Source organism: Burkholderia sp. Bp9099 (genome assembly GCF_003857805.1).
GTDB lineage: Bacteria > Pseudomonadota > Gammaproteobacteria > Burkholderiales > Burkholderiaceae > Burkholderia.
Genome location: NZ_QTPU01000017.1, coordinates 56,058 through 169,565, shown reverse-complemented (window position 1 = coordinate 169,565; position 113,508 = coordinate 56,058). Strand labels below are relative to the sequence as shown.

Annotated in this window: 102 protein-coding genes and 2 pseudogenes (2 of these 104 running past the window's edge); 55 read left to right on the top strand and 49 right to left on the bottom strand. The window is 67.1% G+C overall.

All coding sequences use genetic code 11. The annotated features are described in order from the left end of the window. A protein-coding gene (locus tag DIE17_RS21305; protein ID WP_124666763.1) for an NAD(P)/FAD-dependent oxidoreductase crosses the window boundary here: on the bottom strand, positions 1-1,075 show its 5' portion. Its footprint begins 218 nt before the window's first position; 1,075 of the gene's 1,293 nt are visible here — the first part of the coding sequence; it begins with the start codon at positions 1,073-1,075; its stop codon lies beyond the left edge, outside the window. A gap of 146 nt (positions 1,076-1,221) precedes the next feature. On the opposite strand from DIE17_RS21305, the gene DIE17_RS21300 reads away from it, so the two are divergent. Further along, a complete protein-coding gene (locus DIE17_RS21300; protein WP_124666762.1) occupies positions 1,222-1,875 on the top strand; it encodes a TetR/AcrR family transcriptional regulator in 654 nt (217 codons plus the stop codon). A gap of 211 nt (positions 1,876-2,086) precedes the next feature. Here DIE17_RS21300 and soxR read toward each other — a convergent pair whose 3' ends face one another. Continuing rightward, entirely contained in the window at positions 2,087-2,563 is a 477-nt protein-coding gene (soxR, locus tag DIE17_RS21295; protein ID WP_044846696.1) for a redox-sensitive transcriptional activator SoxR, read from the bottom strand. Between the two features lie 79 nt (positions 2,564-2,642). Here soxR and DIE17_RS21290 point away from each other — a divergent pair, with 79 nt between their 5' ends. The 4 genes from DIE17_RS21290 (at position 2,643) to DIE17_RS21275 (ending at position 10,532) form a co-directional block, all read left to right on the top strand. After that, positions 2,643-3,869 carry an efflux RND transporter periplasmic adaptor subunit gene (locus DIE17_RS21290; protein WP_124666761.1) on the top strand — a complete coding sequence of 409 codons (1,227 nt, stop codon included), beginning with the start codon at positions 2,643-2,645 and terminating at the stop codon, positions 3,867-3,869. A 13-nt stretch (positions 3,870-3,882) separates the two neighbouring features. Next, positions 3,883-7,056: an efflux RND transporter permease subunit gene (locus DIE17_RS21285; protein ID WP_124666760.1), complete on the top strand. Its 3,174-nt coding sequence runs from the start codon at positions 3,883-3,885 to the stop codon at positions 7,054-7,056. After that, positions 7,053-8,549: an efflux transporter outer membrane subunit gene (locus DIE17_RS21280; RefSeq protein WP_124921279.1), complete on the top strand. Its 1,497-nt coding sequence runs from the start codon at positions 7,053-7,055 to the stop codon at positions 8,547-8,549. The genes DIE17_RS21285 and DIE17_RS21280 overlap by 4 nt, the downstream gene beginning before the upstream one ends. A 465-nt stretch (positions 8,550-9,014) precedes the next feature. Further along, a complete protein-coding gene (locus tag DIE17_RS21275) occupies positions 9,015-10,532 on the top strand; it encodes a purine-cytosine permease family protein (RefSeq protein WP_260439259.1) in 1,518 nt (505 codons plus the stop codon). 189 nt (positions 10,533-10,721) lie between these two features. On the opposite strand, the gene DIE17_RS21270 is transcribed toward DIE17_RS21275, so the two are convergent. Further along, positions 10,722-11,477 (bottom strand): glucose 1-dehydrogenase, encoded by a 756-nt coding sequence (locus DIE17_RS21270; protein ID WP_124921277.1) that lies wholly within the window; start codon positions 11,475-11,477, stop codon positions 10,722-10,724. Positions 11,478-11,520: 43 nt separating this feature from the next. Next, positions 11,521-12,054, bottom strand: a complete 534-nt coding sequence (locus DIE17_RS21265; RefSeq protein ID WP_124666757.1) for a VOC family protein — start codon at positions 12,052-12,054, stop codon at positions 11,521-11,523. Between the two features lie 308 nt (positions 12,055-12,362). Here DIE17_RS21265 and DIE17_RS38045 point away from each other — a divergent pair. Beyond that, positions 12,363-12,599, top strand: a pseudogene (locus DIE17_RS38045) (MFS transporter); the annotation flags it as partial. 150 nt (positions 12,600-12,749) lie between these two features. After that, positions 12,750-14,000, top strand: a complete 1,251-nt coding sequence (locus DIE17_RS21255; protein WP_124666756.1) for an MFS transporter — start codon at positions 12,750-12,752, stop codon at positions 13,998-14,000. 265 nt (positions 14,001-14,265) lie between these two features. Here DIE17_RS21255 and DIE17_RS21250 read toward each other — a convergent pair whose 3' ends face one another. After that, positions 14,266-14,742 (bottom strand): nuclear transport factor 2 family protein, encoded by a 477-nt coding sequence (locus tag DIE17_RS21250; RefSeq protein WP_124666755.1) that lies wholly within the window; start codon positions 14,740-14,742, stop codon positions 14,266-14,268. A 259-nt stretch (positions 14,743-15,001) separates the two neighbouring features. On the opposite strand from DIE17_RS21250, the gene DIE17_RS21245 reads away from it, so the two are divergent. After that, positions 15,002-15,388, top strand: coding sequence for a winged helix-turn-helix transcriptional regulator (locus DIE17_RS21245; protein WP_124666754.1), 387 nt, complete (start codon positions 15,002-15,004; stop codon positions 15,386-15,388). 297 nt (positions 15,389-15,685) lie between these two features. Here the strand turns inward: DIE17_RS21245 and DIE17_RS21240 are convergent, their stop codons facing one another. Then, a complete protein-coding gene (locus DIE17_RS21240) occupies positions 15,686-16,060 on the bottom strand; it encodes a YXWGXW repeat-containing protein (protein WP_124488197.1) in 375 nt (124 codons plus the stop codon). A 612-nt stretch (positions 16,061-16,672) separates the two neighbouring features. On the opposite strand from DIE17_RS21240, the gene DIE17_RS21230 reads away from it, so the two are divergent. Next, positions 16,673-17,779 (top strand): porin, encoded by a 1,107-nt coding sequence (locus DIE17_RS21230; RefSeq protein ID WP_044846708.1) that lies wholly within the window; start codon positions 16,673-16,675, stop codon positions 17,777-17,779. 186 nt (positions 17,780-17,965) lie between these two features. On the opposite strand, the gene DIE17_RS21225 is transcribed toward DIE17_RS21230, so the two are convergent. After that, positions 17,966-18,364: a GreA/GreB family elongation factor gene (locus DIE17_RS21225; RefSeq protein WP_044846709.1), complete on the bottom strand. Its 399-nt coding sequence runs from the start codon at positions 18,362-18,364 to the stop codon at positions 17,966-17,968. A 514-nt stretch (positions 18,365-18,878) separates the two neighbouring features. On the opposite strand from DIE17_RS21225, the gene DIE17_RS21220 reads away from it, so the two are divergent. Beyond that, on the top strand, positions 18,879-19,208 hold the full coding sequence (locus DIE17_RS21220) for a DUF4148 domain-containing protein (RefSeq protein ID WP_044846710.1): 330 nt from the start codon (positions 18,879-18,881) through the stop codon (positions 19,206-19,208). A gap of 153 nt (positions 19,209-19,361) precedes the next feature. On the opposite strand, the gene DIE17_RS21215 is transcribed toward DIE17_RS21220, so the two are convergent. Beyond that, complete coding sequence (locus tag DIE17_RS21215; protein ID WP_044846711.1) at positions 19,362-19,823, bottom strand: CBS domain-containing protein; 462 nt, start codon at positions 19,821-19,823, stop codon at positions 19,362-19,364. A gap of 177 nt (positions 19,824-20,000) precedes the next feature. Between DIE17_RS21215 and ribA the strand changes: the two genes are divergently transcribed. Then, complete coding sequence (gene ribA, locus DIE17_RS21210) at positions 20,001-20,651, top strand: GTP cyclohydrolase II (RefSeq protein WP_044846712.1); 651 nt, start codon at positions 20,001-20,003, stop codon at positions 20,649-20,651. Positions 20,652-20,907: 256 nt separating this feature from the next. Beyond that, complete coding sequence (locus DIE17_RS21205; RefSeq protein ID WP_124921275.1) at positions 20,908-21,477, top strand: GNAT family N-acetyltransferase; 570 nt, start codon at positions 20,908-20,910, stop codon at positions 21,475-21,477. On the opposite strand, the pseudogene DIE17_RS38040 reads toward DIE17_RS21205, so the two are convergent. After that, positions 21,462-21,828 (bottom strand): annotated as a pseudogene (locus tag DIE17_RS38040) (VOC family protein). The gene DIE17_RS21205 and the pseudogene DIE17_RS38040 overlap by 16 nt on opposite strands. Between DIE17_RS38040 and DIE17_RS38035 the strand changes: the two are divergent. Then, positions 21,778-21,900: a hypothetical protein gene (locus DIE17_RS38035; RefSeq protein WP_260427875.1), complete on the top strand. Its 123-nt coding sequence runs from the start codon at positions 21,778-21,780 to the stop codon at positions 21,898-21,900. The pseudogene DIE17_RS38040 and the gene DIE17_RS38035 overlap by 51 nt on opposite strands. A gap of 332 nt (positions 21,901-22,232) precedes the next feature. On the opposite strand, the gene DIE17_RS21195 is transcribed toward DIE17_RS38035, so the two are convergent. From DIE17_RS21195 to DIE17_RS21185, 3 genes are all read right to left on the bottom strand, one after another. Further along, positions 22,233-22,994: a hypothetical protein gene (locus DIE17_RS21195; protein ID WP_124921274.1), complete on the bottom strand. Its 762-nt coding sequence runs from the start codon at positions 22,992-22,994 to the stop codon at positions 22,233-22,235. A 52-nt stretch (positions 22,995-23,046) separates the two neighbouring features. Then, positions 23,047-23,658 carry an acyl-homoserine-lactone synthase gene (locus DIE17_RS21190; protein WP_124921273.1) on the bottom strand — a complete coding sequence of 204 codons (612 nt, stop codon included), beginning with the start codon at positions 23,656-23,658 and terminating at the stop codon, positions 23,047-23,049. 209 nt (positions 23,659-23,867) lie between these two features. Then, positions 23,868-24,311, bottom strand: coding sequence for a DUF4902 domain-containing protein (locus DIE17_RS21185; RefSeq protein WP_124921272.1), 444 nt, complete (start codon positions 24,309-24,311; stop codon positions 23,868-23,870). Positions 24,312-24,384: 73 nt separating this feature from the next. On the opposite strand from DIE17_RS21185, the gene DIE17_RS21180 reads away from it, so the two are divergent. Continuing rightward, positions 24,385-25,104 carry an autoinducer binding domain-containing protein gene (locus DIE17_RS21180; protein WP_124488191.1) on the top strand — a complete coding sequence of 240 codons (720 nt, stop codon included), beginning with the start codon at positions 24,385-24,387 and terminating at the stop codon, positions 25,102-25,104. A 47-nt stretch (positions 25,105-25,151) separates the two neighbouring features. Here the strand turns inward: DIE17_RS21180 and DIE17_RS21175 are convergent, their stop codons facing one another. The 5 genes from DIE17_RS21175 to DIE17_RS21150 all read right to left on the bottom strand — a co-directional run bounded on the left by DIE17_RS21175 (position 25,152) and on the right by DIE17_RS21150 (position 31,162). Then, positions 25,152-25,859, bottom strand: coding sequence for an MgtC/SapB family protein (locus DIE17_RS21175; protein WP_044843160.1), 708 nt, complete (start codon positions 25,857-25,859; stop codon positions 25,152-25,154). 328 nt (positions 25,860-26,187) lie between these two features. After that, positions 26,188-27,747 (bottom strand): TolC family protein, encoded by a 1,560-nt coding sequence (locus tag DIE17_RS21165; RefSeq protein ID WP_124921271.1) that lies wholly within the window; start codon positions 27,745-27,747, stop codon positions 26,188-26,190. Beyond that, positions 27,734-29,842, bottom strand: coding sequence for an FUSC family protein (locus DIE17_RS21160; RefSeq protein ID WP_124921270.1), 2,109 nt, complete (start codon positions 29,840-29,842; stop codon positions 27,734-27,736). The genes DIE17_RS21165 and DIE17_RS21160 overlap by 14 nt, the downstream gene beginning before the upstream one ends. Continuing rightward, positions 29,823-30,872 (bottom strand): multidrug transporter subunit MdtN, encoded by a 1,050-nt coding sequence (mdtN, locus tag DIE17_RS21155; protein WP_124921269.1) that lies wholly within the window; start codon positions 30,870-30,872, stop codon positions 29,823-29,825. The genes DIE17_RS21160 and mdtN overlap by 20 nt, the downstream gene beginning before the upstream one ends. Further along, positions 30,869-31,162: a hypothetical protein gene (locus DIE17_RS21150; RefSeq protein WP_124488186.1), complete on the bottom strand. Its 294-nt coding sequence runs from the start codon at positions 31,160-31,162 to the stop codon at positions 30,869-30,871. The genes mdtN and DIE17_RS21150 overlap by 4 nt, the downstream gene beginning before the upstream one ends. A 495-nt stretch (positions 31,163-31,657) precedes the next feature. Here DIE17_RS21150 and DIE17_RS21145 point away from each other — a divergent pair, with 495 nt between their 5' ends. From DIE17_RS21145 to DIE17_RS21130, 4 genes are all read left to right on the top strand, one after another. Then, on the top strand, positions 31,658-32,806 hold the full coding sequence (locus DIE17_RS21145; RefSeq protein WP_124488185.1) for a metallophosphoesterase: 1,149 nt from the start codon (positions 31,658-31,660) through the stop codon (positions 32,804-32,806). 95 nt (positions 32,807-32,901) lie between these two features. After that, on the top strand, positions 32,902-33,507 hold the full coding sequence (locus DIE17_RS21140) for an alpha-ketoglutarate-dependent dioxygenase AlkB family protein (RefSeq protein WP_044843167.1): 606 nt from the start codon (positions 32,902-32,904) through the stop codon (positions 33,505-33,507). Positions 33,508-33,863: 356 nt separating this feature from the next. Beyond that, positions 33,864-34,070 carry a hypothetical protein gene (locus DIE17_RS21135; protein WP_044843168.1) on the top strand — a complete coding sequence of 69 codons (207 nt, stop codon included), beginning with the start codon at positions 33,864-33,866 and terminating at the stop codon, positions 34,068-34,070. Between the two features lie 379 nt (positions 34,071-34,449). After that, positions 34,450-35,394, top strand: coding sequence for an IclR family transcriptional regulator (locus tag DIE17_RS21130; protein WP_124488184.1), 945 nt, complete (start codon positions 34,450-34,452; stop codon positions 35,392-35,394). Between the two features lie 120 nt (positions 35,395-35,514). On the opposite strand, the gene DIE17_RS21125 is transcribed toward DIE17_RS21130, so the two are convergent. Next, on the bottom strand, positions 35,515-36,594 hold the full coding sequence (locus DIE17_RS21125; RefSeq protein WP_124666745.1) for a porin: 1,080 nt from the start codon (positions 36,592-36,594) through the stop codon (positions 35,515-35,517). Between the two features lie 450 nt (positions 36,595-37,044). On the opposite strand from DIE17_RS21125, the gene DIE17_RS21120 reads away from it, so the two are divergent. The 16 genes from DIE17_RS21120 to DIE17_RS21045 all read left to right on the top strand — a co-directional run bounded on the left by DIE17_RS21120 (position 37,045) and on the right by DIE17_RS21045 (position 51,824). Then, positions 37,045-37,362, top strand: coding sequence for a non-heme iron oxygenase ferredoxin subunit (locus tag DIE17_RS21120; RefSeq protein WP_006758060.1), 318 nt, complete (start codon positions 37,045-37,047; stop codon positions 37,360-37,362). Between the two features lie 3 nt (positions 37,363-37,365). Beyond that, a complete protein-coding gene (locus DIE17_RS21115; protein WP_124666744.1) occupies positions 37,366-37,677 on the top strand; it encodes a recombinase-like helix-turn-helix domain-containing protein in 312 nt (103 codons plus the stop codon). A 60-nt stretch (positions 37,678-37,737) separates the two neighbouring features. Continuing rightward, the gene (locus tag DIE17_RS21110; protein WP_124488182.1) at positions 37,738-38,808 is read left to right on the top strand and encodes an aromatic ring-hydroxylating dioxygenase subunit alpha; all 1,071 of its coding nucleotides are present in this window, start codon (positions 37,738-37,740) and stop codon (positions 38,806-38,808) included. Beyond that, a complete protein-coding gene (locus DIE17_RS21105) occupies positions 38,801-39,571 on the top strand; it encodes an SDR family oxidoreductase (protein ID WP_124921268.1) in 771 nt (256 codons plus the stop codon). Before DIE17_RS21110 ends, DIE17_RS21105 begins: the two co-directional genes overlap by 8 nt. Before the next feature lie 33 nt (positions 39,572-39,604). Beyond that, on the top strand, positions 39,605-40,132 hold the full coding sequence (locus DIE17_RS21100; RefSeq protein ID WP_034180369.1) for a cupin domain-containing protein: 528 nt from the start codon (positions 39,605-39,607) through the stop codon (positions 40,130-40,132). A gap of 18 nt (positions 40,133-40,150) precedes the next feature. Then, the gene (locus DIE17_RS21095) at positions 40,151-41,047 is read left to right on the top strand and encodes an alpha/beta fold hydrolase (protein ID WP_124646344.1); all 897 of its coding nucleotides are present in this window, start codon (positions 40,151-40,153) and stop codon (positions 41,045-41,047) included. Positions 41,048-41,147: 100 nt separating this feature from the next. After that, the gene (locus DIE17_RS21090) at positions 41,148-42,005 is read left to right on the top strand and encodes an IclR family transcriptional regulator (protein ID WP_124488179.1); all 858 of its coding nucleotides are present in this window, start codon (positions 41,148-41,150) and stop codon (positions 42,003-42,005) included. Continuing rightward, positions 42,002-42,799, top strand: coding sequence for an SDR family oxidoreductase (locus tag DIE17_RS21085; protein ID WP_124488178.1), 798 nt, complete (start codon positions 42,002-42,004; stop codon positions 42,797-42,799). The genes DIE17_RS21090 and DIE17_RS21085 overlap by 4 nt, the downstream gene beginning before the upstream one ends. Further along, positions 42,792-44,462 carry a thiamine pyrophosphate-binding protein gene (locus DIE17_RS21080; protein WP_124666742.1) on the top strand — a complete coding sequence of 557 codons (1,671 nt, stop codon included), beginning with the start codon at positions 42,792-42,794 and terminating at the stop codon, positions 44,460-44,462. The genes DIE17_RS21085 and DIE17_RS21080 overlap by 8 nt, the downstream gene beginning before the upstream one ends. Then, positions 44,455-45,282 carry an aspartate dehydrogenase gene (locus tag DIE17_RS21075; RefSeq protein WP_044843178.1) on the top strand — a complete coding sequence of 276 codons (828 nt, stop codon included), beginning with the start codon at positions 44,455-44,457 and terminating at the stop codon, positions 45,280-45,282. The genes DIE17_RS21080 and DIE17_RS21075 overlap by 8 nt, the downstream gene beginning before the upstream one ends. Positions 45,283-45,393: 111 nt before the next feature. Continuing rightward, complete coding sequence (locus tag DIE17_RS21070; protein WP_124488176.1) at positions 45,394-46,884, top strand: aldehyde dehydrogenase; 1,491 nt, start codon at positions 45,394-45,396, stop codon at positions 46,882-46,884. 18 nt (positions 46,885-46,902) lie between these two features. Then, on the top strand, positions 46,903-47,865 hold the full coding sequence (locus DIE17_RS21065) for a VOC family protein (protein ID WP_124666741.1): 963 nt from the start codon (positions 46,903-46,905) through the stop codon (positions 47,863-47,865). Then, positions 47,862-49,106 carry an NAD(P)/FAD-dependent oxidoreductase gene (locus tag DIE17_RS21060; RefSeq protein ID WP_044843181.1) on the top strand — a complete coding sequence of 415 codons (1,245 nt, stop codon included), beginning with the start codon at positions 47,862-47,864 and terminating at the stop codon, positions 49,104-49,106. The genes DIE17_RS21065 and DIE17_RS21060 overlap by 4 nt, the downstream gene beginning before the upstream one ends. Positions 49,107-49,144: 38 nt before the next feature. Beyond that, a complete protein-coding gene (locus tag DIE17_RS21055; protein ID WP_044843182.1) occupies positions 49,145-50,545 on the top strand; it encodes an MFS transporter in 1,401 nt (466 codons plus the stop codon). Positions 50,546-50,710: 165 nt separating this feature from the next. Beyond that, a complete protein-coding gene (locus DIE17_RS21050) occupies positions 50,711-51,262 on the top strand; it encodes a GNAT family N-acetyltransferase (protein ID WP_124666740.1) in 552 nt (183 codons plus the stop codon). Between the two features lie 160 nt (positions 51,263-51,422). Further along, entirely contained in the window at positions 51,423-51,824 is a 402-nt protein-coding gene (locus DIE17_RS21045) for a PPC domain-containing DNA-binding protein (protein ID WP_124666739.1), read from the top strand. Between the two features lie 65 nt (positions 51,825-51,889). Here the strand turns inward: DIE17_RS21045 and DIE17_RS21040 are convergent, their stop codons facing one another. The 4 genes from DIE17_RS21040 to DIE17_RS21025 form a co-directional block, all read right to left on the bottom strand. Then, positions 51,890-53,125 carry a DUF2252 family protein gene (locus DIE17_RS21040; RefSeq protein ID WP_124666738.1) on the bottom strand — a complete coding sequence of 412 codons (1,236 nt, stop codon included), beginning with the start codon at positions 53,123-53,125 and terminating at the stop codon, positions 51,890-51,892. A gap of 104 nt (positions 53,126-53,229) precedes the next feature. Further along, on the bottom strand, positions 53,230-54,516 hold the full coding sequence (locus tag DIE17_RS21035; RefSeq protein WP_124646340.1) for an Nramp family divalent metal transporter: 1,287 nt from the start codon (positions 54,514-54,516) through the stop codon (positions 53,230-53,232). Between the two features lie 460 nt (positions 54,517-54,976). Beyond that, on the bottom strand, positions 54,977-55,225 hold the full coding sequence (locus tag DIE17_RS21030) for an adhesin (RefSeq protein ID WP_124520772.1): 249 nt from the start codon (positions 55,223-55,225) through the stop codon (positions 54,977-54,979). 483 nt (positions 55,226-55,708) lie between these two features. Next, a complete protein-coding gene (locus tag DIE17_RS21025) occupies positions 55,709-56,143 on the bottom strand; it encodes a universal stress protein (protein WP_124666737.1) in 435 nt (144 codons plus the stop codon). 382 nt (positions 56,144-56,525) lie between these two features. Between DIE17_RS21025 and DIE17_RS21020 the strand changes: the two genes are divergently transcribed. The 4 genes from DIE17_RS21020 to DIE17_RS21005 all read left to right on the top strand — a co-directional run bounded on the left by DIE17_RS21020 (position 56,526) and on the right by DIE17_RS21005 (position 60,986). Next, positions 56,526-58,010 carry an amidase gene (locus DIE17_RS21020; RefSeq protein ID WP_124666736.1) on the top strand — a complete coding sequence of 495 codons (1,485 nt, stop codon included), beginning with the start codon at positions 56,526-56,528 and terminating at the stop codon, positions 58,008-58,010. 377 nt (positions 58,011-58,387) lie between these two features. Further along, entirely contained in the window at positions 58,388-59,080 is a 693-nt protein-coding gene (locus DIE17_RS21015) for a hypothetical protein (protein WP_124666735.1), read from the top strand. A 117-nt stretch (positions 59,081-59,197) separates the two neighbouring features. Then, positions 59,198-60,031 carry an arylamine N-acetyltransferase gene (locus tag DIE17_RS21010; protein ID WP_124488167.1) on the top strand — a complete coding sequence of 278 codons (834 nt, stop codon included), beginning with the start codon at positions 59,198-59,200 and terminating at the stop codon, positions 60,029-60,031. 94 nt (positions 60,032-60,125) lie between these two features. Beyond that, on the top strand, positions 60,126-60,986 hold the full coding sequence (locus tag DIE17_RS21005; protein WP_124666734.1) for a class I SAM-dependent methyltransferase: 861 nt from the start codon (positions 60,126-60,128) through the stop codon (positions 60,984-60,986). Positions 60,987-61,001: 15 nt separating this feature from the next. On the opposite strand, the gene DIE17_RS21000 is transcribed toward DIE17_RS21005, so the two are convergent. From DIE17_RS21000 to DIE17_RS20980, 5 genes are all read right to left on the bottom strand, one after another. Beyond that, positions 61,002-65,843 carry an NAD-glutamate dehydrogenase gene (locus DIE17_RS21000; RefSeq protein ID WP_124666733.1) on the bottom strand — a complete coding sequence of 1,614 codons (4,842 nt, stop codon included), beginning with the start codon at positions 65,841-65,843 and terminating at the stop codon, positions 61,002-61,004. A 149-nt stretch (positions 65,844-65,992) separates the two neighbouring features. Beyond that, positions 65,993-66,214: a hypothetical protein gene (locus DIE17_RS20995; protein WP_124666732.1), complete on the bottom strand. Its 222-nt coding sequence runs from the start codon at positions 66,212-66,214 to the stop codon at positions 65,993-65,995. Positions 66,215-66,327: 113 nt separating this feature from the next. Then, a complete protein-coding gene (locus DIE17_RS20990) occupies positions 66,328-66,516 on the bottom strand; it encodes a 4-oxalocrotonate tautomerase (RefSeq protein WP_044843193.1) in 189 nt (62 codons plus the stop codon). 49 nt (positions 66,517-66,565) lie between these two features. Continuing rightward, positions 66,566-67,342 carry a class II aldolase/adducin family protein gene (locus DIE17_RS20985; RefSeq protein WP_124666731.1) on the bottom strand — a complete coding sequence of 259 codons (777 nt, stop codon included), beginning with the start codon at positions 67,340-67,342 and terminating at the stop codon, positions 66,566-66,568. Continuing rightward, on the bottom strand, positions 67,317-68,210 hold the full coding sequence (locus DIE17_RS20980; protein ID WP_124666730.1) for an urea transporter: 894 nt from the start codon (positions 68,208-68,210) through the stop codon (positions 67,317-67,319). Before DIE17_RS20980 ends, DIE17_RS20985 begins: the two co-directional genes overlap by 26 nt. 243 nt (positions 68,211-68,453) lie before the next feature. On the opposite strand from DIE17_RS20980, the gene DIE17_RS20975 reads away from it, so the two are divergent. After that, positions 68,454-69,008 (top strand): putative glycolipid-binding domain-containing protein, encoded by a 555-nt coding sequence (locus tag DIE17_RS20975; RefSeq protein WP_124666729.1) that lies wholly within the window; start codon positions 68,454-68,456, stop codon positions 69,006-69,008. Here the strand turns inward: DIE17_RS20975 and DIE17_RS20970 are convergent. From DIE17_RS20970 to DIE17_RS20950, 5 genes are all read right to left on the bottom strand, one after another. Continuing rightward, positions 68,969-69,892: an alpha/beta fold hydrolase gene (locus DIE17_RS20970; protein ID WP_124666728.1), complete on the bottom strand. Its 924-nt coding sequence runs from the start codon at positions 69,890-69,892 to the stop codon at positions 68,969-68,971. The genes DIE17_RS20975 and DIE17_RS20970 overlap by 40 nt on opposite strands. 4 nt (positions 69,893-69,896) lie before the next feature. Further along, positions 69,897-70,802 (bottom strand): metal-dependent hydrolase, encoded by a 906-nt coding sequence (locus DIE17_RS20965; protein WP_124666727.1) that lies wholly within the window; start codon positions 70,800-70,802, stop codon positions 69,897-69,899. After that, positions 70,799-71,737 carry an SDR family oxidoreductase gene (locus tag DIE17_RS20960; RefSeq protein ID WP_124520751.1) on the bottom strand — a complete coding sequence of 313 codons (939 nt, stop codon included), beginning with the start codon at positions 71,735-71,737 and terminating at the stop codon, positions 70,799-70,801. Before DIE17_RS20960 ends, DIE17_RS20965 begins: the two co-directional genes overlap by 4 nt. Positions 71,738-71,758: 21 nt before the next feature. Then, a complete protein-coding gene (locus DIE17_RS20955; RefSeq protein WP_124666726.1) occupies positions 71,759-73,351 on the bottom strand; it encodes a flavin-containing monooxygenase in 1,593 nt (530 codons plus the stop codon). Positions 73,352-73,598: 247 nt separating this feature from the next. Continuing rightward, positions 73,599-74,270 (bottom strand): lysoplasmalogenase, encoded by a 672-nt coding sequence (locus DIE17_RS20950; RefSeq protein ID WP_124520747.1) that lies wholly within the window; start codon positions 74,268-74,270, stop codon positions 73,599-73,601. Between the two features lie 441 nt (positions 74,271-74,711). Between DIE17_RS20950 and speB the strand changes: the two genes are divergently transcribed. Further along, positions 74,712-75,674: an agmatinase gene (speB, locus tag DIE17_RS20945; RefSeq protein WP_124666725.1), complete on the top strand. Its 963-nt coding sequence runs from the start codon at positions 74,712-74,714 to the stop codon at positions 75,672-75,674. Between the two features lie 310 nt (positions 75,675-75,984). On the opposite strand, the gene DIE17_RS20940 is transcribed toward speB, so the two are convergent. The 5 genes from DIE17_RS20940 to DIE17_RS20920 form a co-directional block, all read right to left on the bottom strand. After that, a complete protein-coding gene (locus tag DIE17_RS20940) occupies positions 75,985-76,689 on the bottom strand; it encodes an ABC transporter ATP-binding protein (RefSeq protein ID WP_124666724.1) in 705 nt (234 codons plus the stop codon). 17 nt (positions 76,690-76,706) lie between these two features. Beyond that, entirely contained in the window at positions 76,707-77,483 is a 777-nt protein-coding gene (locus tag DIE17_RS20935; RefSeq protein WP_124666723.1) for an ABC transporter ATP-binding protein, read from the bottom strand. A 22-nt stretch (positions 77,484-77,505) separates the two neighbouring features. After that, entirely contained in the window at positions 77,506-78,675 is a 1,170-nt protein-coding gene (locus DIE17_RS20930; protein WP_124485197.1) for an ABC transporter permease subunit, read from the bottom strand. A 15-nt stretch (positions 78,676-78,690) separates the two neighbouring features. Further along, a complete protein-coding gene (locus DIE17_RS20925) occupies positions 78,691-79,641 on the bottom strand; it encodes a branched-chain amino acid ABC transporter permease (RefSeq protein WP_124666768.1) in 951 nt (316 codons plus the stop codon). 181 nt (positions 79,642-79,822) lie between these two features. Then, the gene (locus DIE17_RS20920; protein ID WP_124485196.1) at positions 79,823-80,977 is read right to left on the bottom strand and encodes a branched-chain amino acid ABC transporter substrate-binding protein; all 1,155 of its coding nucleotides are present in this window, start codon (positions 80,975-80,977) and stop codon (positions 79,823-79,825) included. Positions 80,978-81,204: 227 nt separating this feature from the next. Between DIE17_RS20920 and DIE17_RS20915 the strand changes: the two genes are divergently transcribed. From DIE17_RS20915 to DIE17_RS20900, 4 genes are all read left to right on the top strand, one after another. Further along, complete coding sequence (locus DIE17_RS20915; protein WP_124666722.1) at positions 81,205-82,287, top strand: GlxA family transcriptional regulator; 1,083 nt, start codon at positions 81,205-81,207, stop codon at positions 82,285-82,287. Between the two features lie 172 nt (positions 82,288-82,459). Then, positions 82,460-83,713: a D-amino acid dehydrogenase gene (locus DIE17_RS20910; RefSeq protein ID WP_124666721.1), complete on the top strand. Its 1,254-nt coding sequence runs from the start codon at positions 82,460-82,462 to the stop codon at positions 83,711-83,713. Further along, complete coding sequence (locus tag DIE17_RS20905) at positions 83,710-84,768, top strand: asparaginase (protein WP_124485193.1); 1,059 nt, start codon at positions 83,710-83,712, stop codon at positions 84,766-84,768. Before DIE17_RS20910 ends, DIE17_RS20905 begins: the two co-directional genes overlap by 4 nt. Positions 84,769-84,786: 18 nt before the next feature. Then, entirely contained in the window at positions 84,787-85,743 is a 957-nt protein-coding gene (locus DIE17_RS20900; protein WP_124485192.1) for an ornithine cyclodeaminase family protein, read from the top strand. Positions 85,744-86,041: 298 nt separating this feature from the next. Here the strand turns inward: DIE17_RS20900 and DIE17_RS20895 are convergent, their stop codons facing one another. Then, positions 86,042-87,367, bottom strand: a complete 1,326-nt coding sequence (locus tag DIE17_RS20895; RefSeq protein ID WP_124666720.1) for an epoxide hydrolase family protein — start codon at positions 87,365-87,367, stop codon at positions 86,042-86,044. 126 nt (positions 87,368-87,493) lie between these two features. Further along, entirely contained in the window at positions 87,494-88,276 is a 783-nt protein-coding gene (locus tag DIE17_RS20890; RefSeq protein WP_124666719.1) for a sulfite exporter TauE/SafE family protein, read from the bottom strand. A 302-nt stretch (positions 88,277-88,578) separates the two neighbouring features. Between DIE17_RS20890 and DIE17_RS20885 the strand changes: the two genes are divergently transcribed. Beyond that, a complete protein-coding gene (locus DIE17_RS20885; protein ID WP_124666718.1) occupies positions 88,579-89,922 on the top strand; it encodes a PLP-dependent aminotransferase family protein in 1,344 nt (447 codons plus the stop codon). A gap of 387 nt (positions 89,923-90,309) precedes the next feature. On the opposite strand, the gene DIE17_RS20880 is transcribed toward DIE17_RS20885, so the two are convergent. From DIE17_RS20880 to DIE17_RS20865, 4 genes are all read right to left on the bottom strand, one after another. Beyond that, positions 90,310-91,290 carry a sulfonate ABC transporter substrate-binding protein gene (locus DIE17_RS20880; protein WP_124520741.1) on the bottom strand — a complete coding sequence of 327 codons (981 nt, stop codon included), beginning with the start codon at positions 91,288-91,290 and terminating at the stop codon, positions 90,310-90,312. 123 nt (positions 91,291-91,413) lie between these two features. Next, a complete protein-coding gene (locus DIE17_RS20875; protein WP_124521827.1) occupies positions 91,414-92,271 on the bottom strand; it encodes a MerR family transcriptional regulator in 858 nt (285 codons plus the stop codon). 9 nt (positions 92,272-92,280) lie between these two features. Then, on the bottom strand, positions 92,281-92,844 hold the full coding sequence (locus tag DIE17_RS20870; protein WP_124666717.1) for a GNAT family N-acetyltransferase: 564 nt from the start codon (positions 92,842-92,844) through the stop codon (positions 92,281-92,283). 100 nt (positions 92,845-92,944) lie between these two features. Beyond that, positions 92,945-93,964, bottom strand: coding sequence for an AraC family transcriptional regulator (locus tag DIE17_RS20865; protein WP_124666716.1), 1,020 nt, complete (start codon positions 93,962-93,964; stop codon positions 92,945-92,947). A 399-nt stretch (positions 93,965-94,363) separates the two neighbouring features. On the opposite strand from DIE17_RS20865, the gene DIE17_RS20860 reads away from it, so the two are divergent. Further along, the gene (locus tag DIE17_RS20860) at positions 94,364-95,728 is read left to right on the top strand and encodes an MFS transporter (RefSeq protein ID WP_124921267.1); all 1,365 of its coding nucleotides are present in this window, start codon (positions 94,364-94,366) and stop codon (positions 95,726-95,728) included. Between the two features lie 130 nt (positions 95,729-95,858). Next, the gene (locus DIE17_RS20855; protein ID WP_260439257.1) at positions 95,859-96,917 is read left to right on the top strand and encodes a porin; all 1,059 of its coding nucleotides are present in this window, start codon (positions 95,859-95,861) and stop codon (positions 96,915-96,917) included. A 13-nt stretch (positions 96,918-96,930) separates the two neighbouring features. On the opposite strand, the gene DIE17_RS20850 is transcribed toward DIE17_RS20855, so the two are convergent. Then, the gene (locus DIE17_RS20850) at positions 96,931-97,923 is read right to left on the bottom strand and encodes a LysR family transcriptional regulator (RefSeq protein WP_124921265.1); all 993 of its coding nucleotides are present in this window, start codon (positions 97,921-97,923) and stop codon (positions 96,931-96,933) included. A gap of 125 nt (positions 97,924-98,048) precedes the next feature. Here DIE17_RS20850 and DIE17_RS20845 point away from each other — a divergent pair, with 125 nt between their 5' ends. Beyond that, on the top strand, positions 98,049-99,047 hold the full coding sequence (locus tag DIE17_RS20845) for a quinone oxidoreductase (RefSeq protein ID WP_124921264.1): 999 nt from the start codon (positions 98,049-98,051) through the stop codon (positions 99,045-99,047). 91 nt (positions 99,048-99,138) lie between these two features. Here DIE17_RS20845 and DIE17_RS20840 read toward each other — a convergent pair whose 3' ends face one another. Further along, positions 99,139-100,653, bottom strand: coding sequence for an MDR family MFS transporter (locus DIE17_RS20840; RefSeq protein ID WP_124921263.1), 1,515 nt, complete (start codon positions 100,651-100,653; stop codon positions 99,139-99,141). Positions 100,654-100,883: 230 nt separating this feature from the next. On the opposite strand from DIE17_RS20840, the gene DIE17_RS20835 reads away from it, so the two are divergent. Beyond that, a complete protein-coding gene (locus tag DIE17_RS20835; protein ID WP_044843211.1) occupies positions 100,884-102,443 on the top strand; it encodes a methyl-accepting chemotaxis protein in 1,560 nt (519 codons plus the stop codon). A gap of 53 nt (positions 102,444-102,496) precedes the next feature. Here DIE17_RS20835 and DIE17_RS20830 read toward each other — a convergent pair whose 3' ends face one another. The 3 genes from DIE17_RS20830 to DIE17_RS20820 form a co-directional block, all read right to left on the bottom strand. Next, positions 102,497-102,958 (bottom strand): hypothetical protein, encoded by a 462-nt coding sequence (locus DIE17_RS20830; RefSeq protein ID WP_124666710.1) that lies wholly within the window; start codon positions 102,956-102,958, stop codon positions 102,497-102,499. 13 nt (positions 102,959-102,971) lie between these two features. Continuing rightward, on the bottom strand, positions 102,972-104,639 hold the full coding sequence (locus tag DIE17_RS20825; protein ID WP_124921262.1) for an ATP-dependent helicase: 1,668 nt from the start codon (positions 104,637-104,639) through the stop codon (positions 102,972-102,974). A gap of 120 nt (positions 104,640-104,759) precedes the next feature. After that, positions 104,760-105,614 carry a helix-turn-helix domain-containing protein gene (locus tag DIE17_RS20820; RefSeq protein WP_044843213.1) on the bottom strand — a complete coding sequence of 285 codons (855 nt, stop codon included), beginning with the start codon at positions 105,612-105,614 and terminating at the stop codon, positions 104,760-104,762. A gap of 533 nt (positions 105,615-106,147) precedes the next feature. Between DIE17_RS20820 and DIE17_RS20815 the strand changes: the two genes are divergently transcribed. Continuing rightward, entirely contained in the window at positions 106,148-106,357 is a 210-nt protein-coding gene (locus tag DIE17_RS20815; protein WP_044843214.1) for a hypothetical protein, read from the top strand. Positions 106,358-106,709: 352 nt separating this feature from the next. Then, entirely contained in the window at positions 106,710-106,994 is a 285-nt protein-coding gene (locus DIE17_RS20810; RefSeq protein ID WP_124520723.1) for a hypothetical protein, read from the top strand. A gap of 230 nt (positions 106,995-107,224) precedes the next feature. Here DIE17_RS20810 and DIE17_RS20805 read toward each other — a convergent pair whose 3' ends face one another. Continuing rightward, positions 107,225-107,872, bottom strand: a complete 648-nt coding sequence (locus DIE17_RS20805; protein WP_124921261.1) for a hypothetical protein — start codon at positions 107,870-107,872, stop codon at positions 107,225-107,227. Positions 107,873-108,118: 246 nt separating this feature from the next. Here DIE17_RS20805 and DIE17_RS20800 point away from each other — a divergent pair, with 246 nt between their 5' ends. The 4 genes from DIE17_RS20800 to DIE17_RS20785 all read left to right on the top strand — a co-directional run. Further along, positions 108,119-109,453: an FAD-binding oxidoreductase gene (locus tag DIE17_RS20800; protein WP_124520721.1), complete on the top strand. Its 1,335-nt coding sequence runs from the start codon at positions 108,119-108,121 to the stop codon at positions 109,451-109,453. Between the two features lie 60 nt (positions 109,454-109,513). Beyond that, a complete protein-coding gene (locus DIE17_RS20795) occupies positions 109,514-110,608 on the top strand; it encodes a TrkA family potassium uptake protein (protein ID WP_044843218.1) in 1,095 nt (364 codons plus the stop codon). A gap of 142 nt (positions 110,609-110,750) precedes the next feature. Beyond that, entirely contained in the window at positions 110,751-112,229 is a 1,479-nt protein-coding gene (locus DIE17_RS20790; RefSeq protein WP_124488138.1) for a sensor domain-containing diguanylate cyclase, read from the top strand. A gap of 311 nt (positions 112,230-112,540) precedes the next feature. After that, positions 112,541-113,508 carry the 5' portion of an MFS transporter gene (locus DIE17_RS20785; protein ID WP_044843220.1) on the top strand. 460 nt of this gene lie beyond the right edge of the window, so the window shows 968 of its 1,428 coding nt (coding positions 1-968); its start codon is at positions 112,541-112,543; its stop codon lies off the right edge, out of view.

Genomic DNA, 113,508 nt, shown 5'->3' with positions numbered 1-113,508 from the left:
CGAAATCGTGGAACGCGAACGGCGGCATCGGCTTGCCGTCGAGCCAGGCGGGCAGGTGTTTCGCGAGATGTTCGGCCTGCTGGGTCGCCACCTGCGCGGTGGGCGGCAGCGGCCGTTCGTGGCCGTCGGGCTGCAGGCTCGCGCAATCGCCGATCGCGAACACGTGCTCGTCGGCCGTGGCCTGCAGCGTGGGCCCGACCAGGATCTGGTTCGCGCGGTTCGTGTCGAGCCCGCCGAGTGCCTGCATGAAATCGGGCGCCTTCACACCCGCCGCCCACACCATCAGATCCGCTTCGGCGAATGAACCGTCGCCGTAGTGGAAGCCGTTCGCATCGGCCGCCGTCACGCGCGTGGACGTCAGCACGTGAAAGCCGATCTGCTCGAGCCGCCGCTGCGCCGACGCGGAAATCCGCGGCGGAAATGCGGCGAGGATGCGCGGGCCGCTTTCGAGCAGCGTGAGCCGCAGCCGCTCGCGCACCGTCGCGTCGCCATACGCCTGCGCCACTTCCAGCAGCCGGCTCAGTTCCGCCGCCAGCTCCACGCCCGTCGCGCCCGCGCCGACGATCGCGACGCGAAACGGCTCGTCGCGCGCGATGCTGCGGAACACGCGCATCCGCAGCGCTTCATTGAAGGTTTCGGCCTGCCGCTGGCTGTCGATGAAGTAGCAGTGCTCGCGCACGCCCGGCACGCCGAAATCGTTGGCCTGGCTGCCGAGCGCGAGGATCAGCACGTCGTATTCGAGTTCGCGCGCGTCGACCACGCGTTCGCCGTCCTGCGAGCGAATCTCGCCGAGCTGCACGCGACGGCGCGCGCGATCGAGCCCCGTCAATTCGCCGGGCTGGTACGTGTAGCCGTGATCGCGCGCATGGGCGAGAAAGATCACCTGCTGTTGCTGCACGTCGCGCGTACCGGCCGCGATCGTGTGCAGCATCGGCTTCCAGACATGGGTCGGGCTGCGGTCGACCACGGTGACATGGGCGCGCCCGGTGCGGCCGAGACGTTCGCCGAGGCGGGTTGCGAGCTGCAATCCGGCGATGCCGCCGCCGACGATCACGATGCGAGTAGGGGTTGTCATGAATAAATCATCACGTGATGAATAAGGTATGATCCTAGCGCTTCCCGGCTTCGCGTGTCAACGGAGCGGGCAGGCAACCCGGTTCCGCGGACGCGAACCGGGGCCCGGACACGGGCATTCGATTCATTCAACGGGAGCAGGAAAACGTGGCTGAAGTCACTGAGCGCGCGCCGTCGAAGCGGCGTACGCGCGGGCGGCCGCTGGCGGAGGCGTCCGTCGGACCGGACGTGATATTGCGGGCCGCGCGCCGCACGTTCGCGAAGCGCGGCTACGACGCGACGAGCGTGCGCGAGGTCGCGCGCGAGCTGGGCATCGACGCGGCGCTGATCGCCCATCATTTCGGCGCGAAGGAGACGCTGTGGCTGGCTGTCGTCGAGCAGATCGTCGACCTGGCCGAGCCGCTGTTCGACGCGTTGCGCGCGCTGCGCACGTCGTCATTGCCGCATCGCGAGCGCGTGCGGCGCGCGATCGAGCTGTGCGTCGATCACGAGTTCGCGGAGCCGGACATCGGCATGTTCTTCTCGACGGCAGCGACCGAGGAGGGCGGGCGGCTCGACTGCCTGCAGCAGCGGATCGTGCGCCCGTATCGCGACGCGATGTTTCCGCTGCTGGCCGACGCGGTCGCGGCCGGCGAGATCCGCCCGGTCGATCCGAACGTGCTGTTCTTCATGATCGCGAGCGCGGTCGGCACGACGGTGTCGTACAGCCACATGATGCTGGAGTTCACGTCGCTGCCCACGCGGCAGGAGGCGTTCCGGCAGGCCGTGCTCGACGTCGCGCTCGGCATCCTGAGCGTCTGAGCGCCGCGCGCGACGCGAAGCCGGCCGGCGCGCCGGCGCGATTGACCTTACGCCGGGCAGGGCCCGGACTGCCATTGCTGCCAACCGGCAACGTCTGGGCAGACTGGCGCCCTCACGGGCACGGCGATCGCGGTGAGCGGCGGGGCGGGCGAGTCGGGTGACGCGGGACGCCGGCGCGGCATCGTGCATCGCGCCGGCCGCCGCGCGTGCGTCAGTCGAGATCGGGCGGCGTATCACCGAGCCAGCGCCGTGCGCCCGGCCCGTTGCGTCCCGCGCGGTCCTCGGGATTGGTCAGCTTGCAGCGCTTCAGCGACAGGCAGCCGCAACCGATGCATTCGTCGAGATTGATGTAGAGCCGCTGCAGTTCCTCGATCCGGTTCGCGACGCGCTGTTTCCAGCCGCGCGACAGCCGCTGCCAGTCCTTGTTGGTCGGCGCGGTGTCTTCCGGCAGGCTTACGAGCTGTTCGGCGATCTCGTCGAGCGAATAGCCGATCTTCTGCGCGAACACGATGAACGCGATCAGCCGCAGCACCGCGCGCGAATAGTGGCGATGGCTCGAGCCGTTGCGGTGCGACTTGATGAGTCCGCGCGTCTCGTAGAAACGCAGCGTCGATGCCGGCACGCCGCTGCGCGCGGCCACTTCGCGGATCGACATCAGCGGCCATTGCGGGATTTCGTCGATACCCATGACGCCCTCCGGGAAAGCTTGACTTGAAGTTAACTTCAACTTTTATGCTACGCGGCAGTTTAACCCGTCGCGAGGCATCATGCTCTCCTTATCCCTACGCAGGACCTCGCCTTTGGGCGCGGCCTGCGCACTGCTGCTGGCGTTGTCGGGCTGTCACGACGGCAAAGGCGAAACGGCGGCCCAGCCGCTTCCCGAAGTCGGCGTGACGACCGTCGCGCCGCGCACGATCCGCCTCGCGGACGAATTCAACGGACGCGTCGAAGCAGTCGACGCGGTCGAGCTGCGGCCGCGCGTGAGCGGCTATCTGCAGCGCATCGCGTACAAGGAGGGCGACCTCGTCGCGCAGGGCGCGGTGCTGTTCGAGATCGATCCGCGTCCGTACCGGATCGCGCTCGACCGCGCCAACGCACAGCAGCAGCGGGCGCGCGCGGCCGCGAGCCTCGCCGATGTGCAGCTCAAGCGCGTGCGGACACTGATCGATGCGCATGCAACTTCCCAGGAGGAACTCGACAACGCGCGCGCGACCGCCGAGCAGGCGCGCGCCGACCTGCGGGCGGCCGATGCGGCCGTCGCCGACGCGAAGCTCAATCTCGGTTTCACCGAGGTGCGTGCGCCGATCGCGGGGCGCGTCGGCCGGGCGATCGCGACCGCCGGAAACCTCGCGCGCGCCGACGACACGCTGCTCACGACCGTCGTGTCGCAAGACCCCGTCTACGTGTATTTCGACTGCGACGAGCAGAGCTACCTGCGCTACAACGCGCGGCGCGCCGACCCGAAGCATCGCGCGATCGGCGCCGATCCGGTGCGCGTGGGGCTCGCGAACGAGACGGGTTTCCCGCACGCGGGCACCGTCGATTTCCTCGACAACCGGCTCGATCCGCAAACCGGCACGATTCGTGCGCGCGTGCGGCTGCCGAACGCGGACCACGCGTTCACGCCGGGCCTCTATGCGCGCGTCCAGCTCGTCAGCGGTCGCGACCAGGATGCGCTGCTCGTCGACGACAAGGCGGTGCTCACCGACCAGGACCGCAAGTACGTGTACGTGATCGGCGCCGGCGACAAGGCGCTGCGTCGCGACGTCACGATCGGCCGTGCGCTGGACGGCGAGCGGATCGTCGAGAAGGGGCTGGAGCCGGGCGATCGCGTGGTCATCGACGGCGTGCAGCGGATCTACTATCCGGGCGCGCAGGTGAAGCCGAAGGTGCTGCCTGCACGCGCGGATGCGGACACCGCCACCGGCCCGGGCAGCGACACGCAGGCCGCAGCGGTGGCGGTGGCCGACGCCGGCGCGCCGGCCGCGCGGTAACGGGAGGCCCGCAATGGATTTCTCCCGCTTCTTCATCGACCGGCCGATTTTCGCGGTCGTGCTGTCGATCGTCATCTTCGCGATCGGCCTGATCTCGATCCCGATGCTGCCGGCCGGCGAATATCCGGAAGTCGTGCCGCCGAGCGTCGTCGTGCGCGCGACGTACCCGGGCGCGAACCCGAAGGAAATCGCCGAATCGGTCGCCGAACCGCTGGAAGAGGCGATCAACGGCGTCGAAGGCATCATGTACATGAAGTCGGTCGCCGGTTCGGACGGCAGCCTGCAGGTCGTCGTCACGTTCCTGCAGGGCGTCGATCCCGATACGGCCGCCGTGCGCGTGCAGAACCGCGTGAGCCAGGCGTTGTCGCGCCTGCCGGAGGAGGTGCGCCAGTACGGCGTGACCACGCAGAAGCAGTCGCCGACGCCGCTGATGTACGTGAGTCTCTATTCGCCGGACAACAGCCGCGATTCGCTGTACCTGCGCAACTACCTGACGCTGCACGTGAAGGACGAGCTGTCGCGCCTGACCGGCATCGGCGACGTCGGCGTGTACGGCTCAGGCGACTACGCGATGCGGCTCTGGCTCGACCCGAACCGGCTGGCGTCGCGCGGGCTGACCGCGAGCGACGTGATCGCCGCGGCGCGCGAGCAGAACGTGCAGGTGTCGGCCGGCCAGCTCGGCGCGGAGCCGACGCCGAAGAAAAACGACTTCCTCGTGTCGATCAACGTGCGCGGCCGGCTGCGCACCGCGCAGGAATTCGGCGACATCGTGCTGCGCAACGGCGACGACGGCCAGGTCGTGAAGCTGTCCGACGTCGCGCGCATCGAGCTCGGCGCGGGCGACTATACGCTGCGCTCGTACTTCAACGATAAGCATTCGTCCGTGGTCGGCATTTTCCTGTCGCCTGGCGCGAACGCGCTCGACGTCGCGAAGGCGGTGTATGCGAAGCTCGACGAACTGTCGAAACGATTCCCGCCGGGCGTCGCCTATCGTCCGGTGTGGGACCCGACCGTGTTCGTGCGCGAATCGATCCGCGCGGTGCAGCACACGCTGATCGAGGCCGTCGTGCTGGTCGTGCTCGTCGTGATCCTGTTCCTGCAGACCTGGCGCGCGTCGATCATTCCGCTCGTCGCGGTGCCCGTGTCGGTGGTCGGCACGTTCGCGTGGCTCTACCTGCTCGGCTATTCGATCAACACGCTGACGTTGTTCGGGCTCGTGCTCGCGATCGGGATCGTCGTCGACGATGCGATCGTGGTGGTCGAGAACGTCGAGCGCAACATCGCACAGGGTTTGAGCCCGCGCGACGCCGCGCACCAGGCGATGCGCGAGGTGTCGGGGCCGATCGTCGCGATCGCGCTCGTGCTGTGCGCGGTGTTCGTGCCGATGGCGTTCATGTCGGGTGTGACGGGCCAGTTCTACAGGCAGTTCGCGGTGACGATCGCGATCTCGACGGTGATCTCCGCGGTGAACTCGCTGACGCTGTCGCCCGCGCTCGCCGCGAAACTGCTGCGTCCGCACGGCGCGCCGAAGGATGCGTTGACCCGCGTGCTCGACCGCGCATTCGGCTGGCTGTTTCATCCGTTCAACCGCTTCTTCGAGCGCAGCTCCGATCGCTATCACGGCGTGGTCGCGCGCACGCTGAAGCGGCGCGGCGCGGTGTTCGCGGTCTATGCGGCCTTGCTCGCCGCGACCGCGCTGCTGTTCAACGCGGTGCCGGGCGGCTTCATCCCCGTGCAGGACAAGCTGTACCTGTTCGCCGGCGCGAAGCTGCCGGAGGGCGCGTCGCTCGCCCGCACCAGCGCGGTCACCGAGCAGATGACGAAGATCGCGCTCGGCACCGACGGCGTCGAGATGGTCCCGGCGTTCGCCGGGCTGAACGCGCTGCAGGGCGTGAACACGCCGAACATCACGAACTCGTACGTGATCCTGAAGCCGTTCGACCAGCGTCACCGCAGCGCCGCGCAGATCAACGCGGACCTGAACGCACGCTTCGCGGCGATCGGCGGCGGCATCACCTATGCGCTGATGCCGCCGCCGATCCAGGGCCTCGGCAACGGTTCGGGCTACTCGCTTTACCTCGAGGATCGCGGCGGGCTCGGCTACGGTGAATTGCAGAAGGCACTGACGGCGTTTCAGGCCGCGGTCGCGAAGACGCCGGGGATGAGTTATCCCGTCAGTTCGTACCAGGCGAACATCCCGCAGCTGGAAGTGAAGGTCGACCGGCTGAAGGCGAAGGCGCAAGGCGTCGCGCTCACCGACCTGTTCAACACGCTGCAGGTCTATCTCGGCTCGATGTACGTGAACGACTTCAACGCATTCGGCCGCGTGTACCGCGTGATGGCGCAGGCCGACGCCGGTCACCGGCAGACGGCCGCGGACATCGCGAACCTGCGCACGCGCAACGCGAAAGGCGAGATGGTGCCGATCGGCTCGATGGTGACGGTCGCGCCCGCGTATGGGCCGGACCCGGTCGTCCGCTACAACGGCTATCCGGCCGCGGACCTGATCGGCGACGCCGATCCGAAGGCGATGTCGTCGTCGCAGGCGATCGCGAAGCTGCAGCAGATCGCGAAGGACGTGCTGCCGCCGGGCATCACGCTCGAATGGACCGATCTCAGTTACCAGCAGGTCACACAGAGCAACGCGGCGATCGTCGTGTTCCCGCTCGCGGTGATGCTCGTGTTCCTGGTGCTCGCGTCGCTGTACGAGAGCTGGACGCTGCCGCTTGCGGTGATCCTGATCGTGCCGGTGTGCATGTGCGCGGCGCTGTTCGGCGTGTGGCTGTCCGGCGGCGACAACAACGTGTTCGTGCAGGTCGGTCTCGTCGTGCTGATGGGGCTCGCGTGCAAGAACGCGATCCTGATCGTCGAGTTCGCGCGCGAACTCGAAATCCAGGGCAAGGGTGCGATCGCGGCGGCGCTCGAGGCATGCAGGCTGCGGCTGCGCCCGATCGTGATGACGTCGGTCGCGTTCATCGCGGGCTCGGTGCCGCTCCTGATCGGCGGCGGCGCGGGCAGCGAAGTGCGGGCCGCCACCGGCGTCACCGTATTCGCGGGGATGCTCGGCGTCACGTTGTTCGGGCTGTTCCTGACGCCCGTGTTCTACGTGGCGATCCGCAAGCTCGCGCGCGGCACGCCGGCCGTGTGGAGCGAACAGCACGGCACCCTGGAAGGAGAAAACCGATGAGCGCTGCATTCCGTCTTTCCGCGCTCGCGCTGTCGGTGACGCTCGCCGCGTGCGCGGTCGGCCCCGATTTCAAGCGGCCCGATACGGCGAGCGCCGCGCGCTTCGCGCGCGACGCGCATGCGACCACGCCCGATGCGTCGCCGCCCGTTGCGTCGGCCGCTGCCGATGCCGCGTTCTGGCGCGGCTTCGGCGACCCGGCGCTCACGCAGCTGATCGATGCGGCGCTCGCCGCGAATCAGGACCTGCAGGTCGCCGTATCGCGCTACGACGCATCGAACGCGCTGCTGTCGCAGGCCGCGTTCGACCGCTATCCGACGATTACCGCGAGCGGCCGGATCGGCCATCAGCTGACGAGCAGGGACCAGGCGTTCGGCGCGCCGCGCAGCCAGCGCGATACGCCGATCTCCAGTGTCGGGATCAATGCGGCGTGGGAACTCGACCTGTTCGGCCGCGTGCGCCGCTCGATCGAGTCGCAGCGGGCGGAAACGGCTGCGAGTGCGGCCGACGTGCGCGCGGTGCGTGTCGCGATCGCGGGCGAGGTCGCGAGCACGTACGTGGATCTGCGCGGCTCGCAGGAGCGGCTGCGGATCGCACGCGAGAACGCCGACAACCAGAAGCAGACGCTCGCGCTGATCAATGCGCGCGTCGGCGCGGGACGCGGCTCCGAACTCGATGCGGCGCGGGCGCGCGCGCAGTACGAATCGACGACGTCGCGGATCGCCGTGTACGAAGCGGCGATCGGCGTCGACGAGCATCGGCTCGCGGTGTTGACCGGGCAGACGCCGGATGCGCTGATCGGCCGGTTCGACATCCCGAGCGCTGCCGCATCGAAAGGCGCGCCGGTACCGCTGCCGGCGCTTGCAGCCGACATCGATCCCGGCACGCCGGGCGACCTGCTGCGCCGCCGCCCCGATGTCGCTGCCGCCGAAGCACGGCTGCACGCGGCGACCGCGCGCGTCGGCGTCGCGACAGCCGACCTGTTTCCGCGCTTCACGCTGTCGGGGCTGCTCGGCAGCGCGACGAGCAGCTACGGATTCTTCCGTGCGGGCAGCGATACGAACCTGATCGCGCTCGGCATCGACTGGTCGTTCCTCGATGTCGGCCGCGTGCGCGCGCGGATCGCGGCGAGCGACGCGGACGCGGCCGGCCAGCTCGCGCAGTACCGGCAGACCGTGCTCGGCGCGCTGGAGGAAACGGAGAACGCGCTGCTGCGTGTCGCCCGCACGCGGGAGGAGACCGCGCACCTCGTGCGCGCGGCGGACGACAGCGCTCGCGCGGCACAGCTTGCACAGACGCGCTTCTCGGCCGGTGCGATCGACTACTACGAAGTGCTCGACGCGCAACGGACGCTGCTGCAGGCGCAGGACGCGGCGGCCGACGGGCGGATGCGCAGCGCGGCATCGACGGTCGCGCTGTACAAGGCGCTCGCGGGCGGCTGGCCGTCGGAAACGGCGCAGCGGGCACCCGGTCCGCTCGCGCGATCGGGGGAGTAGGGCGAGGGCGCGGGTCGCGCGGCGGGAAGGGACGTCGGGTTCGCCCGCCGGGCGATCGACTTCGCATCGCCGGGTAGGCGCCTGCGTCGTCGTTGCCGGCCCGCAACGGCGTCGCACGGACTGACGACGGTCGATGCCGCGCCGGTCTCGTTGATCGGCATGGCACTCCGTGCGCCTGCCTTGTAGCGATGCCGGCCGTTCGGCAGGGCCGGATCGCCGGCCGGCTCGCGCGCCGGCGGCGGCCCGGCGCATCGGTCGGCGCACCTTGCATCGCCCGGGCCGCCCGCGCGGCGCGCCAACCGGTCGATTCCCCGTCGCGAAACATTGTTCTGCCTCGTCGTAAACGTCTCGAATGCGTGATATTTGCGCTGCCCGATCCGGTTTAGAGTGGCCGCAAATCGATGACGATGTGTCGTATGGCCTCAGTCGCGGGCCGTACCGATGCACCAGAGGAGCTGGAGACAAATGACTGAAGGCAGGATCACCCAAGTCGAATCGTTCGGTTTCGAGCGTATTCCCGACGTATCGCGCTATGCGCGTCCGATCGATCTGTTCCGGTTGCTGTTCGGCGGCTGCAACACGTTTTCCACGTCGGTGCTCGGCAGTTTTCCCGTGCTGGTCGGGCTGTCGTTCAAGGCCGGCATGTGCGCGATCGTGCTGGGCGTGCTCGCCGGCACCTGCATCCTCGCGCCGATGAGCCTGTTCGGCCCGCGCAATGGCACGAGCGACCCTGTGTCGTCCGGCGCGCATTTCGGCATTCACGGCCGGATCGTCGGGTCGTTCCTCGCGCTGCTCACGTCGATCGCGTTCTTCTCGCTCGCGGTGTGGAGCTCGGGCGATGCGCTCGTCGGCGGCGCGCACGACATGGTCGGCGTGCCGGTCAACGGCTTCACGCTCGGCGCCGCGTACATGGTGTTCGCGGTGCTCGTGCTGATCGTCTGCATCTACGGCTTTCGCTTCATGCTGTGGGTCAACAAGATCGCCGTGTGGGCGGCGAGCCTGCTGTTCGTCACCGGCCTGTTCGCGTTCGCGGGGATGTTCGACGTGAACTACGCGGGCACGCTGAACCAGGGCAGCGCAGGCTTCTGGGCCGCGTTCGTCGGCGCCGTGCTGGTCGCATTGAGCAACCCGGTGTCGTTCGCGTCGACGCTCGGCGACTGGGCGCGCTACATTCCGCAGCAGACGCCGAAGCGGCGCGTGATGGCCGCCGTGTTCGCCGCGCAGATCGCGACCTTCGTGCCGTTCTTCTTCGGGCTCGCGACCGCGACCATCATCGCGTCGAAGGCGCCCGCGTTCATCGCGTCGAACGACTACGTCGGCGGGCTGCTCGCCGTGTCGCCGCGCTGGTTCCTGCTGCCGATGTGCCTGATCGCGATCATCGGCGGGATGTCGACCGGCACGACCGCGCTGTACGGCACGGGCCTCGACGTGTCGAGCATGTTCCCGCGCTTCCTGAACCGTGTGCGCGCGACGCTGCTGATCGGCACGATCGCGATCGCGTTCATCTTCGTCGGCCGCTTCTGGTTCAACCTCGTCGAAAGCGTCGCGACGTTCTCGACGCTGATCGACACGTTCAGCTGCCCGTGGATGGCGATCATGGTGATCGGCTACGTGACGCGCCGCGGTTACTATCTCGCGGACGACCTGCAGGTGTTCAACCGCGGGCTGCGCGGCGGCCACTACTGGTTCACGCACGGCTGGAACCTGCGCGCGATGGGCGCGTGGCTGCCGGCGGCCTTCATCGGACTGTCGTTCGTGAACCTGCCGGGCCAGTTCGTCGGGCCGCTCGGCAACCTCGCGGGTGGGCTCGATCTCAGCGTGCCGGTGTCGCTGGTGGTCGGCGGGCTGCTGTATTTCGTGATGCTGACGGTGTATCCGGAAGCGGAGGGCGTGTACGGCCCGCGCGGACGTTTCCTCGTGCGCGGCGGCAGGCAAGCGGCGCGCGGTGTCGGCGCCCCGGCGATTCAGCCGAAGGGGTATTGAGCGCAGCCTCGCGCGTCGCTGCGCGCTGGAAATACCGGTGCCGCCGCGCGGGAGATCCGCCGGCGGCATGGTTGTTTCAGGATGCCGGGTTGTATGCGCGTATGGAAGGCCGCTCCTGACTTCTCCCTCGCGCGGCTGAAAATGACAGCACCCGCCGGGCAGGCGGGCGTGTGTCGACTCCGCTGCGGATCAGTGGAACGTGCTGCCCGCGAGCATCCCGCCGTCGACGATGAATTCCGAACCCGTGCAATACGCGGATTCGTCGGACGCGAGGAACAGTACGAGGCTCGCCACCTCGTCGGGTTTGCCGATACGCGCGATCGGCAGCCCGCTGTAGATCGATGACGAATCGAAATCCGCGTATTCCGGCGGGCGTGCCATCACGGTGTCGATGCCGCCCGGATGGACCGAGTTCACGCGGATCCCGTAGCGGCCGAACTCGAGCGCGGCGGCCTTCGTCATCCCGCGCACCGCGAACTTGCTCGATACATACGCGCTGCCGCCGGCCACGCCTTCCATCCCGGCCGTCGACGACACGTTGACGATCGAGCCGCCACCCGCATCCTTCAGCGCGGCCAATGCCGATTTCATGCCGAGCCAGCAGCCGACCTGGTTCACGTCGATCACCTTGCGATAGTCGTCGAGCGAACAGGACTCGATCGGCACGAGCTTCAGGATCGCCGCGTTGTTCACGAGGATGTCCAGCCGCCCGAAATGCGCGAGCGTCGCATTGACGGCGGTGCGCCAGTCGTCTTCGTTCGTCACGTCGAGATGCTGGTAGCGCGCGGCGTCGCCGAGTTCGGCCGCGACGCGCCGGCCCGCGTCGTCCAGCACGTCGGCGATCACCACGCGTGCGCCCTCGGCGACGAACCGGCGTGCCTCCGCCTCGCCCTGGCCGCGGGCGCCGCCCGTGATCAGCGCTACCTTGCCTTCGAGTCGTTTCATCCTGTTTGCTCCTGTGAGTGAAGGGGGACGCGCGCGGGCCCGCTCAGGCGGCGGCCGACGCGTCGATGATGCGGACCGGATCGGCGCCGTCCCAGGTATGCGCTTCGGCGATGCCGTGCGCGATCATCGCGCGCATGCCTGCACCTTCGATCACTTCGACGCGCACGCCGGGATCGTCGGCGTCGTCGAGATAGGCCACGCGCGTGGCCGGGTTGCGCGCGTCGAACACCACGCGCATCCCGCGCGCCGTAAGTTGCGCGACGGCGGCATCGAGATCGTCGACCACCCATGCGACGTGATGCAGGCCCGCGACCAGTTGTCCGTGCGCATCGCGGTACGGCGACGGCGCGTCGTTCGTCACGTGGATCAGTTCGATCTGCAGATCGGCGCGATACGCGAGCCCGACATCCATCGTGACCGTCGTCGCTTCGCCGAGGCAGCGGCCGTCGAGCCGCACGTTGCGGAACACGGTCCACGGGCCGACATCGTGGCGGGCGCGCCAGCGCGCGATGCTGCGGTCGAGATCGGCGACCACATAGCCGATCTGGTCGATGGGGCCGAGGATAGGGTCGTTCATGGTGTCTCCGTGGCGGGCGCGGCGCCGTTTCGTGCGGCATCCGGCGCGCGATGAATGACGGTCATGATGGCAACAAAGGCGGCGCGGCGTGCCGTCCAAACGGACTAGCTGCACGCTATGCGGACGCCGCTCGGCGCTGCATCGCTGACGACGGATTTGCGTACAGGGCAGGACGAGCGAGGAAGGCGAGGAAGGCGAGGAAAGCGCGGAAGCAGGAAAGCGGCAAGCGGCAAGCGGAGAAGCAGGGAAGCAGGGAAGCAGCAAAGCAGCAAAGCAGGGCGGAGCCGAAGCTGACGAAGCGCGTAAACCGGACGAGATCGACCGGCGTCGCGCTCGCGTACAACGTTGCCGTGATGGTGTTCGGCGGTTTCGCGCCGTTCATCGTCACATGGCTGACGCGTGCGAGCGGGTCGCCCGTCGCGCCCGCGTGGTACATGCTGTTCGCCGCATCGTTCGGGCTGGCCGCGAGCGTGTTCATGCACGACGGCGCGCCGTGCGTGCTCGCGCGCCGGCAATTCTCGGGCGAGCCGCTGAGCGCCAAATAGTCGTTCGCCATTCGGGGCGATCAGCCATCGGCCCGGGCGGCATGCGGCGTATCGGCGCCGCCGATGGTTAGCATCGCGGACAGCGGCCTACCGGGGCCGCCGCCCGCTCGTTACGCTTGCGCGATCATCCACTCTGTCCGGAAGGTCGCCATGTCCCGGCTCGACTACACGCTGCTCGGCCCCTGCCTGCTCGCCATCGCGATCGACGCGATGGGGTTCGGGCTCGTCTACCCGATGATGTCCGCGATCTTCAGCGATCCTCACGCGGGCATCCTGCCGGCCGACGCCGGCGAACACGCGCGCAATTTCTACCTCGGTGTCGGCTACGGGATCTATCCGCTCTGCATGTTCTTCGGCTCGTCGCTGATGGGCGAGTTGTCGGACCGTTACGGCCGCCGCCGAACCCTGCTGCTGTGCGTGCTCGGCCTTGCTGCCGGCTATGCGCTGATGGCCGCCGGCGCGTGGCACGGGAGCGTCGCGCTGTTGCTGGCCGGCCGCGGGCTCACCGGTTTGATGGCAGGCTGCCAGGGCATCGCGCAGGCGGCCATCACCGACCTGAGCACGCCCGGGAACAAGGCGTACAACATGAGCATCATGTCGCTCGCGTTCAGCGCCGGCGTGATCGTCGGCCCCGTGCTCGGCGGCGTCACGTCCGACCGGACGATCTCGCCGCTGTTCGACTACGGCACGCCGTTCGTGCTCGTCGCCGCGCTGTCGCTCGTGTGCGCGTTCTGGACCTGGGCGTCGTATCGCGACACGGCCGCGCCGCGCAGCGACACGCGCATCGATCCGCTGCTGCCGCTGCGGATCATCGGGGAAGCCGCACGTCAGCGCAACGTCGCGTTCCTGTCGGTGGTGTTCTTCCTGATGCAGGTCGGCTATGGACTCTACCTGCAGACCATCATGCTGCTGCTGCAGGCGAAGTTCGGCTATACGAGCGCGCGGCTCGGGCTGTTCAGCGGCGTGATCGGCATCTGCTTCGTGTTCGGCCTGCTGTTCGTCGTGCGGCTGATGCTGCGCGTGTGGCGTGTGGTCGACATCGCGAAGACGGGCCTGCTCGTCGCGGGCCTCGGCCAGATCGCGTCGGCACTGTTTCCGCACGAGCCGGTGCTGTGGGCGCTCGCGATGGTGGTCGGCTGTTTCGACATGGTCGCCTACACGACCATGTATACGGCGTTTTCCGATGCCGTCAGCGAGGACCGGCAGGGCTGGGTGCTCGGCGTCGCGGGCTCGGTGATGGCCGTCGCATGGGTCGTGACGGGCGCGCTGACGAACCTGCTGCCGGTATTCGGCGAGAGCGGGCTGCTGCTGATCGGCGGCGTGGGCTTCCTGCTCAGCTTCGTGATGATGGTGGGCTACGGGCGCAAGCAGGCCGGCGGGCGCGCGGCCGCGCTGTCGTAGACGGTTGCGCGCAGGTTGGCCCGATCCGGTCGGACGTTGTCCTGCGGGCCGATGTCGCGCGTGACCGCGCGGCCCGACACTGGCGCCTCGCGGTCACGACGGGTCAGCCCACGGCGGCAATCTGGCGCGGGGCCGCGTGCGGCGACGTGCTGACGACCGGGCAGGTGCTCGCGCTCGATGTCGCACGACGCATGCGTGGCCGGTGCGCTGGCCGCGTTCAAGCGTGCGAAGCGGTCGGCCGCGCATCGGCGCGCGGCCCGCCCGGTCAGAACATCGTGTTCCCGTTCGCGGCTTTTTCGGGCACCGGCTGGATCACGTCCCAGTGCTCGACGATCTTGCCATCCTTCACGCGGAAGATGTCGACCACCGCTTCGCCGCGATCGCCCGGGCGCTCGGTCGCGTGCACGTGCAGATAGACGAGGTCGCCGTCGGTCGCGCTGCGGACGATCTGCGCGCGCGATTGGGGGTTCTTCTGGAACGCGCCGACGAAGTACGACACGAACGGCTTCTTGCCGTCGGGCACGTGCGGGTTGTGCTGCTTGTAGTCGTCGGCGACGACGGCGGCAGCCTCGAGCGCTTCGTGCTTGTTGAAGAAGCGGTCGTAGAACGTCAGCACGAGCTGGCGGTTGGCTTCCTCGGCGGCCAGGTCGCGCGCGGCCGGGCCGGCGGCCGGCGCGGCGGTCGATGCGGCAAGCAGGACGAACGCGGCAACGGTACGGACGGGCGAGCGGAGCGATGACATGCGGCAGGTTCCTTGTCTGGAGATGCGTGGACGGACGCGCGGTGCGTGGTGTGCGACTGCGGATGACGCCGATCGTCGTCATCGGCGGCGACGGGGTGCCGGTGGTGCGCGTGCGTATGCTTCGTAGAACTGGCAAGTCCGCTCGGCCATCGAGTCGATCGAATGGTACAGTTGCCGCGAACCCGTCACAAGAAGTCACCACGGTGTGAACAGGTCACACCGCGGTGACCGTGCATTGCCCGTGAAAGAGAATCCCGTCATGTCGTTTCCGTCCGCCGACGAATCCGTCGAACTCGATCAGCCGTGCCCGATCCGCGATGTGCTCGACCGCATCGGCGACCAGTGGAGCCTGCTCGTGCTCGAGGCGCTGTCCGGCGGCACGATGCGTTTCAACGAACTCGCCCGTGCGATCGGCGACGTGTCGAAGCAGATGCTGTCGCGCACGCTCAAGCGGCTCGAGCAGGACGGCTTCGTCAGCCGCACGCTGTATGCCGAGGTGCCGCCGCGCGTCGAATATGCGCTGACGGACCTCGGGCGTTCGTTCCTGACGCCGATGCACGCGCTGATCCGCTGGGCCGACGAACATCATCGTGCGATTTGCGCGGCCCGTCGCCGCGCGCGCGAGCAGGAAAGCGGCGGGCGTTGAGCAGCGTGCGTCGTGTGGTCGCGTGACGACCGGCGACAGGATGCGTGCGTTGCGGCAGCAACAGATGATTTCGTTATCCGAACGTTTCGAGGGCGCTGCTTTCGCGTGCGGTGTCGCGAAGGGCGCAACGCACGCGTGGCGATCGGCGTTTGAGGGGTGCCGACGACCGTCGTGACCGGGGCGAGCGCGATCGGCATCCGCCCGGTCGGTCAGCTCGAATGCAGACAGGGCGGCGTGTCGATCGGCAAGGGCGCGGAAGCGGCGGCTTCGCGCCGAGCCACGGCCGGCGCGGACGACTTAACGCCAGGTGCCGTCGACGTAGACCCACACTTGACCCTGGCGCCGCCAGTATCCAGGTACCCACCTGCGCCCGGGGCGGCGGGCGACCCAGCGTCCGGACACCCATATATAGTGGCCGCGCTGCCAGCGCCAGTAGCCGTCGGTCCAGACATAGCCGTGCGGCCGTGGAGGCGGCGGCCGGCGATCATGCCGCGGTGCAGGCGGCGCGAAGCCCGGGCGATCGGAATAAGGCGGCCTGCCGTGGCCGGGAGGCGGTCCCGGCGGCCGGTACCCGGGTGGGGCGGGCTGGGCCGAGGCGGTACGCAGCCAGCCGCCGGTGGCGGCGAAGGCGGCGGTCAGTCCGACGGCGCGCAGCAACGAGCGTCGATTCATGGCGGGTCCTCTATATATGTTGTCGGAGCCGCCTTACATTAGCCTGCCGGTCCCGCAGCCGGGTTACGCGGGCCGTTAAGGCTGTTACCGCATGTCACGGCGGCCCGGCGGCACCCAGGGTGCCGCCGCCGATCTCCCTGTTGCAGTTGGCGCCGACGGCCAATGGGGTCGGCTACGGCCGCGCGGCCGAATGTTTACCGTTCAGTCGCTGCGTTTTAGGCGGCCAGACCCAACATTTGAGATTGTTTTGGGTAAAAATTACCGTTTTCGTGTGGTTCCATCGATTCCGTTTGTTGTTTCTATGCAACCGTCAAGACGATGACACGAAAGAATGGTGGGATGAAAGCCTCCAAAAAATATCCGTCAATAGGTCAAAAAAAGACGTTAAAACAAATACTTATAACGCGTCCCCACTTTCATTATTTCTAGTTCTGGAAAAGCTTATTTCTTTATTTGCAGATCGCGCCCCTAGGGTACACCCCTAAACTCACGGTTCCCAAACGGGCAACTATCCGGGCGCGGCCAGAAGGACCGATGGCGCTCCCGGGCGGTTGCAGACCGTTTATGAACAAGGTCGCGAGACCTGCCTCTTTTTAGAAGGGAGCTCCACGAATGAACAAGACTCTGATCGTTGCAGCAGCTGCAGCATCGTTCGCTACCGTCGCTCACGCGCAAAGCAGCGTCACGCTGTACGGCGTGCTGGACGCAGGCATCACCTACCAAAGCAACGTCCAGAACGCAGCTGGCCAAGGCAAGTCGCTGTGGTCGATGGGTTCGGGCATTGACCAGAGCCGCTTCGGTCTGCGTGGTTCGGAAGACCTCGGTGGCGGCCTGAAGGCAATCTTCACGTTGGAAAGCGGCTTCAACATCGGCAACGGCAAGTTCGCGAACAACAACGGCATGTTCAACCGCCAGGCTTTCGTCGGCCTGTCGAGCCAGTACGGCACGGTTACGCTGGGTAAGCAGTACGACTCCGTCCAGGACTACCTGGCACCGCTGACCGCAACGGGCTCGTGGGGCGGTACGTACTTCGCTCACCCGTTCAACAACGACAACCTGAGCACGAACGGCGGCTACTCGGCCAACAACACGATCAAGTTCGCAAGCGCGAACTACGCTGGCCTGCAATTCGGCGGCACGTACTCGTTCTCGAACAGCACGAACTTCGGCAACAACCGTGCTTACAGCGGCGGCGTGTCGTACCAGTACCAAGGCCTGAAGCTGGGTGCAGCTTACTCGCAAGCGAACAACCCGAACAACAACGGCACGGGCGCAGTTGACTCGTCGTCGGCTCTGTTCAACGGCCAAGGCCGCCTGCGCACGTACGGCGCGGCTGCTGCATACGCATTCGGCCCGGCGCAAGTTGGCGCAGCATGGACGCAATCGCGTGTCGACAACCAAGCTAACGGCGCGGCTACGTTCCACGCTGACAACTACGAAGTCAACGCGAAGTACAACCTGACGCCGGCTCTGGGCCTGGGCGCAGCGTACACGTACACGAACGCGAAGGTTGCTGGCGAAAGCACGCACTGGAACCAGTTCGGCCTGCAAGCTGACTACTCGCTGTCGAAGCGCACCGACGTCTACGCACAAGCTGTGTACCAGCGCGCTGCGAAGAACGGCGTTGGCGCATCGATCTACAACGGCGACGTCAACACGCTGCCGAGCTCGTCGATCAACCAAACCGCAGCAACGGTTGGTCTGCGTCACCGCTTCTAAGCGTGACGGCTGGGTAACCAGCTTCGCTGTATCGAAAAAGGCGCCTTCGGGCGCCTTTTTTTTCGCCCGCCACATCAGCGACGCGGGCTGCGATGACGCTACGTATCGCCCGGACGCAAAAAAGCGAGGCACTGAGCCTCGCTTTTTGCTTGGTATGGCCGACATGTGCGCTGCCGGCCGGCAGCATCAGCGCGTGTATTCGCCGTTGGCTTCCGGCTGGAACACGATCGCGGCGACCTTCATCAGCCTTTCGGCGCCGCTCGGCTGCAGCACTTTCACCAGCTGACCGCGTTGCGTGCCGAGCAGCGCCATGCCGACCGGCGAGAACACGTTCAGGCGGCCGAGCTCGAGATTGGCGGCGTCCGGATAAACAATCGTCCAGGTGGCCTGTTCCTGGGTCGCTTCGTCGAGCAGTGTGATCTGCGAGTTCATCGTGACGACGTTTGCCTTGATGGCGTCCGGTTGCACGATGTCTGCGCGCTCGAGCAGCGTGTCGAGCATCGTCTGGAAGCGCGGGTTGTGTTCGGCGTGCTTCTCGAGGCGAGCAACGTCGAGTTCGGTCAACTGGTAAAGGCGTTGTTTCATGGCAGTTCTCCAAATGATCGGCATGGGGCAGGCGGGGCGTGCCTATGGGGATCGCCCGGAGCCTGTCTGACCTGGCTCCGGGAAGGAGACCGAGCCGTCAGATCAGGCGCCGGGCAGGCGCGAGCGGCGCCTGGGCCGTGCGTCGAGCGAGGGGATGCGCCGGCTGGCCGGCGCGCACGCGCACGCCGACCGGGCCAGGCGGCGAAACCGAAGCGAGCATGGGCGCGTGCATGGTGAATGGGGTGTCGAGAGGTGAATAAAACCTTACGATTCTACAACACAACCTTCCGGATCGGTGCTTCGGCTGTCGGCCTTTCGTCAGGCATTGTTGTGAAAATGATTTAAGTAATAGCGATCGCGCACGGTGACAGCGGTCGATTTTTTCCGAAAATGCAACGCTGTATGTTCAAACCAAGGGTTTCCCCTTGGTATCGCCAGCACTACACTTGATCCATCGCTTCAGACAGTCCCGCCGGGAGCGACGTCAAAAGAGAACATATTTCGGAGGTCCACCATGAAGTCGATCATCTACGCAGCGATCGCTGCATCCGTTCTTGCCGCCCCGATCGCATCGTTCGCACAGTCCGAGCAGGGCTTGACTCGCGACCAGGTTCGGGCCGAGCTCGTGCAACTCGAACAGAATGGCTACAAGCCGCTCGCGAGCGATTCGCAATATCCGGACAACATCCAGGCCGCGGAACAACGGATCCAGCCGAACCAGCCGATGCTCGCCCAAGCCGATACGAGCGGTTATGGTGCGGTGGCGACGGGCGCAGGCCAGTCGGGCCGCCGCATGACGCATGAAGCCGCGAATCCCGTGAACTCCGTCTACTTCGGCAACTGAACATTCCCGGGTCTGCCCGAGCACAGCATGTGACCGACGGGACGCGCGCCGCTTGCGCGCGTCTGCGTCAGCAGAGCAGAACCTCCGTCGCCGCATTCCGGCGGCTTTTCCGCCCAGACGCTCGCGCGTTTGGGCCTTTTTCGCTGGGGCGGATCAGGCGGACGTGACCGTCGGGGTGCCGTGGATATAGTGTTCCAGCTGGCTGATCGTGAATTGCTGGTCGGCAATCACGCTCTTCACGAGGTCGCCGATCGAGATCAGGCCGATCAGCTTGCCGTCCTGGATGACGGGCAGGTGGCGCATCCGGTGCTCGGTCATCAGTGCCATGCACTCGTCGGTGGATTGCGACGGTTCGACGTAGCGCACCTTGGCCGTCATGATTTCCTCGACGCGGGTGGCTTTCGACGAACGGTCCTGCAGCACGACCTTGCGCGCGTAGTCGCGCTCGGTGACGATGCCCGCGATGTCGTCGCCGTCCATGACCAGCAATGCGCCGATTCCCTTTTCCGCCATCAGCTTGATGGCGTCATAGACGAAATCGGCTTTCTTGACGGTGTAGATCGTGCGGCCGGAATCCGGCTTGGCTTTGAGAATTTGCGCGACAGTCGTGCTCATTTGCTTTCTCCGTGTGCGGGACGATGCAGGGAAGGCAGGGCGTGATGCGCGGCACCCGACGGGCCCAGTATAGCCGGGCCTGCTGCGGCAGTCGCGTGACGTTTCCAGATTAGCGGTAAACTCCGGTCACGCACTATCCACACAACTCCTACATTCCAGATCGTTTCGATTGAATTCATGATGTCTTCGCGTCCCCAATCGCCCACGCAGGGCAATGGCCAGGCAGACGAGTGCGTGACGCTCGTCGCCACCGCGTCGCTGCCCACGCGCTACGGTACGTTCACGTCGTACGCTTTCCGCGTATCGGGCAGCGATGCTGAACATCTCGCGCTCGTGATGGGCGACGTCACCGGCGAGCAGTCCGTGCTCACGCGGCTGCATTCCGAATGCCTGACCGGCGACGTGTTCGGCTCCTTCCGCTGCGATTGCGGCGAGCAGCTCGATCTCGCGCTGCGCTACATCGCGGCGGAAGATCGCGGTGTGCTGCTGTATCTGCGCGGCCACGAGGGGCGCGGCATCGGCCTGAGCAACAAGATCCGCGCATATGCGCTGCAGGAGCAGGGGCGCGACACCGTCGAGGCGAATCTCGACCTCGGCCTGCCCGACGACGCTCGCGAATACGATTCGGCCGCCGCGATCCTGCGGATCCTCGGCGTGACGTCGGTGCGCCTGATGAGCAACAACCCGAAGAAGTTCGACACGCTCGTGAAGCACGGCATTCCCGTGTGTGAACGCGTGGCGCTCGCCGTGCCCGTGCGCGAGGAAAACGAGCGTTACATCCGGACCAAGCAGGTCAAGTTCGGGCATTACTTCGAAGAAAACGAGTAATCGCGTTCGACGCGGGGGCGCCCGATCGGGCGTCGCGCTCATTCCGTGAACGCCGGACGGGACGATGCGTCCCGCCGCGTTCAATTCCCGTCGCCGGTTCTCGTGACTGTCGCCGCTGGTTGCCGGCGCAGCTGACGAGCGCGATTGCTTCATCCCTCCGGTTCGCCTTCGAGCTCGCTCCTGCGTTACGAGAACGGTGTACGCGGCCCGACGCACCCCATGCCTTCTGCACCTCCCGATCACGGTTGATCCGCCATTGAAGATAGAAACCGAACGTTTGACGTTGCGTCGCTGGCGGCCGGGCGATGCCGGTGCGCTGGTTGCGATGCACGCGGATCCCGATGTGACCGCGTGGCTGGCGCGTGGCCCGATGTCCTTCGATGAGGCGGAGGCCGTCATCGCACGCTTCGAAGCGCATTTCGAAGCGCACGGTTTCGGTGTGTGGGCGATCGAGCGCCGTGCGGATGGCGCGCTGATCGGGCTCTGCGGGTTGTCGCGTGAAGTTCGTGACGAGCATCCGATGGCGCCGTGCGTCGAGATCATGTGGCGCCAGGCTCGCACATCGTGGGGGCATGGCCATGTCGCGGAAGCGGCCGCTGCGGTATTGGTCGACGGGTTCGGCCGTGTGGGGCTCGGCGAGATCTTTGCATGGACGGCTGCTGCCAACCAGCGATCGCAGCGTGTTGCGCAGCAACTCGGGATGGCGCGGCAACCGATGCGCGATTTCGAGCATCCTGCGTTGCCGCCGGGGCATGCGCTGCGACCGCATGTGGTGTTTGTCGCGCACGCAGCATCCGTTCGTCCCGATGATTACGTCAGCGCGTAACGTGCCCCGGGCACGCTTGCCCGCTCACGCCGCTTCGCGTTCTGCAGCACGATCCGGTAGCCGTCGGCGTCCTCGAACGTCTGTCCGGACGCATCCCAATATGGATTGAACGATGTCGCCCGCATGAAGCCGTGCGCGACTGCGCGTGCGCACGCGGCTTCCCACGCCCGGCGGTCGGGAAGATAGAAGACGATCAGGTCTTCGGGGCGGCGACGGGGCGACCGGATGCGCCGGACAGTGCGTGAATTCAAAGTGGTAATCGAGTCCTTCGCGTCCCAGTATCACGCCGGAGAAACCGTCGTGATCGTCGAAGCGCGCGAGCACTGCTGGCTCGAATGCGTCGCGGTACATGTGCTCGGTTCTGGCGAGGTCGGCGACGGGGCGCGCGATGCGCAGGTGGGCGTGCATGACGATGTCGGCTAGGGGGGGGAGCGATTCGTCGATGCCGCCGGGCAGGCGCGGGCGCGCTGCTGGCAGGGGGCTTTGATGTGTCCCCGATAAATTATCGTAGGCAAGAAAAAAGCCCGCTACTGGAGCGGGCTGAATCCATGTTTGGAGACATGGAGGAGACGGATGTAACTTTAAGGGAAAACCCGAGGGATGGCAAGCCCTAGTTGTAATTGTGCAACGCAGCGCCGCCGGCTTTTCTGACCAGGCTGGTGCTGCACGCCATCCGGCCGTCGCGGGCGTTCCGCCGTGTCCTGCCGAACAGCCGACGCGCCGTCGGTGCGGCGGCCGTCGCGTATCCGTCGCTCCTACATCGCGCCTGCCCGCGCGTGCGCGGCAAACGCGCCGAACCGCTCCTGCGCAACCGGCACCGCGTACTTGTTGCGCATTTCCGTCTCGATCCACGCGCAGGCCTCGCGCGCGCAGTCGGTCAGCGCATGCCGCGTCGCGTGTCCGTCGATGTCGTAGACGAAGCGCACGCCCACCTCGTCGTCGGCGACTTGCCGTTGCAGCTGATTGAGCTGCAGTTGCGGCCCGTGTCGCTGCGACAGCGCGCGCAGCTCGTCGAAGTGATATTCGAGCCAGTCGGCAAAGAATAGCGCGTCGCTATGGCAGCGCAGACGGAACGCCGCACTACGCGACGGACGCTGCGCGCCGCCGCCGGCGGCCTGCGGCTCGCCGTTCGGCGCGATGGCCGCGTCGACGGGCGCAAGCGGCTGCCCGGTCTGCCGGTACGGTTTGCGGTCGCGCAGTGCGTGCCACAGCAGTTCGTCGCCGGCGGCACCGGACGGCTGCATCGTCAGGTCGCGCCGGCCGTCGCCGACAGCGGCGACGTCGCGGATCACGAGGCGCAGCGAGCAGAGCGGCTCGTCCGCCACCAGCAGTGTCGCCGTGCGCGGCAGCCCGCACACGAGCGGCGCGGCACCGGCGGCCCGGAACACGAGCCCGCGGCGATCGAGCCGCACGAGCGGCAGCGGCCGCGCAAACGTCGGGTAGGCGACTGCGACGCGGGCGCCGCCGGCGCCCGTCAACCCGGGCATCATCGCGCGAAAGACCTGAGACTGGTCCACGGTGGTTCTCCTTCGTTACGATGCCGCCCGGCCGGACTACGCGCGTTCCGGCTCAGGCGGCGATGGCTTGCCGGGCAGCCCGTCCCGGCTCGATTCCTAGTGCGGCAAACGTTTGCGGATCGATGTCGATCCAGCACGCGACAACCAGACGACCGTCCACCTGTTTCGGGGGACCTGCCCGGTGCGCGTGCACGCCGATCCGGCGGAACAGCCGCTCCATGCTCGCGAACGTCACGCCGATCAGCTGCCGCGCGCCCCGTTGCGCCGCGCATTCGACGACCGCGGCGAGCATCGGGCGGACGGCCCACTCGGCATTGCCCGGACCGCCTTCGTCGTTGCCGGTCGCCGCGAACCGCGACAGCTCCCAGACGGCAGCCGATTGCGGCAGTGCGACGTCCTCGGCGATCAGGTCGGCGAACAGCGACTTCAGCAGATACGGGCGGGTGGTCGGCAACAGGCGCGCACATCCGCACACTTCGCCGCCGGCATTTCTCGCGAACACGTAGACGGTATCGTCGCGATCGAACTGGTCGCGCTCGAAACATTCGTTCGCCGACGGGAGCGCCCAACCGAGCTGTTCGACGAACACATGGCGCCGATAGCGCCCGAGATCCGCTGCAAGTTCGTGTGGTAACCGCCCTTCATCGTGAACGAAGGTCCGCATGGTGTCCTCGGATCGGTACTTTGGTATGCCCGCATTACATCGCGCGTCCCGAGGAGGCGGTAACTGGTAACTCTTACAGGGTGAGGCCGCGCCGACACCATTCGACCGGTGGTAACGGTTTCTTGATCGGCGGGATTGAAATACCGGCGGCTTTTGCTTATAAAGAGCGCCAGTCTTGCGGAAATGTCAGACGAAAGCGCGGCCGGTTGTCACTGGAGCACGGGACCGGCATGATAGACGTCGTTGCGACCGAGCAATGCCGACGCAACCGCGGCCGGCCAGTCGATGTGTGCGAGCCGCGCGGCCAGCACGGTGGCGGTGCGGAACATGCCGAGGTCGGCGCCGGTGGCGTCGACGGCCATGATGTTGCTGCGGACGTCGCCGCCCGCGATCGCGAACGTGCCCGTCGCGCGCTCGAGATACCAGTCCCAGCCGACCGTCAGGTACGCGAGGCCGGCACTGGCCGGGCGGTGCCATTCGGTGTAGCCGGCCAGGCGCGCGTCGACGGCGCTGTCGCGCAGCTCCGCGAGCAGCGATGCATCGAGGCCGCTCGCGACATGGTCGAGCGCGAGCGCGGCCAGCGCGCTTTCGGACAGGCGCACGTAGCCGTCCGGAGACGGGCCGCGGACCGGGTGCAACAAAGGTGAAGTCATGCGCGGAATGTATCAGCCCCGAACCGGCGCTGGCACCTGACAGGTATGACAGCGTAACGTTGTCGGAGAATGAATGGAACTGCGCTGGCAGGATGCCTACCAACAATTCAGCGCCGCGGAAGACGAGCAGCAGCTCTTCCAGCGGATCGCCGCTTATTCTAAACGCCTCGGCTTCGAATATTGCTGTTACGGCATTCGCGTGCCGTTGCCCGTGTCGAAGCCGGCCGTCGCGATCTTCGATACCTATCCGGACGGCTGGATGGCCCACTACCAGGCGCAGAACTACATCGAGATCGACTCGACGGTGCGTGACGGCGCGCTCAGCACCAACATGATCGTCTGGCCGGACGTCGACCGGATCGATCCGTGTCCGCTTTGGCGGGACGCGCGCGACCACGGGCTGTCGGTGGGCGTCGCGCAGTCGAGCTGGGCGGCGCGCGGCGCGTTCGGGCTGCTGAGCATCGCGCGTCATGCGGACCGGCTCACGCCGGCCGAGATCAACATGCTGACGCTGCAGACCAACTGGCTCGCGAACCTGTCGCATTCGCTGATGAGCCGCTTCATGGTGCCGAAGCTGTCGCCCGAGGCGAGCGTCACGCTGACCGCGCGCGAGCGCGAGGTGCTGTGCTGGACGGCCGAAGGGAAGACCGCGTGCGAGATCGGCCAGATCCTCAGCATCTCGGAGCGCACGGTCAACTTCCACGTGAACAACATCCTCGAGAAGCTCGCCGCGACCAACAAGGTCCAGGCGGTGGTCAAGGCGATCTCGGCCGGGCTCATCGATACGCCCTGACGCGGCGCCGGCGGCGGGGCGTCGTGCCGAGCCGGCCGCCTTTGCGCTCACTCCATCATCGGCTCCGCTTCCTTCGCGGTCCAGCTCACGCTGGAAATGCTCTTCTCCATGCTCATCCGGCTCGCGATCTGCTCGAGCTTCTGCTGATCCTTCGGATGCAGCTTCAGCGTCGCGGTCACCTTCAATCGGTCCGGCTGCTCGGGCACGTCCTCGCTCGTCAGGCTCTGGAACGACAGCGGTTTCGCATACATCGCATTCGACAGCAGCGTGCGGATGTGTACTTCGTCGGCGGCGAGGCAGATCACGGTGATCTGGTATTCGCGCACGAGGTCGGCATTCGACACGGGTGTCGCGTTGATCGCCTGGCTGACGCCGCGCAGCACCGTGTTGGTGAGCAGCACGACGCCCGTGCCGGCCAGGGCCGGCACGTAGTGGCCGGACCCGGCCAGCACGCCGACGGCGGCCGAGCACCACAGCGTCGCGGCCGTGTTGATGCCCTGGATCGAACCCTTGTCGCGCATGATCACGCCGCCGCCGAGAAAGCCGACGCCCGACACGACGTAAGCGGCGATCTGCGTGACGCCGGCCACGCCGTTGCCGGTCAGCACGCCGAGCGTGACGAACAGGCAGGCGCCGCTCGCGACGAGCGTGATCGTGCGCAGCCCCGCCGTGCGTTGCCGCATCTGGCGTTCGAGGCCGATCGCGACGCCGCAGGCGAACGCAGTGAAAAGACGGAGTGCGAAATCGAGAGTCATGATGGTCCTGCCGTGCCAAGTGCGCATGCCGGCCCGCGGCGCGGCGGCGCGAAGCCGAACGCGGCACGATGGCCGTCATCGCGCGGTACTGTACCGCGCGGATGCGTCATTCAATGTGAAACGGATGGCGTGCGGGCTCGCGGAACGCGAGCCGCGGCAGGAGAACTGCGGCGGACAGGCGTTCAGGCGGCAAGCGGCGCACGCAACGGAGTGCTGCAACTGTCCACGATGGTTCCTGAAGGAAGAATGGGCGGCATTCTAGTGGGCCGCCCGCGCAGGCGTCAACCCGTCTGGCGGCCGGCCGCGAACGGCCGCGAACGGCCGGTGGTCACTGCGACGGTGACTGCGACGCGCCGATCGTCCCCGTCGCGAGTGCGAGCGCGGCGGCGGCCGACAGCGCGCCGGCGTAGCTGTCGACCTCCGCGTTGCGGGCCGCGAGCAGCTGGCTTTGCGCGATCGTCGCATCGGTGACCGAGCCGACGCCGTTGCGGTACGCGGTCAGCGCCGCGTCGTAGCTCGTCTGCGCGGCATCGACGAGCGCCTTCGCCGCGTCGTGCGATGCGAGGCTCGTCTGCACCGCGTTCTGCGCGGCGACGACCTGGCGGACGGCTTCTTCCTTGGTCCGAGTGAGGCGCGCGGATGCGCTCTGCGCATCGTTGCGCGCCTGCATCAGCACCGCCGAGCGCAGGCCGCCGTCGTACAGCGGAATCGTCACCCCGAGGAACACGCCGCCGCCGTAGTGGCTGCCGTTCAGGTTCACGGTCGGGGCCTGGTCGCCGATCGCGGGCAGCGCGGTGATCGCCGTGCCGCCGCTGGCGTAGGACGTCGACGCCGACAGGAAGATCTTCGGCATGAACGCGGCTTGAGCGGCCTTGATCTTCGCGCGGTTGGCCTGCTCGAGCGCATAGGCGCCCTGCAGGTCGGGGCGGCGCGCGATCGCGTCCGACACGATCGCGTCGACCGACGACGCGAGCGCGGGCGGCAGCGCTCGCCTGGGCAGCGCGGCGATCGACGGTTTCGACAGCGGCGAGATGCCGAGCGCGGAAACCAGCGCGAGGTAGCCGTCGCTTTCCGTGCCGTTCGCCTGGACCAGCGCGAGGTTCGCCTGTGCGCGATTCTGCGTCGCCTGCGCGAGTTCGACGACGGTGCCGACGCCTTGCCTGAGCCGTGCGCGCGACGCCGCGAGAATCGCGTCCGCGTTCGCCAGGCCCTGCTGCGCGCTGACCGCGCGCGAGCGGGCGGCTTCGTAACGGTAATACGCGACGGTCACGTCGTGGATCACCTGCTGATGCACGGCCGTGAACGCGACGTTCGACGCGACCGACGCCTGTTCGGCCGCCTCGACGCGCGCCGCGCGGCCGCCGAAATCGAACAGCAGCCATTGCAGCGACAGCGCCGAGATCGTGCCGTGCACGGTCGTGTTGCTCGACGAGTCGCCGAGGATCGTCGACGTCGAGCCGTGACTCGCCTGGTACGCGCCCATCGCGGTCGCGGACAGGTTCGGCAGGTATGCGGCCTTCGCGATGCCGACCGCGAGCGCCGCGTTGCGCGCGTCGTTCCATGCGATGCGGGTCAGCGGGTTCGTCGATTCGGCGAGATCGATCAGCTCGGGCAGCGTGTACGGATGCGTGGCATCGAGCGCGGCCGGCGGCGACACCGATGCGAGCGCGGGCGAGGCAGGCAGCGTGTAGTCGTGCGGCGCACGCTGCGCGGATGCAAGCGGTGGCGCCGGCACGATGTCGCCGGCGGCCGACGTTTGCGGCTGCCACGGGCGGTCGGGGGCCTGCGGCGCGAGATCGACCGACGACGTGGCGCAACCGGTCAGCGCGATGGCGGTCGCGAGCGCGGCGGCGGCGATCGATGCGGCCGGCGGTTCAGGGACGCGCATGAGGGGCAGGCTCCTTCGGGGTGTCTGGGCGCGCGGCGTCGGCGATGTGCGCGAGCCGCGTGTCGATCAGGTTCAGCAGCGCGTCGCGTGCAGGGTCGGTGGAGGTGGCGGCCGGCGGCGGGGCCGGCTCGGCTGCCGCGCCTGCCGTCGACGACGGCGGCGCCGAAGCGGCGTCGGCGGTCGGGGCGTCGTCGTGCAGTTCGATCACGCGCGCGAGGTGCGCGCCGATCGCCGCATCGCCCGGCGTGCGCTCGGTGAGCAGGAACAGCGGGCCTTCGAGCGCGCCGAGTTCCGCGAGCGCGCGTCGCCGGGTGGCGAGCCACGTGGCGGCCGGCCGCACCCACGACGGTTCGTAGTGGATCAGGCCGAGCTCCTGCGCGATCGCGCCGTGGCGCGCGAACGCTTCGGCGGCGAGCGTGCGGCGTTCGGCCGGCTGCACGACCTGCGCGATACGGCGCCATTGATCGAGCAGCGCCGCGAACGCGACGTCGATCTGCTTGCCGATGCTGACGGGCCAGATGCGCGTGAACACGAGATACACGACGACGTTGCCGAGCAGGATGCCGATCGTGCGATCGCGCGCGAGCGTCAGGTCGAAGCCGGGGCCCGCGCCCTGGATCACGCACAGGAAGAACGCGAACGCGACCTGGAAGCCAGCGTACGCAATGCGCGGCGAACCGAACGCGACCCACGCGGACAGCCACGCGCCGACGAACACGAGCGTCATCAGCTCGCCGATCGACGACAGCGCCGGCACGACGAACACGAGCGCCGCGGTGCCGATCAGCGCGCCGACGATGCAGCCGGCGATCCGCAGCGTGAGCTTCTCGACCGTTTCGGCCGTCGAGCCGAGCGACACCATGTAGCAGGTGATGAAGCAGGTATGGATGCCCGACCAGTCGAGCTGCGAGTACAGCAGGTAGCAGAACATCGCCGCGACGGTCGTCTTCAGCGCGTAGCGGATGTGGTCGGGGTTGGTGCGGGCGTCCGGCAGGAAGAAGCCGCCGCGCGGCGCGGCGGGTGCGTTGGCGGTTGCAGCCGATGCGTCGGGCGGAGTCGCCGTCGGTGCGGCAGATGCGGCCGATGCGGCCGGTGCAGTCGCTGCAGTCGATTCAGCAGGTGTGGCCGGCTCGGCGAACTGCGTGATGGCCGTGTGCAGATCGGTTGCGACGACGCGCGCGAGCGGCGGCAGCGTATCGGCCGGCGGCAGCGCCAGCGTCACGTCGACCGGATAACCGCCTTGCTCGAGGATGCCGGCCATCTCGTCGAGTGTCGCCGCAGCCGGTTGCGCGAACGCGGCGGGCAGCCGCGCGTCCGGCTCGCGGTCGGCGAGCGAGACCGCGACGAGCAGCGCGGTGCTCGTCGCGATGGCTTGCCGTATCGCGGGTGCGTCGGCGGCGGGCGTCGACCCTTCGAGCGTCGACAGCTTGAGCCACGTGAGGAGCTGCTTGTCGCCTTCGCGCAGGCTCGCGTCGAAGGCCGTGCGCGCATCCTCGTCGCCGCGCAGCCGCTGCGCGGCGAGCCGCAGCCGTTTCGCGAGCTGCGCGAGCGCGAGCTTGCGCGGCGAAGGCGCGATCAGCAGGTTGACGACGATCGCGACGCCGACCGGAATCGCGACCATCAGCCATGCGTAGAGCAGCGCACGCGTCGCGGCTTCGCCGACCGGCGCGAGGCCGAGCTGGTCGAGCCCGAAGCCGACGATCATCGCGAGGATCGCGCCGACCGGGCGCAGCTTGCTCGCCGACGTGAGGTACAGCAACCCGGCCGACAGCACGGCCATGCACGCGACGCGCAGCACCGAATAGTCGATGCTGAAGATCGCGACGCCGATCACGAGCGCGATCACGAGCGTGATGAGCAGCAGCATCGCGACCGCGAGCACGACGCTCGTCACGCGGTCGGCGCGGTTCAGGAAGAACACGACGTACGCGGAGATCGCGGCTTCCGGCGTACCGTAGCCGCTCGTCACGAGCACGACGAGCGCGCAGATCAGCGCGACCCGCGCGGCCATCGCGGCGCGCCCCGGAAACGGCGCGAGCAGTCGCAGGACTTCGCGCGGGCCGGGGGCGCGGACTTCAGCGGCAGGCTGAACCATGCCGGACCTCGACGATCGCGCTCGCGCCGACGCGCACGAGCTTGCCGTCGGGTTCGTCGAGCTTCACACGCACCGGGAAGCGCTGTGCGACATGTACCCAGTTCACCGAGCGCTGCACGATCGGCAGTGCGCGCGGCAGGTTGATGCGGTCGCTGTCCGAGATGCCCGCGCCGATCCCGACGACCTTGCCCGACAGCGGCCGGCTGCGGTCGATCATCGAATAGACGGTCGCGCAGTCGCCGACCGTGATGCGGTTCAACGACGTTTCGCGGAAATTGCCGACGGCGAACCATTCGCTCGCATCGATCAGCGTGAAGATCGACTGGTTCGGCGCGAGGGTTTCGCCAGCGAGCACGGTCAGGCCCGTCACGAGCCCGTCGTGCGGCGCGCGCACCACCGTGTCGTCGAGCGCGTGCTGCGCGCGGGCGAGTGCGGCTTCGCGTGCATGGAGCGTGGCGATCGCGTCGGCGTCGTCGCCGATCGTCTGCGCGGACGCTCGCTGTTGTTCCTGCGCCTGCGCGAGCGACACGGCCGCGTCGCGCTGCCGGACCTTCGCCTGGTCGAACTGCTGTGCGCTGACGTAGCCCTGCGCCGCGAGCGGCGCGAGCCGGTTCACGTCGCGCGTCGCGAGATCGTGATTCTGCGACGCGCGCTTGACCTGCTCGGCGGCGACGGCTGCGTTCGAGCGCTCGCCGATCAGCGACCGGCGGCGCGTGTCGAGCGACGCGCGCGCGAGTTCGAGGTCGGCCTGCGCCTGCGCGACCGTCAGCCGGTACGGCACCGGATCGATCTGATACAGCAGGTCGCCTTTTGCAACGCGCTGGTTCTCGTGCACGGCAAGCTGCACGATGCGGCCGCCGACGGGCGACGCGACGTGCACGACGTCCGCGTCGATCGACGCGTCGTCGGTGGACGGGTAGGCCGTCGTGCGGTGGTACGCGTATGCGAGCGCGGCGATGCCGAGCGCGACGATCGCCAGTGCGATCACGCGGCCTTTCGTGGACGGGCGGGCGGTGCCGGCGGCCTTCATGCGAACGGCCCCGTGCCGGTGAGCCACACGATCACGGCGACCACGAGCCCGATCGCGGTGCAGACGGCGAGCTGGTAGGGCACCGTGGCGGCCCAGCCGGTCGCGACGAACACGCGGTGCGCGACGATCGCGCCGACGATGCCGACGATCGCGCTGACGAGCCAGAGCGGGAAATACGCGCCGAACAGGACGTACGACGGTGCGCCGCGCGACGTGCAGCCCGCGAGCGGCAGGGCGGGCGCGAGGACGGCGGCGACACGCAGCGGCGCGCGCGGCGTTGTTTTTCTCATGGTGTGACGAGCTCGACGTTGGGGGTGGATGCCGGGCGCGGCGCAAGGCGGTTCGTCGTCGCGACGACGATTCCGCGATACGGAGCCGATCATAAATCAGCGCGATGTAGACCGCCAGCGATGCCCGGCGTGCCTGCCGCACGCACGGGGCTGCCCGGTGGGCGCTTCGGTGCGATCGATGGCGGTTCGCGATTCTGCCAGCGCATGCACTGGCAGGGTTGCTGACGGACTGTAAAGGATAGTCAGACGAAACCGGGCCGATGCCGTTTGTCTGCCGATGAAGCGGGAATCGGCGAGCCGAATGCGGAATTGACGCGCAGTCGCGGATGAATCCGCGTTCGGGCCCGCGCGGTGCGTCCGCCGTGGCCGTGACCGTCGTGCCGGCCGGTATCTGTGTACCATCGTGCGAAGAGCGCGACGCGTGAAGAGGCTTGACGGCACGGTCCCGTCCGACGCGCGGCGCGGAAGCGGTATCGCAACGAGGACGAGTATTCCATGCGAAGTTTCTTTGTCCGGTTCATCGCAATCGGCGTGGTGTTCCATTTGTATGTCGGGCTGCGGATCATTCCCGACGCCTTCACGTCGCCGCTCGCGCGCACGATCGCGGCGCTCGTGCTGGCGAGCTTCGTCGTGCTGATTCCGGTCGGCATGTTCTCGCGCCGCTTCGACGAAGGCTGGGCCGCGACGCTGGTCGGCTGGCTGGGTTCGATCGCGATGGGTTTCTTCTCGTCGCTGCTGGTGCTGACATTCCTGCGCGAGCTGGTGCTGCTCGGCGTCGTCGTCTGGCGGCATCTGGGGCACGACGGTGCCTGGAGCGGCGCGGCATCCGACACGGCGCTCGGCGTGCTGGCGGGCGCGGTGCTGGTCAGCGCGCTCGGATTCGTCGGCGCGCGCCGCACGGCCGCGGTCAAGCGCGTGTCGATTCCCGTCGACGGGCTGCCGGCCGCGCTCGACGGCCTGACGATCGTGCAACTTTCGGACATTCACGTCGGGCCGACGATCAAGCGCCCGTATATCGAGCGGATCGTGCGCGCGGTCAATGCGCTCGAGGCCGATCTCGTCGTCGTGACGGGCGACGTGGTCGACGGCTCGGTCAAGCGGCTGCGCGAGCACACGGCGCCGCTCGGCCGCATGCAGTCGCGGCACGGCAGCTTCCTCGTGACGGGCAACCACGAGTACTACGCCGGCGCGCACGCATGGATCGACGAGTTCCGGCGGATCGGGTTGACGGTGCTGCTCAACGAACACGTGCTGATTGAACACGACGGTGCGCGCGCGGTGCTCGCCGGCGTCACCGATTTCACGGCGGGCGGGTTCGATCCCGCGCATCGCAGCGATCCCGAGCAGGCGCTGGCGGGCGCGCCGCACGACGTCGCCACGAAGATCCTGCTCGCGCACCAGCCGCGCAGCGCGGAAGCGGCGAGCCGCGCCGGTTTCACCGTGCAGCTGTCCGGCCATACGCACGGCGGGCAGTTCCTGCCGTGGCCGCCGTTCGTGCGCCTGCAGCAGCCCGTGATCGGCGGGCTGAACCGGTTCGGCACGATGTGGCTCTATACCAGCCGCGGCACCGGCTACTGGGGGCCGCCGAACCGCTTCGGCGTGCCGTCCGAGATCACGCTGATCCGGTTGACCCGCGGCCGCTAGCGCGCCGGAATGACAGCGCATGGCGTCGCGCGTCGCCGTTGGCTACCATGCAGACGTGGTTTCCCCGCACCGTTCATTTGCTGCCTGATCGCGACATGTCGACGCCCGATCTTTTCGCCGATTCGCCCGTGCCCGACGTGGACTGGTACCCGGACTGGCTCGCGCCGGCCGACGCCGATCGCGTGCTGGCCGCGCTGATCGACGAGGTCGCGTGGCGGCAGGACACGATCCGCACGCCGCGCGGTCGCATTCCGCTGCCGCGGCTCACCGCGTGGCAGGGCGAGCCCGACGCCGTCTACGTGTATTCGGGGATCCGCAACGTGCCCGCGCCGTGGACGCCGGCCGTGCTCGACCTGAAGCGCGCGGTCGAGGCGACCTGCGGCGCGCGATTCAACAGCGTGCTGCTCAATCGCTATCGCAACGGGCAGGACAGTCTCGGCTGGCATGCCGACAACGAGCCGGAGCTCGGCGACGCGCCGGTCATCGCGTCGGTGAGCCTCGGCGCGATGCGCGTGTTCGACCTGCGTCATCGTGCGACCGGCGTCGTGCACGCGTACCGGCTGACACACGGCAGCCTGCTCGTGATGCGCGGCCGCACGCAGGCCGAATGGCAGCACCGCGTGCCGAAGGCGCCGGCCGTGCAGGGTGAGCGCGTCAACCTGACGTTCCGGCGGGTGGTGTCGGCGGGAAGCGGCCGGTAGCGGCCGGAGATGCCGACCGGCGGGCGCCACGAGCCGACGAAGGTGGTGGTCCGGCGCACGCGTGCCGGTCGCACCCCGTTTTTCATCCAGGCGAAGCTAGCCGCCGTCGATGCGGCACGTTGCCGCACGCAGGTGTCCGGGGCGGCTTGAACCGGCCTGCGAGGCCCGTCCCATAAGGGTTTCAGGTGGTTTTGATTGACCGTCCGGTTCTGATAGGCAGGTGTAAGCCCTGATGGTGCGTCGCAACATTCATTGACTAGACTGTCGAATGGCTGAAACGCGCCGGACGCCGGCGCACTTTTTCGACATGCCTGACGCGTCGCCGACGTGATGCGCAGTGCAGGAGCATAAAACCCGTGACCGTACTGGACTCATCCCTCGAACCCTCGCTGCACGTCTTCGAACAAGACGGTGGATGGCAATGGGCGCTGACGGTGAAGCGGGCGTCGGGTGTCGGTGTGAAAGTCGTCGCATTCAGCACGGACGGCTTTCGCGGTGAAGCCGACGCATACGCCGCTGGCCAGCTCGCCCGTGCCGAGTACGACGCTGCCGTGACGGCCTGACGTCGCGTCGCGCCGATCCCGCTCGCGGATCGGTGCGGTCATTTGTTTCCTCGCGTTTCTTCCCCCTTTCGTTTTCTAGTCGCACATCGGCCGTGATCGTGCCGGCCGGTACCGCACGTGAGGCATCCCGATCGCGGATGAGCAGGGCCGGCGGCCCGCCTTGCCTAAGGCGACGTTCCGATGGGCAGTCTTGTCTATCGCTGTTATCCTTTCGATCGCATCAGGCTATATGAGTCCGGCTACCCGATCGGGCGCGCCGGGCCATCGGCCGCCTGCGCCGGATCGTGTTGATCCGGTCCGGTCGAAATTCCATAATCAAGCATTGCGGGTCATTCGTGAACGCTTCCATTCCGTCCATGTGCACAGGATCAATCCAACGATGAGCGGCGCATCGAAACCGCCGGCGAAGCCGGCAAGCGCGCCGCGCGCGACAGCCGGCGACGACGTCGACCACGACGCGTCGAAGCAGGGCGCGGGCGACGACGAACCGTCGGGCGGCGCGTCGTCGTATCTGGTGCCGGGCCTCGAGCGCGGGCTGCGGATCCTCGCCGAATTCTCCGCGCGCGAGCCGGTGCTCGGCGCGCCCGAGCTGTCAAAGCGCATCGGCATTCCGCGCACGACTACCTTCCGCCTGCTGCAGACGCTCGAAGCGCTCGGCTTTCTCGAGCGCGTGAACGGCGACCGTTATTTCCGGCTCGGCGTCGGCGTGCTGCGGCTCGGCTTCGAATACCTGAATTCGCTGGAACTGACCGATCTCGGCACGCCCGTGCTCGAACGATTGCGCGATGCGACCGGCCTGTCGACGCACCTGCTGATCCGCGACCAGCGCGATGTCGTGTTCGTCGCGAAGGCGCAGAGCAACACGTCGATGTTCGGCTCGGTGAAGGTGCACGTCGGCACGCGGCTGCCCGCGCACGCGACCGTGCACGGCCATGTGCTGATGGGCGACCTCACGCGCGACGCGCTGCGCCAGCTGTATCCGGAGAAGCGCCTCGAACAGTTCACCGAGCGCACGCCGGGCACGGTGGACGAGTTGTACGAGCGTGTGCGTCATTACGCGCGGCTCGGCTACGCGGTCAGCGAAGCCGCGTTCGAGAGCGGCATCTCGGCCGTGACGGCACCCGTGCGCGACCATTCGGGCGCGATCGTCGCGGCGATCACCGCGACGGTGCCGCGCTCGGAAATCGGCGAGGCCGGCGAGAAGGAACGGCTCGTCGAAGCGGTATGCGGCGCGGCGGTCGACCTGTCGCAGCGGTTGAACTACCGGCCGCTCGAAAGCGACCCGACGTTCGCGCACGCGCGCCATCGCGTCGCGATGTTCTGATTCGCGGCATGAGCCGCGTCGCGCGGCTTCGTCAGTAGCCTGTCGCAAGTAGCCAAAAAAAGAGCAGCCCCCGGGCTGCTCTTTTCGTTTCCGCCGTCGGGCGCATCCGGCCGCCGCCGCTCAGAACGAGTGATGGATGCCGGTCAGCACGATCACCTGGTTCGCGGTGCTCGACGCGCCGGCCGTGAAGAACGCGGCCTTCGCGCCGCCCGAACCGTGCTCGTACAGCACGTTCGCATACAGCTGCGTGCGCTTCGACAGCGCATAGATGTCGCCGAGCTCCACCTGCGTCCAGCGGCGGCCGGCCAGCGTCGTGGTCGCCGCGCCGCCCGCGATCGTGTTGAACGCGCTGCTGCGGTAGTTCACGCCCGCGTCGTAGCTCTGGAACGTGTCGGAAAACCCGTTCGACTGCATCTTCACGCGCGTATAGAGGCCGTGCACGAGGAAGTCGCCGATCTGGTAGGACGCGCCCGCGCCGATGTTCTCGACCTTGTTCGCGATGTAGCCGGTCGCGGTGTTCTGCCCCTGGAACGACGTGATACCCGTCTGGCTGATCAGGATCGAGCGGTCGTGCTCGTTCGAGTAGACGGCCGACGCCTTGAACGGCCCGTTCGCGTAGTTCAGCGCGACCCCGACCGACTTGCCGGTCGAGAAGTTCGTCGTGTTGCCGAGCGCCATCGCCGCCGCGGCCGAGAAGCCGGCGAAGCTCGGCGAACGGTACTTGACCGCGTTGTTGTACGGCACGTTGCCGGTCGCGGCGAGCCCGTCGATGTTGCCCGGATGGAACGCATACCAGCTCAGCGCGAGATACGCGGTGCTGAGCGGATCGAGATAGTCGAACGTCAGCGGCGTCTGGCGGCCGAGCGTCAGCGTGCCGTAGCGGTCGGAGCTGAGGCCGACGAAGGCCGCGCGGTTCCAGATCGTGTTCGCGGTCGCGAACTGGCCGTTGTTCGTATAGAAGCCGTTTTCGAGCTGGAAGATCGCCGACAGGCCGCTGCCGAGGTCTTCCTTGCCTTTCAGGCCCCACCGGTCGGGTTGCGTGTTGCCCTGGATCATCGCCCACTTCGCGTGGCCGCCGACGTTGTTCACATAGGCGACGCCGGCATCCAGGCTGCCGTACAGCACCACGCTGCTTTGTGCCCAGGCGCCCGACATCGCGCCCATTCCGACGATTGCTGCTGCTACCGCTTGCTTGACCATTTGATCTCCTGACTCTCCAAACCTGATGAGAAACGTGCCGTGGCGGCGGGCGCGGGGGACGGCCGGCCGTCGCGCGTTCTTCACCACCGGGCGGGCATTTTTAATGTTCCATATAAGGAACAATGTGCCTCTGATGGAATGAAGTATAGAGGTGTCGCGCGCCGGATCAAAAATAAATTTATCGGGCCGGATGCGGGTGGTGACGATCCGCAACACGGGACCGAGCGTCCTGAAAAAAGGACTTAAATCCCCGCCACAAAGCAAAAAATCACCTTTTTCAAGATGAGTGGCGGCGATCGTCGACCCGGCGGTCGGTGTTTTCCCTAGGACGTGCAGCTTTTTGTTTTACTCGTGGGAAGTCACTCCTATAATCACCATCCATAAACTGCTGTTCCGGGTATGGAACAAACCCGGGGCGAACCGAGAGTCGATCAGAAGGAAGGGTGTGAGATGTCTGAACAATGGGTTTGTGCCGGGCACGCCGGCGCGCTGTCGGAAGACACGCCGATCGAGTTCAAGCGGACCGACGGCGTCGAAATCGGGATCTACCGCGTCGGCGACGAGGTGTATGCGCTTGAGAACGTGTGCCCGCATGCCTACGCGCTGCTGACGCAGGGGTTCGTCGACGAAGGCACGGTCGAATGTCCGCTGCACGAGGCCGTGTTCGACATCAAGACGGGCGAATGCCTGAAGGGCCCGGGCGGGCGCGCGCTGAAGCAGTACGCGGTGCGCCTGGCTGGCGAGGAAATCCAGATCAAGGTGGAGTAACCGATGAAAGAAGCGACCGTCAACTTCAATCCGTTCCTGAAGCCGTGGGTGGCGCCGCAGCCGAACAACGTCGCCGGCAAGGGGCAGATCGAGATCCCGGGCCAGGTCGAGAACCGCATCTGGCAAAACCGCAAGGCCGAGCCGACGCAGTACGAGAACGATCTGGGCGATGCGCTCGAACGCGTGTTCGAGAGCGGCGCGACCGAGCTGGACGAGGTTGTCGCGGGCCTGAACCGCATCGGCTTCCGCGCGCCGGACGGCACGGCGTGGACGCCCGAGCGCTTCCGCGCCGAATTGGCCTCGCTGGCGGAATGAGCGCACCGACCGCGCCGCACGCCTGAGCGCCGACCCGACAACCGCATCCGGAGCACACTGATGACGTCCCCCGCACAACACGAAACACAACACGACCCGGTCCGCGACTACCTCGACCGCGGCATCAAGAACTACTGGTATCCCGTCGCCCCGAGCTGGCAGGTGTCGAACGCGCCGGTCGGCCTCACGCGCCTGTCCGAGCAGATCGTGCTGTGGCGCGATCACGAAGGGAAGGTCCACGCGCTGGAAGATCGCTGTCCGCACCGCGGCGCGCGCCTGTCGCTCGGCTGGAACCTCGGCGGCAGCATCGCGTGCTGGTATCACGGCATCGAAGTCGACGGCGGCGGCACGGTCAACCGCGTGCCGGCCGTATCGAACTGTCCGCTCGAAGGCACGAAGTGCGTGAAGTCGTATCCGGTCGAAGAGAAGGCCGGCGCGATCTTCCTGTGGTTCGGCGACGAAGCGCACGGCGAGCCGGCGCCGCTGAACCTGCCGGAAGAACTGGTCGCCGACGAATACGCGCACTTCCTGTGCGTGTCGAACTGGAAGTGCAATTACCAGTACGCGATCGACAACGTGATGGACCCGATGCACGGCGCGTACCTGCACGCGACGTCGCACTCGATGGCCGAAGGCGACAAGCAGGCCGACATGCGTGTGCGCAAGACGGAAACGGGCCTGATGTTCGAGAAGATCGGCCAGCGCGACGTGAACTTCGACTGGGTCGAGCTCGGCGAAACCGGCTGCCTGTGGATGCGCCTCGCGATTCCGTACAAGCAGAAGTTCGGCCCGGGCGGCAACTTCGGGATCATCGGCTTCGCGACGCCGGTCGACGGCGACAACTGCCAGGTCTACTTCTGGCGTACGCGCAAGGTCAGCGGCTGGCAGCGCGACGTGTGGCGCTTCATGTACCGCAACCGCCTCGAGGGCCTGCACTGGGACGTGCTCGAGCAGGACCGCTACGTTCTCGAAAGCCTCGCGCCGCACGCGCGCGATCACGAATACCTGTACCAGCACGACGTCGGCATCACGCGCGTGCGCCGGATGCTGCGCCAGCGCGCGCAGGAACACCTGTCCGCGCTCGACGCGCATCGCGCGGCGCACGCCGCGGCGGAGCCCGCGAATGGCTGAGTTCGCTCCGGTCGTGTCGCTGCCGGGGCGCCGCGTGCTCGTCACGGGCGGCGCGCGCGGTCTCGGCGCCGCGTTCGTGAAGGCGCTCGTCGAAGCGGGCGCGCAGGTCGCGTTCGGCGACGTGCTCGCCGAAGAGGGCCGCGCGCTGGCCGCGCAGCTCACGCAAGCCGGCCACACCGCGCATTTCTTCACGCTCGACCTGGCCGATCCGGCGAGCGTCACGGCTTTCGTCGCGCAGGGCGCACAAGCGCTCGGCGGCATCGACGCACTGATCAACAACGCGGCGATCACGAACTCGGGCGGCAAGCTGTCGACGGAGCTCGACGTGTCGACCTGGGATGCCGTGATGAACGTGAACGTGCGCGGCGTCTGGCTCGTGAGCAATGCGGCGCTGCCGTACCTCGCGCAATCGGGCCGCGGCGCGATCGTGAACCTCGCATCGGACACCGCGCTGTGGGGCGCGCCGAAGCTGCTCGCGTACGTCGCCAGCAAGGGCGCCGTGATCGCGATGACGCATGCGCAGGCGCGCGAGTTCGGTGCGCACGGCGTGACGGTCAACGCGATCGCGCCGGGGCTCACCGAAGTCGAGGCGACGGCCTACGTGCCGGCGGAACGCCACGCGTTCTACATGCAGGGCCGCGCGCTGACGCGCGCGCAGGTGCCCGAGGACGTGACGGGCCCCGTGCTGTTCCTGCTGTCGGACGGCGCGCGCTTCGTGACGGGTCAATTGCTGCCGGTAAACGGCGGCTTCGTAATGAATTGATTTGAAGTTTTCACTCTGATGAAGGAGAGGACGATGGCGGACGCCGATCTCGAACGCAAGTCGTGGGACCAGCCGGAAGGCGCAAGCTTCAACGACTGGATGGAAGGGCGCGTCGCGCGCTACGCGACGCGGCGCTACGACTGGGACGCACTGAAGTTCCAGGCCGACTACGACCCGAAGTACCGCCGTGCGCAGATGCGCTACGTCGGCACGGGCGGCACGGGCGTCGCGAAGGACGTCAACACGGTGCCGGCCGGCAACTTCACGTTCTCGACGATGGTCATTCCGGCCGGCAACATCGGCCCGAGCCACATCCATATCGACGTGGAAGAAATCTTCTTCGTGCTGCGCGGCAAGATGAAGGTGATCTGCGAGCGCGACGGCGAGACCTGGGAAGCGATCCTCGGCGAGCGCGACCTGATCTCGGTGCCGCCGGGCGTGTACCGCACGGAAATCAACATCGGCGAGGAAGACGCGCTGATGTGCGTGATGCTCGGTTCGCCGAAGCCCATCACGCCGACGTATCCGCCGGATTCGCCGCTCGCGAAGATCAAGCGCTGAGACGGGGCGGAGCAAGCAATGCGTGTCATCGACAAACGTGAACGCGACCGCACCGCGGCGTTCGCCGCGCTGCTCGGGCAGTTTCCCGAACAGCGCTGCGCGGCCGGCGCGGCGGGCACGATCGGTTATCGCGAGGCCGGCGCGCAGCATGCGGGCCGCGCGCTGCCCGTCGTGCTGCTGCACGGGATCGGCTCGGGCGCCGCATCGTGGGTGTGCCAGCTCGACTCGCTCGGCTCGTCGCGCCGCGTGCTCGCTTGGGATGCGCCCGGCTACGGCGTGTCGACACCCGTGCACGGCGCGTCGCCGGCGGCCGCCGATTACGCGGCGTCGCTGAACGCGTGGCTCGAGGCACTCGGCATCGAACGCTGCGTGCTGGTCGGGCATTCGCTCGGCGCGATCGTCGCGGGCGGGTTGGCCCGCGTGATGCCCGCGCGGATCGCCGGCCTGCTGCTGATCTCGCCCGCGGGCGGCTACGGCAGCGCGCCCGCGGAAACGCGCGACACGCGCCGCGATGCACGCCTCGCGATGCTCGACGAACTCGGCCCGGCCGGACTCGCCGAACAGCGCAGCGGCAACATGCTGTCGGGTTTCGCGAGCGAGGATGCGCGTGCATGGGTACGCTGGAACATGGCGCGCATCGTGCCGGCCGGCTACGCGCAGGCCACGCATCTGCTCGCGAACGCCGATCTCGCGTCCGATCTCGCCGGCTTTCGCGGCCGCACGGCGGTGGCGGTCGGCGCGAACGACGCGATCACGCCGCCGGCTGCCTGCGAGCGGATCGCCGCTGCCGCGCACGTCGGGCTGCAGGTGATTCCGCAGGCCGGTCATGCGGGCTACGTGGAAGCGCCGGCCGTGTATTCGTCGCTGATCGATACGTTCTGCCGTCAATGCGACCGTCAACGGGGGCTGGAATGAACTACCTCCACGCTCACATTCGTTCGCTTGGGGGCGCGCAGCCCGCCCGATCCCGACATGCATTTCAACGTGCCCCTGGGGCGGCCCGACCGGAGGCATCATGAGCGAACCGTTGCAACAACAGGATGCGGATACCGCGAAGTCCGAGGCCAACTACGTGGTGCCGGGCCTCGAACGCGGTTTGCGGATCCTCGCCGAATTCTCGCCGCGCGAGCCGGTGCTCGGCGCGCCGGAACTGTCCAAGCGCCTCGGCATTCCGCGCACGACGGTGTTCCGTCTGCTGCAGACGCTCGAATCGCTCGGCTTTCTCGAGCGTGCGGACAAGGATCGCAACTACAAGCTCGGCATCGCCGTGCTGCGGCTCGGCTTCGAATACCTGAGCTCGCTCGAGCTGACCGATCTCGGCCTGCCGGTGATCGAGAGCCTGCGCGATGCGACCGGCTTCACGACGCACATCGTGATCCGCGACGGCCGCGACGTGGTGTTCGTCGCGAAGGCGCAGAGCCAGTCGCCGGTGTTCAGCTCGATTCGCGTGAACGTCGGCACGCGGCTGCCCGCGCATGCGACGACCCACGGCCACGTGCTGATGGGCGACCTGTCGCTGAAGGAGTTGCGTGCGCTGTATCCGGAAGGCACGCTGAACCGGATGACGAGCGCGACGCCGGAAACGGTCGACGCGCTCTACGAAGTGATCCGGGAAGATGCGCTGCGCGGCTACGGCGTCAGCAATTCATCGTTCGAGCGCGGCATCTCGGTGGTCACGGCGCCGGTGCGCAACGACACGCAGAGGATCGTCGCATGCATCACGGTGACGGTGCCGCGGCCGGAGATCGACGCGGCGCTGATCGCCGACGGCCTGATCGACAAGGTGCAGCGCGCGGCGGCGGAACTGTCGCGGCGGCTCAATTACCGCTCGGATGACGAGCACACGTTTCTCAAGGCTTTAGGACTGCGATGATTCAGATCGATCTGACCGGGCAGGTGGCGGTGGTGACGGGCGGTTCGTCCGGCATCGGCCTCGCGACTGCCGAACGGTTCCTGCAGGCCGGCGCATCGGTCGCGATTTGCGGCCGCGACGGCGAGCGTCTCGCGCGCGCCGAGGCGATGCTCGGCGAGAAATATCCGGGCGCGCCGCTGCTCGCGGTGCGCTGCAACGTGCTCGACGAAGCCGACGTGGCCGCGTTCGCGCAGGCCGTGTCCGACCGCTTCGGCCGCGCCGACATGCTCGTCAACAACGCAGGCCAGGGCCGCGTGTCGACTTTCGCCGACACGACCGACGACGCGTGGCGCGAAGAGCTCGAACTGAAGTACTTCAGCATCATCCGTCCGACGCGCGCGTTCCTGCCGCTGTTGCGCGATGCGGCCGCGCCGACGATCACCTGCGTGAATTCGCTGCTCGCGCTGCAGCCGGAGCCGCACATGGTCGCGACGTCGTCGGCGCGGGCGGGCGTGCTGAGCCTCGTGAAGTCGCTCGCGACCGAACTCGCGCCGCAGCGCATCCGCGTGAACTCGATCCTGATCGGCATCGTCGAGTCGGGGCAGTGGCGCCGCCGCTACGAAGCGCAGGCGCCGGCCGGCGAAAGCTGGGAGGACTGGACGGGCGCGCTCGCCCGCAAGAAGAACATTCCGCTGAACCGCTTCGGCAAGCCCGACGAGGCAGCCTGGGCACTTTTTTATCTCGCAACGCATCTGTCGTCCTACACGACGGGCAGCCATATCGACGTTTCTGGAGGCTTTGCACGCCATGTCTAAAAAAACCACGGTTGGCGAGCTGATTGCCGCCTTTCTCGAGCAGTGCGACGTCAAAACCGCATTCGGTGTCATCTCGATCCACAACATGCCGATCCTCGACGCGATCAACTCGCGCGGCAACATCCGGTATGTCGGCGCGCGCGGTGAAGCGGGCGCGGTGAACATGGCCGACGGGCTGGCCCGCGTGTCGGGCGGCCTCGGTGTCGCGTTCACGAGCACCGGCACGGCGGCGGGCAACGCGGCCGGCGCGATGGTCGAGGCACTGACGGCCGGCACGGCACTGCTGCACATCACGGGGCAGATCGAGACGCCGTACCTCGACCAGGATCTGGCGTACATCCACGAAGCGCCGGACCAGCTCACGATGCTCGATGCGATCTCGAAGGCCGCGTTCCGCGTGCGCACGGTCGAGACCGTGCTGCCGACGATCCGCGAAGCCGTGCGCATCGCGCAGACGGCGCCGACGGGCCCCGTGTCGGTCGAGATCCCGATCGACATCCAGGCCGCTGAAATCGAATGGCCGGAAGATCTCGCGCCGGCGCACGTCGCGGTGCGCGAGCACGATGACGCACGCGTCGCGAAGCTCGCCGACGCGCTGGCGGCCAAGCGCCGTCCGCTGCTGTGGCTCGGCGGCGGCGCGCGTCATGCGCGTGCGGAAGTCGAACGCCTGGTGAAGCTCGGCTTCGGCGTCGTGACGAGCGTGCAGGGCCGCGGCGTGCTGCCCGAGGATCACCCGGCGACGCTCGGCGCGTTCAACGTGCATTCGGCGGTCGAAGCGTTCTACAAGACCTGCGACGCGCTCGTCGTGGTCGGCTCGCGCCTGCGCGGCAACGAGACGCTGAAGTACAAGCTCGCGCTGCCGCAGCCGCTGTTCCGCGTCGACGCCGATGCACTCGCCGACAACCGCGGCTATCGCAACGAGCTGTTCGTGCACGGCGATTCGAAGCGCGTGCTGGCCGAGCTGGCCGACCGCCTCGAAGGCCGCCTGTCGGTCGATCCGCAGTTCGCGGGCGATCTCGCGGCGGCGCGCGAAGCGGCCGTCGCGAGCGTGGCGGAAGGCCTCGGGCCGTACAAGCAGCTGGTCGATACGCTGCAGGGCGCGGTGGGCCGCGACTACAACTGGGTGCGCGACGTGACGATCTCGAACAGCACGTGGGGCAACCGCCTGCTGAAGATCTTCGAACCGCGCGCGGGCGTGCATGCGCTCGGCGGCGGCATCGGCCAGGGCATCCAGATGGGCATCGGCGCGGCGCTGGCCGGCTCGGCGGCGAAGACGGTCTGCCTGGTCGGCGACGGCGGCCTGATGGTCAACGTCGGCGAGCTCGTGACGGCCGTGCAGGAAAACGCGAACGTGATGATCGTGCTGATGAACGACCAGTGCTACGGCGTGATCCGCAACATCCAGGACGCGCACTACGGCGGCCGCCGCTGCTTCGTGCAGCTGCACCAGCCGGATTTCGCGCAGTTCTGCGCGAGCTTCGGCCTCACGCACTACCGGATCACGTCGCTCGACCAGGCGGAAGCGATCGTGCGCGAAGGGATCGCGAAGGAAGGGCCGGTGATGGTCGAAGTCGACATGCTGTCGGTCGGCTCGTTCGCATCGCAGTTCGCGGGCCCGCCGGTGAAGAAGGAAGAGACGCCGTCGGAGCGCCAGTATGCATAACGGCCAGCGACACGGGCATGCGCCCGTCGACGTCGCGATGATCGGCTTCGGCGCGATCGGTGCCGCCGTGTATCACGCGGTCGAGCACGATGCGTCGTTGCGCGTCGCGCACGTGATCGTGCCCGAGCATCAGCGCGACGCGGTGCAGCGCGAGCTCGGCGGTGCGGTGGAGGTCGTGTCGTCGGTCGACGCGCTGGCTCGTCGCCCCGAGTTCGCGCTCGAATGCGCGGGTCACAGCGCGCTCGTCGATCACGTCGTGCCGTTGCTGAAGGCCGGCACCGACTGCGCGGTCGCCTCGATCGGCGCGCTGTCCGACCTCGCGCTGCTCGACGTGCTGTCGCAGGCGGCCGACGAGGGCGGCACGACGGTGACGCTGCTGTCCGGCGCGATCGGCGGGATCGACGCGCTGGCGTCCGCGAAGCAGGGCGGCCTCGACGAAGTGCTGTACGTTGGCCGCAAGCCGCCGCTCGGCTGGCTCGGCACGCCCGCCGAGGAGCTCTGCGACTTGCGTGCGATGACCGGGGAAAAGGTGATCTTCGAAGGCAGTGCGCGCGACGCCGCGCGCCTGTATCCGAAGAACGCGAACGTCGCGGCGACGGTCGCGCTCGCGGGCCTCGGCCTCGACGCGACGCACGTGCGCCTGATCGCCGATCCGGCGGTCGAACGCAACGTGCACCGCATCACCGCGCGCGGCGCGTTCGGCGAGATGTCGCTCGAAATGAGCGGCAAGCCGTTGCCCGACAACCCGAAGACGTCCGCGTTGACCGCGTACAGCGCGATCCGCGCGCTGCGCAACCGCGCGGCCCGCTGCGTGATCTGAGCAGGCAGACAACCCGGACAACCAGGCCGACGCGGCCATTCGGGCCATTGAACGGCCGCCGGCGCCACGGCGCGGGCGGCTGCGCAGAGACAGATTTGTGGGACTTGTGACATGACTCCATTCGATACGAGCCTCGTACCCAACGGCGATATCCTGATCGGCGGCGAGTGGCGGCGCGGCCGCGGCGCGCCTTACGCGAGCATCTATCCGGCCGACCAGTCGCTGAACATGGAAGTCTCGACGGCGAACGCGGAAGACGCGGCCGACGCCGTCGTGGCCGCCGACGCCGCGTGGCGGCGCGCCGACTGGGCCGGCCTCAAGCCGCACCAGCGCGCGCTGGTGCTGTACCGGATCGCCGACCTGATCATGCAGCGTCACGAGGCGCTCGCGAACCTGCAGCGCCGCGACAACGGCAAGCCGATCGGTGAGACGCGCGTGCTGGTGGCGAGTGCGGCCAACACGTTCCGCTATTTCGCGGCGTGCCTGGAAACGCTCGACGAAGAACTGACGCCGTCGCGCGGCGACTACCTGACGATGAGCGTGCACGAGCCGATCGGCGTGATCGCGGCGATCACGCCGTGGAATTCGCCGATCGCGTCCGACGCACAGAAGCTCGCGCCCGCGCTCGCCGGCGGCAACGCGGTGGTGCTCAAGCCGGCCGAGGTGACGCCGCTCGTGTCGCTCGCGCTGGCCCGCATCTGCGAGGAAGCCGGCGTGCCGAAGGGCGTGCTGAGTGTGCTGCCGGGCAAGGGCTCGGTGATCGGCGACGTGCTGGTGCGCCATCCGCTCGTGAAGAAGGTGTCGTTTACCGGCGGCACCGAAGTGGGCCGCGGCATCGCGCGCATCGCGGCGGAAAAGCTGATGCCCGTATCGCTCGAACTCGGCGGCAAGTCGCCGACGATCGTATGCGACGACGCGGATCTCGATCACGCGGTGAACGGCGTGCTGTACGGCATCTTCAGCTCGTCGGGCGAAGCGTGCATCGCGGGTTCGCGGCTGTTCGTGCAGCGCTCGGTATACGACGAGTTCATGAAGCGCCTGGTCGCGGGCGCACGCAAGCTGCGCGTGGGCGACCCGACGCGGCCCGACACGCAGATGGGCCCGCTGATCACCGCGAAGCATCGTGAATCGGTGGAACGCTACGTCGCGCTCGGGCTGGAGGAAGGCGGCCGCCTGCTGTGCGGCGGCGAACGGCCGTCGGGCGACGGGCGCGAGGACGGCTTCTTCTACCAGCCGACGATTCTCGAAGGCTTGCCGAACAGCGCGCGCATCTGCCAGGAGGAAATCTTCGGGCCGGTGCTGGTCGCGATGCCGTTCGACGACGAAGCGTCGCTGATCGCGCAGGCGAACGACAGCGTGTTCGGCCTCGCCGCCGGCATCTGGACCCGCGACTACAAGCGCGCATGGCGCATCGCGCGGGCGCTGGAGACGGGCACCGTCTGGATCAACACGTACAAGCTGTTTTCGATCTCCACGCCGTTCTCGGGCTGGAAGGAGAGCGGGATGGGCCGCGAGAAGGGCCGTCTCGGCATCCGCGAGTACATGCAGCAGAAGAGCCTCTACTGGGGCTTGAACGACGCGCCGCTGCCGTGGGCGAACTGAGCGAAGGGGAATGACGCAATGAGCATCTTGGGTATCGAGCAGATCACGTACGGTGTCGACGACCTCGCGACGTGCCGGCGCTTCTTTGCCGACTGGGGCCTGAAGGAAGTCGCGCACGACGACACGCGCGCACGTTTCGAAACGCTGAACGGCTGCACCGTGCTGGTCGTGAAGGCCGACGATCCGTCGCTGCCGCCCGCGTTCGAAGCGGGCCCGACGCTGCGCGAAGTCACGTGGGGCGTCGCGACGCAGCAGGAAGTCGACGCACTGCGCACGAAGCTGGCCGGCCAGCCCGGCTATTACACGCAGGACGATGCGGTCGGCTGCATCGATCCGAACGGGATGGCGATCCGCATCGAGGTGACGCGCAAGCGCGCACTCGACATCACCGGCTCGCCGTCGAACGTGTGGGGCCGGACGGCTCGGGTCGACCAGCCGAGCCCGATCTATGCGCGCGCCGAGCCGGTCGAGGTCGGCCACGTCGTGTTCTTCACGAACTGCCTCGACGCGCAGGAGAAGTTCTATCACGAGCTGCTCGGCTTCGAGACGTCGGACCGCTATCCGGGCCGCGGCGCGTTCATGCGCTGCGCGCCGCACGGCGGCCACCACGACCTGTTCCTGCTCGCGTTGCCCAATGGCAAGCGCGGCCTGAACCACGTCGCGTTCACCGTGCGCGACATCCACGAAGTGTTCGGCGGCGGCATGCACATCGACCGCTGCGGCTGGGAAACGCAGCTCGGCCCGGGGCGTCATCCGGTGTCGTCCGCGTATTTCTGGTACTTCCAGAACCCGGCCGGCGCGCTGATCGAGTACTACGCGGACGAAGACGTGCTGACGCCCGAATGGCAGCCGCGCGAATTCGAACCGGGCCCGACCGTGTTCGCCGAATGGGCCGTCGACGGCGGCCTCGACGGCAACACGCGCCGGCAGAAGAATGCGAAGGCGCCGGAAGGCAAGTTCATGACGGAGCGCAAATCATGAGCGCAACGAACTCGCAGGAACCGGCCGCGCCTCGCACGGTCGTCGTGATCGGCGGCGGCCAGGCCGCCGGCTGGGTGCTGAAGACGCTGCGCGCGGAGGGCTTCGCGGGCCGTCTCGTGATGATCGCCGACGAGCCGCACCTGCCGTACGAGCGTCCGCCGCTGTCGAAGGCCGTGCTGGCCGGTGACGCGGACATCGAGACCGTGCGCGTCGTGCGCCCGGACGAATTCGCCGCGCTGAACGTCGAGGCATGGCAGCCGGAACGCGCGGTGTCGATCGACCGTGCGCGCCGCGTGGTGAAAATCGAAAGCGGTCTCGAAGTCGAATACGACCGCCTCGTGATCGCGACCGGCGGCACGTCGCGTCGCTTGCCTGACTCGATCGTCAGGACCCCGAACCTGCATTACCTGCGTACGCTCGACGAAGCGGCCGCGCTCGGCGAGAAGCTGCGCGCGAGCCGGCGTGTGCTCGTGATCGGCGGCGGCTGGATCGGCCTGGAGGTCGCGGCGACCGCGCGCAAGCTCGGCGTCGAAGCGGTGGTCGTCGAAGGCGCGCCGCGGCTGTGCGGCCGCTCGGTGCCGCAGGTCGTGTCGGACTTCCTGCTCGACCTGCATCGCGCGAACGGTGTCGACGTGCGCCTCGGCGCGGCGCTCGCATCGCTCGACGCGCAGCCGGACGACGCATCGAAGGTGCGCGCGACGCTTGCGGACGGCACGACGATCGACGCCGATTTCGCGGTGGCCGGCATCGGCCTTGCGCTGAATGCGACACTCGCGAGCGACGCGGGCCTCGCAGTCGACGACGGCATCGTGGTCGACGAATTCGGCGCGACCAGCGATCCGGCGATCTTCGCGTGCGGCGACGTCGCGAACCATCACAACGGCTGGCTGAAGCGGCGCGTGCGGCTCGAATCGTGGGCGAACGCGCAGAACCAGGCGATCGCGGCCGCGAAGGCCGTGCTCGGCGTGCGCGCGCCGTACGCCGAGATTCCGTGGTTCTGGTCCGATCAATACGACGTGAACCTGCAGATCCTCGGCGATCTGCCGGCCGATGCGCAGCTCGTCGTGCGCGGCGATCTCGCCGCGCGACGTGCGACGCTGTTTTTCGTGGGCGACGGACATGTGAGAGGTGTCATCGCCATCAACAACGCGCGCGAGCTCAAGCTCGCACGCAAGTGGATGAACCAGGGCCGGGCAGTGAACACGGAAGCCCTGGCGGACACGACCCAAGCGCTTGCCTGACCGGCGAAACCGGTACAAAGACCCAGGAGACACCCCGCATGAGCACTTTCGACAACGTCGTGGCCGGCAGGGCCACGATGGAAGCTGCCGCCTCCACGCCCGGCGCGATCATCGCGCGGCTCGAGCGGCTTCCGGCCAACGCGATGCAGATCCGCGCGCGCGTGCTGATCGGCACCGCGACGTTCTTCGACGGCTTCGACGTGATCACGATCGCGGCGACGCTGCCGCTGCTGATTCACAAGTGGGGGCTGTCGCCGACGCAGATCGGCATGCTGATCGCGTCCGGCGCGATCGGCCAGCTGATCGGCGCATTCCTGTTTCCCGCGCTCGCGGAGAAGCATGGCCGCGTGAAGGCGATCGCGTGGAGTTCCGCGGTGATCGGCATCACCAGCATCGCGTGCGGCTTCGCGCCGACGTTCGAGGTGTTCGTGCTGCTGCGGATCCTGCAGGGGCTCGGCCTCGGCGGCGAGCTGCCGGTCGCGGCCACGTACATCAACGAAATCACGCGCGCGCACGGCCGCGGCCGCTTCGTGCTGCTGTACGAAATCGTGTTCCCGATCGGCCTGCTGGTATCGATGGCGCTCGGCGCGTGGCTCGTGCCGCGGTTCGGCTGGGAGATCATGTATTTCGTCGGCGGGCTGCCGCTGATTCTCGCGCTGGTGCTCACGCGTCTGGTGCCGGAATCGCCGCGCTGGCTCGCGTCGCGCGGGCGGCTCCCGGAAGCCGGGCGCGCGGTCGGCGTGTTCGAAGCGTCGGTGCGCGGCGAACTGCCGCCGGTCACGCAGGTGGCCGCGTACGACGAGATGGTGCGCCAGCACCCGAAGCGCCGGATGAGCGACCTGTTCAGTGCCGCGTATCGCAAGCGCACGCTCGCGGTGGCGACGCTGTGGGCGACCTGCGGGTTCATCCAGTACGGGCTGTCCACGTGGCTGCCGACGATCTACAAGAACTTCTATCACGCGCCGCTGCAGCTCGCGCTGAATCTCGCGGTGATCGGCTCGGTGATGGGCGTGCTCGGTTCGCTCGCGTCCGCGCTGCTGGTCGACAAGCTCGGCCGCAAGCCGGTGATCGTGTGGTCGTTCGTGCTGTGCGCGCTGTCGCTGGCGTTCGCGGGCATCTACCACGCGTCGTCGGTGTACGTCGTCGCGACCTTTTGCTCGCTGTCGCTGGGGCTGATGGCATCGGGCTTCATCACCGCGTACGTCTATACGCCGGAACAGTATCCGACGAGCATCCGCGCGTCGGGCTGCGGGCTCGGCAGCGCGTGGCTGAAGATCGCGTCGTTCGCGGCGCCGATGATCGTGCCGCACGCGATCATCGGCGGCAATCTCGCGCCGGCGTTCTACCTGATCGGCATCGTGCCGCTGATCGCCGCCGTGACCGTTCATTTCGTCGGGATCGAGACGAAGGGGAAGGTGCTCGAAGCGCTCGAGGCATAAGCGCGGCGCGTGGCAAAGGCGATGTGGAAGGCCCGGACGATGTGTCCGGGCTTTTTTCGTTTCGGGCAGCGGATCGTGCGTGCCGGACAGCGCGAACGCACGCGATGGCCGGCCTCCGGATAGCGTGTTCTAATTCATGCTTGCGTTTTTTCCCCGGCCGCCGCGATGCCCTTGTTCGAACCCGTCACGCTGCATACGTCCCGACTCGTCCTGCGTCCGCTTCGCGACACGGACGCTCACGCGTTCTTCGACCTCTGGTCCGATGCGCAGGCGATGCGCTATGCGTCGTTCGCGCCGCTCACGGATTGGCGGCAGGCCGCCGAGCGCGTCGCGCGCAACCTCGCAACGACCGCCAGCGGCCAGGATCTCGTCTGCGTGCTCGAAGCCCGGGACACCGGCGACGTGCTCGGCGAATGCGTGCTGTTTCATGCGCACGAGCAATGCCGGCGCGCGGAAATCGGTTTCAGCCTGCGGCGCCGCTACTGGCGCGGCGGCTATATGCGCGAGGCCGCGTCGGCGGTCATCGACCACGCGTTCGGCACGCTGCGCCTGAACCGCATCGAGGCCGACATCGATCCGCGCAACGTCGCATCCGCCGCGCTGCTCGAACGGCTTGGGTTCGTCAGGGAAGGCGTGCTGCGCGAACGCTGGATCGTCGGCGACGAGGTGTCGGACAGCGCGCTGTACGGGTTGCTCGCGCGCGATCGTCGCGGGTGATGCGGGTGATGCGGCGTGTCCGGTGCGAACGAATGACGCATCGGCATCGTTCCCGTAGTCGCGACGCAGGCGCGGCGGCCGATCCGGCTGGCGGCTTGCCGGATTGCCGTGTCGAACGTACGCTTTGCCTACCCCCGACTCCATCAGCAGGTTACCGCCCATGCAAGCCCATCCTCTGCGTCTTTCCCCCGGCGACGATCTGCGCGCGTCGATCGAGCAGGCGCTGCGTCGACTCGACGCGCATGCAGCATTCGTGATCCAGGGCATCGGCAGCCTGAACGTCGCGCAGCTGCGCTATGCCGGCGTCGCTGCGCCGACCGAGCTGCGCGGCGATCTCGAGATCCTGACGCTTGCCGGCTCGGTCTCGCCGGACGGCGCGCACCTGCACATGGCGGTGTCCGACGCGCATGGCCGCGTCTCGGGCGGCCACGTCGCGAGCGGCTGCGTGGTGCGCACGACCGCCGAGATCCTGCTCGTATCGTTGGCCGCGCATCGTTTTTCCCGCGAGCACGATGCGCTCACCGGGTTCAACGAGCTGGTGGTTCGTCCGGCGAAAGACTGAGATCGCGCGGGCCGAGCCGTTCACGATCGTGCGTCCATCGCAACGACGCACGACCGGCGGCGATGTCAACGGACCGTCTTGCCGACCACATGGCGCCGGCAATGTTCGAGATACGCCTCTTCGTGCGCGGCCATCAGTTCGATGATGCTTCGCCACAGCCATGACGGCGCGTCGGCCGTCTTCGGGTGCTGGCGCCGCAACTCGCCGCACCACGCGCGTTGCGTCGCGTGGTCCATCTGCGCGGCATGCGCGTTGCCGATCACCAGCGCCAGATAGCGCGCGACTTTGACCGCATCGGCCTCCGACATCCGTTCCGCGTCCAGTTTCAGATCCTGCGGCATCAATTCGCGTATGACGACGGGACATCCGTCGAGGCGTGCCGCGCACATCCGGCTGCCCAGCATCGGCGATACGTGCCGCGCGCCTTCGAGCACCCGTTGCGCGGGATCGCGTGGCATGCGCACGCCGGGATCCTTCGGGGCCTTCGCCGCCGCGGCCTCCTTGATGTCGATCAGATACGGCGGATGGCCGTCGGAACACGCGTCGTCGATATCGAGCATGACCGCGAAGCGGCGCCGTCCGAGCGAGCTGCATCCCTTTACCCAGAAGGCGGCGTCGAGCACCTTCATCCTCGCGTCGCGGTGTGGCGCGCGGCTGAGCGCCGCGCCGATCGGCGAATCCGGGGTGGATTCGAACAGCGCGTGGATGGCGCTCCGCTCGCGCTCGGACAGCGGCCAGAAGCGTTTGCCGAGCGGAATGCGCGGCGTCACGTTCTGGATCGTCTGCCGGTCGAGCTTGCGCCACGATCGGTGCAGCGCCGCCTTCATCGCGATCTTGATCGCGGTTGGGCGTTGCAGGTGACTGGTCTCGGCGCGGTGCCGGCTGTCGAACGCCTGCTCGTATCCGGCGATGAGCGCTTCGACCATCCGCCACGTGATGATCCCGGGCAGATCGGAGCTGCGCGCCGCGGTCGCGAGCGAGAAGCCGAGACGCAGCAGGTCGTGTACGGGATTGCCGATCACGCTCTGGTCGAGATCGCGGATCTGCACGGCAACCTCGCCCGTCTTCGCCGCGACGGGCCCCAGATTGCCGAGATGGCAGTCGCCGCCGATCCACACCGCGGGGCCGTCGGGCAGGGTGCCGGAGCGATGGTCCGCGAGCCATGCGTAGAAGCGCTCGGCGCTGCCGCGCGTATACGTGTGTATCGAGCGCGCCATCTTGCCGCTGCGCAGGCGCGCGAGAATCTGCGCGCGCTGGTCGCTGGACGGCAGCCGTGCCGATCCCGGTGCTTTCTTCGCCACGATGCGTTCTCCTTCTGTTCCGCGGCATGCGTTGCCGGTGCGTGTGCCGGCTCGCGTGACGCCGGTGTATCCGGTGCCGCGCCGGCCGGCGCGGCTCCACCTGCTCAGCCCGGCACGAACACGCCCAACGCCGCGACCGCCATCGCGAACGTCGCGAGCCAGCCGCCCCAGGCCAGCAGGCCGGTGATCGCGAACTTGCCCATGATGCGCGTGCTATGGGCCATCAGCATCATCACGACCATGATCGGCACGGCGGTCACGCCGTTGATGACCGCACTCCAGTAGAGCGCGCGGATCGGGTCGAAATGCATGAACGTGATCGCGACGCCGCCGATGATCGCCAGTGCGATGACCGCATAGAATTCGCGCGCGACGCCGAATTGCAGCGCGAGGCTGCTGCGCCAGCGGAAAGTGCCCGCGGCCGCATAGGCGGCTGACCCCGCGAGGACCGGCAGCGCCAGCAAGCCGGTGCCGATGATTCCGAGCGCGAACAGCACGTACGCGAAGTGCCCGCCGATCGGCTCGAGCGCCCGCGCGGCATCCGCCGACGTCTTCACGTCGATGTGGTGCAGGTTCAGCGTGGCCGCGGCCGTCAGCGTGATGAAGAACGCGATGACGTTCGACACGCCCATCCCGACCCACGTATCGAAGTTGATCCGGCGCAACTGCGCGGGGGCCTGGTGAGGCGCGTGCCGCAACGACTGCTGGTTCGGCACCGCGCGCAGTTCCTCGACTTCCTGCGATGCCTGCCAGAAGAACAGGTACGGGCTGATCGTGGTGCCGAGCACGGCGATGACCGTGGTCAGGTAGGCGGCGGACAGCTGGACGCGCGGCAACACGAGCGCACGGCCGACCTCGCCCCACGGGACGGGCACGATGAGCGCCACGGCGACGTAGGCGAGCAGGACCAGCGCGGTCCATTTGAGCAGGCGCGCGTAGCGGTCGTACGGCACGAGGATCTGCAGCAGGGCCGATGCGCCGCCGAGGCACACGACGTAGAGTTCTTGCGGGCCGTGCAGCAGGAGCTTGACCGCTGCGCCCATCGCCGACAGGTCGGCCGCGATGTTGATCACGTTCGCGACGATCAGCAGCACGACGGTGACGTAGAGCAGCCACGGCGGATAGTGCGTGCGCATGTTCGACGCGAGGCCCTTGCCCGTCACGCGGCCGATGCGCGCGCTGACCAGCTGGATCGCCGTCATCAGCGGATACGTCAGCAAGAGCGCCCACAGCAATTCGAAGCCGAACTGCGCGCCCGCCTGCGAGTACGTGCCGATGCCGGACGGATCGTCGTCCGCGGCACCGGTGACGAGGCCCGGCCCGAGGCGGCGGAGCCACGTTGCGGCACGCGGACGCTGCTCCGCGGAATCGAGGGGCTCGTTGTCGTTCATGATCGCGACTCGTGGGGAGGGGGCAATCGAGTCGCAATTGGCATGCCCAGGAGGAAGGGGCGGCTGGGGCGGGCGGGTTACGGGATGCGGCCGCCAGACGCGGTGCAACCGAACGCAACTTGACGCGATGGAAAACCGGCTCGGCTAACGGGCGGGAAGCGGCGGTACGAAAGGGAGCGCACGACGTGCTCGCGTGCTCGTGACGGGGGAACCCGGTAGGAGAAGCGATGGACGGTGCCGAGCGATTCGCGCAAGTCGCTATCGCTGCGACGTGCGTGACGTGTCGCGGCGAACGCTCATCGGTCGCCGCGATCTTCGGATGGTTGGCGTATTCGTACTGCCGCTACCGGCGAGCCAATGCCGCCGGTGGCAAGCGAAAGAACCTCGGAAGGCGCCACGGATCACAGTTGGCGCCCAGGCGCCGCGACACGCATGCGACCGGCGCGGCGCCCGGTCGGCCTCAACGGGCCGCCACCGCGACGTCCTGATTACCGCGCCCGGACACGAGGCAGCTCGACATGAACGCTTCGCTCTGGCTGTCGGCCGCCGCGCTGCCGAAGCCCTTGCCGAGCGCGGCGTATTTCACCTGCTCGGCGCCCTGCGAGCAGGCGGTCGGGCTGGCATCGCGGCCTTGCGCGTGCAGCAGTGCGCGATCGCCGATCAGATAGACCAGCAGCGCGAAAAAAGCGATGTGTACGACTCGTCTCATGGTTCGTCTCCTCGTCGCTCAAGCGTAACGCGGAGACGATTCTCGAAGCACTTGGGGCTTCCCCCGGTAAACGTCTGCAGAAATGACGATGAGCCCGGCTGATCGCGTCCCGTTTTTACCGTGCGGACGACGAAAAGGCACGTTGGCCGCACGCGCCGCCGCGCGATTGACGCGAGCTTGACGAATGTCAGACGGCGGGCAGGGCGAGACGGTCGTGCCGGCGGTCAGAGCGATAGCATGAATGCATGTTTCAACGGAACGCGATGCGCGGCAGGCGATGGGCGCCGCGGCTCCGAACGCAGCGGGTACGTATTGAACATCGCTATCGAATTAGTGAGGAATCCAAATGCTTAACGTATCGTCCGTCCTGATCAGTCTCGCGCCGATGTGGGCGATTCTGCTGGTTGCATCGTCAGCCGCGACCTATCTCGTGTTCTGGCGCAAGGTCATCAAGTAAGCGGCGAGCGCCGCACCGCGTGCCGCTCATCTGACCGCCGTCACCGGCACGTTCGAAATCCGCACGAGGCGGCCCATCACGCTGCGACCGAACATCGACAGCATCTGATGAAACGGATCGTGCCGCGGCGCGACCACGACGATTTCGTCGCAGCCCGTCTCGGCCGCAACGGCCGCGATCGTGTCGGCCACCGGCCCGACCTTCTTCACGACGCTGTATCGGACGCCGGCTTCCCGCAGCACCCGCTCGGCCGTCGCCAGATCGTCGCACGCGAACTGGTCCTCGATCGAGCGCAGTCGCGACAGCGAGTGAAATGCCTCGAGCCGCGTCGCTTCGAGCGGCGGCTGGACGTTGATCAGCACGATTTCCGACGCGCAGCGTTCGCGATACAGGAAGGTCGCATGGCGGACCGCCTGCAGCGAACGCGGCGAATGGCCGACCGGAACCAGCAGTTTGAGCATGGGAGATGCTCCGGAATCGAGATGTTTGCAGCGTAGCGCGGCGCCGGATCGCCCGACCTAAAGAGATCGGGCGGCCGCGTAAAAATGTCGTCAACGTCCGGCGCGCCTATTAGAAATATAAGAAATTTAAGTTTATGCGCATAAACGTTTTCACTGACCGGCCGCGCGGTGGCCCGGGGCGGGCCGTCGAGTGGCGCACCACGCCGATTTAGTCGGATCCTCAATGAATCGCGGCGGAAAATATCGGAGGTCGGCGATCCGGCCTCGCGTAGAGTAGTGCATCGGCCGCGGCGCGGCCTTCTCCCGGGCTGTCCAGGCCGTTCGGGACGGACCGCCGCCACGCTGCGGCCCGCCATTCCATTCCGATTCCAGGAGACCTCGCATGCCGCATGGCGCCCCGCAGCTTCTCGCACCCGCTTCCATCACCGTCGACCCGATCGTGCGCCTGTCGGCCGGCGAACTCGCGTCGGCGATCCGCGGCAAGGCGGTCTCGTGCGTCGAGACGATGCGTGCGTATCTCGATCACATCGAGCGCGTGAACGGCGCGGTGAACGCGTTGATTTCGCTGCGCGATCGCGCCACGCTGCTCGCCGAAGCGGCGGAAAAGGACGCGGCACTCGCCCGCGGCGAGTACCACGGCTGGCTGCACGGAATGCCGCAGGCGCCGAAGGATCTCGCGATGACGAAAGGGCTGCGCACGACCTACGGCTCGCCGATCTTCCGCGATCACGTGCCGCAGGCCGATTCGGTCGGCGTCGGCCGGATGCGCGCGGCGGGCGCGATCTTCATCGGCAAGACCAACACGCCGGAGTTCGGCCTCGGCTCGCATACGTTCAACGAAATCCACGGCGCGACGCGCAATCCGTACGACCTGACGAAGAGCGCGGGCGGCAGCAGCGGCGGCACGGCGGCGGCGCTGGCCGCGCGCATGCTGCCGGTCGCGGACGGCAGCGACTTCGGTGGCTCGCTGCGCAATCCGGCCGCGTTCTGCAACATCTACGGCTTGCGTCCGTCGCAGGGCCGCGTGCCGCGCTGGCCAGGCGTCGACGTGTTCATGCAGCAGCTCGGCATCGAGGGGCCGATGGGCCGCACGGTCGGCGACGTCGCGCAGCTGCTCGCGATCCAGGCCGGCTACGACCCGAACGATCCGCTGTCGCTCGCGGAAGATCCGGCCGTGTTCGCGAAGCCGCTCGACACGGACCTGCGCGGCAAGCGCATCGCGTGGGTCGGCGACTGGAACGGCTATCTCGCGACCGAGCCGGGCGTGCTCGCGCAGTGCGAACAGGGCCTAGCGACGCTGCGCGAGATCGGCTGCGACGTCGATGCCGCGCTGCCGGCGTTCGCACCGGAGCGCATCTGGCGGCTGTGGCTCGCGCATCGGCACCTGCTGTCCGGCGGCGGGCTGCTCGCGCACTATCGCGACCCGGCACGGCGTGCGCTGCTGAAGCCCGAGGCGATCTACGAGGTCGAAGGGCTGCTCGCGATGCAGGGGGCCGAGGTGTTCGACGCGAGCGTCGAGCGCACCGCGTGGCACCAGGCCGTGCTGGGCTTCTTCGATCGCTACGACTTCATCGCCGCGCCGACCGCGCAGGTGTTCCCGTTCGACGTCGAGCAGCGCTGGCCGAAGGAAATCGCGGGCCGCGCGATGGATACCTACCACCGCTGGATGGAAACGGTCGTGCCGTGGACGCTGGCCGGCTGCCCGGTGATCAGCGTGCCGGTGGGCTTCAACGATGCGGGGTTGCCGATGGGGATGCAGCTGATCGGCCGGCCGCGCGCGGATCTCGCCGTGCTGCAGCTCGCGCGCGGCTACGAGCAGGCGGCCGACTGGGTCGGCCGGCGGCTGCCGGGCTGGATGGCTGCGTAATGCGACGGCCGGCGGGCCCGTGACACACGCCGAACGCAAGTGACGAACCGGGCGGCCGCGTGCCGCCCGGTTCGTTTCCACACCTCGAAACGCGCTGGCTAATCCTGCCATTGGTGCGCCGGGCATCACGCTGTCGCACAACAGCGCCGGCCGACACCGGCGCAGCGCCGGCGCATACCGGGCGTCGCCGGGATTGCCGCGATGCAGGAACGAATCGCGGCGCCAGCCCTATATCGCGCGGCAAATCCGGATGAATCCGCGCGCCGGGCGACGGTCGTGCCGGGCGATTTCGTATCGATGTGTTTCAGTCGTTGCGGCGGCGCGCGGCGCGCTTCGACAATATCGGCCTCAAACATATTCGGGCACGAGGGAAACACATGAAGCACATTCGCGCGACGGGCAAGCACCTGGCATCGGCGGGCATCGCCTTCGGCATCATGCTCGGCGTGAACGGCACCGCCCGTGCACAACTCGACCTCCAGTCGATCGGCTCGGCGCTGCTCGGCGGCGGGCAACAGCAGGCCGCACCCGCGCAGGGCGGCGTCGCGCAGTTGATGCAGGCGTACGTCGGCGCGAACCAGCAGGTGCTGGTCGGGCAGTCGTCGCTCGCGTCGGCGATGGGGCTCACCGGCGCGGCCGGTCAGGCGCAGCAGGCCGCCGGCCTGCTCGGCGGCGGCAATGCGCTGACGCCGGCCGCGCTGTCGCAGATGGGCGGCGCGCAGCAGTCGGTGTCGCAGGCGCTCGGCCAGGCGTTCGCGAGCGGCGGGGCGTCGCACGGCCCGATCGACAAGCAGGCGTTCAGCAACGGTCTGGCATCGCTCGGCCAGGGTCTGACGCAGTACTCGCAGCTGCAGTCGGGGCTCGGTAATCTCGGTTCGACCAGCGCGGCATCGCTGCTGCAGTCGGGCCTGAATCCGCAGAACATGCAGGCCGCGTCGTATATCGCGCAAAGCGCGCCGGGCCAGTTGCAGTCGCTCGCGTCGACGCTCAGCCAGGCCGTGCAGTTCGCGACGAGCCAGGGCATTGCGGTGCCGTCGGTCGCGTCGTCCGCGCTGAAGCTGCTGCCGTAACGCGGCCGCACCCGCTGCGGCGCCGGCCGCGCGAGCGGCGATCCGGGATGGCCCCGCGCAACATGGGGATATCGCTCGATGCTATCGTGGCGTGTTCCCCGTTTCCGGTGCCGGTTCATGACTGACTCGTTCGACCTCTCGCGCTACTTCGCCCGCATCGGCTACGACGGCCCGGCCGAGCCGACGCTCGACGTGCTGCGACGGCTGCACCTGCTGCAGCCGCAGGCCATTCCGTTCGAAAACCTCAATCCGCTGACCGGCGCGCGCGTCGCGCTCGACCTGCCCGCGATCGTCGACAAGGTGGTCGGGCGCCGCCGCGGCGGCTACTGCTTCGAACTCAACAAGCTCTTCTACACCGCGCTCACGACGATCGGCTTTCGCGTGACGCCGCTGATCGCGCGCGTGCGCTGGATGCGGCCGCCCGAGCTCGTCACCGCGCAGACCCACATGCTGCTGCGCATCGATCTCGACGGCGCGGCGTGGCTCGCCGACATCGGCTTCGGCAGCGCGACGCTCACCGCGCCGCTGCGCTTCGTGCCGGGCGAGCGGCAGCTGACGCCGCATGGGGCGTTTCGCGTCGTCGACGCGCCGGTCGACGGCGAATTCGACATGCAGTTCCAGATCCCCGACGGCTGGCAGACGACCTACCGCTTTTCGCTGAAGCCGGCCGAGTGGATCGATTACGACGCCGCGAACTGGTTCACGTCGACCTATCCCGAGTCGATCTTCGTCAACGACCTGATCGCCTGCCGCGTGCTGCCGGACGGCCGCGCGGCGCTGTTCAACACCGTGCTGACGCTGCGCGACGCGGCGGGCGCGGGGCGCACCGTCACGTTCGACGACGCGGCCGCGTGGGGCGCGTGCCTGCGCGACACGATCGGCATCGATACGACCGGCTTCGACCTCGACGCGTTGTTCGCGCGGGTGGCGGCGCGGGCGAACACGATGTAATGCGTCGCGGGCCGCGACATGAGCGTACGCAATCCCGACGGCCGTGCGTGGCGCCTGCGGGCGCCGCACCAGCCGCGCGCATGAGGACGAGACGATGACCGACCTTCATCCGGACGCCCCTGACAGCACCGCCGCGCGCGTCGCGCTGTGGCGCGCGCTGCACGTCGAGCTCGATGCGCCGCCGCACGTGCTCGTGGACGAAATCGGACTGCGCCTGCTCGCGCCGGCGCCCGGCTGGCAGCAGCGCGGCGACATGGATCCGCAGTTCACGCGGCCGTTTCGCGCGTCGATCGTCGCGCGGGCGCGCTTCATCGAGGATCTCGTCGTCGAGCAGGCCGCGCGGGGCGTGAGCCAGTACGTGATCCTCGGCGCGGGCCTCGACAGCTTCGCGCAGCGCCGGCCCGAGATGGCGTCGCGCCTGACCGTCTTCGAGGTCGATCCGCCCGCGCCGCAGGCGTGGAAGCGCCGCCGGCTGACCGAGCTCGGCTTCGGCGTGCCGGACTGGCTGCGGTTCGTGCCGGTCGATTTCGAAGCGAAGCAGTCGTGGCGCGACGCGCTCGTGCGCGCGGGCTTCGATGCAGGCAAGCCGGCGGTCGTCGTGTCCACCGGCGTCAGCATGTACCTGACGCGCGACGCGAACGCGGCGGCGCTGCGCGAAGTCGCGTCGCTCGCGCCGGGCTCGACGTTCGCGATGACGTTCCTGCTGCCGCTCGAGCATGCCGATCCGGACGTGCGCCCGGGGCTCGAAATGGCCGCGAAGGGCGCGCGCGCGAGCGGCACGCCGTTCATCAGCTTCTTCATGCCGGCGGAGATTCGTGCGCTCGCGACCGGGGCCGGCTTCGCGCGGGCCGAGCATGTGTCGGCCGCGGATCTCGCGCGCCGCTACTTCGCCGATCGGACCGACGGCCTGCGCCCGCCGGACAACGCGGAAGAGCTGCTGGTCGCGACGGTGTGACGTCGCGACCTTCCATCACGCGCGTTCGAGCACGGCCATCTCGCGCACGATCACGAGCAGCACCGCGAGGCTCGCGCCGCCCGAGGCGCGCAGGTCGGCGAGCAGGTGCTCGTAGCGTTGCAGCGCGGCTTCGCGGCGTTCGCGCCACGCGTGGACGATCGTCTCGGGCGCCGTCGAGTCGGCCGATTCCGCGAGCGCGCTGGTGGCGAGCGTGCGCTTGAGCCGCGCGACTTCCGCGAGCGCGGCCGCGCGCGCCAGCATGTCCCAGTGCGTCGGGGTCGGCAGCGAGGCCGCGCGTTCGCCGATCCACCCGTAGTTCAACAGCGTGCCGAGCGAGAAGTAGACGCCCGCGACCAGCTCGAGGCTGCGATCGCAGGTCGCGGCCACTTCGGCGATGTCGAGCAGCGCGGCCGAGATGTCGCCGCTCGCGACGCGTACCGCGAGCGCGCTCTCGACGCCGGCTTCGACCAGCGCGCGCTGCCGCTCGGACAGCGCCTCCAGATCGGCGGTTGGCAGCAACGACGGCAATTGCGGCGCGATGCGCTGCACCGCGTCGCGGCACCGCGCGATCAGGCCGGCGACGCCGCCGTCGGCCACCGTGCCCGACTGCAACTGCCGCAGGAACCACAGCGCCGCGCGCTCCAGCAGCCGCGCGACGTCGACGAACATGCGCGCCTGCACGTCGTCGGCGACGCGGTTGTCGAGTGCGTCGATGTCGCGCCACACCGCATCGAGATCGAACACGTCGCGCGCCATGATGCAGGCGCGCACGATGTCGCCCGGCTTCGCGTCGGTTTCCTCCATCAGCCGGTGCACGAACGCGCAGCCGACCCGGTTGACGAGCGCGTTGGTCAGGTGCGTCGCGAGAATCTCGCGGCGCAGCGGGTGGCGCTGCATCGGTTCGCTGAAGCGCTGTTGCAGCGGCTTCGGGAAATAGTCGACGAGCATCGCGGCGACGAGCGGATCCTCGGGCACGTCGGATTCGAGCAGCGCGTCGTACAGCCACATCTTGCTGTACGCGAGCAGCACCGCACGCTCAGGCGACGTGAGGCCCTGTTTCGCGGCCTGCCGTTCGGCGATCTCGTCGTCGGTCGGCAGGAACTCGATCACGCGGTTCAGGCGGCCCGCGCGTTCGAGCCAGCGCATCAGGCGCGCCTCGGCGTCGAGCAGCTCGACGCCGTAGCGGCCCGCGATCGACAGCGCCTGCGTCTGGTAGTAGTTGTCGCGCAGCACGAGCAGCCCGACTTCGTCGGTCATTTCCGCGAGCAGCGCGTTGCGCTGCTTCTCGGTCATCTCGCCGTCGCCGACGACGAGCCCGAGCAGGATCTTGATGTTGACTTCGTGATCCGAACAATCGACGCCGGCCGAGTTGTCGATCGCGTCGGTGTTGATACGCCCGCCGCGCTGCGCGAACTCGATGCGGCCGAACTGCGTGCAGCCGAGGTTGCCGCCTTCGCCGACGACCTTGCAGCGCAGGTCCGCGCCGTTCACGCGTACCGCGTCGTTCGCGCGATCGCCGACCTGCTGGTGGGTTTCGCGCGCGGCCTTCACGTAGGTGCCGATGCCGCCGTTGTACAGCAGGTCGACCGGCGCCTGCAGGATCGCGCGGATCAGCTCGGTCGGCGGCAGCGCCTGCGCGTCGATGCCGAGCGCGGCCTGCACGGCCGGCGACAGCGGGATCGTCTTCGCGGTGCGCGGGTAGACGCCGCCGCCCGCCGAAATCACCGACGTGTCGTAGTCGGCCCAGCTCGAGCGTTCGAGCGCGAACATCCGCTGGCGCTCCGCGAAGCTCGTCGCCGGGTCGGGGTTCGGGTCGAGGAACACGTGGCGATGATCGAACGCCGCGACGAGCCGGATATGCGGCGACAGCAGCATCCCGTTGCCGAACACGTCGCCCGACATGTCGCCGACGCCGACCACCGTGAAGTCGGTCGTCTGCGTATCGATGCCCATCTCGCGGAAGTGCCGCTTCACCGATTCCCACGCGCCGCGCGCGGTGATCGCCATCTTCTTGTGGTCGTAGCCGACCGAGCCGCCGGACGCGAACGCGTCGTCGAGCCAGAAACCGTATTCGTGCGAGATCGCGTTCGCGTAGTCGGAGAAGGTGGCCGTGCCCTTGTCGGCCGCGACGACGAGATACGGATCGTCGGCGTCGTGGCGCACCACGTCGGGCGGCGGCACGATCGCGTTGCCGGCGAGATTGTCGGTCAGGTCGAGCAGGCCGCGCAGGAAGGTCTGATAGCACGCGATGCCTTCGCGCATCCATGCTTCGCGATCGCTCGGCGGCGGCGGGTTCTTCACGACGAAGCCGCCTTTGGAGCCGACCGGCACGATCACGACGTTCTTCACCATCTGCGCCTTCATCAGCCCGAGCACCTCGGTGCGGAAATCCTCGCGACGGTCGGACCAGCGCAGCCCGCCGCGCGCGACGCGCCCGCCGCGCAGGTGCACGCCCTCGACGCGCGGCGAGTACACCCAGATCTCGAACATCGGCTTCGGCTCGGGCAGGCCGGGCACCTTCGCCGGATTGAACTTGAACGACAGGTACGGCTTCGATTCGCCGTTCGCGTCGTGCAGGAAATAGTTGGTGCGCTCGGTCGCGTTGATCACGCCGAGAAACTGGCGCAGGATCCGGTCCTCGTCGAGGTTCGGCACCTGGTCGAGCGCCGTCTCGATCGCCTTCAGCAGGCGTTCGGCCTGCACGTCGCGCGTGCCGCCCGTGGCCGGGTCGAAGCGCACCAGGAACAGCTCGACGAGCTGCCTTGCGATCGCCGGGTTGCCGGTCAGCGCGCGCTCGATATAGGCGTCGCTGAACGTCGAGCCGACCTGTCGCAGGTATTTCGCATACGCGCGCAGGATCGTGACTTCGCGCGCGCTCAGGTGCGCGCGCAGCACGAGGCGGTTGAAGTCGTCGTTCTCGATCCGGCCGCTCCAGATCCGGTCGAACGCATCCTCGAACAGGCCCTTCACACGCTCGATGTCGAACTCGGTATCGTCGGCGAGTTCGAGGCCGAAGTCGTGCACCCAGGCGGGTGCGGCATCCTGCGTCTGGATCCGGTACGGCCGCTCCTCGTCGACGCGCACGCCGAGATGCTCGAGCATCGGCAGGCTGCGCGACAGCGCGATCGGGTCGCCCGCGCGATACACCTTGAAGCGGAACGCGCGCGCGTCGGCCTCGATCGGGCGGTACAGGTTCATCGCCAGCTGGCCCGACGCCTTCACGCGTTCGATCAACTCGATGTCGCGCACGGCCGTGCGCGCCGGATAGTCGTCGCGATAGCCGGCCGGGAACGAGTCCGCATAGTGCTGCAGCAGGCGGTTGCCTTGTTCTTCGCCGAACGCGTCGAGCAGCGCGTCGGCGAGATCGTCCTGCCAGCGGCGTGCCACCTGCACGAGCCGCGTTTCGAGCTCGCGCGTGTCGACGTCGGGCATCGTGCCCGGTTCCGCATGGACGACGAAATGAATCCGCGCGATCGCCGATTCCGACAGCAGCGGCGTGAACTCGACGTTCACGCCGTTGTACGCATCGACGAGCAGCTTCGCGATGCGGCGGCGCAGGTCGGTGTTGTACTTGTCGCGCGGCACGAACGCGAGGCACGACACGAAGCGGTCGAAACGGTCGCGCCGTACGAACAGGCGCGTGCGCTGGTGTTCCTGCAGGCGCAGGATGCCCAACGCGATGTCGTAAAGCTGGTCTTCGTCGGCCTGGAACAGTTCGTCGCGCGGATAGGTTTCGAGCACCGTCACCAGCGACTTGCCGAGATGCCCCTTCGGCAGGAAGCCCGCGCGCCGCACGATGTTCGCGCATTTGCGGCGCACGATCGGTATCTCGGTGTACGAACCGAAATAGGACGTCGACGTGTAGAGTCCGATGAAGCGCCGTTCGCCGGTCACCTTGCCGTCGGCGCCGACGAGTTTCACGCCGACGTAGTCGAGATAGCCGGGCCGGTGCACGGTCGCGCGCGAGTTCGCTTTCGTCAGGAAGATCGGCCAGGGGCCGGTGATGATCTCGGCGGCGGCCGGCGGCAGCGGCGTCACGTCCGGCGCGCCGGGTGCGCGCAGCGATTCGCGCAGCAGGCCGCAGCCGGAGCCTTCGACGCCGCGCAGGCCGAAACCCGTGCCGTCCGACACGAGTGCGTAGTCGCGCTGGCCGAGGAAGGTGAAGTGGTCGGCGACCATCCATTCGAGGAACGCGCGCGCCTCGATGTCTTCCGCGGTGGATTCGCGGGCCTTCATGTCCTTGATCGTCGCGCGCGCGATGTCGACGATCTTCGGCCAGTCCTCCACCGATGCGCGCACGTCGCCGAGCACGCGCGCGATGTCGTTGCGCAGCGTGTTGAGCAGCGCGGCGTCGCCGCAGCGGTCGACTTCGAAGTGGATGAACGACGCGAGTTGCGACTGGCCGTCGCCGGCCGTCGCGCCGCCGGCGTCGACGCGCTCGATCGCGCCGTCGCCGCCGCGCCAGATGCGGAACACCGGGTGCAGCGCCGAGTGCAGCGCGAGCCCGAGGCGGTTGACGGCCATCGTCACCGAGTCGACGAGGAACGGCATGTCGTCGTTGACGATCTCGATCACCGTGTGGTCGGAGTGCCAGCCGTGCTGTTCGAGGATCGGGTTGTACACGCGCAGCCGCTCGCTGCCGGGCACGAATTTCTGGGCGGTCTGCCAGTGCGCCATCGCGGCGCCGTAGAGGTCGGCGATGCCGCGATTCTGCAGATCATCGGCGTCGACGAAATCGTAGTAATGACGCAGGAACGGTTCGACGATCCGGAACGTGGCTTCGGGCAGGCGTCCGCGCGCGAATTCGACGACATCGGAGAGCAGGTGTGCGACGACTTCTTCGTTCTTCGCTTCCATGGCGGTCTCCTGGTCGGGTGGCCATTGGCTGCTGCGTCTGTGCCGCATTATATGCGCCGATTGCGTGACAACGCGATGTGCGGGCGCACAACGCGGCGCAGGGAACGAAGGCCGCGTGCGACGCCGGTGGCCGGCGTCGCACGGGCGGGTCAGGCGAGGTCCGGCGGCTTCAGGTCGGGGTGCCGCGCGTAGAGCGGATTCATGAAATCGAGCAGCATCGTGGTCAGCAGTTGCGACACGAATTCGCGGTAGGCGACGAATTCCGAATCCGGACACGACGCCTTGACGGTCAGCAGGGAGCGATCCAGATCGGCTCCCATTTGCAAGATCATGTCGTTAAGGACACTTGCGATTTGCTTGTCAGAGACCATTTTTTGCCTTTTTAGCATCCCGCCAACGCGTTACAACTGTTGACGCAGAGATGACAAACTGGCGCCAAGTGGCATGCGTCCAAGGGCCGGACGCACACCAATTCCGGGGGGCGTCAGCGTTCGTCGCTCCACAGCTTGCCGCCCGTCGCCCAGTTCTCTTTCTTCACGTCGGCGAGGATGATGTCGACCGAGCCCGGGTCGCAGCCGAGCGTCTCGCACGTGACGCGCGTGATCGCTTCGACGAACGCGCGTTTCTGCTCGACCGTGCGGCCTTCGAACAACTGGATATTGAAAGTCGGCATGATTGGATGCTCCGATGGTTGGGGTAGGGAAGTCGGGACGCGAGCGGCGTCAGTCGCGATACGACGGATCGATCCGGTCGAGGCGGCGCAGCAGCGCCGGCCATTCCAGTTCGCCCTCGATCGCGCCGCCGTCGCGCAACTGCGCGGCGGTGCGCTCGGCGACGGCCGGCTCGGGTAGCACGAGCGGCCCGCCGCCTGCCTGCGCGCGCACCTGGATGTCGCAGGCCTTGATCAGCGTATCCATCAGCACATATGCCTCGGCGACGGTCCGGCCGACCGTCAGCGTGCCATGGTTGCGCAGCAGCATCGCGGATTTCGCGCCGAGGCTGGCGGTCAGCCGCGTGCCTTCGGCCGGCGAGAACGCGAGCGCCTCGTAGTCGTGGTATGCGAGGTCGCCGTGAAACCGCAGCGCGTGCTGCGACGCGGGCAGCAGCCCGTCGCGCTGGATCGACACGGCGATGCCGGCCGTATTGTGCAGGTGCATCACGCAGACGGCGTCCGGCCGCGCGGCATGCACGGCCGCGTGCAGTGCGAAACCGGTCACGTTGACTGCGTATTCGCTCTCGCCGATGCGGTTGCCGGCCAGGTCGATCTTCACGAGATTCGATGCGCGAACCTCGTCGAACGCGAGGCCGAACGGGTTGATCAGGAAGTGCCCGGGTTCGCCGGGCACGGTCACGGAAAGATGCGTGTAGATCAGGTCGTCCCAGCCGTTCAGCGCGACGAGGCGATAGGCGGCGGCGAGATCGACGCGCAACCGGCGCTCGGCGTCCGAGATCGGGCCGCCGGGCTTCACGGTGTCAGGACGGTGTGCGAATGACGACATCGGGTTCTCCGAGGGTGAAGCGGCGCGCGACGATCACCGTGATCCACGCAGCGATCGCGAACGGGGCCGTGAACGCGGGGAGGCCCGCGCGCGTCGCGAGCCACTGGATCAGCGCGGCGAGCGCGGCGGCCGCGAACGCCGCGCGCGGCCCGCGCGGCATCAGCGCGAGTGCGGCGAGCGCGCCGTTGAAGCCGAGCAGGCCGTCGGTGAACGACGCGCCGTTCGCGCCGGCCGCGATCAGCAGCACGGTCGACACGATCGCGCCGCCGAGCGCGAACGCCGCCGCGCGGCGCGACGCGACGGCGAGGCCGGCGACGATCAGCGCGCCGGCCCACGGGCCTTGCGCAAAGGTGGTTTGCGCGACGCCCGACAGCAGCGCGTCGGCGACGGAAGGCAGCGTCAGGGGCGCACCTACTGTCGCGTCGCCCGCATGCTGCGGCGCGACAAACGGCAGCCACAGCGCGGTGACGGCGAGGCACGGGCTCGAATACGCGCACTGGCGCCAGCGGGCGAGCGGCACACGCATCACGCGCTGCACGAGCGCCGCGCCAATCGCGACCAGCGGTACCAGCGCGACGGCGGCGAGCGAGGCAGGCGCGAACAGCACGGCGATCAGCGCGGCGAGCGCACCGTTGAAGCCGTGCAGCCCCTGTTCGACGTCGCGGCGCTCGGCACCCGTCAGCACCGCCGTCATGCTGGCGGCGGCCGAGCCGACCAGCGCCGCGGACGCGAGCCGCAGGTCGGTCAGCGCCAGCGCGGCGAGCAGCAGCGCGCCGGTGACGGCACGCGCCTGCAGCACGATCTGCCCGATGCCGCGCAGCAGGATGCGCAGGTCGATCGACGGCGAGGCGGGGCGGGCGGTAGGCATGGCGGCGGTGGAACAGGACGAGCCGCGAGCATAGGACACAATGCCGTGCACCGGAATAGGGAATTCTGGATAGTCAGGATTTGTGGCGCATGCCCTGAGTTGGGGCGGGGCGCGAGTTTCGGCGTCTTGTCTGCCCGGGGCAATGGCGCTTTCGCGGGATTGCCGGGCCCGGAAGCGAAATTTTGGCCGCAGCCGGATTTTTCGTGCGTACGCTGACGCGTCGGCGTTTTCGAGGAGGAACGAATGCGTGAACTGCGCTGGGCGTCGCTCGAGGGCGACGGAATCGAACACCTGACGTTCGACCGGGGGGACGCCGGCATCGTCGTCGAAAGTGCCGTGGTCGGCCAGCGGTACGGCCGCGCGTACGGGCTTGCGTACCGGGTCGAGTGCGATCCGCAATGGCGGGTCAGGTATGCGGTGCTCAAGGTGATGGGCGGCGGCACGCTGGAACTGCACGGCGACGGGGCCGGGCACTGGCGCGACGGTTCAGGCAGCGCGCTGCCGGAGCTGGATGGCTGCGTCGACATCGACATCGCGGCGACGCCGTTCACGAACGCGCTGCCGATCGGCCGCCTCGGGCTCGCACGCGGCGAGCGGCGACCGATCGACGTCGCATACATCTCGACGCCGGACCTGAAGGTGACGCCGGTCAAGCAGGCTTACGCGTGCATCGAGCCGGGCCGGCGCTACCGCTACGAAGGCATCTTCCGGAATTTCACGGCCGAGATGGACGTCGACCCCGACGGGCTCGTGATCGACTACGAAACGCTGTTCAAGCGCCTGCCGCCGTTGCGCTGAACCGCCGCTCGCGGTGCCGCGGGTGCTGCCGCGACCGCCCGTCGTTCATGCGTCGAGGCAAACCGGTCGATCCGCGCCGCGATCAGGTCGGGATTGTGCACCACGACCCAGTGCCCGCCGTCGATTTCCTCGCGCACGTGCTCGCCGAGCCAGCGCTCGAGATCGACCGACATTTCGGGCGTCACGTAGCGGTCGTGCACCGGCACGAGGATCTGCACCGGCGCCTGCGCATACCGCTCGCGCGGCTTTCTCGCCCGCGCGAGGAAATTCGCGCGGTAGAGCTGCAACCCGTTCAGCGCGTTCTTCAATTGCGCGGGATCGCGCTCGGGCCGCACGCGTTCGGTCAACTGCAGCCAGCGCGGCCACAGTGCGGCGCCGCCGAGGCGCCACACCAGCGACGGCACGACCGGCAGGTGGAAGAACGCGATGTACCACGATTTCAGGCTCTGCCTGAGCCGCATCTTCGCGCGGAACACGTGGTCGAGGCACGGGCCGGAGATCGACGTGTACGACGCGATCCGGCCGCGCAACGCAGGGTCGGTCACGGCCTCCCAGCACTGGATCGACCCCCAGTCGTGACCGACCAGATGGAACGGCCGCGCGCCGCAGGTCGCGTCGGCGACGGCCTTCAGGTCGTCGGCGAGCCGCGCCAGCGTGTAGTCCGCGCGGCGGCGCGGCGCATCGGATGCGCCGGCGCCGCGCACGTCGTACGCGATCACGCGGTAGCGCTTCGCGAGCCGCGCGCGGACCGGCGCCCACACGGCCGACGAATCGGGATAGCCGTGCACGAGGATCAGCGGCGGCGCGCGGCGCGGGCCGCTGACATGGACGGCGAGTTTCACGTCGCCGGAGCGGACGGTCAGCATCTCGTGCGTGCGCGCCATGACGTCATGCCTGCGGAACCGGATGCAGCGGCACGCGGCGCGGGGCGGCCTGGGCCGCATGGCGCGCGTTGGTCGCGTCGATGTTCGCGAGCAGCGTGTCGAGCCCTTGCAGGTACTGATGGTTGTCGTGGTCCCACGGATGGAAGCCCGGACGGAAGTAGTCGAGCCATTCGCGCGCGATGCTCGGGAACACGCCGGTCCGCGGGCTGTACAGATACTTCACGAGCCGCCACATGCCGCCGAACCTGCCGTGTTCGCGACGGTGCGCGCGCATCAGCCGCACGTGGAAGTCGAACACGATCGTCCAGAACATCAGGGTCGTGAGCAGCATCGTGCTGGTGCGCAGCAGGTAGCTGCCGAGGCCCGGCTTCATCACGGCGTTCCATACGTCGTACGACACCGCCTTGTGCTCGGTTTCCTCCATCGCGTGCCACATCCACATCTGCTGATAGCCTTCGACCGACCCGTCGATCCGGTGCTCGTGGCCCGCCAGCAGCTGGTTCGCGAGGATCGCCGTGTAGTGCTCGAGCGCGATCGTGATCGCGAGCTGCATCGAATGCGGCAGCGTCTTCTTGAAGAAGCCGAGGATCGTCCAGAGCCGCTTGTCGAGCTTGTGCGCGGGCAGGCCGGACGACTGCAGCAGGTCGTTGTACTCGATGTGCTCGCGCGTGTGCATCGCTTCCTGGCCGATGAAGCCGAGCACCTGCTTCTTCAGCTCCGGATCCTCGATGCGGTCGCGGTAGTGGCGCACCGAATCCATGAAAAAGCGCTCGCCGGCCGGGAACAGCAGCGACAGCGCGTTCATGAAGTGCGTGACCGGCACGCCCTGGACGTGCCAGTCCTTCGCGCGTTCGGGCGGCAGCGCGAAACGGATGTCGCGCCGCACCGGCATCATGTTCGGGGTCGTCATGATTGTTCTCCTCCCTGATTGCCTGCGTTGTTGTAGGTGGCGTGAAGCGGCGCGGCGGCCGGCGTGCCGTAGCGGGCGGCCGCGCGGCGGGCCTTCGCGGCCTCGCGGCGCGTCGTGAGCACGACGAGCGCCTGGTACGCGGCCGGCAGAATGCGCGCCATCCAGTCCGCGGCCTTCGCGTCGCGGCCGATCAGCACACGCCGCTTGTTGCGGCGCACGCCGGCGAGGATCGTGCGCGCGGCGTCGTCGGCGGTCGTGATGAAGAACTTCTCGAAGCTGTCCTTGCCTTGCTGCTCGCTTTCGACGATGAAGCCGACCATGTTCTTCGCGACGCGGCTCGACTGCGCGATGTTGGTGCGGATGCCGCCCGGATGCACGCAGGTGGCCGACACGCCGCACTTCATCATGTCCAGTTCCTGGCGCAGCGATTCGGTGAAGCCGCGCACCGCGAACTTGGTCGCGTTGTAGCCGCTCATGCCCGGCTGCGCGAAGATCCCGAAGATGCTGGACGTGTTGATCACGTGACCGTCGCCGCTCGCCTTCAGGTGCGGCAGGAACGCCTTCGTGCCATGCACGACGCCCCAGAAGTTGATGTTCACGATCCACTCGAGATCGCCGTATTCCATCCCTTCGATCGTGCTCGACAGCGCGACGCCCGCGTTGTTGAAGATCAGGTTGACCTTGCCGTGTTCCTGCGCGGTGTCGTCCGCCCACGCGAACATCGCGTCGCGGTCGCCGACGTCGAGCACGCGCGTCGACACGCGCACGTTCGGCGCGATCGCGCGGACGATCCGCTCGGTTTCGGCGAGGCCGACGCCGTTCTTGTCGGCGAGCGACACGTGGCAGCCGGCCTGTGCGAGCTGGACCGCGAGCGAGCGGCCCATGCCCGAGCCGGCGCCCGTGATCGCGGCGACCTTGTTGGCGAAATCTCTCATGTCGTTGGCTCCTTGTCTGGCTCAGGCCGCTTCGGCGGACGTGGAAGCGGAAGCGGCGGACGCGGCGGGCGCGGCGACGGGCCGCCCGCTCGTGTCGTGGTGCGGCGCGCGATACGCGTGGTAATCGGCGATCGAGAAGTGCGCGGTCGCCTGGCGGAAGCGCCAGGTGAAGCCTGGCCACAGCGTCGTGTTCTTGCCGGTGCGCGGGTCGAGGTACCAGCTCTTGCAGCCGCCCGTCGACCAGATCGCCTTTTGGAGCCGGCCCTGCAGGTCGGTGTTGAACTGCGCCTCGACGAGCGGGCGCACCTCGATCGCATCCGCGCGTTCGCGCTGCATCGCGTTCAGCGCGCCGAGGATGTATTCGATCTGCGACTCGATCATGAACACCATCGAGTTGTGGCCGAGGCCGGTGTTCGGGCCGACGATCATGAAGAAGTTCGGGTAGCCCGGCAGCGTCGTGCCGAGATACGCGTGCGCGCCGTCGCGCCACGCATCGACGATGTCGAGGCCGCCGCGGCCGATGATCGCGCCGCGCGGAAACGGATCGGCGACCTGGAAGCCCGTGCCGTAGATCAGGCAGTCGACTTCATGACGCTTGCCGTCGGTCGTCACGACCGCGTCGGCTTCGATGCGCTCGATGCCGGTCGTGATCACGTCGACGTTCTTGCGCGACAGCGCCGGGTAGTAGTCGTTCGAGATCAGCACGCGCTTGCAGCCGAGCGTGTAGTCGGGCGTGACCGCACGGCGCAGCTCCGGATCGGGAACCTGCTTGCGGATATGGCGCAGCGCGAGCTTCTGCACGTTCTTCATCAGCGACGGATGGATCGCGAAGCCGAGCACGCGCGATTCGAGCATCCAGTAGATGCCGCTGCGCACCGCCTTCTGCGTGAACGGCAGCGTGCGGAACAGCCACTTCTCGAAGCCGCTCAGGTTGCGGTCGGGCTTCGGCATGATCCACGGCGGCGTGCGCTGGAACAGCGCGAGTGCCTTCACGCGCGGCGCGATCTGCGGCACGAACTGGATCGCGCTCGCGCCGGTGCCGATCACCGCGACGCGCTTGCCTTCGAGTGGGTAGTCGTGATCCCACTGCTGCGAATGGAACGCGCGGCCCTTGAAGGTCTCGACGCCGGGAATCGCCGGCAGCGCGGCGCGCGACAGCCCGCCCATCCCCGACACCAGCACGCGCGCCGACAGCCGCTTGCCGTTCGCGAACGTGAGGCGCCAGCGTCGTGCGGCCTCGTCGTATTCGGCGCGCTGCAGCTCATGGTTCAGGCGCAGGTGCGGGCCGACGCCGAAGCGCTGCACGCAGTCTTCCAGGTACGCGCGGATCTCCGGCTGGGGCGCGAACATGCGCGTCCAGCGCGGGTTCGGCGCGAACGAGAACGAATAGACGTGCGATTGCACGTCGCAGGCACACCCGGGGTAATGATTGTCGCGCCACGTGCCGCCGACCGACGCGGCCTTCTCGAGCACGACGAAGTCGGTCACGCCGGTCTGCCGCAGGCGAATGGCCATCCCGAGACCGGCGAAGCCGGTGCCGATGATGGCGATGTCGGTGGTTTCGTCCGGGCCGTCGTGGCCGGGCGGGCCGAAAGGCAACGTGCGAGCATTCATCCGGGTGTCTCCGATTTGGCTCATTTTTTAATGTTACATTGGTTGATGTAACGATAGTGGGTGAACCCGGAAACCGCAAGAGGCTAGAAGCGGCGCTCTAAGGGCTGGAAGCCGCGCGGGAAAAGGCTGAGCGGGGTTTGGAACGGTCTGCTTTCCGCATTGCGGAATGTGCGGAAACGGCCGCCGGCAGGGCTGGAGAGGCGGGAGACGAAGGCCGCCGACACGCGGCGACCTGTTTGAAACGCTATCAGGGACGGATCGGGCGGGCGGCCGTCTCATGGAAAACCCCGGCGACGATCGTGATCTGCGCGAGCGCGTAGAGGCCCCAGATCAGGTAGTCGATGCCGGGAAAGCCGCCGAGGAAGCGTCCGACGCCGATCAGCGTGTCGGAGCCGACGAAGATCAGGCTGCCGACGGCGACCAGCGGGCCGCGCGTGCGGGCCGCGAGCGCGAAGCTCGCCATCGCGCACAGCACGAGCATGTAGACGGCGACGGGTACGAGTAGTTCGCCCAGATGCGGAAGGAACGCTGCATAGAACGCCGGCGCGGCGATCCACAGCCCGATCAGTGCGAGGAAGCGCCAGCCGTGCGGCCGCGCGCGCCAGCGCACGAAGATCGCGCAGTAGCACAGGTGCGTGAGCAGGAACGCACCGAGGCCGAGGACGAACGACAGCGGCCACTCGGGCAGCGCGAGCAGCACGTCGCCGAGCACGGCCGTGACGAGCGCCGCGCACAGCCACGCGCGTTCGCGCGGTGCCGCGCAGGCGCTGCCGGCCGCGAGCAGCAGGATGCCCATCGCGGCTTTCGCGGCGGCCTGGCCGGGATAGGGCGCGGCGGCGAGCGACAGCCCGTACAGCAGCGCGGCGGCGATGGCGAGCGGCCAGAGCCGGCGATAGGGGGCGGGAAGCGTGGCGATCAAGGCGGGTGTCTCCAGGGTTGTCGTCGTCTGCGGCGGACGGCGCGCCGTCGGTGGCGCGGCTGCGGCCATTATCCGGAAGAAAGGGCGGGCGAAAACCGGCGAATCCTTCTAGGCGCGGCATGGCGACGGGGGCGACGGGGGCGGCGGTGCGGCGGTCCGGCGGTACGGGATCGGGCGATGCGGCGCCGGTGCGCCTGCCGCCGCGCCGATCGTTTCGATGCGTTTGCCCCGGTCGAACCGGGGCAACACGGCGGTTTCGGCTTGCTATCATCGCCGCGTATCGACGTTGTCCCGCCCGGCCGCGCTACAGGGTTCGCAGGCCGGCGCGACGGCCGCGCCCGGCGAGGGCATGCCGCCGCGTTTTCATTGAATCCGTGCCGAGTCCCGCCAGCGCACCCGATGCAGTGGCAGGGGCCAGTCCTCCTGACCAACAGGTTCGACATGACCGAACTGCTCCACGGCGACGGCGCGATCCGTCGCACGACGCCATACGGCTCCTCGATCGAAAACACCTATGCGGGCGTGCTGTCGTTCATGCGTCGCAACTATTCGCGCGCGCTCGACGGCGTCGACGTCGCGATTTCCGGCGTGCCGCTCGACCTCGCGACGACCTATCGCTCGGGCGCGCGGCTCGGGCCGGCCGCGATCCGCGCGGCGAGCGTGCAGCTCGCGGAGCTCAAGCCGTATCCGTGGGGCTTCGATCCGTTCGAGGATCTCGCGACCGTCGATTACGGCGATTGCTGGTTCGATGCGCACAACCCGTTGTCGATCAAGCCGGCGATCGTCGAACATGCGCGCACGATCCTGCGCTCGGGCGCGAAGATGCTGACGCTCGGCGGCGATCACTACATCACGTATCCGCTGCTGGTCGCGCACGCGGAGCGCTACGGCAAGCCGCTGTCGCTGATCCACTTCGATGCGCACTGCGATACGTGGGCCGACGACGAGCCGGACAGCCTCAATCACGGCACGATGTTCTACAAGGCGGTGAAGGAAGGGCTGATCGATCCGGCGACGTCGGTGCAGGTCGGCATCCGTACGTGGAACGACGATTTCCTCGGGATCGAGCGGCTCGATGCCGCGTGGGTGCATGAGCATGGTCCGCGCGCGGCGGTGGAGCGGATTGTCGACATCGTCGGCGCGCGGCCCGCGTACCTGACGTTCGATATCGACTGTCTCGATCCGGCGTTCGCGCCCGGCACGGGGACGCCGGTCGCGGGCGGGTTGTCGTCCGCACAGGCGCTCGCGATCGTGCGTGCGCTCGGGGCGGTGAATCTGGTCGGCGCGGATGTCGTCGAGGTTGCGCCTGCTTACGATCACGCGGACATCACCGCGATCGCCGGTGCGCATGTTGCGTGCGATTTGCTGTGTCTGTGGCGGCAGAAGAAGGTGGCGGGGCGTTGAAGTGGGGGTAGGCCGGTGGGCGCGGACATGCAATGCAAAAGGCTGGCGGGCCGGGTGGCCGCCGGCCTTTTTTCATGCGCTGCACGCAGCGTCGACGATCGATGGCGGTGGGGGGATTGCTCGCCGCGCGTTTCACGTGGATGGCGCTTCCCGACCCCTTCCGGTCATCGGATCGTCCAGCGCTGGATGGCGGCTTTCGGTGGCGAAGGCGCCATCCACTTGAGACTACCCTCGTATTGCTGGTCGCCCAGATAGCCGTCTACCGTAGTGAAGCTTTTCCAAGGATTCAGTCCTCGCTGGTATCGCTGATTCACTCGCCCAGATACGCCGCCCGCACCTTCGGATCATCGAGCATCTGCTTCGCATCACCCGACATCGTGACGAGACCCGAGTCCATCACGTAGCCGCGATTCGCCGCCTGCAGCGCAAGACGCGCGTTCTGCTCGACCAGCAGGACGGTCATGCCTTCGGACGAAATCAACCGCACCACTTCGAAGATCTTCTCGACCATGATCGGCGACAGACCCATCGACGGCTCATCGAGCAGCAGCAGCTTCGGCCGCGAGATGATCGCGCGCGCCATCGCCAGCATCTGCTGTTCGCCCCCCGACAGCGTGCCCGCGTATTGTGATGCGCGCTCTTTCAGACGCGGAAAGAAGCCGAACATGCGGTCGACGTCCTTCTGGATGGCGTCCTTGTCGGTGCACAGATACGCGCCCATCTGCATGTTCTCGACGATCGACATGCGCGCGAAGATGCCGCGCCCTTCCGGCACCATCGCGAGACCGCGCTTGAGCAGCTCGTGCGCGGGCAGCCCTTTGATGGACTGACCCATGTACTCGATGTCGCCGGCCGCGTACGCCTTCAGGCCCGTGATCGCCTTCATCGTCGTGGTCTTGCCCGCGCCGTTCGCGCCGATCAGCGTGACGAGTTCGCCCTGCCCGACCTCGAGGTCGACACCCTTGACCGCCTGAATGCCGCCGTAGTTGACCTGCAGGCCCTTGATTTTCAACATTGCTTGCGTCGTGGACATCAGTGGACCCCCGCACCCAGATAAGCTTCGATCACCTTCGCATCCTTCTGCACGTCCTGCGGCAAACCCTGCGCAATCACCTTCCCATAGTCGAGCACTGTCATGCGGTTGCACAGGCCCATCACCAGTTTCACGTCGTGCTCGATTAGCAGGATGGTCCTGCCATCGGCGCGGATCTTGTCGAGCAGGCGCGTGAGTTCGACCTTCTCGGTCGCGTTCATGCCCGCTGCCGGCTCATCGAGCGCAAGCAGCTTCGGATCGGTCGCGAGCGCGCGCGCGATTTCCAAACGGCGCTGGTGGCCGTACGAGAGATTGCGCGAGGTGTAGTCGGCGTACTGCGCAATGCCCACGTATTCGAGCAGTTCGAGCGCGCGCTCCTTGATGTCGCGCTCTTCCTTGCGCTCAGCCGGCGTCTGGAACACCGCGCCCAACAGGCCGTGCTTCGTGCGCACGTGGCGGCCCACCATCACGTTTTCCAGCGCGGTCATACCGCCGAACAGGCGAATATTCTGGAAGGTGCGCGCGATGCCCGCCTTCGCCACCTGATACACGGCGGTCGGCGTATAGGTGTCACCGTCGAGCCGGAACTCGCCCGAGTCTGGCGTATAGAGGCCCGTGATCACGTTGAAGAACGTGGTCTTGCCCGCGCCGTTCGGGCCGATCAGGCCGTAGATGGTGCCTGCCTCGATCTGCAGGCCCACTTCGGAGAGTGCCTGCAGGCCGCCGAAGCGTTTGCTCACGCCCTTCACCGACAGGCGGATTGGTTTGTCGCTCATAGTCTGTTCTCCGTCCGGTCGTTTATGCGCGCACCGGCTTCTTGCTCGTGCGCTTCGCGATCTTCGCGATCTTGTCTTCGTGCTTCGCGGCAGGCCACAAGCCTTCCGAGCGGTAGAGCATGATGATGACCATCGCGAGGCCGTAGAGCAGCTGACGAATGACTTCGGTATCGACGACTTCATGGCCGAACAGCATGTGCTGCAGCGGGCCCATGGACGAGCGCAGGAACTCGGGAAAAATGGCCAGCAGCACCGCGCCGAGAATCACGCCCGGAATATGGCCCATGCCGCCCAGCACCACGCAGGCGAGCACCACGACCGATTCCCAGAACGTGAACGATTCCGGCGAGACGAAGCCCTGGAACGCACCGAACATCGCGCCCGAGAGGCCGCCGAACGACGCGCCCATCGCAAACGCGAGCAGTTTCACGTTACGGGTGTTGATGCCCATGGCCTTCGCGGCGATTTCGTCTTCGCGGATCGCGGCCCATGCGCGGCCGATGCGCGAGTGCTGCAAACGCGTGCACACCCAGATCACGATCAATGCGCAGAGCACGAACACGTAGTAGTAGCAGTACACCGCGGTAAACGTGAAGCCGAACAGCGTGTGCGGCTGCGAGAGATCCATACCCGCAACATGCAGCGGCGCGACCCCCGTAATGCCCTGCGGCCCGTTGGTGATGTTCACCGGACGGTCGAGGTTGTTCATGAAGATGCGGACGATTTCCCCGAAGCCGAGGGTCACGATCGCGAGGTAGTCGCCGCGCAGACGCAGTGTCGGCGCGCCGAGCAGGACGCCCGCTAGCGCGGCGAGCCCCATCGCCGCCGGCACCACGATCCAGTACGGCGTGTGCATCCCGCCCGGGAACATGTTGGCGATCCAGGCGAATTGCGTGGCGAGGTGCGGGGAAGTCAGCAACGCGGCGGTGTAGGCGCCCACCGCATAGAACGCGATGTAGCCCAAGTCCAGCAGGCCGGCGAAGCCGACCACCACGTTCAGGCCCAGCGCGAGCATCACGTAGAGCATCGCGAAGTCGAGCACGCGGACCCAGTAGTTGCCGCCCGTGGCGCCGACCACGAAGGGCAGCGAGGCCACGACGATGGCGGTCACGATGCCCACCGTGAGCGTTTTCGCGGTGTTTTTTTCAGGGATGAGCGTCGTCGGCGGCTCGATCGGTTGAATGGATGTCATGTTGTGTTCCCCTCTTTATGCGCGGTCCGCGACCCGTTCGCCCAACAGCCCCGACGGACGGAACACGAGCACGACGATCAGCACGACGAACGCAAACACGTCCTGATAGTTACTGCCGAACACGCCGCCCGTGAGGCTGCCGATGTAGCCGGCGCCAAGCTGCTCGATGAGGCCGAGCAGCACGCCGCCCACCATCGCGCCGCCCAGGTTGCCGATGCCACCAAGCACCGCCGCGGTGAACGCCTTCATGCCCGGGATGAAGCCCATATAGAAGTGGGCGTTGCCGTATTCGGAGGCGATCATCACGCCGGCCAGCGCGGCAAGCGCCGAGCCGATCATGAAGGTGGCCGAAATCACGAAGTTCGGATTCACGCCCATCAGGCTCGCGACGCTGGAGTTCTCGGCGATGGCGCGCATCGCGCGGCCGAGCTTGGTGTTGTGCACGAGCAGCAGCAGGCCCGCCATCACGAGGAACGCGACGACGATGATCACGATCTCGGTGGGCGAGATCACGGCGCCGACGCCGGTTTCAGTCGGCTTGATGACGTTGATGGGATCGGTCGAGATGAGCTGGGGGAACGCGAGCGGATTGCGGCCCCAGATGATCATCGCGAGCGTCTGCAGTAGGATCGACACGCCGATCGCGGTAATCAACGGGGCGAGACGCGGCGCGCGGCGCAGTGGCCGGTACGCGACCTTTTCAATCGCGTACCCGATGACCGCACACACGACCGCGGCGACCGCGAGCGCGATGCACAGCGTGGGGATGTTCCCGAGGCCCGGGAAGTGATTGTGGAGCACGTTGATCGCGGAGAGCGCGACCATGGCGCCCATCATGAGCACGTCGCCGTGCGCGAAGTTGATGATGCCCAGAATCCCGTACACCATGGTGTAGCCGAGCGCGATGATGGCGTAAATGCTGCCAAGTACCAGCCCGTTGATTAACTGCTGCAGGAAGATATCCATATCCGGTTTAGAGCGTCCGGCCGTTGTGCGCTTACGGAAATTACGCCCCGCACGACAGGATGCGTCGGCAGTCAGCGTTTTCGCTATCAAGACGGCGGGAGTGAGGGAAAAAGAGGAGGTGTACGACCGACACAACCGCATCACTGAAGTTGTGCCGGGTTGAACAACCGGCCCTGCCGGGTTAGTTCTTCACGTAGTCAAGGAGGGTTTGCTTTCCACCGACATACTTGTAGAGGGAAATCGTCCCGTGGACCAGGTCGCCCTTCGAATCGAACTGTGTCTGGCCGAGCACACCCTCGTAGTTCGTCGCTGGCATTGCGGCAAGAATCTTGTCGGGGGCCGTCGAGCCGGCGCGCTTCATCGCTTCGGCGATGACGTATACAGCGTCGTAAGCGAATGGCGAGTTGAGGACGGGGTGTGTACCGAAGCGCTTTTCGTAGCGCTGCATGAAGGCCGGGCCCTTGGGCATCTTCTCGAGCGGCGAGCCTGCGACGGAGCAGATCACATCATCGGCCGCGTCCCCGGCGAGTTTCGAAAGGTCGTCGGCACACAGGCCGTCGCCTGCAAGAATCTTCTGCGTCATGCCGAGCTGCTTGGCCTGCTTCGCAAACGGGCCGCCCGTTGCGTCGAGGCCCCCATACATGATTACGTCCGGATGCGCGCCCTTGATTTTTGTCAGGATAGCGCGGAAGTCGATAGCCTTATCGTTGGTCGCGTCGTGCGAAACCACCGAAAGGCCATCTGCCTTCGCACGTTTCTCGAATTCATTGGCCAGACCCTGCCCATATGCGGTGGCGTCGTCGACGATGGCAACTGTCCTGACTTTTAACTTCCGCATCGCGTAATCGGCGAGGGCCGGCCCTTGCTGGGCATCAGTTGCCACCACGCGGTATGCGGTCTTGAAGCCCTGGAGCGTGTACGCCGGATTCGTAGCCGACGGTGAGACCTGAACGATACCGGCGTCACGATAGATCTTGGAGGCCGGAATCGTCGTTCCAGAATTCATGTGACCGACTATCGCCACTACTTTGGCGTCGACAAGCTTTTGTGCGACCTGCGTGGCCTGGCGCGGATCGCCAGCATCGTCTTCGGTGTCGAGAACCAGCGTGACCTTCTTTCCGCCGACGACAAGCCCCTTTTCGTTGATTTCCTCGACCGCGAGCCTTGCACCGTTCTCAGTGTCCTTGCCCAGATATGAAGCCGGACCGGTGAGAGGCGCAACTTCACCGACTTTCACGGTTTCGTCGGCATGCGCCACCCCGGCAGAAACGGCAGCCAGCGCCCCCAGAATGCCAAAGGTCGTCGCACGGCGACCCAATATTTTGCTCTTGGTCATTGCATTACCTCATCGATAGTTATCTGCATCGAGGGCGATCCGCTGGATTGTCCCCGTCGCCTCTGTCCTTGTACCGCGCGGCAGGTGGTCTGCGCTGGCGAGACAAATTTATGCAGACACAAACCAGCGGCATTGCACCGATTTGCCAGAAAACAGAAGAAATGCGACAGCGGCGATGCGTACCGTGCGGTCTTATAATGGCGTGACACCGATTACTCGCGCTGCCCATGTTTTCCTCCGACGATCCCCCGGCCAAAGCGCCGCCGGCCCACGAACTGGTGGGCCGGCTTGACTCGCTTTCTACGGCACCCGAGTCGCTTCTGGGGCGTTCCGGCGCGGAGCTCAATGTCGGAATCCTGCTATGGCCGCGCTTTCCGCTCTTGTCGCTTGGCGGGCTCTGTGACGCGTTACGTCACGCTGCCGATCGCAGCGACCAGAGTCGTCAGTTGCGCTGTCTCTGGACGACGATTGGCGTGCACGACACCACCGTCGAATCGAGCTGCGGTATCGCTGTACCGGTGCAGGCGGCCTTTCCGGAAGTCGGGCAGTTCGACTACATCGTCGTCATCGGCGGCCTGCTGCCGCATCTCGAGAAGGTGGACAGGCGCTACTGGGACTACCTGAGCGCCGCCGCACAGGCGGGCGTTCCGCTGGTAGGCATCTGCACTGGTAGCTTTGTCCTCGCCCATGCCGGGCTCATGCAGGATCACGTCGCATGCGTGCACAGCTTTCACTTCGACGACTATCGCAACATGTTCCCCGGGCTACGCGTCGTCACGCATGCCGACTACTTTATTGACGGCGATCGCATCACGTGTGCGGGCGGCATCTCGGTCATCGAGCTCGCCGCGCGGCTCATCAATCTGCATTGCGGACCTGACCGCGCATCGAAGGTGATTCACCAGATGACCGTAAGTCGGCAGGCCGGCGCCTCGTTCATCGAGCGCCGCCGCGCACTGGGCTACCTGTCGGTGGACGATGCAAACGTACGCCATGCTGCGCTGCTCATGGAGGAAAACCTCGAAGCGCCGCTTAACATCGCGGTGATCGCGAAGATGATTGGCACGAGCGTGCGCCAGCTCGAGCGGGCATTCATGGCCGAGATGAAGGTGTCGCCGAATGAGTTCTATCGAGGTATGCGGCTACGCTACGCGCGCTGGATGCTGCTGAACACCGGGCGCAAGGTCACTGACATCGCATATGAGTGTGGTTTTGCCGATTCCGCGCATTTCATCAGGGTGTTCCGCGAGACCTACGGCGTGACCCCTGGCAAGCTGCGTGGTTCGCGCGCAGGTCCAACCGAGGACTGAAGCTGTGCGGCCGAGGGGGGGGGGCGACGCCATCGCTGCGCGCACCCTGTCCGGCGGAGATTCGTTGTCGCGTTTCTTCTGTTTTTTTGCTCTTCAGTGCAATCCCGCTGGTGTCGCCTGGCTCAACATCCTGTCTCGTGTGAGTGCACCGTGAAACAGGGAAACAAGCGACATGCAGATTGCCGTATTGGGTGCAGGTGTCGTCGGTCTGGCGAGCGCCTACTATCTGAACCGGGCCGGACATCAGGTCATCGTTATCGACCGGCATGGTGATGTGGCCGCCGAGACCAGCTTCGGTAATGGCGGCCAGTTGTCGTATAGCTACGTCGCGCCGCTTGCCGGGCCGGGCGTGCTGTCGAAGCTGCCCGCGTGGCTCGCTCGACGGGATTCGCCAGTGCGCTTCCGGCCGTCGGTGAGCACCGAGCAGTGGCTCTGGTGCCTGAAATTCGTGTTCGCCTGCACGCACCGGCGTAGCAATCTCACCACGCGCGAGTTGCTCTCGCTCTCATTTGCGAGCCGCGCGCTCATGCACCAACTCCTGCGCGACGAACCCACGCTCGACTTCGACTTTCAACACTCTGGAAAGCTCGTCCTGCACCGCGACGCTGCCGCCATGAAGGGTGCCATCGATTTGCTTGATTTCCAGCGCTCGCTCGGCTGCGAGCAGGAGGCACTGTCTGCCGCCGAATGCGTCGCGCTCGAACCCGCACTGACTGATGTGCGCGAGCTGATTGTCGGCGGTATCTATACGCGTAGCGAAGATACAGCCGATTGCCATCGCTTTAGCAAAGGTCTTGAAGCCATTTTGAGGGCACGCGGCGTGCAGTTTGCGATGAATACGCGCATCGACGCACTGGAGGTCGCCAAAGGCGGACACATCGTAGCGCGCAGCGGCGGCGGGACACTCGAAGCGGACCATGTCGTCGTAGCTGCCGGGGCAAGCGCTGCGCACCTGCTCCAGCCATTGGGCGTTCGTGTGCCCGTCTATCCTCTCAAGGGCTACAGCCTGACCTACTCGCTGGGACCTCAGGCAATAGCACCGATGTTGAGTGTTACCGATTTCGCCCGCAAAGTGGTCTATGCGCGACTTGGCGACCGGTTGCGCGTGGCAGGTATGGCCGACCTAGACGGGTACTCCCTGAAGTCCGATCCATCACGCGTTGCCGCGCTACATGCGGAGGCCGCCGCGCTGTTCCCTCAGGTTGTAGCCAATCACGCTGACGCCACTGAGTGGACCGGGCTGCGTCCCGCCACGCCACGCGGCAAGCCGATTATCGGGCCCACGCGTTATCCGAATCTCTGGCTCAACATCGGGCATGGTGCGCTCGGTTTTACGTTGGCCTCCGGTTCAGCTGCGTTGCTCACGGGTTGGATCGACGGCAAGCCTGACTCGTCGCTGTCCAGCTTTTTCGCGCTCGCCCAATGAGCCGTGCAGCCTGTGGCGCACGGCTGTCCTCAATCAAAAATTCCTCGAGTCGATACCGAATGAAAGACAAACCCAATATTGTGGTCATCGGCACGGGCGGTACGATTGCCGGCCGTGGCGCAAGCGCTGTCGACACTTCAGCATACGCGTGCTCAGTGCTCCCGATTGATGAAATCTTGTCGGCCATTCCAGAAGCGTCGTCGCTCGCAAACCTGAGCGCAGAACAGCTGCTGCAGGCGGGCTCAGAGAACTTCAACGAACAGCACCTGCTCATGATCGGGAAGCGGGTGTCCGAGGTGCTCAAGGACGACACAGTAGACGGTGTCATTCTCACGCACGGCACTGACACCATCGAGGAAACCGCGTACTTTCTGCATCTGACGTTGAAGAGCGTGAAGCCCGTCGTTGTAGTTGGTTCGATGAGGCCGCCATCGGCGATGAGCTCCGACGCATCGCTGAATCTCTACGACGCGATTGCGGTAGCCATTCATCCGTCCTCGCATGGAAAGGGAACGCTTGTCGTCGCAAACGAAGAAATCCACACTGCTCGAGACGTTACGAAGACAAACAGCTTCAAGCTCGAGGCATTCCGCTCGCCCTACGGCGCGCTTGGTTACGTGACCCAAGGCAAGCCTCGCTACTACCGCATGCCATCGCGCGATCATACTGTTTCCACCCCGTGGTCCATCGACGACATCAAGGCGTTGCCAAAAGTCGACGTCGTCTACGCCTACGGCGCGCTTGGCAGTAGTCTCGTCCGCGCCATTGCAGCGGATGCGCGCGGCCTTGTCTTCGCTGGCACCGGCAACGGCAACATCGCGGAGCATATGGTCGGGCCGCTGCGGGAGGCAACGCGCGGCGGCATGCACGTGGTGAGGGCTTCGCGCACAGGCAGTGGCATAGTCGTGCGCAACGGCGCGCAGCCTGACGACGACTATGACTGGATCGTCGTCGACGATCAGGCGCCTCAAAAGGCTCGCATTCTCCTGATGCTGGCGATGCTCAGCCATCCGGATGACCGCCGCGCATTGCAGGCAGCCTTCTACCGCTTCTGAACCCTGCCAGGAAATACCATGTACATCATTACCGACGATCAGGTTCAACGGCTGATCACCATGGGCGACGCCATTGAAACAATGCGCTTTGCGCTTGCTGAACAAGGCCGCCGGCACGCAAAGATTCAGTCACGCGTGCGCACGCTCGGCGAAAACGTGTCGTTGAGCACGATGGGGGCAATTCTGCCCGCTGCCGGCGTGTGCGGTGCGAAGGTCTACTCGACGCACAACGGCGTCTTCGACTTCGTGATTCCGTTGTTTTCCACTCGTGACGGCAGGTTGCTCTCCATTATCCACGGCGGCGCACTCACGGAATACCGCACAGCGGCGGTAACCCGCGTCGCGTTTGATACGTTTGGCCGCACCGATGCTGAGGCTCTGGCCGTGTTCGGAACTGGCGTCCAGGCGAGAGCCCACATCCGGGCGCTTGTCGAGAATTCGGGCATCAAGCGCGTACTGGTGGTCGGCATCGAGGGCGTGCAGGAAGCGATTGCGCAAATGCAGGCGCGTTACGCTGGCGTACGCTTTGAGGCCTCAACCGCAGAAACAGCGGTGCAGGTGGCCGACGTCGTTGTCACTGCAACCCGCAGCACGGTCCCGCTCTTCGACGGCGCCGACCTCAAACCAGGAACCTTCGTCGCAGCGATCGGCTCCAGCAAGCCAAGCGCACGCGAAGTGGACGATACGACGCTTTCCCGGGCCGGCATGATTGTTGTCGAATCACTAGAGCAGGCAGAGAAAGAGGCGGGGGATCTGCTGATGGCGGCGCCGGGTGTCGTTGACTGGAGCACCGTTGCGGAACTCGGCGATGTCATCGCCAATGGAGTTGCCGGGACGCGCTCGCAAGCCGATATAACGGTCTTCAAATCGCTTGGGATTGCGCTTGCCGACGTTGCACTCGGCGAGCTGGTCACGCGCAGGGCGATGGCAGTGGCGGAGGCTGAGCTAGGACCGGACGTCCAGATGTCTCGGTAGAGAAACAGGTAAACGTCTCTTTGTGGCCGAACTCGGCCGGCCGCCACCCGGCGCCCGCGACAGACGCAGATCGACCCATTACCGACCATCGATCAGTCGCCACCTCAACGGCCGCTCTCAGGAGAGCACCGGCCGACGGTCACAGATGCCCCCAAGGTCGGTCGGCAATCCCTTACCGCGCCCGGCGTGCACGTCGTCGACCGGGCACGCGGCCGGCCTGTCATGTCGCCACCAACACGGCGAGCTGCATGCGTCAATGCATGGGCGTCAGCGCGCCGTGCTGCGTCATTCACTGCGGTTAGCGCAGCGCTCGGAAACTCACACGAAGCTCTTCCGATAGTGCCTGAGGCTGCTCCCACGCTGGAAAGTGCCCACCTTTCGACAAACGATTGAAGTGAACCAGCCTGGGATAGGCGGCTTCCGCCCAACTCTGCGGCGCAGCGTAGATCTCGTCGGGAAAAACGCTGACGGCCACCGGAATCGCAACATGTTTCGGGGCAAAGAAGCTCAGCTTGCTCTCCCAGTACAATCGCGCCGATGAGACGGCCGTGTTCGTCAGCCAGTACAACGTGACGTTGTCGAGAACGTCGTCCCGTGTCAGCCCTTCAGACTCGCCATTGAATACGCGTGTAATGAGTGCGAGGCCCGAGGCGTCGTGGTCCAGCATCCACGCTGCGAGCCCGACGGGCGAATCTTCGATCGCATACAACGTCTGCGGTCGGTTTGCCATTTCCTGCGCATAACCGAGCCCGTGCTTGTAGAAGAAATCGAGCTGGTCGAACGCGTGTTTTTCATCGGATGAGAGTCCGGACGGTGCCGGATCGCCGAATTTCAGTGCCGTCGCGATGTTGTCCGGCACGGTTGCCGGCATGTTGGTGTGGATGCCGAGCAGCCCCGGTGGCTTCAGCAGGGCCATTTGCTCCGTGACCGCGTTTCCCCAGTCACCGCCTTGCGCGACGTATCGCTCGTACCCGAGACGTTGCATCAGAGCGACCCACGCGCGAGCGATGCGCTGCGGATCCCAGCCAGTCGTCGTTGGTTTGCCCGAGAAACCATACCCGGGCAACGAGGGAATCACGACGTTGAAAGCATCCGACAGCGACCCGCCATGCGCTGTCGGATTGGTGAGTGGATCGATAATTTTCAACTGTTCGACGATCGAACCCGGCCAGCCGTGCGTGACAATGATCGGTAGCGCGTTTTGATGTTTCGACCGCACATGAATGAAGTGAATGTCGAGCCCGTCGATCTCGGTAACGAATTGTGGCAACGCGTTGAGCCTTGCCTCGATCTTGCGCCAGTCGTATCTCGTCGCCCAGTAGTCGGCGAGCTTTTGCATCGTTGCAAGCTGCACACCCTGCGAAGCATCGTGCACGGTCTCGCGCTCGGGCCACCGAGTTGCCTTGATGCGTCGCCGCAATTCGACGAGCCGAGACTCCGGCGCATGCACGTGCAACGGCCGGATCGCGGTTTCGTCGCCGCCGGCCGACGTGGCGATGTCGCCGACGGGTCGATCCGCCCCGGCGAAAGCGGCCGCATTGAACGAGCCTGCCACGGCGGCTGCCACTGCGACGCCCATGAAATGACGGCGCGATGCGGTCGTCGGAGAAACATCAATTGACATACAAACTCCAGTGTTCAGTACAGAAAGTCGGTGAATCAACCAACACGACGAGTGCGTTTGTCGATCGCCCTATATATCAGTACTGCTTATTGATATGAACCAAAGATACAGACTCGTTTGCCACGCTTATGCGAGATACCCTGTTACGCCATCCCAAAGCAGTTTCATCGCGGCCACCACCAGCAGTCCGTAGCAGGCTCGATAAACCTGACGTTGATCCAGTTTCGCGTGAAGTCGCCAACCGGTCACGATACCAGCAGGAATTGCGCAGAGGCAGACCGCCATCACGATCCAGACATTACCGGTCGGCCTGGCCAGCAGCAGCCATGGCACTGCCTTGGTCGCGTTCCCCACGGTAAAGAACATGCTCGTCGTCCCCGCATACACTTCCTTGCTGAGGCCAAGAGGCAGCAGATACATTGCGAGCGGCGGGCCGCCCGAATGCGCGACCATCGTGGTCACGCCCGAGGCGAGACCCGCTGTGATCGCCTTTGGCCTGGAACGCGGACGGACCGTCAACGCTGCGCCTCCGACCAACCATAGTCCGACGAAGATCAGCGTAATCGCCGCCATCACAATTGCAATCGCGCGGTGGTCGAGCAGTCGGAAGGTCAGATAGCCGGCGCCGATCCCGGTCACCAGTCCCGGCAAAAGCAGCAACAGGTCCGGCTTCGACCATGTCGAAGGCTTCCAGTAGCGCAATGCGAACAGGTCCATTGCGATGAACAACGGCGCGAGCATTCCGCCCGCGGTAACCGGATCCATCACCAACGACAGCAGTGGAATACCGACGATCGAAAAGCCGCCGCCGAACGCCCCTTTCATGAACGAGATCACGAACACACCCGCAAAGGCGATCAGTATCGTCATGAATGTCAGTTGCAGATCCATGCCGGTCGACGAGATCATCCCGATGACCTCGCGCGATCGACGTCACACCCGCCCAACAGGTGTGAAGGTCCCGTCGTCCTTCCCGCATGCGCGGGGCGGGCGGCAAACGAAGCGGTGAAAGGCATATTGCATCTCCATGAATGCTCCGAGGTCAATGCGACGCCTGCGCGGATTTCGTCGAAACAAGGCGCGTGCAGATAGGCCGTGGAAGCGTTGCAATCCCGGTACAATCTGGGGTGAAGACAGAATGCACCGGATGATATATCGGTGCAATAAATACATTGATCTCGGTGCAATATTCATTGAACTCGGTGCATTGAATGTCAAAGTCGGAATACCTGAAGTTGGCCGACGCGATCGCCGCGGACATTGCTGACGGAACGCTCAGGCCGGGCGACCGGCTTCCTCCGCAGCGGAATTTCGCGGACCAGCGCAAGATCGCCGTGTCGACGGCCAGCAGGGTCTATGCAGAGTTGTTGCGACGAGGGCTCGCCGTCGGTGAGGTAGGGAGAGGAACGTTCGTTTCGGGCGACGCAAGGCGCGGAGCGGCGGCGCCAAGCGAACCGCGGGACGTCCGGATCGATCTGGAGTTCAATTACCCGATACTTCCCGACCAAGCGACACTCATCGCGAGAAGCCTGAGCGGGCTCGAAAGGGCTACCGAACTCGCGAGCGCCCTGAGTCAGGCAACAAGCAGTGGAACGCCCGCTCTGAGGAACGTCGCGGCCGCATGCCTGACACGCGACGGTTGGGCGCCTTCTCCTGAGCAATTGGTCTTCACGGGGAATGGACGACAAAGCATTGCCGCCGCGGTCGGCGCCATTGTTCCGACGGGCGGGCGCTGCGGCGTCGAATCCCTGACCTACCCGTTTATCAAAGGTATCGCGGTTCGGCTCGGTATCACATTGGTTCCACTCGCGATGGACGAAGGCGGCGTGCGCCCCGACGCCATACTCAAAGCGCACCGGGAGGCAAATCTTTCGGCGATCTATATTCAGCCCGCAATCCAGAATCCGTTGGGCATGACGATGAATGCTGCGCGACGAGAAGATCTTTTGCGTGTCGCAGAAAAGCTCGGCATTCCGATCATCGAGGACAATGTGTACGGTTTCCTCGACGACGAGCCGCCGCTTGCGGCGCTTTCACCCGAGAATTGCGTTGTGATCGACAGCCTGTCGAAGAAGGTAGCGCCGGGATTGACGCTGGGATTCGTCGTGGCGCCGCGTAGGTTACGTGAAACCGTGATGGCGTCGGTGCGCTCGGGCGGATGGACGGCATCGGGATTTGCCTTTGCGGCCACGCAGCGCTTGATGAGCGACGGTACGGTTGCCGAACTCGCACGACTGAAACGCCTCGACGCCGTGGCCCGTCAGAAGCTGGCCGCCGACCGTCTGTCGGATTTCGACATTCAGACGAACGGAAAGTGCTTTCATCTGTGGTTGAAGCTTCCAGCCCATTGGCGCTCGCAGGCGTTAGTCGCAGCCGCAGCCCGACGAGACATCGCGTTGACGCCGTCGACCACCTTCGCGGCCTCGCCAGGCCATGCGCCGAACGCCGTCAGGCTTGCGCTTGCTGCGCCAACCATGGGGCAGCTCGATGCGGGTCTGCTCACACTGAGCGGAATCCTGAATTCAAGAGAAGAGGATTTCGCGTCGACCGAATAAAGTCTGCGACCAGACTTCGAATTGGCATGTGCGAATGACGCTTGTTGGCCGAACCCGGAAGTACGAGTCCGGCCCGTCAGCGAGGTATTGTCACGATGACCGAGCTTCTGCAGTTGCCCGCCGGGCTACGCGCAGAAGAAGATTTCGGCAGGGATGTGCAGCTACGGTCGACCCAAATACGTCGTTGACAGAGTGCCGTCGTTCGACGGTCCGCACGCGAAGGTCAATTGACCGCATGGAAGCGATGTGTGAATGGCGGTTCGAAGTACGGGCAGATGGCCGAACGCCGCCAGCGCGCCCGACGTTCCCCGAAAATTCGAACGGAACCAAAACAGGCCGACGGGCAGGGTACCCGTCAGCCTGTTCGAAACGAGTGCGAACCGTGCGTTACTTCGCCGCGAGCGCGCTTGCCACGCCCTTGTCGGTCCACGCGTTATCGGCCACGTTCAGCTTCTGCGGAATCAGCTTCGCCGCATGGAACGCATCGGCCACGCCCTGCTGAACCGCGACGATCTTCTCATCGACCGGCACCGCGCCGAACGGCACACGCTTGATCCACGTTTCCACGAGCGGCTGCGGCAGGCCGACCTTCGGCGCGATCAGCGCGGCCGTCTCGGCCGGGTGCCCGTTGACCCAAAGGCCCGTCTCGCGCAATTGCTTCAGGATCGTGCCGACCACGTCGGCATGTTGCTCCGCGAAGCCACGCGTTGCCTCGTAGAAGTTGTTCGCGGGCGTGAGGCCCGTGTAGTCGGACAGCGTGCGGATCTTCAGCGAATTCTGCGCGGCCGCGTAGTACGGATCCCACACGGCCCACGCGTCGACGTTGCCGCTCTCGAACGCGGCGCGCGCGTCGGCGGGCGGCAGGTACACCGGGTGAATTTCGTCGTAGCGTACGCCGGCCTTTTTCAGCGCTTCGAGCAACAGGTAGTTCGCGCTCGAACCCTTCTGCAGCGCGACCTTCTTGCCGCGCAGGTCGGCGAGCGAGCGGACCGGCGAATCGGCCTTCACGAACACGGCCTCGTTGTGCGGCGACGGCGGTTCCGCGGCGACGTACACGAAGCGCACGCCGGCCGCCTGCGCGAACACCGGCGGCGGCGCGCCCGTGTAGCCGAAGTCGATGCTGTTCGCGTTCAGCGCCTCGAGCAGTTGCGGGCCGGCCGGGAATTCGAACCACTGGACGGTGTAGCCGAGCGGCTTGAGCCGCGTCTCGAGCGAGCCCTGCGTCTTGACGACCGACAGCAGGCCGGCCTTCTGGTAGCCGATGCGCACGACCTTGTCGGCGCTGCCTTGCGCGAAGGCCGATGTGGCGGCGACGGCGACGAGCGCCGTCGCGGCGGTGCGGGTGATCCAGCGGGTGAAACGAATCATCGAACGGACTCCATGCGAAACGTCTTCGGGGAGCGGCGTGTGCCGCTCGGTTGGAAGAATCGTCGCATGGGCGGTCGGGCCCGCAAACCAAGCAATGCCGATATGAATATGACGGCGGCGGTCCTATGCTTTGTCGCCGTCGCCTTGCGGGCCGGACGCATCGGACCTATCCGACGTGCCGGCCTGGCGTGCCGCTTCGTCACTGAGTTTCCGGTCGAGGATCGTCGCGACACGGCCGCCCAGATACGCACTGGCGGCGTTCTCGAGCGCGCGGTTCGTCTCGCCCTCGACGAACACGGCCGCGAGCGGGCGCAGGCGCCAGATCGCATCGACGAGCGCGGGCACGTCGGTGACGGGCGGCAGCGTGCCTTCGTCATAGCGGTCAAGCCGCTTCACGACGAGATCGACGAGCAGCCGCGCGATCGCGTCGAAGTGCGGCCGCGCGAGGCTGATCACGTCGAGCAGCTCGCGCGGCGGGATGCCTTCCTTCGTCATCGCGGCTGCCGCCTCGAGCAGCGCGGGGCTTTTCGCGACGAACGACAGGCCGCGCCGTTCGAGCAGCCCGAGTTCAGTCACGCGCGACAGTTGCGACGCCGTCTGCGGGCCGAACATCTGCGCGAGTTGCGCGAGCGAATAGGTTTTCGGCAGTTCGTGCGACCAGCGGCCGCCGATCGCGTTTTCCAGGCCGAGGATCGAGCGCAGGTCGTGACCCTCGTCGATCGCCATGATCAGGTCCTGGATGTTCGACAGCGTGTAGCCGCGCGCGAGCAGGTGGTTGATCAGCTTCAGGCGCGCGACGTGCGTGTCGTCGTAGATGCCGACGCGCCCGCGCTTCTCGGGCGGCGCGAGCAGCCCGCGATCCTGGTACGCGCGGACGTTGCGCACGGTCGTGTCGGACACGCGAGCGAGTTCATCGACCGTGTACTCGTTGCGGGAATCCGGCGCGGCCTCGTCTGGCATGGTTGGAGTCTGTTTTGACATGCGGCCATTCTAGCGCGACGCGACAGGCTCGGGCGCGGCGGGGAGCGTGCGTGCGCCGTCGCCGAGCGCGCGCTGCATCAGCGCGGTGTCGATCCAGCGGCCGTGCTTGAAACCGACCGCCTTCAGCACGCCGGCCGGCTCGAAACCGAACGCGCGGTGCAGCGACGTCGACCCGCCGGTGCCGCCGTCGGCGATCACCGCGATCATCTGCCGCCACGGGCCGGTTTCGCAGCGCGCGATCAGTGCCGCGAGCAGCGCGCGGCCGATGCCGCGGCCGCGCTGCGTGTCGTCGATGTAGATCGAATCCTCGATCGTGTGGCGGTACGCGCTGCGCGTGCGATACGGCGTTGCGTACGCGTAGCCGGCGATGCGGCCGTCGCATTCCGCGACGAGATAGGGCAGCCCGTGACGCAGCACTGCGTCGCGGCGCGCGCGCAGTTCGTCGATGTCGGGCGGCGCCTCCTCGAACGACGCGACGCTGTGGCGCACGTGGTGCGCGTAGATCGCGTGAATGGCGTCGAGATCGGTATCGGTCGCGTCGCGGACGACGCAGGCGGCGGGGGTGGCGGACATGGCAACGGGCGGAGGCATGGGCAAACCCTTACTATGCGGGCGATTGCCCGGCGCGTAAAGCGACGGCCGGGCGACGGCCGGACGTCGCGCGTCGTCGCATTCAGTTCGGCAGCCGCTTCCTCTGCGTATCGCGCGGCAACTCGTTGAAGCGGGCGAAGTAATAGCCCGAAAAGCGGCCAAGGTGGCCGAAACCGAACGTCAGCGCCGTATCGGTAATGCTGGCCATCGGGTCGGTCAGCAGTTGCACGCGGGCGGCGTCGAGCCGGATGTTGCGCAGCAGTTCCATCGGGGTTGCGCCGTGGTAGCTGCGGCACAGCACGTTCAGCGTCCGGAAGCTGACGCCGGCCGCCCTGGCGAGATCCTCGAGCGAAATGGGCGCGCAGAGTCGCGCATGGATGAATTCGAGGAGCGCGTCCATTTGTCGGATGCCGCCCGGGGATCCGGATGTCACCGGTGGGTTGCACGCTTCCGGTGACGCGAGGGCATTCCCGGTTGCCGACGGCGGCGGGCAATGTACGAGCAGGAATAACGCGAGGCTGCGTTCGAAGTGGTCGCGCCACTCGGCCCGAATGCCGCCGTCGCCGGCCAGCGCGAGGACGTTGAGCAGCAACTGTGCGATCAGGTCCCATTGCGAGGCCAGTGCAGGCGGCAACAGAAATCCCGGCGCGAGGGCGGGCGGTCCGTCGTCGGGCGGGTGGCCGGAAACCGCCCGCAGCAGCGCATCGGGGACCTTGACGATCAGTTGCCGGGTGCCGGGCCGCCAGCGCAGGCGCACGCGCGTCCTGGGCGCGAGCACGGCGGTCCGTCCTTCGAGCACGTCCATCACATGTCCGTCGCAGTCGATTTCGGCGCCGCCGGCGAGCGACGTGTGGACGAGCGAAAAGCCGTCGAACGGGCGCGGCACGACCTCGACTTCGGCGCCGTACTGCAGCGCGTAGACGCTCAGACGATTCAGTCGCCCCTTGAAAAGCGCGGCGTCGGGCACGCCGTGCTTCCAGCGCAGCACATGCTCGGCCAGTTCCGCCGAAACCTGCTCGTGCGCATCCGTGCGCGATCCGGATCGGAACAGGCAATTCCGGTACAGCGCGGACAGCACGTCCGCATTCGGCGTGAGGGGCATGGGGCGTCTCCTGTGCGGCATTTCCGTGCAGTGCATCCGGCTGGGCCGCGGATGCGCGTCGTGCCGCATCGGTTTTTCTTGCGTGCGCGAAATCTCCTGAATGGATGATATTGATCTTCGTCAGGCTTGTCTAAGGTATCGCACGGGGTTGCAAGAATCGGACAGTCCTGTTCCCGCTCAGGAAAAATCCGGATAGAGCCCGGCGTGAGAAAAAAACGGATTGAATTCGTGCGCGGCATGCAAATTCCGGATAGTGGGAATCATTGTGGCTTCCTACACTGCGTCGACGTTCGACCGGAAGCCGGTGCATCTCGTAAATAAATTCGGATAACTACTAAATATGCGGGCCGGCCGATCGTACTGATTCGAAGCCTCCCCACTGGAAAAGGAAGGAACTCCATGCGTCAAATCAATCTGCAGGCGCTCTCGGACGATGCGCGGCTGGGCCCGCTGCACGGTGTCGTGCTGTTCTGGTGCGCGCTGATCATCGTGTTCGACGGCTACGATCTCGCGGTGGCCGGCATCGCGCTGCCGGCGATCATGAAGAACATGGGCGTCAGCCCCGCGCATGCCGGCTTCATGGTGAGTTCGGCGCTGTTCGGCATGATGTTCGGCAACATCGTGTTCGGGACCGTCGCCGAGCGGATCGGGCGCCGGCGGGCCATCGCGGCCTGCCTGACGCTGTTCAGCGTCTTTACCGCGGCGGCCGGGCTGGCGCCGACGCCCGCGTTGTTCGGCGCCGCCCGCTTTCTGGCGGGGATCGGCATCGGCGGCGTGATGCCGAACGTGATCGCCCACATGACCGAGTACGCGCCGCGCCGCATGCGCAGCACGCTGGTGACGCTGATGTTCAGTGGCTATTCGGTGGGCGGCATGCTGGCGGCCGTGATGGGCAAGGGGATGATCGAGGCGTACGGATGGCGGTCGGTGTTCGTCGCCGCGGGCGCGCCGGTGCTGCTTGTCCCGCTGCTCATGAAATGGATGCCGGAATCGATGTCGTTCCTGATCAGGCGCGGCAGGACGGGCGAGCTCGCGCGCATCGCGTGCCGGCTCGATCCCGCTTACCGGCCCCGACCGGACGACTGCCATGTCTTGCCGCGGGAGGATCAGGCGGGCAACGCGCCGGTGCGCCGGCTGTTCGACGACGGTCGCGGGTTCAGCACGGTCATGTTCTGGATTGCCTGCTTCATGTGCCTGTTCATGGTGTACGCGCTCAGTTCGTGGCTGACCCGGCTGATGGCCGGGGCGGGCTACAGCCTCGGTTCCGCGTTGACGTTCGTGCTGGTGCTGAACGCCGGCGCGATGGTCGGCGCGATCGGCGGCGGCTGGCTGGCCGATCGCTTTCCGATCAAGACGGTGCTCGTTTCGATGTATCTGCTCGCGGCGATCTCGATCACGCTGCTCGGCTACAGGATGCCGACTGCGCTGCTGTTCGTGCTGGTCGGGCTGGCCGGCGCGTCGACCATCGGCACGCAGATCGTCAACTGCGCGTATGCGGGGCAGTTCTACCCGGTCGCGATCCGCTCGACCGGCATCGGCTGGACGCTGGGCATCGGCCGCGGCGGGGCGATCCTGGCGCCGATCGTCATCGGCGTGCTGGTCGGCATCGATCTACCGCTGGAGCGCAACTTCATGGCGATCGGGCTGCCCGCGCTGGCGGCGGCGCTCGCGGTCGGCCTGATCGATCATCGACGCTCGGCTTCGCATCGAGATCAGGCGGGCAGCCCCGGCGAACGGCAGCAGGCATATGTCAAGCAATCCTGAGCAGTGCGCCGGCGCAAATGCGGCACGACGGGGCGCTGCGTCGTGTGGCGCATGGAAAGCCCCGGTCATGCGGATCGGTTCCGCTGAGAGGCGGACGGTTGCGAAGCGGCGAGCGCTTGCATGGGCGCTGATGGCGGCATCCGGCATCGCGCATGCGCAAGGCGGCACGACGTTGTACGGCATTGTCGATACAGGCGTTTCCTATTACAACCGCGCGGCGAAGGGCGGATCGACGGTGGATATGCCGCACCTGACGGGCGCAATGCCGTCGCGGTGGGGCGTGAAGGGCGTCGAGGAGATCGGCGGCGGATACCGGGTGTTCTTCGTGCTGGAAAGCGGCTTCCAGCCCGGCACGGGCCGGCTCGGTGGCGGCGGGCGATTGTTCGGCCGGCAGGCGAACGTCGGGCTGGGCGGCGCCTATGGAACGCTCACGCTCGGCAGGCAGATGAACATGACGGCCCATGCGCTCGCCAACGCCGACGTGATCGGGCCGTCGATCCATTCCCCGAGCAACTTCGACGCGTATCTGCCAAATGCTCGAAGCGACAATGCGATCGGCTACCTGGGCAAGTTCGGCCGATTCACGATCGGCGGCACCTACAGCTTCGGGCGCGACGCCGCCGGGCCGGCCGGCCCCTCCGCCACTGGCTGCGCGGGGCAGGTGCCCGGCAATCCGCTCGCGTGCCGGCAATATACGGCGCTGGTCGCATACGACACGCCGCGTTTCGGTTTCGCCGCGTCCGGCGATGTCAAGCGCGGCGGACCGGGCGCGGCGGCGCCGCTAGGCAGCAGCGCCCATACGAGCACGCACACCGTCGTCGACGGCTACGCGTTGGTGGGGCGAGCGAAGCTCGGCGCGGGGTGGATACGAAACAACGTCGCGGCCTCGGCCCATGTGCAGACCGATATCCTGTTCGCCGGCGTGACCTACGCGCGGACGCCGGCGGTATCGTTCGACGCGCAAGGCACGCGCTACCTGCAACGCGGGTCGGCGCGCAATACCGGCGCGAGCGCGACCCTGCTGGTCGGGCGTGCCAGTTACCTGCTGTCGAAGCGCACGCGCGTCTATACGTCGGTCGGCTACATGCTGAACGGCCCGACGGCGGCCAAGGCCGTCGCCGCCGGCGGGACGGTCGACGCGGGGCGTGACCAGTTGGGAATCATGGCCGGGTTGCAGCAGAAGTTCTGACGGGGCCGGGGCGTCAGAGCCGCCCGTCGGCCGCATGCACCGCGTCGGCGATTGCATCCGCGACGCGTTGCACGCGCGGCGACCGGCGCACGTCAGGATGAACGACGAGCCAGATTTCGCGCTCGATGTCGCAGCGTGGTGCGGCAGTGAGTTCGACGAGCGCCGCGGGGGCGGCTGCGTCGGTTGCCGCGGCGGCACGGGCGGGTTGGTGGGCGTTGGCGCGGGCACCGGCCGCGTCGCGGGGACCGCCGGTTTCGGATTCGCCGGGCGACCGGGACGCTGCCGGCAGGGCGTCGAGTGCTGGATCGTCGACGAGAAAGCGCGGCAGCAACGCGATTCCCGCACCGGCCACGCACGCGCGATGCAGCGCGGCCAGGTCGTTGGCGACGAACGCGAAGCGGCGCCCGGCCGCGAAGCGCTCGAGCCATTGCTGCTGCGGCATTTGCGCGAGCGCGTCGTCGTAACCGAGGAATGCCCAGGTGTCGGGCGGCGCGGCGGCCCAGTCGGGCGACGCGCACAGCGCGAAGCGCATCGTGCCGAGCCGGCGCGCGGCCAGCCCCGGCTCGTTCGGTCGTGACAAGCGCACGGCGAGGTCGGCTTCGCGCGCATACAGGTTGGCCGCGTGCATTTCGCCCATCAGGTCGATCCGCAGCGCGGGCCACGCGCGCTGCGCGCGGGCGAGCCGCGGCGCGAGGAAGTGGCTCGCGAACACCGGCGACGCGGACACGCGCACCACCCCCTCGAGCGCCGCCGCCCCCTGCGCGGCGCGCGCGAACGCATGTACGTCGGTTTCGACGCGCGCCGCATGTTCGGCGAGATGCAGCCCTTCGTCGGTCGGCGGCCAGCCGCGCGGCAGTCGGTCGAACAGCCGGATGCCGAGCGCGGACTCCAGCGCGTCGATGCGCCGGGCAACCGTCGAATGCTGGACCTGCAGCGTCCGCGCTGCGGCCGACAGGCTGCCGCCGCGCATCACCGCGAGGAAATAGCGGAGGTCGTCCCAGCTCATCGGCGGCGCGGACACTGCCGTTGGTTCGGTCGAATTTTGCACAGTAGATGGGCGCATAACGGGAATTCCGTTCGATTATGCACGATGGGATGATCGTGTCACTTCATTCGATTGCGAGGAACGTCATGACCCAAACTGCCACCGCCACCCGGATCGGGATCGACCGCTACGGCGACGCCGGCGTGCTGCGCCGTGTCGATGCGCCCGTCGCGCCGCCCGGTGCTGGCGAGGTGCGGATTCGCCAGACCGCCGTCGGCGTGAACTTCGTCGACATTTATTTCAGGACCGGCGCGCACCCGTTGCCGGCACTGCCGGACGCGCTCGGCGTGGAGGCGGCCGGCGTGGTCGAGGCGGTCGGGCCCGGCGTGACGGCGCTCGTCCCGGGCCAGCGCGTTGCCTATGCGGGACTGCCGACCGGCAGCTATGCGAGCCTGCGCACGCTGCCTGCCGAGCGCGTGGTGCCCGTGCCCGACGGCGTGAGCGACGACGCGGCCGCGGCCGGGCTGCTGAAAGGCATTACTGTTTACATGCTGCTGCACCGCGTGCGGCAGGTCGGCGCCGGCGAGACCGTGCTCGTGCATGCGGCGGCCGGCGGCGTCGGCCTGCTGGCGACGCAGTGGGCGCGCGCGCTCGGCGCACGGGTGATCGGCACGGTCGGCTCGGCCGCGAAGGCGGCGCTGGTGCGCGCGCACGGGGCGGATGCGGTGGTCGATTATCGCGAGGCGGATTTCGTCGCGGCGGCCCGCGCGTTCGGCGGCGGCGCGGGTGTCGACTATGCGATCGACGGGATCGGCGGCGACGTGCTGACGCGTACGCTCGGCGCGGTCCGGCCGTTCGGGATGGTCGCGAGCATCGGGCAGGTCGCCGCGATCGGCGCGCGGCAGACGATCGATCTCGACGAACTCGGGCCGGCCCGCTCGATCGCGCTGGCGCGGCCGAGCGTGCTGGGTTTCATCGCGCGTGACGTGGCGGGGTATCGGGAAGCGGCGCGCGCGACGCTCGAGCGGCTCGCGGGCGGGATGCACGTGGAGATCGGCGCGCGGCTGCCGCTCGAACAGGCGGCCGACGCGCATCGCTTGCTGGAGTCGCGGCAGACGACGGGCGGGATGGTGCTGGTGCCGTGACGGCGGGCGGGGCGGCACGGCGATCGCAAATCGGGAGAACGGTCGCCTCGTGGCTTCGATCGGCCGGCGATCGCTGCCGCCGGCCTGCGAATCAGTTGTGCTTGCGCAGCGGCGCGCTCTCGACGAACCAGGCGAGCACGAACGCGATCGCGATCACGCCGGCCGCCGCCAGATACACCACATGCAGCGACCCGGCGAACGCATGCAGGTAAGCATCGCGCACCGCATCCGGCAACTGGTGCACGGCCGCCGGGCCGAGCGCGGGCGGCAGCTCGGTGCCGGCCGGCAGCGCCTGCACGATCCGCGACTGCAGCTCGTGCGAGAACAGTGCGCCGAACGCGGCGACGCCGAGCGAACCGCCGATCGAGCGGAACAGCGTCGCGCCCGACGTCGCGACCCCCATGTGCCGGAATTCGACCGTGTTCTGCACCGCGAGCGTCAGCACCGGCATCACCATGCCGAGCCCGATCCCGAGCAGCGCCATGTACGCGTACATCGTGTGCAGCGGTGTGTCGAGCGACAGCGTCGACAGCAGCGCCATCGCGACACCGCCGATCAGCGTGCCCGCGATCGGAAACGGCCGATACGTGCCGAGCCGCGAGATCAGCCGACCGCTGACCACCGACATCGCGAGCATCCCGCCCATCATCGGCAGCAGCTGCATCCCGGCCTGCGACGGCGTCGAGCCTTTCACGACCTGCAGATAGAGCGGAATGAACGTGACCGACCCGAACAGCGCGATGCCGACGACGAAGCCGATCAGGCTCATCAGCACGAAGGTGCGCTGGCGGAACAGTTCGAGCGGCATGATCGGCTCGGCCGCGAGCCGCTCCTCGTAGATGAAGCCGCCGACCGCGACCACGCCGAGCACCAGCGTCATCCATAGTTGCGGCGACGACCACGGCAGCAGCGAACCGCCTTCGCTCGTGAACAGGATCACGCAGGTGAGGGCCGTTGCGAGGAACGCCGCGCCCATGTAGTCGATCCGGTGCTTCACGTGCGCGGTATGCGGCCGGAACGCGATGCCGATCACCGCGAGCGCGACGCAACCGAGCGGCAGGTTGATCGTGAAGATCCAGCGCCACGACAGGTGTTCGACCAGGAAGCCGCCGAGCAGCGGCCCGACGATCGTCGCGAGGCCGTACACGCCGCCGAACATCCCCTGATAGCGCGCGCGTCGGTCGGGCGGCACGAGATCGCCGATCGCGGCCATCGTGACGACCATCAGCCCGCCGCCGCCGAGCCCCTGCAGCGCGCGCAGCACGATCAGTTGCGTCATGTCCTGCGCGATGCCGCACAGCGCGGAGCCGGCGAGAAACAGCACGATCGCGGCCTGCAGCACGATCTTGCGGCCGTACAGGTCGCCGAGCTTGCCGTACAGCGGCAGCACGACCGTCGACGACAGCAGGTACGCGGTGACGACCCATGACAACTGGTCGAGGCCGCCGAGCTCGCCGACGATGGTCGGCAGCGCGGTCGACACGATCGTCTGGTCGAGCGCGGACAGCAGCATGACGAGCAGCAGCGCGGCGACGATCAGCCCGGTCGGCGCGTCGCGGCGGGCCGCGTCGGCGGCCGGCGGGGCAAGGAGGGTATCGGTTCTCATCGAGATATCTGCCGTGGCAGGGAATTGAGCGAAATATAGAGATAATTTGTTGCCTGGTCAATTTCTGCCGGGCCTCGATTTGTTGCATCGGTAACAGGAGATTGCCGGCCAGGAAAAATTGATCGCGATCAGCCCGACGGTGGGTCGGGCTCAAGTTTTTTGCAGGCAAACCGTAATCCAGAGTGCCGCGGACCGATTGCCGCGGCACCCTTTATCGCTCCCGTCCCGTCATGAACCTGAACGCCCTGTTTTCCCGTTTCTCGATCCGTACGCGGATTTTTTCCACGCTCGGGCTCGTCGCCGTGCTGCTCGTCGTGTCGGGCCTGATCGGCCTGACCGGCATGCAGCGCTCGAACCGCGCGCTCGACGAAGCCTATACGCGCGAGCTGGCCGCGAAGACCGCGCTGTCCGCCGCGAGCCTGAACCTGACGATCGTGCGCACCACGCTCGACCGCGCGATGCTGCATCCGGAGGCGCCGGAAGTGCCCGAGCTCGTCAACAAGGCCGAGGGCTATCTCGCGAAGGCCGACGCCGCGTGGCGCACCTACGCGACGATGCCGCACGACGGCGACGAAGGCCCGCTCGCGACCCGGCTCGACGCCGCGCGCCAGGCGCTGATCGGACAGGCGTTGAAGCCGATGATCGACGCGATCCGCGCGGGACGCCGCGACGACGCCGACCGCCTGCTGATGACGGTCGCGCCGCCGCTGTCGGTCGCGCTCACGCAGGCGACCGACGCGCTCGACGCGTACCAGGCCGCGCGCGGCAAGGACGTCTACGACACCGCGCAGACCTATTACGGCTGGATGCGCGCGGGCGCGATCGCCGGCATCGCGTTCGGTCTTGCCGCGTGTCTCGGCTGCGCGGTCGGCCTGCATTTCGCGATCACGCAACCGGTGAACCGCCTGCTGTCGCATTTCCGCCGCCTGTCGGACGGCGACCTGACGTCGGAAGTGCGCTGGTCGTCGCGTGACGAGATGGCCGAGCTGGTCAAGGGCGTGACGGGCATGCAGCGCAGCCTTGCCGATACGGTGCGCCAGGTCAGCCAGGGTTCCGAAGCGATCTCGACCGCGACGCACCAGATCGCGGCCGGCAACACCGACCTGTCGCAGCGTACCGAGGAGCAGGCGTCCGCGCTGCAGGAGACGGCCGCGAGCATGGAACAGCTGACGGCGACCGTGAAGCAGAACGCCGATCACGCGGTCGAGGCGCAGGCGTGCGCGGACAACGCGAGCGAGATCGCGACGCGCGGCGCGACGGTCGTCGGCGAGGTGATCGGCACGATGAACGAGATCGACCAGAGTTCGCAGAAGGTGGCCGACATCATCGGCACGATCGAGGGCATCGCGTTCCAGACCAACATCCTCGCGCTGAATGCGGCGGTCGAAGCCGCGCGTGCGGGCGAGCAGGGCCGCGGCTTCGCGGTGGTCGCGGGCGAGGTGCGCACGCTCGCGCAGCGCTCGGCGTCGGCCGCGAAGGAGATCCGCACGCTGATCGGCGAGTCGGTCGAGCGCGTCGCGACGGGGTCGCGGCTGGTCGGCGTGGCCGGCGCGACGATGCAGGACATCCAGCAGGCGATCGGCCGTGTGACGGGCATCATGACCGAGATCGCGGCCGCGTCGAACGAGCAGCGCGACGGGATCGAGCAGGTGAACCGCGCGGTGTCGCAGATGGATCAGGTGTCGCAGCAGAACGCGGCGCTGGTCGAGCAGGCGGCGGCGGCTGCGGCCTCGCTCGAGGAGCAGGCCGATGGGCTGCGGCGGGCGGTGGGGGCGTTTCGGGTAGCTTGAGGAACGGTGGTTACCTCGACATGTTTCACCGTCGACGTGACGCCGTCTGATGTTCAGACGGCGGGATGAGCGCTGAACCCGATCGCCTCGCACAAGACCGCGACCTCTGCGCCGCATGATGGATCGAGTACGAACAGAGCCTTTCGACCTGCGGCGAAATCGGCCAGATACTGATTTGCCAGAGACTCGTCGATATTCGCCGCCTCGAAATCTTCTCTGCTGTTGATCCATTTCAACCACTGGCCCACCTCCGCTGCCGAGAACGGGTAGGCAGGGGAAATCAGAAGGCGTGACACGACGTTCTGTTCTGCAAAATCGAACACTCGCTGGCAGATGACGCCGGTGAAGCGGAAGGTGTTGACGTCACCGCCGACTCGACTGAATCGAAGGCGCAACTCTCGATCGGTCGGACGATGGTCGATCGTAACGAGTTCGGCATCGTGGAAGGACGGTATTTGTTCGAGCCCGATCACGCTTCGATAAGTCACGTTCCCGTGAATGAAATTGCGGTTCATGCGTTCCGCCGCGTCATCCACCCGCAAGCTGCGCCGCCGCGCGCGCCGACGCGACGAGCAGCAGCTTCATCGTCGCGCGCGTCGCGCCGACGAACAGCTTGCGGGCCGCACGCGCGTCGAGCGTGTCGAAGTCGATCTCGGTGAGGATCACGCACGGCGCGGACTGCCCCTTGAAGCGGTAGATCGAATCGAGCAGCACGTCGCCTTCGCGATATTCAGGGTTGCCGAACAGGTCGTACTTGCCGGTGAAGCGCTTGACCCGGTGCGGGCCGAGCTGGTCGAGCCGCGCGAGCACCGAGCTTTCGCGGCCGCGATATGACAGCACCGCGATGTCCTGCTTGCGGAAGCCGAGCGACAGCGCGTGCGTGATCGCGCGCTTGGTCGCGTCGATGCACGCTTCGGCGAGTGCGTCGCCCGACGCGCCGTCTTCCCCGTATGACGACACCGACGGATCGGAACCGTCGAACGGGCTGCCCGAGCGCAGTTCGGCCGCGAGCGGCTCGACGCGGCCGACGACGTCGCGCACGAATTCGAGCAGGTCGCGCGGGCTGCGGTAGTTCGTCAGCGCCTTCAGCGTGACCCAGCCGGGCAGCGCGACGGGCTCGCGCAGATAGAGGTTCTGCAGCGGGTCTTCCAGCCACCACCACGCGGCGTCCGGCGCCAGCAGGCGCTCCAGTGCCGCCGCCCACGGCGCGTGGAAGTCCTGTCCCTCGTCGACGATCAGCACATCGAAGCGCCAGCGTTCCGGAATCGGCGCTTGCGCGAAGCGCGCCTCGAGCCGCTCGAACGCGCCGGGCGTGTCGAAGTCGGGCGTATAGCCGCCGTCGCGGGCGACCCAGTCGCACAGCTGATGGTAGTTCGCGATCTTCGCGCCGGGCGGCGCGATGCGCGCGATGTAGTCGGCGAGCGGCCGGTTGAAACACACGTAGAGCACGCGCTTGCCGGCCGCGACCGCGTCGCGCATCGCCTGCACCGCGAGCTGCGTCTTGCCCGAACCCGCGGTGCCCGTCACGCGCAAGCGGAACGGCGTGAACTCGAGCTGGCGCGCCCACTCGGCAAGCCCGCCCGACAGCCGCGTGACGAGCGTGCCGGCTTGCCCGACGAGCGCGCTCGTGTCGGGCGTGAGCGCCAGTTCGTCCGCGAGGAAGTGATGCAGCTTCGCTGCGTTCGGCAGCGGCTCGTCGTGCTCGGGCAGGATCTGCAGGATCACCTGCGCGAGCTGCGCCTTGCGCGACGCATCGACGATGCGGTCGGCCGCGACGCCGGCGATCGCCGTCTCGCGGATCGCGTAGTCGGGGCAGTACAGCAGCGCCTCGACGCCATAGACGCCCGCGCCGAGCGCAGCGGTCAGCCGCCGGTGCAGCGTCTCCTGCGTGCGCGCGAGCTGGATCGGGACGTTGCGCTCCTTCTGCAGGTAGACCTTCACGAGCCCCTTCGGCGTTTCGCGCAGGAAGCCGGCCTTCTGCTCGATCAGCAGCACGCGGCCGGCCGGGCTCACGACGACGAACGCGGCTTCGCCGAACACCGAGAAACCCTGGTCGGCACGCGTCCAGTGCACGCCGTGATAGACGGTGTAGTTGTCCGGCAGCGCGTGTTCGAGGGCGGCAAGCGTCTCGCGCTCGCGTTCGGCCGCGCCGGTGGCGGCGAGGCTTTTCCAGTCGTCGGGAATGAGGCGGGCCATGAAGTCGGGCGGCGGATGCCGGTCGTGAACGGGGTCCGGCTATTGTACTGAGGAACCTGTTCACGACCGCCGCGCCGCAGGGGCGCCGGCCATGCGAAAGAGGTAGACGGCGTGCGGGAATTACCCGCGTGCGAGCCGCTTCGCGAGGTCGGCGCTGAGGATCGCCATGCGCGCGGGTTTTTCGTAGCAGACGACGTCGAATGCGCGGATCACTTCGCTGATGTCCGCTTCGCTCGCGCGGCCGGTGAGCAGGTCGCCCGTCAGCACGAAGATCGGCGCGCCCGGATTGTCGGACGTGCGCACCGCCTTGATCGCGGTGGCGGCCGTGCTGTCGTCGAACAGCCATTCGGTGACGACCGCGTCGAACGCCTGGCCCTGCAGCGCGTCGACGAACGGTGCGAGGCCGTCGAACGCGGCCGTCGAGAATCCCTGCCGCTCGAGATAGCGGCACAACTCGGTCGCGCTGACGCGATCGGGATCGATCACCGCGACGACGAGCTTGTCGCTCTCCGCGCGGCGCGGATAGATCTCGATCTTGTGCACGTCGTACGCGTTCTGATACAGCACGCCCGTATGGCGCAGCACGCGCCAGCGGCCGTTCTGTTCGTACGCGACGAACTCGGGGCGCGCGCCGGCTTCGAGCGGCGCGCCGATCCAGGCGGTGCACGGAATTTCGGCGACGCCGGCGTACAGGACGGCCTCCTGCGAATAGGCGCCGACCATGCCGGGGTCGAGCGTCTGCGCGCCGAACAGTTGAGCGGCGGGCTCGCCGTAGGCTTCGGCGACTTTCTTGATTTGCGCGAGCGTCCAGGGGCTGCTGCCGCGCAGCTTGCGGTGACCCTGCGAAAAGCTCAGGTCGAGGATGCGGCACAGCTCGGTGGTTTGCTGGCGCTTGCCGATGCCGTTGCGGGTCATCAGCTCGCGCACGCGCTCGGCAACCGCGAGGGAATCCGTGGTGATTGCTTCAGTGGTCATGCTACGGGAACGGATCGTGACGTTCAGAACGACGCCTTGCGGCAGTCTCGGCGGACAGTCTTTACGACGTCCAGGGGCGAGCCGACCGGCCACGCGCGGAAAAGATAACTTTACCGCAAAACGAGTGTCATTCCATGTCGCAATCGGTGCCTTTCTGTGAAAGGTGTGTCACGACGTTACGCTAGATCCACAGGCGTGCGTCAGGCACCACTGGCCCGTTCGCAACCTTCGGACGCGGATCGCGAGACGCCGGGACACGATTCCCCGCCGAGCGGCACGTAATCGCACCGCACTGCCGACGAAATGCACCAGAGCAGGGCGTGTCGGCGACCCGAAGCGCGGCATCGTGCCGCTGCGTCGGCGACAAATTTTTACATGGCGTCCGTGTCGGGCCAGCTGGCCCCGGATCTTACACGCGGATGGTTCGACGGCTTACTCTAATGAAACCGATGGGGATGCTCTGGTCGGGCACGCGCATGAACGCGGCGGAACCCCATGCTACGATTCGCCCGTCTCAAAATAGTGTTGAAGCGATGCAGAAGAAATTTGTGATGCGCGGGTACGAAATGAACTGCGAACCGCGCGTGACGGAGGACGGCAAATATGCCGCCCAGGTCGAGGTCACGAAGCTGGGTTTCAGCCGCGAGGCCGCTTTCCGCAAGCTGGGCGAATTCGATACCGAAGCGGACGCCGTCGCCTACGCGAAAGCATTCTCCGAAGCCTGGTTGAGCCGCTACGCGTAGCGCGTCGTTTGCCCGGGCACGACGGGCGCCGGCTCGACCGGCCGGTGCATGCACTGTGAGCCATTAGGGCGCCGAACGGGCGCCCCCCATTCAAAGCGAAAATCACGAGTGACGCCCGGATGCGCGGCGGGGTCGCGCGCACCTTCTCGCCTTTGCCGCGTGGCGCCGTTGCCGCATGGCGACGCGCCCGGATCGTCGCGCCCGGCAGAAAGGTTCGCGGAAGGCGATGGACAGCCGGCCCGCGATTGATTCCTGATAGTTTCGAATATCCGGGGAAGCGAGTAGATTCATCGCCCGGGTTGTGAGGTATCGTTCGATGCTCGATTGAAGGCAACGCAATTGGAGGCAGCGAATGGCCACTTTGTGCATGCAGATCGTCGTTCTCGGTAAAACTGTCCAGCTCATGTTGTCGTCGGAGCACCGTACCGCCAGGATTTACATCGTCGACGCCGACGCGGGCAGCCATCCGCCCCGAACGATGAGCATCGAACAGTACGTCGACGCCGGCATGACGGACGACGAGATCGCACGGCATGTGCTCGAAGTCGTCACGATGTCGATCGAACAGCTCGCGCGGCTTCAGCCGTACAACCGCACGGTGCGCGCGCAAACGCGTCGGTTGAGCTATCCACACTGATCACCCCGATACCGGTTGCACCGGGATCGTCCCGGCGCGAACCGCGCCTTTCGATCTTCGATAACGTCCATGTGGCGCGATGACCTCGCGGTCATCGCGCCTTCGGCATTGATCAATGAAGCATGGCCTGCCCGACGCATTGCACGGGAAAGTATCGTCATGTCGTCATGATCAGGAAAACGAACGACATCGAAGAACCCTCGAAAAACGACCACCGAATTCGAATCGCCTTACGCCGGCATATACGTGAACGGCTCTCCGTCTTCCCGCTCGACGGACAGCAGCCGCTTGAGCTGATCGAGCGCGAACAACTGCTTGCCTTCCGCGGCCGCTTCGGCGATCGCGGCATCGACGAGTTTTCGCGCGCGCGCGAGGATCACGGATCGCTGACGCGCGATCTCGAGCACCATGCGTTGCTCGATGTTCTGCCGGCTCGATTGCCTGTCGCTCAGGTGACGCCAGCGATCGCGAAGCTCGGCCCAGGTGATGCGCTGGAATTCCGGAATCGTGCAGGGAAGCGTGCCGGTTTCCGCGGGTTCGGGCTGCGCGCGCAATGCACATCGCAGCGCTTCACGCGCGCGCCATTCATCGGAAAACGGTGCATACACGTCGCGCGAGCGGCCGATCGGATTCGCGCGCTCGATTTCCTTTTCGAGCAGGTAGGTCAGCCGTCTCAGTGCGGAACCGTGCGCGAGCATGGCCGGATCGAGCACGCGGATCCCGCGCGATGCATCCGCGACGTGCGCTTTCAGTTCCCACAGCGTCAGACGAAGGTGCTGCACCTCGAGGATCAGGCGCTGGACGTCGGCGTAGGTGCACTTCGTCCACCATTCGGTGAGGTCGTTCAGCTTCGGGGGATCGAATGGGGGGAGGATCATGTTACTGCTGAAGAAATACTGTATGGATATACAGTTTATCGCGCGGTAACATAGCGCCGTCAAGGCGAAAAAACAGGGACGGTCGACGGGCAACCGTCACCGATGGCGGGGCCGCGGCCGCGCACCGGATCGTTCATCGACTTTCCCCCACGTTCGCCCTCCCGATCCTCAATCCGGGCGCCTGTCCGGCGCATGCCATCGCGAACGCCGATGCGTGTGCCGGCGTATCGACGCCAACAGAGAACAATGACGACCACCTATCCGCTGCACGACGCATTGACGCACGCCGACACGGCGTTTCCGGCCGAAGCCGACATCGTGATCGCCGGCGCCGGCATCATGGGCTGCGCGGCCGCCTACTACCTCGGCCTGCGCGGCCTGAAGGCCGTCGTGCTCGACAAGTCGCGCATTGCCGGCCAGCAATCGACGCGCGCATGGGGCTTCGTGCGGCAGCAGGGCCGCGAGTCCGCCGAAGTGCCGCTGATGATGGCCGGCATGCGGATCTGGGAAGGGCTCGAGCAGGCGCTCGGCTTCGACCTCGAATGGCGGCAGGGCGGTTGCCTCTATATCGCCGACAACGACGACGACTGGGCGTCGTTCCAGGCGTGGCTCGCCGTTGCGCGCGAACACGGGCTCGACACGCGCACGCTGACGCGCGCGGAAATCGACGAACGCGTGACCGGGCTGTCGACGCAGGCGCGCACGCTCGGCGGGCTGTATACGGCGACCGACGGGCAGGCCGAACCGCGCCGCGTGGCCGCCGCGTTCGCGGCGCGCGCGACGCAAGCCGGCGCGCGTTTCTTCGAAGGCTGCGGCGTGACGGCGATCGAGACGGCCGGCGGCGCGGTCGTCGGCGTCGTGACCGAGCGCGGCACGATCCGCACGCGGCGCGTGATCTGCGCGGCCGGCGCGACCAGCTTCCGGCTGCTCGACGGCGTCGGCATCCGGCTGCCGCAGCAGGCCGTGCGCGGCACCTGCATGCGCACCAACGTGTTGCCCGACGTGTCCGCGTCGACGATCTGGGGGCACGGCCTCGGCATCCGGCAACGCAGCAACGGCGCGATCAATCTCGCCGACGACATGCAGGTCGACGTCGACCTGACGCTCGGCCATCTGCGCGGCCTGAGCCTGTTCTGGCCGGAATTCTGGTCGCAGCGCGAGAAGTTCCGGCTGCATCTGAATGGCGCCGCGTGGCGCGATGCCTGCGCGCGCATCGGCGGCGGAGGCGGGCCGATCGAGCCGCGCGATCCGCAGCCGCAGCCGAATCGCGCGCATGCGCCGCGCGCGCTCGCGAAGCTGAAGGCGATCTTCCCCGCGCTGAAGGACGCGCAGATCGTCGAGGCCTGGGCCGGCCTGATCGACGTGCTGCCCGACGGGATTCCGGTGATCGACGCGCCCGGCACGCCGTCCGGGCTCGCGATCGCGACCGGCTTCTGCGGGCACGGCTTCGCGATGGGGCCGATCGTCGGGCGGCTGCTGGCCGAATGGGTCGATACGGGCGCGCCGTCGCTCGACCTGGCGGCGTTCCGCGCCGGGCGTTTCGCTGACGGGACGATGGTGCGGCCGCGCAGCATGCTGTAGCGGACGGGCCCGCGTGTTCCCGTCGTAGAATCGAGCCCGCAATCTTCAGGAGATTCCCCGTTGGCAACGCCCTCCGACAAGCGCCGCTCGTTGCGCTCCCGCCTGCGTCGTGCCCGCGATCCGTGGCAGGCGCCGCGTGCGCGCACGCTGTTCACGCGTCCCGCGACGTCGCCGCGGCGCACGCTGCTGTTCCGTCTCGGCGCGGTCGTGGTGCTGTGCATGCTCGCGTTTCTCGTGCTGTATCTCGATCGCGACGGCCTGCGCGATTCGACCAAGAGCACGCCGATGAATGTCGCCGATCTCGTGTACTTCACGATGGTCACGGTCGCGACGGTCGGCTACGGCGACATCGTGCCGGTCACCGCGCGCGCGCGTCTGATCGATGCATTCTTCATCGTGCCGATCCGCATCGGCATCTGGTTCATCTTCCTGGGCACGGCGTATCAGTTCGTGATCCAGCGCGTCATCGAGGAATTCCGCATGAAACGCCTGCAGAAGCAACTGTCCGATCACATCGTCGTGTGCGGCTACGGCCTGTCGGGGTCGATCGCCGTGCGCGAGCTGCTCGAAAGCGGTGTCGATCCGTCGACGGTCATCGTGATCGACGCGCAGCAGCAGGCGCTCGAGGCAGCGACGTCGCTCGGCGTGACGGGGCTGCTCGGCGATCCCGCGCACGAGGATCTGCTGCAGCAGGCGCAAGTGCGCTCGGCGAAGGCCGTGATCATCTCGGTGACCGACGACCCGACCGCGATCCTGCTGACGCTGTCGGTGCGCAGCATCGCGCCCGAGACGAAGATCGTCGTGCGGATCCAGGAGAACCTGTATCAGCGGCAGCTGCGGCAGGCGGGCGCGGACGTGATCGTGTCGTCGACGAAGATCGGCGCGCTGCTGCTCGCGGATGCGGTGCATAGCCGCTACATCGTGCCGTTCGTGAACGACATGCTGTCGACGCGCGGGCGCGCGACGCTGCTGGAGCGCGAGGCATTGCCGCACGAAATCGGCTGCATGACGAACGTCGTGCCGGGCGCGATCGTCGTCGGGCTCGATCGCTGCGGGAAGATCCATTCGTTCTACGAGGATCCGCCGTGCCGGATCGAGGCGGGGGATACGCTGGTCGTGATTCAGTCGGCGCGAATTCCGGATCCGGATGTGTGAGGGACGGTTGTGCAGCATCCCGGCATCGTGCGCCATGCCGCGCGGTGACCGGGGCAACCCCGCTTGATATGTCCCCGCGCGTTATTTAGTATGAGGTAATCGCGTCGTGCGCCGCGCACGAGCGTGATCATCGAGGAGACACATGCAATTCAGGTCGACGGCGCCCTATACCATCGTCGTGATCGGTATCGTGATTGCGTGCGCGCTCATGGGTCTGTGCGTGTTGCAGCTGTTCCAGAGCCGTAACGACGCGCTCGCGCGGGCGAGCGAAACCTCCCGCAATCTCGGCCTGATCGCCGAGCGCGACATCGAACGCAATTTCGAACTCTACGACCTGTCGCTGCAGGCTGTCATCGCGGGGCTTCAACGTCACGACGTGATGACCGCGCCCGCGAGCTTGCGGCGCGCCGTGCTGTTCGATCACGCCATGACGGCAGAGTTTCTCGGCTCGATGCTGGTGCTCGACGCCAGCGGCAACATCGTCCTCGATTCCGCCGGCGACGAGCCGCGTCACGGCAATTTCGCCGATCGCAAGTATTTCACCATCCACCGCGACAATCCGGACGCAGGGCTCTACGTCAGCGATCCGTTCATATCGCGCCTGCGAAGAGGCTCGCCCAGCATCGGGCTCTCGCGGCGGATCTCGAACCCGGACGGCTCGTTTGCCGGCGTCGTGCTCATTGCGGTCAACCTCGAGTATTTCCACCAACTGTTCGCCGGCCTGTCGCTTGGACAGCACGGCTCGATCTCGCTGATCGGCAACGACGGCGTGATGGTGATGCGCCAGCCGTACGACGTGCATACCATCGGGCGCAACATCAGCAAAGCCGCGACCTTCCGGCGATTCCAGACCGCGCCGGAGGGCTCGTTCTCTGAAACGTCGTCGATCGACGGCGTGCGCCGTCTCTATTACTTCAAACATCTACCCAAGCTCCCGCTGATCATCATGGTCGCGGAAGCGGAGCAGGATATCTATGCGGCCTGGCGGCACCGCGCCGTGACGATCGGCGCGCTGGTGGCGACGTTCGGCGCCGCGTTCATCGGGGTGTCCTTCATGCTCGGCACGCAACTCCGGCGCCGGATGCGCGCCGAGTCGGAACTCGTGCTGCTCGCCCGCACCGACGGTCTCACCGGCCTGAACAATCGCCGCAGCTTCGCGGAAGTGCTGGACCGCGAATGGCGCCGCGCGCGGCGCGCGCGATCGGTGTTCTCGTTGCTGTTCGTCGATGTCGACCGCTTCAAGGCCTACAACGATACCTACGGCCACCAGGCGGGAGACGATGCGTTGGCTGCGGTTGCGCGCTGCATCGGCGACAACATTCGCCGGCCGGCCGACACCGCAGCCCGCTATGGCGGAGAGGAATTCGTCGTGCTGCTCCCCGATACCGCCGAGACGGGTGCCGCCCAGATTGCCGAGCGGATTCGCGCGGCGATCGACGAGCTGCCGCTCGAACACGCCGGCAGCGAACACGGGCACGTCACGGCCAGTATCGGCCTGGCGAGTTGGACGCCCGAGCACGATGCCGAGGCCGAGGCCGTGATCAAGGCTGCCGACGAAGCGTTGTACTACGCGAAGGCGACCGGCCGGAACAAGGTCGTCGCGTTTCAGCCGCCGGCATGACGCGTGGCGCGACACGCAGGCGCGTGGCCGCGCTCGAATTGCCTCGAGCCCGCCGCGGTCGCGATTGCACCTGCGCGTGCCTGCCAGGCGTATGCGTCCGCGAAACTTTATGACGTGCACCGAATAATTTATCGGTTTATATCGGTTGGGAATGCCGGATCGCGGGAACAGAATCGTCGCTTCCGGAACCCGAATGCCTGTGTGTCGACGCTCCAGCATCCACTTTTCATGTGATGGCGAGCGTGCATGCACGTGTCGGGTTCCTGTCTCCATGTGGACATCGCCGGCCATGCGGCGAACAAGGGAATGCGATGAGTTCGATCGATCTGAACGCAGTCACGCCGGTTTCCGCGCCCATCCGCTCCGCGAGCGATGTCGCGCGCCTGATCAATACGACGGACAGTTCCGTCAGCCACGCGCGGATGATCGTGCTGCTCGCGCTCGGCGGCGTGTTTCTCGACGCGTACGACCTGACGACACTGTCGTACGGCATCGACGACGTCGCGCGCGAATTCGGCCTGACGCCCGCGCTGACGGGGCTGGTCGGCTCGGCGATCATGATCGGCACGATCTTCGGCAGCCTGATCGGCGGATGGCTGACCGACAGGATCGGCCGTTATCAGGTGTTCATGGCCGACATGCTGTTCTTCGTCGTCGCGGCGATCGCGGCCGGGCTCGCGCCGAACGTCTGGGTGCTGATCGCCGCGCGCTTCGTGATGGGGCTCGGGGTCGGCATCGACCTGCCCGTCGCGATGGCGTTTCTCGCGGAATTCTCGAAGTTCAACGGCCGTGGCAACAAGGCATCGCGGCTCGCTGCGTGGTGCCCGATGTGGTACGTGGCGTCGTCGGTGTGCTTCCTGCTGATCTTCGGCATGTATTTCCTGCTGCCGGCCGAGCATGCGGGCTGGCTGTGGCGCGCGTCGCTGATCTTCGGCGCGGTGCCGGCGCTCGTCATCATCCTGGTCCGGAATCGCTTCATGAACGAATCGCCGTTGTGGGCCGCGAACCAGGGCGACCTGGCCAATGCCGCGCGCATCCTGCGCGAGTCGTACGGCATTCACGCCCATGAAGCGGACGACGCGCCGCGCGAGCCGAGCCCGCCGCCCGTGCGGATTCGCGTGCTGTTCCAGCGTCCGTATCTCGGCCGAACGATCGTCGCCAGCGTGATGAACCTGTGCATTCCGTTCGAATACACGGCGATCGCGTTCTTCCTGCCGTCGATCCTGTCGCAGTTTCTCGGCGCGGGCGTGTTCGAGACGATCGCGGCGTCGCTTGCGCT

Coding starts and splice junctions, on each gene's coding strand:
- DIE17_RS21105 (WP_124921268.1), top strand. CDS start 38,801: ATGGCTGAGTTCGCTCCGGTCGTGTCGCTGCCGGGGCGCCGCGTGCTC.
- DIE17_RS21270 (WP_124921277.1), bottom strand. CDS start 11,477: ATGAAACGACTCGAAGGCAAGGTAGCGCTGATCACGGGCGGCGCCCGC.
- DIE17_RS20830 (WP_124666710.1), bottom strand. CDS start 102,958: ATGAACCGCAATTTCATTCACGGGAACGTGACTTATCGAAGCGTGATC.
- DIE17_RS20995 (WP_124666732.1), bottom strand. CDS start 66,214: ATGGTCTCTGACAAGCAAATCGCAAGTGTCCTTAACGACATGATCTTG.
- DIE17_RS20850 (WP_124921265.1), bottom strand. CDS start 97,923: ATGAGCTGGGACGACCTCCGCTATTTCCTCGCGGTGATGCGCGGCGGC.
- DIE17_RS21005 (WP_124666734.1), top strand. CDS start 60,126: ATGACCGACCTTCATCCGGACGCCCCTGACAGCACCGCCGCGCGCGTC.
- DIE17_RS21245 (WP_124666754.1), top strand. CDS start 15,002: ATGTCGTTTCCGTCCGCCGACGAATCCGTCGAACTCGATCAGCCGTGC.
- DIE17_RS20905 (WP_124485193.1), top strand. CDS start 83,710: ATGAGCCGTGCAGCCTGTGGCGCACGGCTGTCCTCAATCAAAAATTCC.
- DIE17_RS21020 (WP_124666736.1), top strand. CDS start 56,526: ATGCCGCATGGCGCCCCGCAGCTTCTCGCACCCGCTTCCATCACCGTC.
- DIE17_RS21080 (WP_124666742.1), top strand. CDS start 42,792: ATGTCTAAAAAAACCACGGTTGGCGAGCTGATTGCCGCCTTTCTCGAG.
- DIE17_RS21130 (WP_124488184.1), top strand. CDS start 34,450: ATGAGCGGCGCATCGAAACCGCCGGCGAAGCCGGCAAGCGCGCCGCGC.
- DIE17_RS21275 (WP_260439259.1), top strand. CDS start 9,015: ATGACTGAAGGCAGGATCACCCAAGTCGAATCGTTCGGTTTCGAGCGT.
- DIE17_RS20865 (WP_124666716.1), bottom strand. CDS start 93,964: ATGCCCCTCACGCCGAATGCGGACGTGCTGTCCGCGCTGTACCGGAAT.
- DIE17_RS20890 (WP_124666719.1), bottom strand. CDS start 88,276: ATGATCTCGTCGACCGGCATGGATCTGCAACTGACATTCATGACGATA.
- DIE17_RS21075 (WP_044843178.1), top strand. CDS start 44,455: ATGCATAACGGCCAGCGACACGGGCATGCGCCCGTCGACGTCGCGATG.
- DIE17_RS20970 (WP_124666728.1), bottom strand. CDS start 69,892: ATGGCGCGCACGCACGAGATGCTGACCGTCCGCTCCGGCGACGTGAAA.
- speB (WP_124666725.1), top strand. CDS start 74,712: ATGACCGAACTGCTCCACGGCGACGGCGCGATCCGTCGCACGACGCCA.
- DIE17_RS21285 (WP_124666760.1), top strand. CDS start 3,883: ATGGATTTCTCCCGCTTCTTCATCGACCGGCCGATTTTCGCGGTCGTG.
- DIE17_RS21190 (WP_124921273.1), bottom strand. CDS start 23,658: ATGCGGACCTTCGTTCACGATGAAGGGCGGTTACCACACGAACTTGCA.
- DIE17_RS20960 (WP_124520751.1), bottom strand. CDS start 71,737: ATGAGAGATTTCGCCAACAAGGTCGCCGCGATCACGGGCGCCGGCTCG.
- DIE17_RS20955 (WP_124666726.1), bottom strand. CDS start 73,351: ATGAATGCTCGCACGTTGCCTTTCGGCCCGCCCGGCCACGACGGCCCG.
- DIE17_RS20980 (WP_124666730.1), bottom strand. CDS start 68,210: ATGCCTACCGCCCGCCCCGCCTCGCCGTCGATCGACCTGCGCATCCTG.
- DIE17_RS21055 (WP_044843182.1), top strand. CDS start 49,145: ATGAGCACTTTCGACAACGTCGTGGCCGGCAGGGCCACGATGGAAGCT.
- DIE17_RS21035 (WP_124646340.1), bottom strand. CDS start 54,516: ATGAACGACAACGAGCCCCTCGATTCCGCGGAGCAGCGTCCGCGTGCC.
- DIE17_RS20985 (WP_124666731.1), bottom strand. CDS start 67,342: ATGTCGTCATTCGCACACCGTCCTGACACCGTGAAGCCCGGCGGCCCG.
- DIE17_RS21250 (WP_124666755.1), bottom strand. CDS start 14,742: ATGTCATCGCTCCGCTCGCCCGTCCGTACCGTTGCCGCGTTCGTCCTG.
- DIE17_RS21160 (WP_124921270.1), bottom strand. CDS start 29,842: ATGGTTCAGCCTGCCGCTGAAGTCCGCGCCCCCGGCCCGCGCGAAGTC.
- DIE17_RS21090 (WP_124488179.1), top strand. CDS start 41,148: ATGAGCGAACCGTTGCAACAACAGGATGCGGATACCGCGAAGTCCGAG.
- DIE17_RS21185 (WP_124921272.1), bottom strand. CDS start 24,311: ATGACTTCACCTTTGTTGCACCCGGTCCGCGGCCCGTCTCCGGACGGC.
- DIE17_RS21115 (WP_124666744.1), top strand. CDS start 37,366: ATGAAAGAAGCGACCGTCAACTTCAATCCGTTCCTGAAGCCGTGGGTG.
- DIE17_RS21030 (WP_124520772.1), bottom strand. CDS start 55,225: ATGAGACGAGTCGTACACATCGCTTTTTTCGCGCTGCTGGTCTATCTG.
- DIE17_RS21140 (WP_044843167.1), top strand. CDS start 32,902: ATGTCGACGCCCGATCTTTTCGCCGATTCGCCCGTGCCCGACGTGGAC.
- DIE17_RS21095 (WP_124646344.1), top strand. CDS start 40,151: ATGCGTGTCATCGACAAACGTGAACGCGACCGCACCGCGGCGTTCGCC.
- DIE17_RS20885 (WP_124666718.1), top strand. CDS start 88,579: ATGTCAAAGTCGGAATACCTGAAGTTGGCCGACGCGATCGCCGCGGAC.
- DIE17_RS21225 (WP_044846709.1), bottom strand. CDS start 18,364: ATGAAACAACGCCTTTACCAGTTGACCGAACTCGACGTTGCTCGCCTC.
- DIE17_RS20935 (WP_124666723.1), bottom strand. CDS start 77,483: ATGAGCGACAAACCAATCCGCCTGTCGGTGAAGGGCGTGAGCAAACGC.
- DIE17_RS20820 (WP_044843213.1), bottom strand. CDS start 105,614: ATGACCACTGAAGCAATCACCACGGATTCCCTCGCGGTTGCCGAGCGC.
- DIE17_RS20975 (WP_124666729.1), top strand. CDS start 68,454: ATGCGTGAACTGCGCTGGGCGTCGCTCGAGGGCGACGGAATCGAACAC.
- DIE17_RS20895 (WP_124666720.1), bottom strand. CDS start 87,367: ATGTCAATTGATGTTTCTCCGACGACCGCATCGCGCCGTCATTTCATG.
- DIE17_RS20815 (WP_044843214.1), top strand. CDS start 106,148: ATGCAGAAGAAATTTGTGATGCGCGGGTACGAAATGAACTGCGAACCG.
- DIE17_RS21050 (WP_124666740.1), top strand. CDS start 50,711: ATGCCCTTGTTCGAACCCGTCACGCTGCATACGTCCCGACTCGTCCTG.
- DIE17_RS21065 (WP_124666741.1), top strand. CDS start 46,903: ATGAGCATCTTGGGTATCGAGCAGATCACGTACGGTGTCGACGACCTC.
- DIE17_RS21290 (WP_124666761.1), top strand. CDS start 2,643: ATGCTCTCCTTATCCCTACGCAGGACCTCGCCTTTGGGCGCGGCCTGC.
- DIE17_RS20840 (WP_124921263.1), bottom strand. CDS start 100,653: ATGAGAACCGATACCCTCCTTGCCCCGCCGGCCGCCGACGCGGCCCGC.
- DIE17_RS21025 (WP_124666737.1), bottom strand. CDS start 56,143: ATGCTCAAACTGCTGGTTCCGGTCGGCCATTCGCCGCGTTCGCTGCAG.
- DIE17_RS21085 (WP_124488178.1), top strand. CDS start 42,002: ATGATTCAGATCGATCTGACCGGGCAGGTGGCGGTGGTGACGGGCGGT.
- DIE17_RS20875 (WP_124521827.1), bottom strand. CDS start 92,271: ATGTCAAAACAGACTCCAACCATGCCAGACGAGGCCGCGCCGGATTCC.
- DIE17_RS20860 (WP_124921267.1), top strand. CDS start 94,364: ATGCGTCAAATCAATCTGCAGGCGCTCTCGGACGATGCGCGGCTGGGC.
- DIE17_RS20825 (WP_124921262.1), bottom strand. CDS start 104,639: ATGGCCCGCCTCATTCCCGACGACTGGAAAAGCCTCGCCGCCACCGGC.
- DIE17_RS21110 (WP_124488182.1), top strand. CDS start 37,738: ATGACGTCCCCCGCACAACACGAAACACAACACGACCCGGTCCGCGAC.
- DIE17_RS20790 (WP_124488138.1), top strand. CDS start 110,751: ATGCAATTCAGGTCGACGGCGCCCTATACCATCGTCGTGATCGGTATC.
- DIE17_RS21265 (WP_124666757.1), bottom strand. CDS start 12,054: ATGAACGACCCTATCCTCGGCCCCATCGACCAGATCGGCTATGTGGTC.
- DIE17_RS20920 (WP_124485196.1), bottom strand. CDS start 80,977: ATGACCAAGAGCAAAATATTGGGTCGCCGTGCGACGACCTTTGGCATT.
- DIE17_RS20940 (WP_124666724.1), bottom strand. CDS start 76,689: ATGTTGAAAATCAAGGGCCTGCAGGTCAACTACGGCGGCATTCAGGCG.
- DIE17_RS21010 (WP_124488167.1), top strand. CDS start 59,198: ATGACTGACTCGTTCGACCTCTCGCGCTACTTCGCCCGCATCGGCTAC.
- DIE17_RS21215 (WP_044846711.1), bottom strand. CDS start 19,823: ATGAGCACGACTGTCGCGCAAATTCTCAAAGCCAAGCCGGATTCCGGC.
- DIE17_RS21150 (WP_124488186.1), bottom strand. CDS start 31,162: ATGAGAAAAACAACGCCGCGCGCGCCGCTGCGTGTCGCCGCCGTCCTC.
- DIE17_RS21060 (WP_044843181.1), top strand. CDS start 47,862: ATGAGCGCAACGAACTCGCAGGAACCGGCCGCGCCTCGCACGGTCGTC.
- DIE17_RS20990 (WP_044843193.1), bottom strand. CDS start 66,516: ATGCCGACTTTCAATATCCAGTTGTTCGAAGGCCGCACGGTCGAGCAG.
- DIE17_RS20870 (WP_124666717.1), bottom strand. CDS start 92,844: ATGTCCGCCACCCCCGCCGCCTGCGTCGTCCGCGACGCGACCGATACC.
- ribA (WP_044846712.1), top strand. CDS start 20,001: ATGATGTCTTCGCGTCCCCAATCGCCCACGCAGGGCAATGGCCAGGCA.
- DIE17_RS21120 (WP_006758060.1), top strand. CDS start 37,045: ATGTCTGAACAATGGGTTTGTGCCGGGCACGCCGGCGCGCTGTCGGAA.
- DIE17_RS21175 (WP_044843160.1), bottom strand. CDS start 25,859: ATGACTCTCGATTTCGCACTCCGTCTTTTCACTGCGTTCGCCTGCGGC.
- DIE17_RS20800 (WP_124520721.1), top strand. CDS start 108,119: ATGACGACCACCTATCCGCTGCACGACGCATTGACGCACGCCGACACG.
- DIE17_RS21015 (WP_124666735.1), top strand. CDS start 58,388: ATGAAGCACATTCGCGCGACGGGCAAGCACCTGGCATCGGCGGGCATC.
- DIE17_RS20915 (WP_124666722.1), top strand. CDS start 81,205: ATGTTTTCCTCCGACGATCCCCCGGCCAAAGCGCCGCCGGCCCACGAA.
- DIE17_RS20900 (WP_124485192.1), top strand. CDS start 84,787: ATGTACATCATTACCGACGATCAGGTTCAACGGCTGATCACCATGGGC.
- DIE17_RS20810 (WP_124520723.1), top strand. CDS start 106,710: ATGGCCACTTTGTGCATGCAGATCGTCGTTCTCGGTAAAACTGTCCAG.
- DIE17_RS20855 (WP_260439257.1), top strand. CDS start 95,859: ATGGCGGCATCCGGCATCGCGCATGCGCAAGGCGGCACGACGTTGTAC.
- DIE17_RS21000 (WP_124666733.1), bottom strand. CDS start 65,843: ATGGAAGCGAAGAACGAAGAAGTCGTCGCACACCTGCTCTCCGATGTC.
- DIE17_RS21220 (WP_044846710.1), top strand. CDS start 18,879: ATGAAGTCGATCATCTACGCAGCGATCGCTGCATCCGTTCTTGCCGCC.
- DIE17_RS21280 (WP_124921279.1), top strand. CDS start 7,053: ATGAGCGCTGCATTCCGTCTTTCCGCGCTCGCGCTGTCGGTGACGCTC.
- DIE17_RS20930 (WP_124485197.1), bottom strand. CDS start 78,675: ATGACATCCATTCAACCGATCGAGCCGCCGACGACGCTCATCCCTGAA.
- DIE17_RS21240 (WP_124488197.1), bottom strand. CDS start 16,060: ATGAATCGACGCTCGTTGCTGCGCGCCGTCGGACTGACCGCCGCCTTC.
- DIE17_RS21230 (WP_044846708.1), top strand. CDS start 16,673: ATGAACAAGACTCTGATCGTTGCAGCAGCTGCAGCATCGTTCGCTACC.
- DIE17_RS21145 (WP_124488185.1), top strand. CDS start 31,658: ATGCGAAGTTTCTTTGTCCGGTTCATCGCAATCGGCGTGGTGTTCCAT.
- DIE17_RS21100 (WP_034180369.1), top strand. CDS start 39,605: ATGGCGGACGCCGATCTCGAACGCAAGTCGTGGGACCAGCCGGAAGGC.
- DIE17_RS21165 (WP_124921271.1), bottom strand. CDS start 27,747: ATGCGCGTCCCTGAACCGCCGGCCGCATCGATCGCCGCCGCCGCGCTC.
- DIE17_RS21180 (WP_124488191.1), top strand. CDS start 24,385: ATGGAACTGCGCTGGCAGGATGCCTACCAACAATTCAGCGCCGCGGAA.
- mdtN (WP_124921269.1), bottom strand. CDS start 30,872: ATGAAGGCCGCCGGCACCGCCCGCCCGTCCACGAAAGGCCGCGTGATC.
- DIE17_RS21070 (WP_124488176.1), top strand. CDS start 45,394: ATGACTCCATTCGATACGAGCCTCGTACCCAACGGCGATATCCTGATC.
- DIE17_RS20965 (WP_124666727.1), bottom strand. CDS start 70,802: ATGACGACCCCGAACATGATGCCGGTGCGGCGCGACATCCGTTTCGCG.
- DIE17_RS20910 (WP_124666721.1), top strand. CDS start 82,460: ATGCAGATTGCCGTATTGGGTGCAGGTGTCGTCGGTCTGGCGAGCGCC.
- DIE17_RS20880 (WP_124520741.1), bottom strand. CDS start 91,290: ATGATTCGTTTCACCCGCTGGATCACCCGCACCGCCGCGACGGCGCTC.
- DIE17_RS20835 (WP_044843211.1), top strand. CDS start 100,884: ATGAACCTGAACGCCCTGTTTTCCCGTTTCTCGATCCGTACGCGGATT.
- DIE17_RS20925 (WP_124666768.1), bottom strand. CDS start 79,641: ATGGATATCTTCCTGCAGCAGTTAATCAACGGGCTGGTACTTGGCAGC.
- DIE17_RS21045 (WP_124666739.1), top strand. CDS start 51,423: ATGCAAGCCCATCCTCTGCGTCTTTCCCCCGGCGACGATCTGCGCGCG.
- DIE17_RS21125 (WP_124666745.1), bottom strand. CDS start 36,594: ATGGTCAAGCAAGCGGTAGCAGCAGCAATCGTCGGAATGGGCGCGATG.
- DIE17_RS20845 (WP_124921264.1), top strand. CDS start 98,049: ATGACCCAAACTGCCACCGCCACCCGGATCGGGATCGACCGCTACGGC.
- DIE17_RS21255 (WP_124666756.1), top strand. CDS start 12,750: ATGTCCCGGCTCGACTACACGCTGCTCGGCCCCTGCCTGCTCGCCATC.
- soxR (WP_044846696.1), bottom strand. CDS start 2,563: ATGGGTATCGACGAAATCCCGCAATGGCCGCTGATGTCGATCCGCGAA.
- DIE17_RS20805 (WP_124921261.1), bottom strand. CDS start 107,872: ATGATCCTCCCCCCATTCGATCCCCCGAAGCTGAACGACCTCACCGAA.